The organism is Amycolatopsis anabasis (genome assembly GCF_009765355.1).
In the GTDB taxonomy this organism is placed as follows: domain Bacteria; phylum Actinomycetota; class Actinomycetes; order Mycobacteriales; family Pseudonocardiaceae; genus Amycolatopsis; species Amycolatopsis anabasis.
This window is the reverse complement of record NZ_VTHK01000039.1, coordinates 1-84,267: the sequence shown is the minus strand read 5'-3', so window position 1 is coordinate 84,267 and position 84,267 is coordinate 1. Positions and strand designations below refer to the sequence as shown.

Genomic DNA, 84,267 nt, shown 5'->3' with positions numbered 1-84,267 from the left:
CGGTCGAGGAGGTGAACGGTGACAGCTGAAATCATCAGTGACCCGTGGGCGACGCTGGATGATCTGCTTGGGATCGAAGTCGTCGACGCGGCGGACGAGGGAATCGGGCCGCTGGCGTTCTACGGCCGGTGCTCGACCGAGGACAACCAGGATCCGGAGACTTCACGCGGGTGGCAGTTGGGCAACGCGCGGAAGTTCGTCGAGCCGCTCGGCGGGAGCGTAGCGGCCGAGTTCTTCGATATTGGTCAGTCTCGCTCAGTGCCGTGGGAGCGACGTGAGGCAGCCGGGCGGTTGCTGGCCGCGTTGAAGGACCCGAACCGTGGTTGGGATGCGGTTGTCGTAGGCGAAGGCACGCGGTGCTGGTTCGGTAACCAGTTCTCGCTCATCGCTCCGAGGTTCGCCGCGTACGGCGTGGATTTGTGGGTGCCCGAGCTGGGCGGAAAATTCGACGCCCGCAACCCGTCGCACAAGATGCTGATGAGCGTGCTCGGCGGCATGAGCGAGTCGGAGCGTCAGCACGTCCAGGCCAGGGTTCGCGCGGCGATGGACGCGCAGGTGATCAACGAGGGACGGCACCAGGGCGGCCGGGCGCCGTACGGGTATGTCGTGGTCGATGGCGGGCCGCATCCGAACCCGCGCAAGGCCGCAGAAGGTTTTCGGCTGCGGGTGCTGGCGATCGACGAGCTCGCCGCGGAGGTTGTTCGCCGGATCTTCGCCGCATACTTGGACGGGCGGGGTGATCGGGCGATCGCCAACGAGTTGAACCGCCTGGGCATCCCGTGCCCATCGGCGTACAAGCCGGAGCAGAACCCGCACCGGTTCGCCGACGGCTGGCAGGGCAGCACGGTTCGGTCCATTTTGGAGAATCCGCGCTATACCGGGTACGCGTTCTTCGGTCGGTGGACCAGACAGGAGATGCTGCTCGATCCGGACGACGTTGCGGCCGGGCACGTGGTTCGGTTCCGGAGGGCTGCGGCTGATCGGGTCGTGCGGTCACGTAAGCCCGCACACCCGAAGATCATCGAGGTGGAGGACTTCGTCGAGGTCCAGCTGCGGCGGCGGTCGCGGGCGGCGGGTGGGCTGCCTGCCGCCCGGAAGCTCGAACGCGGACCGAAGGCCACGAAACGCGCATACCCGCTGCGCGGGCGGGTTCGCTGCGGCTACTGCTTGCGGCGGATGGAGGGTACGCCTCGGGAGACCCGCACGTACTACCGGTGCGCCGCGCGCAGCCTGGTTCCCGGCTCACCCGCGTTGCAGGGCCATCCGAAGAACGTGTACCTGCCGGAGGTAGCCGTGCTGGATCCGCTCAACGACTGGCTTGGTGGCTTGTTCGACCGGGAGCACATTGATCGGACGGTTGATGCGCTCGTGGCATCCCAGCATCAGGCGAGTATCGCGCCGAATGCGCGGGAGGCCGCGCAGAAGCGGCTGGACGCCGCTGAGGCGAAGCTGCGACGGTTCAAGGCAGCGATTGAGGCTGGCGTGGATCCGGCCGCGCTGGTCGAATCGATCAACGACGCTCAGGCGCAGCGGGCGGCCACGAAGGCAGAACTGGACGGCATGCCCGCGCCGAACACGCTGGGCCGCGCGGAAGTGTTCGCCATGATCGATTCGCTCGGTGATGTTGGTTGTGCGCTGAAGCACGCCGAACCGGCGAAGTTGCAGGAGCTGTATGAAGCGCTGCGGCTGGAGATGGTCTACGACGCCGAAAACAGAGCGGTTGATGTGACCATCCAACCAGCACGTAGGGTTAGTGCTGGTGTCCGAGGGGGGGACTTTGGCCCGAAAACATGTGGTCCACCGCAAATCCCGCTCCCGATCACACTATTCTACTGGAGACCTCCAAAGGGAGGTTGCATGTCGGGGAACCTATCAGGCACCAGGTCGGGGGGGCAAAGCCGGGCAACGCCAATGTGTCCGGGGCAGTCAGAAGGTCAGTCATGGGTTCGAGTGGTTGCTGGAGCCAGGCGGCCGATCGGTTGCAGGTATGGCATGGGCCGGTCCGGACCGCGAACTGGTCCTGGTGGCCGTCTGGACCGGCCGATGCCTCCACCTGCCACCAGCGATTAGCCTGGCGACCTAGCAAAGTCCTGCTAGAGAGAAATCAAGTCAAGCAACCACCCGATCGTCAGTGCTCCGGTGGCTACGGCTACCGCGGTGATTGGGATCGCGCGGAGCGCTCGCGCCGCACCGTTCAAAAGCCACCCGACGACCCGGTGGGTCAGCGAGGCCACCCAGCTGACCGCGGCTCCGTAGTCGTACGCGAGCTGAGGCGGGTCGCGGTGACGTCGCCTGCTTGACTTGCTGAAGTAGTACTCCGGGAGGACCATCATCGCGGCGAGTGCGGCGACGGCCGCTTGGACAAAGCAGGCGCAGCACCCACGGCGCGATCCAGCGCGTCGTCAGGCAGCCGAGGGCGATTCCGATCGCTACCGGGCCTACGCCGGGAGGGATGACCGGGCCGACGATCACCGTTGGCTCGATTCATTTTCGCCGACCTCCGCCCGCGCCCGGTGGTTGTCACCGTAGGAGAACTTGCGCGCCTCGTCACTCCCGGCGAGCACCTTGTAGCCGTTGTCGCGAAGCCATTGCAGGGTTCATGGCACCATAAACCCCTCATCGTTGCGACGACCGCTGGAATCCGCCGTTGGGTGGTTAGGCGGAGGTGTCAGCAGCCGCCGGATCCTGGTCCCTTCGTGCTGCTGCTCATGGTGTTTCCGGCAGGCGCGATGTGTGCCGACCTCGGTTAGCCAGTGCCGGGTGGGTTTACATTCTGGCGGCGCCGGCTTTGATGGCCTCACGGATCCGGGAGTACGTGCCGCAGCGGCAGACGTTGCGGATCTCGTCGAGATCGTTGTCGTCGATCTCACGGCCTTCGGCGCGGGCCTGCTTCACTTTGGCGACGGCGGCCATGATCTGGCCCGGCTGGCAGTAGCCGCATTGCGCGACATCGTGGTCCAGCCACGCCTGCTGCATCGGGTGCAGGTCGGTTCCCACAGTGCCGGGTAGGCCTTCGATGGTGGTGATCTCGTCGTCGGCCTTGACGTCGGCGATCCGCACTGAGCAGGGGTTGAAGGCCTTGCCGTTGAAGTGCGAGGTGCAGGCCTTGCAGACGTTGATGCCGCAGCCGTACTTGGGCCCGCGCACGCCGAGGATGTCACGCAGGACCCACAACACGCGCAGGTCGTCGTCGACGTCGACGGTCACGGCCTTTCCGTTGAGGACGAAGGTGTGCTTGCTCATCGGTGGTTGCTCCTCAGTAGGTCCAGATCAGGCCGTCGGTCGGCGATTCGGGCACGGGTGGGACGAATGACTTGACCTCGAAACCGATCGGGTCGTCGTGGTTGATCGGGAACCGCGTCGGGACCTTCCCGGTGGCCCGGGCGTAGGCGCAGGCCACGGCGGCAACCGAACAGGCAACGCCGGCCTCGCCCGCGCCACCGGGCTGGTCGCCGTTGGACGGCATCGCGATTGCGGTGAAGTCAGGCGGGACGTTCCACTGGCGGGTGTAGAAATAGTTGTCCCAGCTCGCCTCGAGGAACTGCCCGTTTCTCAGGTGTACGCTACTGGTCAGCGCGAGCGCGAGACCGTCGGCGAAGCCGCCCATGAGCTGTGCTTCCAGGCCACGGGGGTTGATCACCAGCCCGGCGTCGAGGGCGATGACCGCTTTTGTGACCCGTGGGCCGGTCACCCCGTCGCGGACTTTCCGGTTCACCGTTTCGGGTCGGCAGTCGATCTCTACCAGGCACGCGCTCGCGCCTTTGTATTCCTTGTGGATTGCGATGCCTTGCGCGGTGCCTGCCGGCATTTTGCGGCCCCAGCCGCCGACCTCGGCGACTTTCCGGAGCACTCCTTTGGCCTTGTCGCTCTTCAGGAACTCCAGCCGGAAGGACAGCGGGTCCTTGTCCATTGTGTCGGCGAGCATGTCGACCACCAGTTCGCTGGCGCAGCGGACGTCGGGGGAGTAGATGTTGCGCATCGATCCGGTGTTGAAGCGCTGGTCGGTCTCCGTGAGCGTCTGGTCGACGACGCCGAAGTGGTAGGGCAGTTCCTGGCTCAGCGCGAAGGCGACCTCGGCGACAGCGAGGTTGCCGAGACCGGTCGGAAGTTTGGTCGCGACGGAGGTGAGCATCTCGCCGAGACCGTGCCGGAACGAAGTCTCGACCGAGGTGTGCCGCTGCTCGAAGGTGAGGACGTTACCGGCGAGCACGGTGGCCCGGATCCGGGAGGTGGCCATGGGATGCAGCCTGCCTTGGCGCGGCTCGTCGGCCCGGTGCCACATCAGCCGCACGGGCTTCCCGAACGCCTTCGACGCCTGGGCAGCCTCAATGGCGTGGTCGCCGAACAGCTTGTGCCCGAAGGAGCCGCCGCCGGTGATGACGTTCACCTTCACCTTGTGCTGGGGTAGGCCGACCGCCTGCGCGATCTCGCCTTGGGCGACGATAGGTACCTTCAGCCCGGCCCACACCTCGGCGCTGTCATCGCGGACGTCGGCGATCGCGCAGTAGGGCTCCAGCGCGGCGCTGGAGCGGAACATGAACTCGAAGTCCGCCTCGATGGTCTTGGCCAGTACCGGCACCTTGGGCACGGCGAGCGGCAGCTCGGCCTTACGCAGGCTTGCCAGGACCGACTCGTCGTCCTCACCCTCGACGCTGCCCGCGTCCCAGTCGACGTGCAACGCGCGCACGCCGTCGATGCACTGGCCGAACGTCCGGGCGCGGACCGCCACACCGGTCGGGATGATCGCGACGTCGGTGACACCAGGCAGCTTCAGCACGTCGACCTTGTTGCGGATCGCCTTCGGCCTGCCGTTCAGCGTCGGTGGGCGGCAGATCATCGTCGGCAGCGCACCAGGGACGTCCAGGTCCATCGTGAACTGCTTCCTGCCGGTGACGATGTCGAGCGCGTCCAACCGGTTCTGCGGCTTGCCCAGCACCGTGAAGTCGCCGGCCCCCTTGAGCTTGCTCGGGTCCAGCGACACCTGCCTGGTCTTGGCGGCCGCGGCCTTGGCGGCCAGCTGGCCGTAGGTCGCCGACGAGCCGTCGGGCGCGGTGATGACTCCGGCCTTGGCCGTCAGCCGCGCTACCGTCGAGCCCAGCAGGATTGATGCTGCTTCGAGCAGCTGCTGTTTCGCGATCGCCGCGGCCACCCGGATCGGCGTGAACGTCGAGATCGTGGTGTTGGATCCACCGGTGGCCTGGTTGAAGACGAGTTCGGGCCGGGCCGGGGCGAGCGTGATCCGCACCTTGTCGACCGGCAGATCCAGCTCCTCAGCGATGATCATCGCGGTGGAGGTGGTGATGCCCTGGCCGACTTCCGCACGGGGGATTTCGAACGACGCGGTGCCGTCCGGGTGCACCGTGACCGTGATGAGCTGTGATGTCGGCAGCCCGGCGTCGGTGAGCGCGTCGTTCAGGTCGTAGATCTCGGGCGGCTGCGGCAGCGAAGGCACCGCGGCCGATGCTGACGGGCCAAGTTCCACGTTCGTGGCGACGACCAGGGTCCCCGCCGCGACGACGTAGCCGAGGAAACCACGCCGGGACACCCCCTTCGACTCGTCGTCCAAGCCGGGGCCGAGGCCGGATCGGTGTAAGGCCATGCTGCTTCCCTTTCGTAGCCGGCGACGGAAGGATCGTTAGCGGTTCGGGATGCGGGGAGGAATTGCAGCGCCGTGGGGTCATCACAGTCCGAGTTGCGCCAGTCGGGCGCTGATTCGCGGGTCAGTGGAGACCACCGGCACCTCCGTCCGCACCCACGGGTCGCCGCCGAAGTACAGTTGGAAGATCCTCTCTGCGGTGCGGGTCGCGAGCGCCTGGGTGCTCAGCGTCGGGTTCGGCCCGCCCAGCGCGTTCGGCAGGGCGGAGTTGTCGGTGATGAACAGGCGATCGACCCAGCGGGCCTGGCCGTCGGCGTCCAGCACCGAGTCCTCGGCCGAGTGGCCCATCCGCATCGATGACTGGACGTGCAACGGGATGGACATCGCGTCCTGCCGGATCACGGTGTGCGCACCAGCTGCCCGCAGGATCTTCGCCGCCCAGCCGGACACGTAGTCGCGGTTGGCCACCGTGCGCGCGCTGCGTTTGCGCGACTGGACGATCACCTTCGGCACCGGGCCGTGCGCGTCGCCGGGCAGCCCGCTGAGCACGACCCGGTTCTGCGCCTCGACGTCGTCATCGGTGAGCACGGCGACCCACATGAAGTGGTCAATGCCGCTCATCATCAGGTCCTTCAGGTCTGGTCCGACCGTGCGGCCGGTCAGCCCGTCCCACTGTCCCGGGATTCCGCGGCCGTTGGTGTAGTGCCCGCGGATTCCGCTGTCGGAGGCGTTGAACAGGAACGCCTGCAGCGACGGTGCCGACTGAACCGACAGGTGCGCGCCACGCCCGGGGAAGTCGGCGCGGGCCGCCGACCCGGCGCCCTGGGTCGACTTGATGCTGTGTGGAAACACGCCGGTCACCGCGTCCAGGAAGTGGTCGGTGAGTCCACGTCCCACCCAGTCGTTCGGATTCGGCAGGCCGCTGTTGAACCACAGCCGCGGGTTCTCGATGCAGCCACCCGCCATCACCACGACCTTGGCGTCCTCGCGGTGGTGCTCCCCGGTGCGGTTGTCCCGCCAGGTCACCCCGGTCGCGGTGGTGCGGCCGTGCACACTCTCGGTGTGGATCTTGGTGACGAAGGCGTCGGCGATCAGGGTGGCGGGCCGCCCGCCGCGTGCCCACGCCTCGGCGGTGATCGCCATCGGTACGTAGCTGTTGTCGGTCGAGCGTTTGGCGATCAGGTTGCGTGGCGCGTCGATCGGCCGGATACAGCCGTGCGGGCAGTGTCCGCAGAAGGTGCATCCGGTCGCCAGCGGATGTGCCAGGAGGTTGGGGTCGCTGGTCCTGCCCGCGTTGCCGCCCGGCTGCAGGATCGCGTTCTCCTGCGGCCGGTAGGACTCCTCCTTGGTGGTCTTGGTGGTCTGCAGCGGCAGCCCGGCCGCTGCGCAGCCGTTGAACCACACCTCTTCCTTGGTGCCCATCGCCGCGGTCTGCACCGGCAGCGTCGCCTCGACCCACTCGTAGTACGGCACCATCTCGGAGTAGCCGAACGGGAACCGGTGCGCGACGTCGTACTTGTTCCGGTCGGGACCGTCGTAGTCGGCGAACACGCCAGGATACGCGCGCGGGCTGTTGCCGACGTAGATCTGGGTGGACCCACCGACTCCGGAAAGTTGCCATACGAAGGAGTTCTGCGCGTGCTCGCGAAACCACGCTGGCTGCGACCGGTCACTCGGACCGAAGCGCAGGTAGCCGATCAGCGGGTTGCTCGAGTCGTTCTCGAAGGTGCTCCAGCGCGAGCGCGGGTGGGCATTGCGCGGGCCGCCCTCGAGCAGCATCACGTCCAGCCCTTGCGCGGCCAGCTCTTTCGCCGTCGTCGGGCCGCCGCCCCCGGCGCCGATCACGATCACGTCGCGCATCAGTCGTGCACCTCCGTCCGTCCCTGCCAGTAGCCCTTGAAGTCGTTTTCTCCTTCGTGGCGGCCCTCGTAGCCGGTGAGCTGCCAGCCGACCGGGGGCCGGCTGATCGTCCGCGTCCGCGGGTCGAATACGTTCCACTCGGAGAAAGCGCCGAACGCGCTGAACCCGAGCAGCCCGGTCGCCAGGAACTTCATCAGCGCCGACACGCCGGCCCTGGTCGGTTCCGGGAAGTTCGTGTCGAGCAGGGCGGCCAAGTCGCTGTCGCTACGTTCGAGCAACTCGAACACGCGAGCCTTCTCGGCAAACGACAGCCGGGAGAACGGGGACAGGAAGGGCCCGTTCACCGACGCGGGGTTGACCTGGGTGGCGAGCAGGTTCAGCAGGCCGGCCACCGGGAATGCCAGCGGTAGTGGGTCCTGGGCCCCGACGACCGCGCCCAGGGCCGCGTCCAGCGCGCGCAGCTGGGGTGGCAGCAGCGTGGTCAGCGGGCCGAGCAGCGGCACGTCCAGCTCGGAGGTCGCGGTGGCCAGTGCCGAGGCCAGCGGCCGGCCGATCGCCTCGGGGAACGGGAGCAGCGTGTCCAGCAGGGACAACACGTAGTCCGTCGTCCCCGCCTCCAGTGCACCGGGCTCCTGGCGGGGGGTGCCCTGCGCGCGCGAGTAACCGTCCGGTCCGGGGACAACGAACGTGACCAGGCCGTTGATCGTGTCCCGGGACAACTCGGCGAGGACATCGCGGAGCAGGCCGACGACTGGGTCGGTAGGGGCCTGCGTGCCCGAGGATGCGGCCGCGGCGGGTTGTGGCGAGCCCAGCAGCGCGCCGCCGCCGACGGTAGCGGCGGCGCCGAGAAGCCCGATCCGCGCGAGGAACGCGCGCCTGCCGACAGGGTCGTAGGACATCTGAACCGGGCCTCCATACGTGGTGGGAGATATGGATCCGGGTGCCCGCGGAGAGCTCGACGGCTCGCCGTGCGCGCACTGTGGTCGCGGTTACATTAAGACCGACCGCTTGTACGGTCAAGTCGCCGGGCTTCCAGGGTGACGGGCGGGAGTGCGCTGCGTGGATTCCAGGCTCGATGCTCGGCCTGTTGGCTCTGGCCTGCGGGGATAGATGTCCCGTCGGGCAAGGTCCGGCGAGGTCGTGGCGCGTCGAGTTCGGAGCGGCCTGTCGTCGTGCCGTTCGCCGGGGACGTTCCGCAGCTTGCTGACCGGCCGTACGGTCTATACGATGATGGTGTCTTGAGAGGGGAGCCGCGATGACCGAGGCCGCGCGTGAGGTGCCACCCGCGACGTTGAAGCAGGTGGGCCATGTCGGCGTGATCACGCTGAACAGGCCGCGGTCGATGAACGCGATCAACGCCGCGATGTCGGTCGCGGTGCAGGAGGCGGTGGAGGAACTCGAGTCCGATCCAGGATTGCGGGTAGGTGTGTTGACGGGTGCCGGGCGAGCGTTCTGTGCGGGCGCGGACCTCAAGGAGGTCGCGGCCGGGCGCCCGCTGATCGCCCGCGAGCAACGCGAGCGCGGGTTCGGCGGCTTCATGAAGTCAGGGCTCACCAAGCCGTTGATCGCCGCGGTGAACGGGTACGCGCTGGGCGGCGGCACCGAGCTGGTGCTGGCCTGCGACCTCGCGGTGATGAGCGAGACCGCGACACTGGGGTTGCCCGAGGTCACCCGGGGAATCATCGCGGCGGGCGGCGGCCTGCTGCGGCTGGGCAAACGAGTGCCGCTGTCGATCGCGCTGGAGGCCGCCATGACCGGCGCGCCGATCACCGCGGACGCGGCACTGCGCTGGGGGCTGGTCAATCGTGTGGTACCACCGGCCGAAGTGCTCGACGCGGCGATCGAGTTGGCCGGCGTGATCGCCGCGAACGCGCCGCTCGCCGTGCAGGCCAGCAAGCGGCTGCTATATCAGGCGCGCGAGCTGGGCTCGGACTTCGAGCAGGCCGCGTGGGCGGCCAGTGACGCCGAGGCCAAGGCGATCATGCGCACCGCGGACGCGAAGGAAGGGCCCCGCGCGTTCGTGGAGAAGCGCGCGCCCCGTTGGGAGGGCCGATGAACAGGGCCGCGATCGCCGGTCTCGGGTTGACCGACGTCGGCAAGATCTACGACCGCAGCGCCACCGATCTCGCCGCGCGGGCAGTGCGGCTGGCCGTCGCGGACGCGGGCCTCGCGGTGACCGATCTGGACGGCCTGCTGGTCACCCCCGGCACGCGAGGCGCCCCCAGGCTGTCGTTGCAGAAGGTGTTGGGGCTACGGGACCTGCGGATGCTCGCCGAGATCGGTGCTCTCGGAGCCAGTCCGGCGGTGATGATCGCGCAGGCCGCCGCCGCGATCGCGGCGGGCGAGGCGTCCGCCGTGGCGTGCGTGTTCGCCGACACCCCGCTCAAGCCCAAGGGATCGGGGCGGGACGCGTTCGGCGCTCCGCGCTCCGGTCCGAAGGGGTTCGCCGGGTACCACGCGGGCATCGGCGCGATCACGCCCAACCTGTTCTACGCGCTGGCCGCGCGGCGGCACATGGTCACCTACGGCACCACGAGCGAACAGCTCGGTGCGATCGCCGTCGCCCAGCGCGCCTGGGCGGCGAACAATCCGGTGGCCTCGCACCGCGAGCCGATTTCCCTGGTACAGCACCAGGAATCGCCGCTGATCGTCGACCCGCTCCACCTGCTGGACATCTGCCTGGTGTCCAACGGCGCGGCCGCGGTGATCGTCACCAGTGCCGAGCGCGCCCGCGATCTGGCGCGGCCACCGGTCGAGGTGCTCGGGTGGGCGCAGGCGCACCCGGGGCAGGTGACACACCGCGACTCCGACTTCGGGCTGCGCACCGGGGCGGCGACCGCGGGACCGGCAGCGCTGCGCATGGCCGGCGTCGGAGTGTCCGATGTGGACATGGTGCAGCTGTACGACTGCTACACCTACACGGTGTTGGTGACCCTGGAGGACTACGGATTCTGCCCGAAGGGGGAGGGCGGCAAGTTCGTCGCGGACGGCCGCCTTGCCCCGGGCGGCGAGCTTCCGTGCAACACCGGCGGCGGCCAGCTGTCCGCGTTCTACCTGTCCGGCTTCACCCCCGTGGTGGAGGCCGTGCTCCAGGGCAGAGGGCAGGCCGATGCCCGCCAGGTCGCCAAGCGGGACGTGATCATGGTGAGTGGCAACGGTGGCGTGCTGGAGCACCACGCCACGCTGATTCTGAGCGGAGCGGGCGCATGAGCACCTGGCCACCGATCGAGCGGGACACCAAGAGCGCGGCCTTCTTCGACGCGGCCGCGGCGGGCACGCTCGTCATCAAGGGATGTACCCACTGTGGACAGACACTGTCACCCGAGGCGGCGGCGTGCACGGCTTGTGGCGGAACCGACCTGAACTGGGTCGACGCGGAGGGCACCGGCACCCTGATCTCCTGGACGGTCGTACACCGCGCGCCCAACCGGGCGTACACCGACCTCGTGCCGTACACGATCGGCATCGTCGAACTGGCCGAGGGCCCGTGGCTTTACGCGCGAATAGCGGGGGCCGAGCCGTCGGCCGGTCTGCCGCTGCGGGTGGACTTCGTGCACACCGAGGGCGCCGAGAGCCATCCGATCTTCCGGGAGGCGTCGTGACCGAACTGGATCTGGCCACCCTGCACGAGGCGATCGCCGACGCGCTGGCCGACGAGCCGTGTGTGCTCGCCGACCGGGTGCTGACCTGGCGTGCGGTGACCGACCGGACCCGGCGACTGGCCGCCGTGTTGCGCGCGCACGGGTTGGGCCGGCGCGAGGCGGGCGTGCCCGCGTGGCAGACCGGGCAACACCATCTCGGCATTTACCTGCACAACGGCGTCGAGTACCTGGAGGCGCTGCTCGGCGCGCACAAGGCGTCGGTCGCGCCGTTCAACGTCAACTATCGCTACACCGCCGACGAGCTGGCCTACCTGCTGCGGGACGCGCGGCCGTCCGCGCTGGTGTACGCCGCGCGGTTCGCACCGGTGCTGGCCGACGCTCTGTCCACTGTGGACATGGAGCCGCTGCTGCTGCAGGTGGACGACGGCAGCGGGAACCCGTTGCCGGACAACGCGATCGGCTACGAGGCCGCGCTGGCGGACGCCGATCCGGACGCCGGGATTCCCCGGGCATGCGCGGACGATCGCTACCTGCAGTACACCGGCGGCACCACCGGCATGCCGAAGGGTGTGATCTGGCGGATCGGCGACCTGGTCGCCGGCCCGATGGGCGTGCGCGTCGGGAGCGTGCCGGAAGCGGTGGCCAGGGCCGTCCGGACACGTGGCCGGGTGCTCCCGGCGCCGCCGCTGATGCACGGCGCCGGCACCGGGATCGCGCTCGGCGGCTGGCTTTCCGGTGCGACCGTGGTGATCCAGCCGCGGCCGGAGCGGTTCGACGCGGCGACCGTGCTGGACACGTGCGCCGAGCACGCGGTGACCACGCTGGCGATCGTGGGTGACGCGTTCGGCGCGCCGCTGGTCGCCGAGCTGGGGGCGCGCCCACGGGCGCTGGCCCTGCGGCTGATCGTCAACAGCGGGGCGGCGCTGCGCGACGAGCTGAAGGACCTGCTGCGTGAGCTGATCCCCGGTGTGCGGATCTCCGATGTGCTCGGCTCGTCGGAGACCGGCCTGCACGCCCAGCGCGACAGCGGGAATCGCTTCTCCGGCAAGGGCAACGCGGCCGTTCTGGACGAGACGCGCACCCGGGTGCTGGACCCCGGCGAGGAGGAGATCGGATGGCTGGCCAACAGCGGCCACATCCCGATGGGCTATCTGGGTGACCAGGAGAAGACGGCGGCCACGTTCGTCACCGTCGACGGTCGCCGCTACTCCGTCCCGGGGGAACGGGCCCGCCTGCTGGCCGACGGTGCGATCGAGTTCCTCGGCCGGGATGCGACCACGATCAACACCGGCGGTGAGAAGGTGTTCGCCGACGAGGTGGAGGCGGTGATCCGAGCGATCCCGGGGGTCGCCGACGTGATCGTCGTCGGGCGGCCGAGCGAGCGCTGGGGCCAGGAGGTCGTCGCGCTTTACCAGTCCACTATGGACGATCTGACCGGTGGGCGGCTGACCGACGGCTGCCGGGTGCATCTGGCCGGGTACAAGGTGCCCAAGCGGTTCATCAGGGTGGACGCGGTACGGCGGCATCCCAACGGCAAGGCGGACTACGCGTGGGCGCGTGCCGCCGCGATGGAGGTGAGTGACGAATGAGCCCGTGGAACACGCCGGAGCGGCTCGACCTGCGCTGGATGGTCGCGGACTTCACCGTGAACGAGATCGCCCCGAACATCGCCCGGTGGGAGGATGACGGCGAGATTCCCCGTGACCTGCACGAGAAGGCCGGCGCGCTCGGGCTGCTGGAGCTGGGCTTCCCGGAGAGCGCGGGCGGCGCCGGCGACCTGATCGACTTCCTGATCGTCAACGAGGAGATGGCGCACCACGGCGCCAGCTCCGGGCTGCTCGTCTCGCTGATGTCGCACAGCATCGCTGCCCCGCACATCGCCGCCGCCGGCGATCCGGGGCAGATCGAACGGTTCGTCACGCCGGCACTGGCCGGCACGAAGATCGGGAGCCTGGCGGTCACCGAGCCCGGCGGCGGCTCCGACGTCGCGGCGCTGTCCACCCGCGCGGTCCGGGACGGGGACCACTATGTGGTCAACGGGGCGAAGACGTTCATCACCTCGGGGTGCCGGGCCGACTTCGTCACCACGGCTGTACGCACGGGTGACCACCCGCATCGCGGGATCTCCCTTCTGGTGGTGGAGAAGGGAACACCAGGGTTCGACGTGACCGGCAGGCTGGACAAGCTCGGTGCCCGCTGCTCCGACACGGCCGAGTTGTCCTATGTGGACGTCAAGGTGCCGATGGCGAACCTGGTGGGCGAGGAGGGTTCCGGCTTCGCCTCGCTGATGCGGCGATTCGACAGCGAGCGGCTGACGCTGGCCGTGCAAAGCTGTGGGATCGCCCAGCGCTGCCTGGACCTCGCGATCGAATGGGCGCGTCAGCGCGTCACGTTCGGACGGCCGCTCGCCACTCGGCAGGTGATCAGGCACAAGCTCGCCGAGATGGCGCGGCAGGTGTCCGCCGCTCGCGCGTTCGTCCACGACGTCGCCGCGCGCTACACGGCGGGCGAGCGCGTGGGCGCCGAGATCGCGATGGCCAAGAACACGGCGAGCTTCGCGTGCAATCACGTCGCGGCGGAGGCGGTGCAGATCTTCGGCGGGATGGGCTGCATGCGCGAGTCCGAGGTGGAGCGGCACTACCGGGACGCCCGGATCATGGGCATCGGCGGTGGGTCGAACGAGGTCATGAACGAGATCATCGCCAAGAGTCTTGGCCTGGACGAGGAGGTGGCCGTCTGATGCGCGTGCTGGTCGATCGGAGCAAGTGCACCGGTCTCGGGATCTGCGAGTCGCTGGCGCCCGAGCACTTCGAGGTGAACGACGACGGCGACCTGGTGCTGCTCGACGAGAACGTGGACGAGCGGGCGATGGCCGACGTGGAACAGGCCGTGGCGAGCTGCCCCACCGAGGCGTTGCGGCTGGAGCGTTGACGTGGACCGGCTCGTCGTGGTCGGTGCGTCGCTGGCCGGCCTGCGGGCAGTGGAGGCCGCGCGCAAGGCCGGGTTCGACGGCACGATCACGCTGATCGGTGCCGAGCCGCACCTGCCGTACGACCGGCCGCCGCTGTCCAAAGCGTTCCTCGAGTCGGTCGAGGAACCCAGGGTGACGCAGTACCGCGACGAGGCGAAGCTGCGCGACGAGCTGCGGATCGACCTCCGGCTCGGCACACCGGCGTCCGCGGTGGACACCGAGGCGCGCGCCGTCCGGGTCGGCGAGGAGGCCGTCCGGTACGACGCGCTGGTGATCGCGACGGGTGCGCAGGCGAGGACGCTGCCCGGCTGTGCGCGTCCGTTGCGGACGGTGGACGACGCGCGGGCGATCCGTGCCGCGCTGGTCGATGCCCGGCGAGTCGTGGTGATCGGCGCCGGGTTCATCGGCTCCGAGGTGGCCTCGAGTGCCCGCGCGCGCGGTCTGGAGGTGACCGTCGTGGAGGCGGCGCCGACGCCGCTGGTGCGCGCGGTCGGCGCGCTCATGGGCGATCGGTACGCCGCGCTGCATGCTCGAGGTGGCGCGGATCTTCGTTGTGGCACCGGCGTTTCCGCGATCGAGGACGGCCGGGTGGTGCTGGCCGACGGCACCGTGCTGAACGCGGACCTCGTGGTGGCCGGTGTCGGCGCGGTTCCCGCCACCGACTGGCTGGATGGCTCGGCGGTGCGGCTCGCCGACGGCGTGGTGTGCGACGAGACGCTGTGCACGGGTGTGCCCGGCGTCTACGCGGCGGGCGACGTGGCGCGCTGGCACAACCCGCTGTTCGACCGGTCGATGCGGCTGGAGCACTGGACGAGTGCTGCCGAGCAGGGCGCCGTCGCCGCGCGCAACGCGCTGGACCCGGACAACGCCACCGCCTACCAGACGGTGCCGTACTTCTGGTCCGACGCCTACGGGAGCAGGCTGCAGTTCGTGGGCGTTCTCGGGCCGGACGAGGTGCGGGTCGTCGAGGAGGACGGCACCGGCTTCACCGCGGTGTACCGGGAGGGCGATCGGTGCGTCGGCGCGCTCACCCTCGACCGCCCTCGGCACATCATGAAGCTGCGCAGGTTGATCGGGGTGCGGGGCTCGTGGTCGGACGCCGTAGCGCTCATCGCTTGACTGACCGCCCGTACGGTCATATTCTGACGGTATGAAGCTGCCCGACCTAGGCAACCCGGACTTCTACGTCGACGGGTTCCCGCACGAGCTGTTCGTCCGCCTCCGCCGGGAGGAGCCGGTCGCCTGGTGCGACGAGCCGGCGTCCGGGGATTTTCCGGGAGGCACGGGGTTCTGGGTGCTGACCAAGCACGCCGACGTGTCCTTCGCGGGCAAGAACCCGCAGATCTTCAGCTCGCACGCGGGCGGGACGTTCATCCGCGACTTGGGCGACAAGTTGTTGCGCGAGCAGCAGCGCGCGATGCTGAGCACCGATCCGCCGGAGCACGCCACGCTGCGGAAGATCGTCAGCAGGGCGTTCACCCCGCGCATGGTGGCCGGTATGCGGGCCTCGATGGAGGCCCACGCGGACAACGTTGTCGACGCGCTCGGTGACGGCGGCGATCTCGACCTGGTGGACCGGTTCTCCGCCGAGATGCCGATTCTCGTGCTCGCCGACATCCTCGGCATGCCGTCCGAGGACCGGCGCCTGCTCTATGACTGGACCAACCGGATGGTCGGCGGCGGCGACCCGACGGCCGGGGCGGATCCCAAGGCGTACGCGTCGGCGTTCATCGAGCTGTTCGGGTACGCGGCCGAGCTCACCAAGGCCAAGCGAGCCAACCCCGGCGATGACGTGTGGAGCATGGTGGTCAACGCCGAGGTCGATGGTGAGCGGCTGTCCGACGAGGACCTGAACCGCTTCTTCCAGTTGCTCGTGATCGCGGGCAACGAGACCACGCGAAACCTGCTCACCGGCAGCGTTCTGCTGCTGTCGCAACACCCCGGGCAATGGCGCGAGTTGCGCGCGAACCCGGACCTGCTGAACCCCGCGATCGAGGAGGTGCTGCGGTTCCACTCTCCGGTCACGCAGTTCCGCCGTACCGCCGTGCAAGATGTCGAGATCCGCGGAACGCGAATCAAGTCCGGCGACAAGGTCGTGCTCTGCTACGCCTCGGCCAATCGCGACGAGGACGTGTTCGCCGATCCGGGCACCTTCGACATCACCCGCACCGAGAATCCGCATCTGGCCTTCGGTTCCGGGCAGCACTTCTGCCTCGGCAACGCGGTCGCACGGCTCGAGGCACGGGTGATCCTGCCGAAGTTGTTCGAGCGTTTCCGCACGATCGAGGTCACCGGGCCGCCGGTCCGTCAGCGCGCGAACTTCATCAACGGGATCACCGAACTTCCGGTGCGCCTGTCCACCAGGGCGCCCGCGCGGGTCTGAGGGGCGACGCGACCGGCGGAGCGATCACCTGCCGCCGTGTTTGGCGAGCCACGCGGTGGCGTTGGCCATCCAGTCCGGGTGGCAGATCAACTCGGCCTGCGCCCGCGCCTCGGTGTCGACGGCCGCTTCGAAATCGGTCGCCAGGGACTGGCGCAGCGTCCGCTTGATCGATCGGCTGGCGTGTCCGGGTACGGCCGCGATCCGCTTCGCCAACTCGATCGCCGTCTCCTGGGCGTCCTCCACGACCCGGGACACGATGCCCAGCCGCAGCGCCTCGTCGGCGTCCACCACGTCGGCGGTCAGCAGCAGTTCCAGTGCGCGGGCGTACCCGGCGGCCCGCGGCAGCGAGTGCGACAGCCCGGCGTCCGGGCCCATCGCCATGCGGGCGAAGGTCGCCGAGAACAACGCCGAACGTGACGCGATGCGGATGTCGCAGCCCATCGCGTAGCCGAATCCGCCGCCCGTCGCCGGGCCGTTGACCGCCGCGATCGTGGGCTGTGGCAACCAGTCCAGCAGGATCGAGGCGCGCATCAGATCGCGCATCCACGCCGTCTGGGACTCGACGTCGATGGGCGCCATCTCTTCCAGCGCGCCCAGGTCCATTCCGGTGCAGAACCCGCGTCCGGCACCGGTGAGCACCACCGCGCGGGTGGATTCGTCGTTGGCCAGCACCTCGAACGCCTCCACCAGCGGTCCGATGGTGGACGGCCGCATCGCGTTGAGCCGGTGCGGACGGTCGAGCATGACGACGGCCACGCCCTCGCAGGGACGGTGGATCCGAATCGGGGGAGTGTGCATGCGACGAGGTTAGCATTGTTGCTGACCGGCCGTACGGTCTATCATCGTTGTCATGACGGCACACGTACGCGCAATGGCCGCGGTCCTGCGCACGGCGGACGGACCGTTCGAGCTGGACGATGTCCTGCTCGACCCACCGGGGCACGGTGAGATCGTGGTGCGTGTCGCCGGGGTCGGCTTCTGCCACACGGACATGCTGCCCCGCACGCCGGTGGTGCGCCCGCCGATCGTCGCCGGGCACGAGGCATCCGGCGTGGTGGAGGCCGTCGGCGCTGGGGTGGCGGGTCTGCTCGAAGGCGACCACGTGGTGCTCACGTTCGACTCGTGCGGTGACTGCGTCAACTGCCTCGCCGCGCAACCCGCGTACTGCGACGAGTTCTGGCCCCGCAACATGTCCGGGTTCCGCGCGGACCGGCCGACCACCGTGCGCGACTCGGCGGGCGAACCCGTGCAGGGGCGGTGGTTCGGGCAGAGCTCGTTCGCCACGAAGACCGTCGTCGCGGCCCGCAACGCGATCAAGGTCGACCCCGACCTGCCGCTGGACAAGCTCGGTCCGCTGTCCTGTGGCGTGTTGACCGGCGCGGGCGCGGTGTTCCATTCCCTCGCCGTGCGACCGGGATCGAGCATCGCGGTGTTCGGCACCGGCACGGTCGGGCTGTGCGCCGTGATGGCCGCGACGGTGGCCGGGGCCGCGACGATCGTCGCGGTGGACGTCCATCCCGACCGGCTCCGGCTGGCCGCCGAACTCGGTGCCACGCACACGATCGACGGCCGCGACGGCGATCTCGCCGGCCGGTTGCGTGCGGCCGTGCCTGGCGGGCTGGACTGCACGCTGGACACCACCGGCCGACCGGAGGTGATCTCCTCGGCGGTCGACGCGTTGCGGATGCGCGGCGTGTGCGGCCTGGTCGGCACCCCGCACGGCAAGCTCGCGCTGCGGGCCGAGCAGTTCGCGCTCGGCCGCACCGTGAAGGGGATCCTGGAGGGCGACGCGGTGCCGAAGTCGTTGATCCCCAAGCTGATCGCGTTGTGGCGGCAGGGCCGGTTCCCGTTCGACCGGCTGATCACCACCTTCGGACTGGAGAAGATCAACGAGGCCGAGCAGGCTATGAAGTCGGGAACCGTGGTCAAGCCGGTGCTGCTGCCCAGCGAGGAGTCCTGATGTACGAGTACCCGTCCCTGTTCATCGACGGCGACTGGCGCACACCGTCCACGCCGCTGCGGATCGCGGTGCGCTCGGCGGCGACCGAGGAACTGCTCGGCCACGTCGCGGCCGGTGACGAAGCGGACATCGACCACGCCGTCGCGGCCGCGCGCCGGGCCTTCGACGATCCGGCGGGCTGGGCGAGTTGGACACCGAAGGAGCGCGCGGACGCGCTGGAGCGGTTCGCCGGCGAACTGGCCGCGCGCGGTGAGGAGATCGTCCGCAGAGTGAGCAGCCAGAACGGCATGCCGGTCCGCGTCGGCAAGCACACGGAGGGGGCGGTGCCGGCCACACTCGTGCGGTACTACGCCGGGCTCATGGCGAACGCGGCCGCAGAGGAGCGGCGGCGATCGCTGGTGGCGGGCGGCACGCTGGTCCGGCGCGATCCGATCGGTGTGGTGGGCGCGATCGTGCCGTGGAACTTCCCGCAGACGCTGACCTTCTTCAAGCTCGCGCCCGCACTCGCCGCCGGGTGCACGGTCGTGCTCAAGCCGTCGTCGGAGACGGTGCTGGACGCGATGGCGGTCGCCGAGGCGGCCGTCGCGGCGGGACTCCCGCCCGGCGTGCTCAACATCGTGCCGGGGTCGGGCCGGGGCGCCGGCGCGCACCTGGTCGCGCACCCGGACGTGGACAAGATCGCCTTCACCGGCTCCACCGCGGCCGGCCGCTCGATCGCCGAGACCTGCGGGCGACTGCTGCGCCCGGTCACCCTCGAGCTGGGCGGCAAGTCGGCGGCGATCATCCTCGACGACGCCGACCTGGACGCGGTGCTGAAGCAGGCGTTCGCCACCAGCCTGCTCAACCAGGGGCAGAGCTGCTACATCACCACCCGGATCCTCGCCCCGCGCGCCCGCTACGACGAGGTGGTCGACGCGTTCACCGCCCTCGCGTCCGCGCTGCGCATCGGCGACCCGCTGGACCCCACGACCGCGATCGGCCCGCTGGCCACCCAGGCGCAGCGCGACAGTGTCGAGGCCTACCTCGCCAAGGCGGTCGCCGAAGGCGGGCGGATCACCACCGGAGGACGGCGCCCGGCCGGATTCGACCGCGGCTGGTACCTGGAGCCGACGATCGTGACCGACGTCCGCAACGACCACACGATCGCCCGCGAGGAGATCTTCGGGCCGGTGCTGGCGATGATCCCCCACGACGGCGACGACGACGCGGTGCGAATGGCCAACGACACCGACTACGGACTCGGCGGCACCGTGTGGACCGAGGATCTCGATCGCGGCACCGCGATCGCCCGCCGCGTGCGCACCGGAACGATCGGCGTCAACGGCTACACGATGGACCCGGGCGCACCGTTCGGCGGCGTCAAAGCCAGCGGTCTCGGACGCGAACTGGGACCCGAAGGGCTGACCGCGTACCAGCAAGTCAAATCAATCTATGTACCGTAGACCGCGCGTACGGTTAGCCTGATGCCAGGAGGTGGGTCGTGGCCAGACCGGCGGGCAGGCGAGACGAGATCCACGCGACGTTCATCCGGCACGTCGCCGAGCGAGGGTACGAACTGACCAACCTCGGGGACATCGCGGGCGAGCTGGGCATGTCGAAGGGCACGATCGTGCACCACTTCGGCACCAAGGCACAGATGCTGCGCGAGCTCGAAGAGAATTACATGCGCCGCCAGCTGAGCGCGGTGCGCCGGATGTGGGAGCGGCTCGAGGCGCCACAGGAGCGCATCGCGGCGATCGTGTACGCATCGGCGCTGCTGCACGTGGTGGACCGGGACGCGACCGTGGCCACCCAGCGCGAGGTCGTGCAACTCGCCGACGATCCGCAGATGCGCGAGGTGCGCAAGCTGCGCACCGAGATGCAGGAGCTGACAGTCGCCGAGCTGCGCCGCGGTATCGAGTCCGGAGTGTTCCGCGAGGTCGACGTGGAGCTGACGACGCTGCAGATCTGGGGCTCGCTGCAGTGGATGTGGGTGTGGTTCGACCCCGAGGGAGCGTTACGCCCCGAGCAGGTCGGCGCGTCCTTCGTCGACCTCGTCCTGGGCGGACTGCTGCTGGACCGGCTACCGGTCGCCCGGTTGGCCGACCCGAAGGGCCCGATCGTCACCGCCGTACGCGAGTGCCTCGAAGAGTCCACCGAGGTCCAGGGCACCTGAGTCGAGCGCCACCACGTTCCGTAGAGGCTGGCTCCAGCGCTCGTCCGGGGCACAGTCGCACCGTCGGCCACCCGCGGCCATGACCGGGGTGCCCGTCGCGGTGAGGACGATGTCCGCTCGGTGTTAGGTGCGATCCGGGCGATCACCGGTCCCGACGTGAGCGTGTGCCAAGGCCGGTTGCCGTCACCGACAGGGCACGAACGAACCGCTCTGGTTGACTCCGACTTCAAGGCTTGACTGTACGTGCGGTCGGCCGCATAGTGTGAACTGGGTCGCAGAAGCCCCACCGAGCTGAGGAGGCCGAGGATGGCCGAGCCGCGCACCTTGCCCGAGGCGTTCCAGCGGACCGTCGCGGTCCGTCCGGAGGCTATGGCGCTGCGCACGCCGGACGGCAGCGTGAACCTGACCTGGCGCCAGTACGCCGACCACGTGCGACGGATCGCGGGCGGCCTTGCCGCACTGGGCCTCGGGCGCGGCGACACGTTCGCGCAGATGTTGACCAACCGGCCGGAGTTCAACCTGACCGAAGGCCGCGGCCTCGCACCTCGGCGCGACCACCTTCTCGATCTACAACACCAGTTCGGTGGATCAGATCAGGTATCTCCTGGACCACGCGGATACCAAGATCATGGTGACCGAGCGCAGGTTCGCCGACAGGATCAGAGATTCCGGCGCTCGGCTGGCGCACCTGCTGGTGGTCGAGGACGGTGACGTCGACGAGCTCGGACCCGCCGCCGGATTCGACTTCGAGAGTGCGTGGCGGGCGGTGGCCCCCGAAGACGTGCTGTGCCTGATCTACACGTCCGGAACGACGGGCCCGCCCAAGGGCGTGGAGCACACCCACCGCGGAGCGCTGGCCCTGGCCGCGGCGGTGGACAGCGCGTTCCCGATGACCGGTGACGACGTCGGCATCTCCTACCTGCCGTCCTCGCACGCGGCCGACCGGTTTCTCACCCACTACTTCACGATGCTGCATGGCGCGGAGATCACGACGATCGCCGACCTCCGGCAGTTGGCGCCGACGCTGGCGACAGTGCGGCCGACGATCTTCGCGGCGGTGCCCCGGGTGTGGGAGAAGCTCAAGTTCGGCATCGAGACACAGGTGCAGGCCGATGAGCAGGTGGCGGCCGGTTTCGCGGCGGATGTGCCGCAGGTCGTCGACGCCATCCGCGCGAAGATCGGCTTCGACCGGTTGAAGTGGGCGTTGTCCGGTGCGGCCGCCATTCCGCCGCACGTCTACGCGTTCATGCGGAAGCTCGGCGTGCCGGTGAGCGAGGTGTGGGGCATGTCCGAATGCGGCCTCGCCACCGGTACGTCCCCCGCGGAGGCCAAGCAGGCCACCGTCGGCAAGCCGTTCCCCGGTCTCGAGACGCGCGTGCTGGACGACGGCGAGTTGCTGGTGCGCGGACCGTGGCTGATGCGGGGTTACCGGAACGACCCGGAGAAGACCGCGGAGACCATCGATCCCGAGGGCTGGCTGCGCACCGGCGACATCGTCACAGTCGACGACGACGGCTATCTCATGATCGTTGACCGGAAGAAGGAGCTGATCATCAACGCCGGCGGCAAGAACATGTCGCCGAGCAACATCGAGCACGCGATCTCGGAGGGCTCGATGCTGATCGGGCCGGTGATGGCGGTCGGAGACGGCAGGCCGTACAACGTCGCGCTGATCACCCTCGATCCCGACGCCGCCACCGCGTTCGCCGCGCGCATCGGCGTGGACGCCGATCCCGCCGTGCTGTGCAAGGACGCGCGGGTACGCACGGAGATCCAGGCCAGTGTGGACGCTGGCAACCAGAAGCTGTCCCGCGTCGAGCAGATCAAGAGGTTCGCAGTTCTCCCGACGTACTGGGAGCCCGGCGGCGACGAGATGACCCCGACGTCGAAGCTCAAGCGCAAGCCGATCAGCCGGAAGTATGCGGCGGAAATCGAGGACCTCTATGCGCAGCCGTAACGTACGGCGGCTGTGCGCCGCGCTGGTGTCCCTGCTGTCCGTGGCCGTGCTGCTGTCGGGCAACGGTGTGGCAGTCGCCGACGACGGCCCACCGCTGCACACACCCGTCGACGTGCTCGATGCGGCAGTGAAGTGCGATCCGAGCGCCACCGACCGCAAGACGGTGGTGCTGGTACCGGGCACCTTCAGCGAGGCGACGGAGGTATGGTCCTGGAACTACCGGCGTGCGCTGCCAGCCGCCGGCTTCGCGGTCTGCACGGTGAGGTTGCCCGGCCGGTCGGTGACCAGCATCTACCATGCGGCCGACTACATGGTCTACGCGATCCGCAAGGCCCGGGACCTCTCCAGGCAGAAAGTCTCGGTGATCGGACACAGCCAGGGCGGGTCGCATCCGTTGTGGGCCATGAAGTTCTGGCCGGACGTGCGCGCGGCCGTGGACGACTACATCGGGCTCGCGCCGGGTGTGAACGGAACCCAGCTCGGCAACATCCTGTGCGCGGTCGGGGCGTGCGCCGACATCACCTGGCAGGTCGGCTTCGGCTCTACCTACCTCGACCGCCTGCATCAGGGCGGGCTGCCGCCCGGCGTGTCGTACACCAACGTGTGGACACAGCTCGACGAGATCGTGTTTCCGCAACCCGCCGCGAGCAACATCCCGGGCGGCAGCAACGTGTCAGTGCAGTCGATCTGTCCGGGCAGGATCGTCGAGCACATGGCGATCATCGCCGACAGCGTGGCCTATGCCCTCGCGATGGACGCCCTGACTCATCCGGGCCCCGCCGATCCGCGTCGCATCGGCAACCGGCTCGCGTTGTGCGCGACACCCTTCCTGCCACGGATCGATCTCACCGGCCTGGTCGGCTTCCTCGGAGGTGGAGCAGCCGGTGCCGTGGACTGGCTCACCCGGCCACTCACCACCTCCGAGCCTCCACTGCCGGACTACGCGCGCTGACCCCGGAAAGGCTTTGCCGCGCATGCCGGTCCCGGCGACCACGTGCGCGCCTGCCTCGGCGAAGGCGAGGGTGATGGCGCGGCGGGCATCGGCCCCGAAAGTGCGCCGAGAATTGCCCGGTTGGGTTATGCCCGCACCGCTTCCCCCAACAGGGCGCTGTTGTCCGCGCTCCGGTGATTCCGATGCTCACCGCGCTTACGTTCGCGTCGGCATCGGCCCCGAGATACCTGGAGGAACAGATGGCCGCGGACGAAATTCCGGAGCGCCTGACGCTGGCCGAATTCGGTCTGTGGAAAGACGGGCCGCCGCACGGGATCTTCCGCGATCTCCGCGCGAGGTGCCCGGTGCACTGGTCGCCTGACATTCCCGTGCTGCCCGAGGAAGAGGGTTTCTGGTCGTTGACCAAGGCGGACGACATCGCCGCGGTGAGCAGGAACTGGAAGACCTTCTCCTCGGAGCGGTGGGGCATCGACATCACCAACCACCAGATCCCGCTGGAGTTCGCGCGCGCCGAGTTCATCGGCATGGACCCGCCCAAGCACGACCGGATCAAGCAGCTTTTCCTCAAGGGCTTCACCGCCGAGAAGATCGCCGAGCACGAGGGATGGATCCGCGCGATCGTCGTCTCCGTGCTCGACCGCCTCGACGGCCAGGAGACCTGCGACCTGGTGAGCGCTGTCTCCCAGCCGATTGTCGCGCGGGTGATCCACCGGCTTCTCGGCATCCCCGAAGCCGAGGACGTCAAGTGGGCCGACTACATGAAGCGGTACATGGGGCGGGACGACCCGGACCTGAACCCCGGCGGGATCGACGCCTACGTCAACGAGCTTCTGCCGACGCTGATGGCGGAGGTCTCCGAGATGATCGCGGCGCGGCGGGAGAACCCGACCGACGACCTGATCAGCATCCTCGTGCACGCCGAGATCGACGGCCAGACGCTCTCGGCCGAGGAGATCATGTACGGCACCCTGCTGCTCATCGGTGCGGGCAACGACAGCACTATGGCGACGTATGTGAGCGCCGTGAAGGCACTGATCGAGAACCCGGACGAACGCCAGAAGGTGCTCGACGACCTGTCTCTGGTCCCGAGCGTGGTGGAGGAAGCGCTGCGGATGTTCCCGGCGTTCTCGATGATGCGCCGGACAGCCACGAAGGACGTCGAGATCCGCGGCCAGCTGATCAAAGAGGACGACAAGGTCGTCATGTGGTACCCGTCCGCCAACCGCGACGAGGAGAAGTACGAAGACCCCGACCGCTTCGACGTGACCCGCAACCCAGAACACCAGGCTTTCGGAGCCGGCGGAAGGCACTTCTGCCTGGGCAACGCGCTCGCCAGGCTCGAACTGCGGCTGATGCTCGAAGAGACGCTGAAGCGCTATCCGGAGATGGAAATCGTCGGCGACGCGCCGCACGCCGAGTCGTTCTTCATCAACCAGGTCAAGGCATTGCCCGTCCGTTTGGGCCCGCGTGCCGACTGACCCGCACGCAGCACCGCCGTCGCCACTTATTCGGGCAACGGCGGTGCCTGTTTCAACCAGCGATCCGGATAAGCTTGCGACTGACGAACTCCTCGGCGCCGAGCCTGCCGAGTTCACGACCGAACCCGGACAACTTGACCCCGAACGGAGTGTCGTTCGCGACCACGACCGCCTCCTACTCGGACTGCACCTGGTACACGTTCGCGAACGGCCCGAAGAATTCTTCCTTGCCCGCCTCGTTGCCGGGATCGATGTCGATCAGGACGGTCGGCTCGAAGAAGGCCCGTCCCGCTTGCCGCCCAACACGACCCGTGCTCCGCCGCCGACCGCACGGCGCAGCTGATCCTCCAGCCCCACGGCGGCGCCCACTGAGGACACCGGACCGATCACCGTGTCCTCGGCAGTCGGCGACGAGGGTTTGAGCTGACCCAGTGTCAAGGTGACCTTCTCGAGGAACGCGTCGTAGAGATCGTCGGTGCTCAGTAAGATGAACGGGTCCGCGCCGCCCAGTTCGAGCACCGCCTTCTTGAGGTGACGTCCGGCAGTCGCCGCGACGTGCGCCCCCGCCTTCTCCGAGGGCCGTCGTCGTCGAATGATCCCCGCTGGCGCGGGAGTGACGTTCCTCGCCGACGCACTCGGGCTCTGACGATCACCGGCCGCGGTGTGGTCGCGCGGCTGTCCTTCCCAGCAGGCTCAACCCAGCGAACCCGGCGTGCCAGGACCACTCACAACATCGTCGCCCTTTTTGCCCGCCGAGACGCCCACCGGGATGCGCGTGTGCCGCCGGACGCCCCGGATGGGGTGTTCACGTGTCCTCGAGGCCGTCGAGCAGGCCGCCTTGCTGACTGATGCGAACGGTTTGGCCGGGAGCTTTGTATGCACTGTCCGGACCGAGGTCACCGGCTGGACCTCCCCCTGATGGGCTGTCCATGAGGCGTGTCGAGCCGCGCCACCAGGGAGCGGGGCGAAGGTACCTCCTGGACTGCTGTCAGCACGACCGAGGAAGGCTCTCATGAGCGCATATGCCGTGATCGATCCCAGCACGGGGGAGAAGGTCAAGGAGTATCCGACGACCAGCGACGCCGAGCTGCGTGCAGCCGTTGAACGCGCGGCCGGTGCGTACCGCGGCTGGGGCCGCTCGTCGTCTCCGGCCGATCGTGCGGCGTTGGTGCGCCGGGTCGGGGAACTCCACACTGAGCGGCGTGCCGAGCTGGCCCGGATCATCGGGCGTGAGATGGGCAAGCCGGTCGCGCAGGCGCTCGGCGAGGTGGAATTTTGCGCGGCGATCTACGCGTACTACGCGGACAACGCCGAGCAGATGCTGGCGGACGAGCCGATCGAGCTGCTCGCGGGCGAGGGTTCGGCGGTCGTCCGGCGCTCGCCGGTCGGCGTGTTGCTCGGAGTCATGCCGTGGAACTACCCGTACTACCAGGTGGCGCGGTTCGTCGCGCCGAACCTGGTGCTCGGCAACACCGTCTTGCTCAAGCACGCGGCCCAGTGCCCGGAGTCGAGCGCGGCCTTGGCCCGGTTGTTCGCCGATGCGGGTTTCCCCGAAGGTGCTTACGAAAACCTTTACGCCACCTACGGACAGCTGGAGTGGGTCATCGCCGACTTGCGCGTGATGGGCGCTTCGGTCACCGGCTCGGAGCGCGCGGGCGCTTCCGTCGCGGAGATCGCTGGCCGCCACCTGAAGAAGGTCGTGCTCGAACTCGGCGGAGCGGATCCGTTCATCGTGCTGAGTACCGACGACCTCGACGCGACGGTGGAGGCCGCGCTGGCCGTGCGCTTCTACGAGAACGCCGGGCAGATTTGCTGCGGCGCCAAGCGGTTCATCATCGTGGATGAGCTCTACGACGCCTTTCTCGAGAAGATGACCGCGGCGCTGGCGCAGCTGAAACCTGGCGATCCGCAGGCCGAGGACACGGCGCTGGGGCCGGTGTCGTCGAAGGCCGCGGCGGAGCATTTGGAGGATCAGCTGCGGCGTGCCGTCGAGGGCGGCGCCAAGGTCGCTTTGGGTGGCAGCCGGGACGGCGCGTTCTTCGAGCCCACGGTCCTGGTGGATATCAGCCCGGAGAACGAAGCCGCGAAAGAGGAGTTCTTCGGCCCCTTCGCGCACGTCTACCGCGTCGGTTCCGAGGAAGAGGCGATCGAGATGGCCAACGACAGCCCGTACGGGCTCGGCGCGTATCTGTTCACGACCGATTCCGCGCAGGCGGAGCGTGTCGCGGACCGCATCGAGGCCGGGATGGTGTACGTCAACATCGTCGGCGCGGAAAGTCCGGAGTTGCCCTTCGGCGGCATCAAGCGATCCGGCTTCGGCCGGGAACTCGGGCGCTACGGCGTCGACGAATTCGCCAACCGGAAACTGATCCGCATCGGCGGCTGAACCCGCTTCCGAGCCGGTGCCGATCGCCGCCATCCCGTGCCTGCCGGATGGCGGTGATCGGCGTTTCCCAGGCGGGCCCCGGGCATCCCCCGGCCGGGCAGAGAAGCGGCCACGTGGCCGCCCGTACCGGGGCGGGTCGGCGAGGCTCTGCGCATGGTGACGCGAAAGATCAACCCCAGCACCCTCCCGAAGCCGCACGGGCACGCCCAGATCATCGTGGCGAGCGGCGGGACCCTCGTCTTCACCTCCGGCCAGGTCGCCATCGACCCGGACGAGAAGCTGATCGGCGACGGACCCGACTACCGCGCCCAAGCACGTCAGACGGCGGAGAACGTCTACGCGGCGGTGGCCGCGGCCGGGCTCACCCCGGCGGACATCGTCCGCCTCACCATCTACGTCGTCGACCCCGCCCCGGAAAACCTCGAAGAGCTGTACGTGGGGCTCGGCGAGGCCGGCGCGGCGGCCGGGGCGAAATCCACCGCGATGACGTTGATCGGCGTCACCGGCCTGTCCTTCCCCGGCGCGGTGGTCGAAATGGACGCTACCGCGATCGGCGAGTAACGAGAACGGAACACGACAGTGACGTCGCCGCGCTGAGCATGCCGAGCCCGAGCCGGTAGAACCGGGTTGCGTCGCGCGCGGCTCGTCACGGTCCATGGACGAGCACTTCGTCCACTTCGGACGATTTGGCGAGCGCAAGAACGTTTTCGCCCGTTTCCCGCACTCCGGACATCCCCCAGCCGGGTACCGGTTTCGGCGGACGTGGCCGATCGCCGTACCGCGGCCTACAGTCCGGCGCACTTTGGCCCTGTCCGGCCATTTCCGAGAGAGACCGGTGGTAGTCCCGAGATCGGAGATCCCGTCGTGAACAGTCCTTCCGCCCGCAAACAGCCGTCACCACCCGCCCCGTTCCCCGAACCTTCGGCGCGTCTCGAGGGAAACCTCGGCACCGGAGGTCTCGTCCTCACCGCACTGGCCCTCAACGCCCCGCTGGCGTTGATGGCAGGCTTCCTCCCGGTCGAGATCGGCCTCGGGCTCGGCGCCGCCACGCCCGTGGTGTACCTGGTGGTCATGCTGCTCATGCTCCTTTTCGCCGTGGGGGTCGTGACCATGGCGCGGCACCTGAAGCAGCCCGGCGCGTTCTACACCTACATCACGGCGGGGCTGGGGCGGATGACCGGTCTCGGCGCGGGTTTCGTCGCGCTCACCGGCTACGTCCTGCTGGGTGCCGGTTCGTACGTGTTCACCGGGATCCTGACCGGTGAGCTCGTGCACGGCTTCCTGCACGGGCCCGACCTGCCGTGGTGGGTCTGGGCGGCCGTGGTGTGGGCCGTGGTCTCGGCGCTGAGCCTGTTCAACATCGACGTGTCCACGACGGTGCTCGGAGTGTTCCTGTGCGTCGAGGTGGTGATCGTGCTGCTCTGGGACGCCCTGGTCTTCGGTGACGGTGGCCCGCAGGGCCGGGGGCTGGACCTGACCGCGCAACTGGGCAGCGGGTCGGTCGGTACCGCGTTGCTGTTCGGGGTCGCGAGCCTGGCCGGCTTCGAGTCGCTCCAGGTGTTCCGCGCGGAAACGCGGAATCCACTTCGGACGATCCCGCGGGCGAGCTACCTGACCGTCGCCCTGCTCGGCGGCTTCTACGCGGTCGGCTCGTGGGCCTACCTGGTGGCTTTCGGCACCGACGCGGCGGTGGCGAGCGCGGCCGCTCCGGCGGAGAGTTTTCTCGGCAGTCTCGCCCAGTACGCCGGGACAGCGGTCCGGGACATCGCCAACGTCATGCTCGTGACCAGCGCGGTGGCGTCGCTGCTGGCCGTCCAGAACATCGCGTCCCGCTATGTCTTCGCCCTGGGGCGGGACGGTGTGCTGCCCGCTTGGCTCGGGCGGGTCCACCGCAGGCACCACGCCCCGACACGGGCGGCCGGGACCATCGCACTCGCGGTGTTCGTGGTCATGGTGCTCGCGGCGGTCCTGCGCCTGGACCCGGTGGCCTCGTACGTGGCGATGTCCGGGCTCGGCCTGTGGGCGCTGATCGCGTTGATGTTCGTCACCGCGCTCGCGATCGTGGTCTACTTCCGGCGGAACCGGGGGCTGGAGAACTCGTTCTGGAAGTCCCGGGTGGCGCCGGTCCTCGCCTTCCTCGGCTTCGGCTTCGTCGTGGCCGAGGCGACCATGCACAGCGACGTGCTGATGGGCGGCAGCCGTGCGCTCGCGACCTGGTGCGTCGTGGTCGTCGTGGCCATCGGCGCCGGGGGCATGGTGTACGCCCGCTGGCTGCGGCAGCGTCGGCCGCGGACCTGGCTGCGCATCGGCGCACAGGACGACCCCGAACTCGAACCGGTCGAGTAGCGAGCAGCCGGTGAGACGGCTGGCGGACGGGCACAGCTTGTCCGCCAGCCGCCGCCGTTTCGATCACCGCACGTCCGCTCGGCGGCTCGGAATCGCGCCGTATCGAAACCCTGGAGGCACGATGATGCAGCCGTGCATGTGCCTGTGCACACCCCTCGGGCACAGCCCCACTGTCTGCGCGGTCAGCGCCGCGCCGGGGATGTCCGTTCCCTGGCCGGATTCGCCGGACGAGCGGGGAGTCCCGAGCTGCCCGCCCTGCCGGGCCGCCCTGCGCCGCTCGCGGTACCACGAGCCCACGGCGTCCGCCCGGACGACAGCCACCGGCTGACCTGCGTATCTACTGTGGACGCCCGTTGCCCGGCGCCGCGGACCGGCTCGGCCCCCGCGCGGGTTAGGAGTGTGATTTTCTCACTGTGGACGGAGCTGGACACCTGGTGCCCGATCGAGTGCGGCCCGGTTCCCCTGCTGGTGGCGATCCCGGAACGGCGGAACTAGCATGATCTTCGCCCCGGTCGTCGACGCCCGCAGGAAACCGATGGCTCCACCGTCAGGGAGAACGCCGACCACCGTGCCGGCGGATCTCACGAGCTTCGTGGGCCGTCGGCACGACGTCGTCGCGGTCCGGCAGTTGCTCGCCACCGCCCGCCTGGTCACCCTCAGCGGGATCGGCGGGGTGGGCAAGACCCGCCTCGCCTACCGCGTGGCCGCCGACGCCAGGCGAGCCTTCCCCGACGGAGTCTGCCTGGTCGAGCTGGCGGCGCTGGAGGATCCGGCTCTGCTGCCGCACACCGTGCTGGACGCGCTGGCCGTTCGCGAGCAATCGAGTCGTGAACCCGTCGAGGTACTGTGCGAGCATCTTCGTGCCTCCCGGACGCTGGTGGTCCTCGACAACTGCGAGCATCTGGTGGCCGCGGTCGCCGACTTGGCGGACGCGGTGCTGCGAGCGGCACCTGACGTGCGGATCCTCGCCACCAGCAGGCAGTCGCTCCAGATCACCGGTGAGCACGTCTACGCCGTCGCGCCGTTGCCCGTGCCGGATGCCGACGAGCCGTTCCGGCCGGGCACCGCGACCCAGTACCCGGCGGTCGCGCTGCTGGTGGAACGGGCCGCGGCCGCGGTGCCCGGGTTCGCGCTGACCGCGGACAACGAGGCGGCGGTCGTTCGCCTGTGCCGACGGCTGGAAGGGATTCCCCTGGCGATCGAGCTGGCCGCGGTGCGGTTGCGGGTGCTTTCGGTCGACGACCTCCTGCGCCGTCTCGACGACCGGTTCGCGTTGCTGCGGGAGAGGACCCGGAACCTGCCGGAGCGGCACCAGACATTGCAGGCGCTCATCGACTGGAGTCACGACCTGTGCACGCCGGCCGAGCGGGCGCTGTGGGCGAGGGCGTCCGTCTTCGCCGGTGGATGCGGCATCGAAGCGCTCGAAGCGGTGTGCGCGGACGAAAGCCTGCCGGCGGAGGTCGTGCTCGACACTGTCGCCGGGTTGCTGGACAAGTCGATCTTCACCCGGGAGGCGCACACCGGACACGCTCGCTTTCGCATGCTCGAAACCGTCCGGGCCTACGGGCAGGCCCAGCTCGCCGCGGCCGGTGAGGAGGCGGTGCTGGAGCGGCGGCACCGGGATTGGTGCCTGCGGCTCTTCGAGGTGGCGGGCGACGAATGGGTCGGGCCCCGGCAGCAGGAGTGGACGGACCGGCTCTTGCTGGAGCACGCGAATCTGCGGCGCGCGCTGGAGTATTCCGTTTCGCAGCCCGGTGAAGCGCGCGTCGCCCTGCGCCTGTCCGCGATGCCGTGGTTCTGGGGCGCGATCGCGTCGCTGGCCGAGGGCAAGCTCTGGCTGGACCGCGCGCTGGCGCTCGACGGCGAACCGAGCCACGAGCGGGCGTGGGCGCTCGCGACCGTCGGGTACCTCGCCGCCTTCCTCGGCGACGGGAACGCGCTCGCGACGTTCCCGGAGCGGGCCCATGACCTGGCCCGGCAACTCGACGACACGGCGGCGCTCGCGTACGCCACGCACGTGATGGGCATGCGCCAAGCGCTCAGCCCCGACCCCGCCAGCGCCATCCCGCTGTTCACCGAGGCACTGGAGCTGTACGAGCGGGCCGAGGTGCAGCCCCAGTACTCGGACAGCCTCCGGATCGAACTGGGGGCTACGTACATCTTCGCGGGAGACGTCGACGCGGCCGCGCTCGTCCTCGACGAGTTGTTCGAACACTGCTCCGCGAACGGCGACCAGTGGAACCTCTCCTACGCGTTGTGGGGGAAGGGTTTCGTGGAACTGCTCCGAGGAGAGCACGACCGGGCGGAAGCCGATCTGTGCGAGGCACTGAAGATCAAACGCGTCGTCCATGACACCTTGGGCATGGCTTTCGCGCTCGAAGTGCTGGCGTGGACGGCGGTGGTCAAAAGCGAGACCAAGCGGGCGGCAATCTTGTTCGGGGGAGCCGAAAAGCTGTGGCAGGGCATCGGCGCACGACAATTCGACGGGCAGCGGAAGAAATACGAATCCCTCGCGCGGAAACAAGCAGGCGACGCGGCGTTCGACGCGGCGTTCGAACAGGGCATCGCGCTGCCCGTCGAAGAACTGCTCGCGCTCGCCTTGCGCGAACGTGTCCAGAAGGCACCGGAATCCGCGCCGCGCGCGGCCGCGCTGACGCGGCGTCAACGCGAGGTCGCCGAACTGGTCGCCGCTGGACTGTCGAACAAGGAAATCGCCAAAAAACTGGTGATCTCCCTGCGCACCGCGGAGGGACATGTGGAAAGCATTCTGACGAAACTCGATTTCACCACGCGGACCCAGATCGCGAGCTGGTTCGTGCGCCAATCGGCGAACACCTAGCCGATCATCCCCCAGCCGGGCAGAACGGCCCGCGCACCACCGGGATCGCGGTGTGCCGCCGATGATGCTGACCGTATGACTTTGACGAACCGCGAGGGTGGTTCCGTTCTGGTGATCGGCGCCGGTCTTTCCGGCCTCACCGCCGCCAAAGCGCTCGCCGAGGCCGGTACGGACGTCACCGTTCTCGAAGCGCGCGATCGTGTCGGCGGACGCACTTACAGTGTGCGCGAAGGCTTTACCGACGGACAGCACTGCGACCTCGGGGCGGAGCTCATCCCGCCGGACTACCGGACACTGGCCGGTCTCTGCGAGGAGATCGGTGTACCCCTGTCGGAGGAGATCTGGTTCGAGCGCCCGGACACGTCGCCGGAGGAGACTCCGCTGGAAGGTTACCTCGCCGAAGGACGGATCATCGTCGGCGGCGAATTGCTCACCGGGAAGCGATTCACCGCGGTTGCCGACGAGATCCGCGCCGCGCTCCGGGAATCGCCACCGGTGGCGCACGAGGTGATCGAGCAGTGGTCACGCCGGGCGCGGTTGTCCGCCGCGGCCCGAGGCGCGCTGGCCGGGATCGCGCGGATGCCGGTGCAGTCCGACCCGTTCCAGGTCGACGCCCACTACCTCACCTCGGGCCATGTCGGTGCCATCCGCCGCGTCGTGGGCGGGAGCCAGCGGCTGGCCGATCGGCTCGCTCGCGAGGTGAAGGTCCGCCTGCGGGCACCCGTGCGGGCGATCCGCCTGCCGGGCGGCCGGGTCCACGTCGAGCTGGAGGACGGTGAGCAACTCGCCGCGGACCGGGTCGTCGTGACCGTGCCGCCCTTCGTCCTGCCAACCATCGGGTTCGACCCGCCGCTCCCGGCGTCGCACCTGGGCGCGCTCACGTCGTTGCAACGGTGCGCGGGCGGCAAGGTGGTCGGGCAGTACGCGGAAGGTGACGCCGTGCGCGAGGCGATCGCCCACGCCGTCTTCTCCGACGGCCCGGTCAACACGATCTGGGTGAGCAACCCCTACGTGACCACCGGCCCGGCGGTCGTGAGCGGCTTCCTCTGCGGCACCCAGCGGCATCTGCTCGAGTCCGCCGACAGGGCGGTCGGCGCGCTGGACGTCCTGGTCCGCACGGCAGTTGGTGGCCCGGTCACCCGGCTCGCGAACCGGTGCAAGAACTGGACATCGGACCCACTCGCGCTGGGCATGGGCGCCATGCCCAGCTTCGGCGTCCGCGCCCCGCTCGCCGCGCTGTTCACGACCCTCCAGCGCCGCGTGCACTTCGCCGGCGACTACACCGACGTCGGCTTCTGCGGAACCATGGAGGGCGCGATCCGCTCCGGCCTGCGGGCTGCCGACCAGGTTCTCCGCCAGCCCCTCCGGTTTTCGCCGGACGCCATCGATTCGGAGTTGGTCCGAGCATGAGCACGATCGTCATCGGCGCGGGCCTGGCCGGTCTCGCCGCGGCACGCAAACTACGCCGCGCCGGCCAGGACGTGGTCGTCCTCGAAGCACAGTCGCACGTCGGAGGCCGCACACGGACGGTGCGCGACCGGTTGCGGCACGGACAGCCCGCAGACCTCGGCGGCTCCTTCATCGACGTCGGTCAGGACAAGATCCTGCGGGCCTGTGCCGAACTCGGGATCTGCCTGACACCCCGGCTGTCGCTGTTCCCGTCCGATCCGGACGGACGGCGCACGGCCGCGTCCCCGTTGCGCGTCACCATGGTGCTGGACGGACGGCTCCTTCCCGAACCGGAACGCGACAAGATCGCCGACGAAGTCCGCGCGGCGATCGACGCGAGCCCGCCGTCGCCCGCCGAAACCCTCTCGGCGTGGGCGGCGCGCGCGGGCCTGTCCCCGGCGGCCCGGCGGATATTCTGCGCGCAGGCCGGATACAACCCCGTGCACGAGGCCGCTCAGGTCCCGATGTCGATGGTGGAACCGCCGCACGTGGGCAAGATCTGCTGGATGCTCGCCGACGGCACCGACTCCCTCGCTACGGCGATGGCCACGGGACTTGACGTCCGCTTGGGACAGCCGGTCCGGCTCGTTCGCCGTGAGCGTGGCCGGTTGACGGTGGAGACCGATCACGACGCCTTCACCGCGCGCGATGTCATCGTCGCGACCCCGGTGACTCCCACGCTGCGGATCGGCTTCGACCCGGTACTGCCCGAATGGAAGATCAACGCGCTCCTGGCCACGCCGATGAGTCAAGGGGGCAAGGCGATCGCGCAATACACGCACGGCTCCGAGATCGTCGCGCGCCTGGGCCTGGCGGCGGCGAGCGACGGACCGATCGCCCTGCTCTGGGCCCGGCCGCCCGGCCCGGCGGACACCGTCGTGGTGCATGGCCTGGTCCCGGACCGGGGGGACGGCGCGCTGCGCGACGAGGAGTCCTTGCTCGAAACCATGGACAAGCTGGTGCGTGCGGCGACAGGAACCGATCCCGAACGCCTCGGCGGCATCGTCCAGGACTGGACCCGCGAGGAGTACGCCGGCGGCGTGGTGTCGATGCCGTGGGGCGATCACCCCCGGCTGCCCCGTCTGCTCGCCCAGCGGGTCGGCCCGATTCACTTCGCGGGCGAGCACACCGCGGACCTGTGGGAGACGAGCATGGACGGTGCCCTGCGCTCCGGGGAACGCGCGGCGGACGAGGTCACGCGACGGTGAACAGGTACCGGTACACGTAGTTCCCCGGGTGTAGCGCACGTCACGGGCGATCAGGCTGCACAGCACAGATCACGCCATGCCGAACGGGAGGTGCCGGAAGAGGGAACCGTGTGTGAACCTCTTTCGCGTCTTTGGCCGGAGCAGGACCGGCGGGTGGCTCGGTGTGACCGTTCGACGAAGAGCGGAGGTGCCCTGATGACAGTGGTGGCAGTGGAGAGGATCGCTCCCCCCGGTGGGGTCCGGACCGTCCTGGAGGACCGGTGCCAGTTACAGCGGGTGCTGGTCGTCGAGGAACACGAACTGCTGCAGGCGGGATTGCGTGCCGTGTTGCTGGACGAGCCGTGGGTGGCGTCGTGCCTCGGGGCGGGTACGGCGGAGATGGCATGGCAGGTGGCGCGGCGGCACCAGCCGCAGCTCGTGCTGGTGAGCACGTCGCTGGGCGGCCGGTCGGGCCTGCAGCTGTGCCGGGAGTTCAAAGCCCGGATGCCGCACATGCGGGTCGTGCTGATGTCGGGAGAGGGACGGGTGTCGGCGGCGCTGGCGCTGGTGCACGGCGCCGTGGCGGCGTTGCCGAAACAACTGCCGACCGCGGCGCTCGTCGCGGCGGTGAAGCGCGTCGCGGAGGGCGCGCGAGTCTTCCCCAAGGAAACCGTGCCCATGCCGGTCCAGCTCTCGAAACGCGAACTGGACGTCTTGCGTCACCTCGTCTCGGGCTTGAGCAATCCGGAAGTGGCGGCGTCGCTGAACCTGTCCCGGCACACGGTCAAACAGCACACGAGCGCGGTGTACCGCAAGCTCGGCGTCCGCAACCGTGCCCAGGCCGCCAGCCGCGCGCAGGAGCTGGGACTGGTCGCGTGAAGCACAGTGCAACGAATCGACAAGGAGAAACCGTGATGGCGCTGAAGATCACCGTCGATCTTGAAAACTGCAAGGGATACGCCTGCTGCATGATGGAATCGCCGAACCTCTTCGACATCGACGACGCGTCCGGCAAGGCGATCTTGCTGCAGGAGCACCCCGCGGACGAGCAGCGCGACGAGGCCGAGCGCGCGGTGCGTTCCTGCCCGGCCAACGTGATCGTGCTCGAGAACGGCTGAAGCGATGCGCCAGGTCGTGATAGTGGGCGCCTCGCTGGCCGCGGTCCACGCGATCGAAGGGTTGCGGGGCAACGGTTTCCAGGGCGACATCACGCTCGTCGGTGCCGAGACGGAGCTGCCGTACGACCGGCCGCCCTTGTCGAAGGAAGCGTTGCTGGCGGGGCCGGATCGGGAAAAACTCAGGCTGAAGGAGCCGGACTGGTATGCGGCCCATGGCGTCCGGCTGTGCCTCGGCACCGCCGCGGCAGGGCTGGACACCACGGCACGCGAGGTGGTTCTCGAAGATGACCGCAGGTTGACCTACGACGGTCTCGTCATCGCGACCGGCTCCGCGGCTCGCTCGCTCGGCAGCCTGGCAGGGCTCGGGCGTGTGCACGCGCTGAGGTCCATTTCGGACACCGCCCGGCTGCGCGAGGAACTGGTGCCCGGCAGGCATCTCGTGGTGATCGGTGCCGGATTCATCGGGCTGGAGGTGGCGGCGACCGCGCGTCGGCTCGGGCTGGACGTGTCCGTGGTGGAGCTTGCGCCGGTCCCACTGACACGTGTCCTCGGTGACGAGGCCGGTGGCTGGTTCCGGGACTACCACGCGGAAAACGGCGTCGAGCTGTACTGCGGCACGGCGCTGGACCACGTCGAAGAATCCGACGGCGGTACCAAGCTGACCCTGCGGGACGGCACGGTGCTCGCCGCGGATGTGGTGGTGGCCGGGGTCGGCGCCGCTCCTGCGACGGGCTGGCTCGAAGGCAGCGGGGTGCGGGTGTCCGACGGGGTGGTGTGCGACAGCAGCCTGCGGACGTCGGTTCCCGGTGTTGTGGCGGCGGGTGACGTCGCGCGCTGGCACAACCCGTTGTTCGGTGAACAGCTGCGGGTCGAGCAGTGGCTCAACGCGGTCGAGCAGGGGAGCCACGCGGCGCGGAGCCTGCTCGGCGAGACCGGGGCGTTCGCGCCCGTGCCGTACTTCTGGTCCGATCAGTTCGAGGCGAAGGTGCGGTTCGTGGGCCGCGCCGACGGAGCGGACCGCGTCGAGGTCAGGCAGACCGGTGACGCGTCGATGACGGCCTTGTTCGGCCGCGACGGTGTGCTCCGCGGCGCGCTCTGCGTCAACGCGCCGCGGTCGCTGGCGCGTTACCGGCAGGCCGTCCTGAATCAGGTTCCGTGGGTCGACGCCGCGGGAGTGGCCTGATATGTGGCAGCGAGAATTTCGCTTACGTCCCAGCGATATCGACGGTCTGGGCCATCTCACCGCGACGGCATACCTGGCGTTGTTCGAGGAGACCCGTGCGGCCTGGATGCTGGAGGCGTTCGATCTGGCCTATCCGGCCTACGTGGTGGCGACCCAGCGCATCGACTATCTGCACGAGGTCAGGCGCGATGACGGCGCTGTCACCGTCGAGCTGGCTGTGCGGGCGATCGGGACATCCAGCTTCGAGGTGGTGGAGACCTTGTCGGTCGCTTCGCGCCCGTGCGCCCGTTCGACGGCCACGCTCGTGATGTGGGATGTGGACCGTCGCCGACCACGGCCGATTGCTCAGGAAGAACGCCCGGCGTTCGAGTCGATCCTCGTGCGGCCACCCGTGAACCTTCGGAACCCAGGAGAGAACCCGTGACCAAGACGGTACTGCAGCGGAAACTCGTGTCCACTTTGGAGTTCATGCTGCACGAATGGCTCGGCGTGACGGCATTGTTCGAGCGGCCTCACTACGCGGAGCACTCCGCGGAAACCGTCGACGACTTGCTGCGCGCGGCCTCGGAGATCGCCGCCGACTGCTTCGAACCGGCGGCGCGCGTGAGCGACCTGGAAGAACCGTTCGTGGACGACGGCAGGGTGCTCCTGCCGAAGGCCACGCACGAGGCGTGGGAGGCCTACCGTTCCTTCGGCTTCCTCTCCGCCGCGCACGACGCCGAACACGGCGGAATGCAGCTGCCCCGGACCGTCGACCTGGCCACCCGCCTGATTTTCACCGCGTCCGGCCCCAACCTCATTCCCTCGATGCTGACCGACGCCAACGCATCACTTCTCCTGGCGCACGGAACTGAGACACAGCAACGGGTTTTCGCGCTCCCGGAGCTGGCCGGCCGATGGACCGGCACGATGTGCCTTTCGGAGCCCCAAGCCGGTTCGTCGCTGTCGGACATCACCACCCGTGCCGTCCCGGACGGCGCCGGGCACGAGACGGACCCGCTCGGCCCGCGCTACCGGATCACCGGGAACAAGATGTGGATCAGCTCGGCCGAGCACGAGCTCACCGAGAACATCGTCCACCTCGTCCTCGCCAAGATCCCGGGAGCGGACGGAGCCGTCGATCCCAGCACGCGCGGGATCTCGCTGTTCATTGTCCCGAAGGTCCTGGTGAACGAGAACGCCGCACCGACCGAGCGCAACGACGTGGCGCTGATCGGCCTGAACCACAAACTCGGCAACCGGGGAATCCCGAACGCGGCGCTGGCCTTCGGCGACGGCACGTACGAGCCGCGTGGCGGGAAGGGGGCGATCGGGTACCTCGTCGGGCGGCCCGGTGACGGCCTGCGCCAGATGTTCCACATGATGAACGCCGCGCGGATCGAAATCGGGCTCGGCGCCGCGGCGGTCGGTTTGGCCGCCTACGCCGTGTCGCTGGACTACGCCAAGGAACGGCGCCAGGGCAGGCACCTGACCGCTCAGGGCAAGGACGCGACGCGGCCGCAGGTGCCCATCATCGAGCACGCCGACGTGAAGCGGATGCTGCTCGCCCAGAAAGCCTACTCCGAGGGAGCCGTCGCGCTCGGGCTGTTCGCGGCTCGCCTCCTGGACGACCAGCGGACCGGATCGGCCGAGGAAGCACGCTCGGCCGGAATGCTGCTGGAACTGCTGACACCGGTCGTGAAGAGCTGGCCGAGCGAATGGTGCCTGGAAGCGAACAACCTCGCGATCCAGGTGCTCGGCGGCGCCGGGTACACCCGGGACTTCCCCGTGGAGATGTACTGGCGTGACCAGCGGATCAACATGATCCACGAGGGTACGCACGGAATCCAGGCGCTCGACCTGCTCGGCCGCAAGGTCCGCGTCGGCGACGGGGCCAACCTGGCGGAGCTGGGGAGGAAGGTGCGGGCCACGGCCGACGCGGCCCGCCAGGCGGGTTTCCCCGGCCACGCGGACGACCTCGCCGCCGGATGGCAGCGAGTGCGCACGGTCACCGACGACGCCTGGTCCACTTCGGACCCGGTGGACGCGCTCGCGAACGCGACACCGTACCTGCAGGGGTTCGGTCATGTCGTGCTCGCCTGGATCCTGCTGGACCTGGCCGTCGCGGCAGCGGGAAGTTCCCACGCCGAAGCGCCGGGGAAGATCGCCGCCATGCGGTATTTCTACGCCTACGAACTCCCGAAGGTGAGTGCCTGGTTCGACGTCGTCGCGCGGCGGGAACCGCTGTGCCGTGACGTGACGGTCGCCGAACTCTGACGGTGGAGCACGCAGAAACGAAATTGTCGAAGTACCCAAGGAGTCACGATGACCGAGAAGATCGCCGAGCCCTCCGCCGCCGTTCCCGACGGCGAGGAGTTCGAAGTGGCCGAGGACCTGCTGGTCGAAGAGGTCTCGATCGACGGGATGTGCGGTGTCTACTGACAGAGCCCCGTTCGACCTCGACGCACCCTGGCGCCTGGACGAACGGGTCGCCGTCCGGCCCGAGCGGTTCGGGGCGTTGCTCTACCACTTCGGCACCCGCCGCCTGTCGTTCCTCAAGAGCCCGGCGCTGCTGGCCGTCGTCCGGTCGCTGGCCGAGCACCCGACCGCCCGCGCCGCGTGCGACGGCGCCGGGATCCGGTCGCCGGAGCTGGCGCGCTACCGCGCCGCGCTGGCCGCACTGGCCGCGTCGCGGATGATCCAGCCGAGGAGGTCCTGATGTCCCTTGTGGACGAATTCCAGTACGGGCTCGAGGCGCCCATCTGCCTCACCTGGGAACTGACCTACGCCTGCAACCTCTCTTGTGTGCACTGCCTTTCCTCCTCGGGACGGCGGGATCCGCGCGAGCTGAGCACCGCCGAGTGCCGGGCGCTGATCGACGAGTTCGAGCGGATGGGGGTCTTCTACGTCAACATCGGGGGCGGCGAGCCCACCGTGCGCCCGGACTTCTGGGAGCTCGTCGGCTACGCCACCGAGCACCACGTCGGGGTCAAGTTCTCCACCAACGGCATCAAGATCACGCCCGGGGTGGCACGCCGCCTGGCGGCGAGCGACTACGTCGACGTCCAGATCTCGCTCGACGGCGCCACCGCCGCGGTCAACGACCACGTCCGCGGCCCGGGTTCGTATGCCACGGCGATCCGGGCGATGGAGCACCTCGCCGAGGCCGGTTTCGCGAACTTCAAGGTCTCCGTGGTGGTCACCCGGCACAACGCCGGGCAGCTCGACGAGTTCAAGGCCATCGCCGATCGGTACGGTGCCCAGCTGCGGATCACCCGGTTGCGCCCGTCCGGCCGCGGCGCGGACGTCTGGGACGAGCTGCACCCGACCGCCGCGCAGCAGCGGGAGCTCTACGACTGGCTGGTGGCGCGCGGCGAGAACGTGCTCACCGGCGACTCGTTCTTCCACCTCGCAGGCTATGGCGACGGCGGGCTGCCCGGCCTGAACCTGTGCGGGGCCGGGCGGGTGGTGTGCCTGGTGGACCCGGTCGGCGACGTCTACGCCTGCCCGTTCGCCATCCATGAGACCTTCCTCGCGGGCAATGTTCGCGACGGCGGTTTCGCCCGGGTGTGGCGGGAATCGGAGCTGTTCACGGAGTTACGCAGCCCGCAGAGCGGCGGCGCGTGCACATCGTGTTCGGCGTTCGACGCGTGCCGGGGTGGCTGTATGGCGGCGAAGTTCTTCACCGGACTTCCGCTGGACGGCCCGGATCCCGAATGCGTCCGCGGTTTCGGCGAGGCCGCACTCGCCTCGGTCACCGCGGGGAGCGTTCCGAAGCCGTCGCTGGATCACTCCCACCGGCGGCGCCCGGTCCCGGTGACCATCGGGATGCGGCGCCCGCCGGAGCGGGCCTGCGACGAGAACCCCCTGGCCGGGTTCACCCCGCGGGGGCGCTGAACCATGCGGCTGGCGGACCTGTCCTGGCCGGAGGTGGCGGATCGGGCGGCATCCGGAGCGATTCTGGCCGTGCCGGTCGGCGCCACCGAACAACACGGCCCGCATCTGCCGCTGACCACCGACACCGACGTCGCGTTCGTCCTGTGCGAACGGCTCGCCGCCGAACGCCCGGATGTCCTGATCGCCCCGCCGGTGGCGTACGGCTCCAGCGGCGAGCACGCCGGGTTCGCCGGGACGCTGTCGATCGGGCAGGAGGCGACCGAGCTTCTGCTCGTGGAGCTGGGCCGGTCCGCGGCCGAGACGTTCCGGCGGCTGTTGTTCGTTTCCGCGCACGGCGGCAACGCGGGGCCGGTCGCGCGCGCCGTGGCCCGGCTGCGGGCGGAGTCGAGGAACGTCGAGGTCTTCCAGCCACGGTGGACAGGGGACCCGCACGCCGGTCGGCCGGAAACGGCGCTGCAGCTGGCGGTGCGGCCGGGAAGTGTCCGGATGGAGCGGGCGGTGGCGGGGGACCGGCGTCCGCTCGGTGAGTTGCTACCGCTGCTGCGGGATGGCGGGGTGCGGGCGGTGACGGCCACCGGCGTGCTGGGCGACCCCACCCGCGCGACCGCGGACGAGGGCGCGAGGCTGCTGGCTCGCCTGGTCGCCGAGCTGGTGTCCCAAGTGGACGGTTGGGGTTCGCGATGAGTGCGCGGACGGCCCTGGTCACGGGCGCGGCCCGCGGGATCGGCGCCGCGACCGTGTCGCGCCTGGCGAGCCAAGGGTACGCGGTACTCGCCGTCGACCGGGCTGCCGACGATCCCGTGCTCCCGTACGCGCTGGGGAGCGAAGCCGAGCTGTCCGCCGTCGTCGAGGCGGTGCGCGGGCGCGGCGGCGAGGCCGAAGCGTACGTCGCCGACGTCCGGGATCCCGCCGCGCTCGCCGCGGCGGTGGCCGACGCCGAACGCCGGTGGGGCGGGCTCGACGTCGCGATCGGGGCCGCGGGGGTGATCGCCGGTGGCGCCCCGCTCTGGGAAATGCCGCCGGACCGGGACCGCGCCGTGCTCGAGGTCAACCTGCACGGCGTCGTCAACCTCGCCCGAGCCGCCGTGCCCGCGCTGCTGCGCCGCCCGCGGCCGCGAACCGGGCGGTTCCTCGCCGTCGCCTCGGCCGCGGCCACCCGCGGCCTGCCGATGCTCGCCGCCTACTGCGCCGCGAAGGCCGGCGTCGCCGGACTCGTCCGCGCCCTCGGCGCCGAACTCGGTGACACGGGCGTGACCGCCAACGCGATCAGCCCCGGCTCGACCGACACCCCGATCCTGGCGGAGAGCGCCCGGCTCTACGGGCTGCCCGAAGCGGCCGTGTTCGCCGTCCAGCAACCGGTCCGCCGACTGCTCGGCCCCGGCGAAGTGGCCGCGGTGCTGGCATTCCTCGCCGGCCCGGACAGCGGAGCGATGACCGGTGCGGTCGTGCCGGTGGACGGAGGGCTGGCCCTGTGACGCCCGTGCCGGCAGGCTTCCGGATCGACCTCGACAAGAACACCCGGCAGGTGGCCGACGGGCTGGTGTTCGGGGGCTCCCCGGCGCGTGTGGTGCGGCTGACCGCGGCCGGCCGGGCGGCCTGGCGCGAACTCGCCGGCGGGCCGGTCACCTCCCATGCCGGGGGAGTGCTTGCCCGGCGGCTCACCGACGCCGGGCTCGCCCACCCGGTGCCGCCCGAGCCGGACACACCCGCGGAGGTGACGATCGTGGTGCCGGTCCGCGACCGGGCCGAGCTGCTCACGCGCTGCCTCGCCGGGCTCGACGGCCGGCACCCCGTGCTCGTCGTCGACGACGGCTCCGCCGATCCCGCCGCGATCGCGGCCGTCGCCGCCACGCATGGGGCGAAGCTGGTGCGCCGGGACGTCAACGGTGGCCCTGGGGCGGCGCGAAACACCGCGCTGGACCACGTTTCCACCGATCTGGTGGCCTTTGTGGACAGTGACTGCGTGCCGACCGAAGGCTGGGCCGACCGGCTCGCCGCGCACTTCGCCGATCCGCTCGTCGCCGCGGTCGCGCCCCGGGTGCGGGCCCTGGCCCCGGACACCTGGGCGGGGCGGTACACACGGGCGGCGAGCAGCCTCGACCTCGGCGACCGGCCCGCCCGGGTCGCGCCAGGGACCCGGGTGCCGTACGTGCCGACCGCCGCGCTGGTGGCCCGCCGGGCCGCGCTGAGGGACGCCGGCGCGTTCGACCCGGCGTTGCGTGTCGGCGAGGACGTCGACCTCGTCTGGCGGCTGCACGCCGCCGGCCGGGTGATCCGGTACGTCCCGGACGTCCACGTCCACCACCATGAACCGGCGACCTGGAAGGGGATCCTCGGCCGCCGGGCCCGCTACGGCACGTCGGCCGCGCCACTCGCACTGCGGCACCCGGACGTGATGGCGCCGCTGGTGCTGCACCCGTGGCCCGCGCTGACCGTCGGAGCGTCGCTGGCCCGCCGCCCGCTGCTCGCCGCGCTGGCGTTCGGCGGCTCGGTCGGCGGCATGGTCCGCACCCTGCGCGCGCACGACGTCCCGGCCGACGGCGTCGTGCGCGCGATGGCCACCGCCGTCCACCAGACCTGGCTCGGCTGCGGCCGTTACGGCACCCAGTTCGCGGCGCCGTTGCTGGTGTCACTGCTGGTGCCACGGGGGTGGGGGCGCCGCGCGGCCGTGGCGTCCCTGCTGCTCGGCCCCCCGTTGACCGCGTGGGTGCGGAGCAGGCCCGGACTGGATCCCGTCCGCTACACCGCGGCCGCGATCGCCGACGACCTCGCCTACGGTGCCGGCGTCTGGGCCGGATGTTTGACCCACCGCACCATCGCACCGGTCCGGCCGGCCTTCGTCCGGCGCCCGCTGCGTTTCGACCCGAAGGGAAAACGATGAACGCCTGGTTCGAGTCCGTCACCGAAGCCCAGCGGCGCGCGAAGAAGCGGATCCCCGGTTCCGTCTACTCCGCGCTGATCGCGGGCTCGGAGAAGGGCCTCACGGTCGCCGACAACCAGGCCGCGTTCGACGAGCTGGGGCTCGCGCCGCGCACGGCCGGACTGTCCGGCGAGCGCGAGCTGGGCACGCACGTGCTCGGCCGCGACGTCGCACTGCCGGTGCTGATCTCGCCCACCGGCGTGCAGGCCGTGCACCCCGACGGTGAGGTCGCGGTCGCCAGGGCCGCTGCCGCGCGCGGGACGTCGATGGGCCTGAGCTCCTTTGGCAGCAAGCCGATCGAGGACGTGGTCGCGGCGAACCCGAACACGTACTTCCAGATCTACTGGACCGGCACGCGCGACGACATCCAGCGGCGGCTCGAACGCGCCCGCGCCGCCGGGGCGGCCGGGATCATCCTCACCCTCGACTGGTCGTTCTCACACAGCCGTGACTGGGGCAGCCCGCGTATCCCCGAGCGGCTCACCTTCCGCGAGCTGCTGCGGTTCGCGCCGGAGGGGCTGACGCGGCCGCGGTGGCTGCTGGACTACGCGAGGACCCGGCGGCTGCCCGACCTGAGCGTGCCGAACATGGCTGTGCCAGGGGAAGCGGCGCCGACCTTCTTCGGCGCGTACGGCCAGTGGATGCAAACGCCGCCGCCGTCCTGGGACGACGTCCGCTGGCTGCGCGCGCAGTGGGACGGGCCGTTCCTGCTCAAGGGCGTCATCCGGGTCGACGAGGCCCGTCGCGCGGTCGACGCCGGCGTCAGCGCGATCTCGGTGTCCAACCACGGCGGCAACAACCTCGACGGCACCCCGGCCACGATCCGGGCGCTGCCGGCGATCGCCGACGCCGTCGGCGACCAGGTGGAAGTGTTGCTGGACGGCGGGATCCGGCGGGGCAGCGACGTCGTCAAGGCGCTCGCCCTTGGTGCCCGCGCCGTGCTCATCGGACGCGCGTACCTGTGGGGCCTGGCGGCCAACGGCCAGGCGGGAGTGGAGAACGTCCTCGACGTGCTGCGCTCCGGAATCGACTCGACACTGCTGGCGCTCGGGAAGGGCGGCGTGCACGAGCTGACCCGCGAGGACGTGCTCGTCCCAGCGGGGTTCACGGCCGAACTCGGCGCGGAAAGTTCGTGACGGATCCCCCACCCGGGCGCCGTTCGGGCCACGGATCGGCGGGGCTGGGGAATCCGGGGCACCATTCCGTTCGTCGAGATAAGCAAGCGCTTAGTTGTGTAGCAAGGAGAATCGATGCCCGAGGCCGTGATCGTCGCCGCCGCACGCTCGCCGATCGGCCGGGCGAGCAAGGGGTCGCTCGTCGAAATGCGTCCCGACGACCTGACCGTCCACATTGTTCAGGCGGCGCTGGCCCAGGTCCCGGAACTCGATCCGGCGGACATCGACGACCTGGTGCTGGGCTGCGGACAGCCCGCGGGCGAGTCCGGGTTCAACCTGGCCCGGGCCGTCGCGGTGCTGGCCGGCCTGGACTCGGTGCCCGGGACCACGGTCAACCGCTACTGCTCTTCGAGCCTGCAAAGCACGCGGATGGCGCTGCACGCGATCAAGGCGGGAGAGGGCGACGTGTTCGTCTCCGCCGGGGTCGAGACGGTCAGCCGGTACGTCAAGGGCAACGCCGACGGCTGGCCGGACACCATGAACCCGAAGTTCGCCGACGCCCAGGCGCGCACGGAGGAGTCCGCCGGAGGCGGCCGGACCTGGGGTGATCCTCGCGCCGGAGGCGCACTGCCCGACGTCTACATCGCGATGGGGCAGACCGCGGAAAACGTCGCCCAGCTCAAGGGAATCAGCCGCGAGGAGCAGGACGCCTTCGCCGTGCGGTCGCAGAACAGGGCGGAACAAGCCATCGCGGACGGCTTCTGGACACGCGACATCACTCCGGTGACGCTGCCCGACGGGACGGTCGTCGACGCGGACGACGGCCCGCGCGCGGGCGTCACCATGGAGGCGGTCGCCGGGCTGAAGCCGGTCTTCCGCCCGGACGGCACGGTCACGGCGGGCAACTGCTGCCCGCTCAACGACGGCGCCGCGGCCGTCGTGGTCATGTCCGACACGAAGGCGAAACAGCTCGGCATCACGCCGCTGGCGCGCGTCGTCAGCACCGGCGTCACCGGGCTGTCGCCGGAAATCATGGGCCTCGGCCCGGTCGAGGCGTCGAAGCAGGCCCTCGGCCGGGCCGGTCTCACCATCGGCGACATCGACCTCGTGGAGATCAACGAAGCCTTCGCCGCGCAGGTGATCCCGTCGGCCCGGGAGCTGGGCGTCGACTTCGACCGGCTCAATGTCAACGGTGGCGCGATCGCCGTCGGTCACCCGTTCGGCATGACCGGTGCCAGGATCACGACGACCCTGGTCAACTCGTTGCGGTACCACGACAAGCAGTTCGGCCTGGAGACCATGTGCGTCGGCGGCGGCCAGGGCATGGCCATGGTTCTGGAGCGCCTGTCATGACCGGGCGCTTCGCGGGTAAGACGGCCATCGTGACCGGGGCCAGCCGCGGGATCGGACTCGCAGTCGCTGAACGACTCGTGGCCGACGGCGCGAAAGTCGTTATCACCGCCCGAAAACAAGACGCACTGGACGAAGCCGTCGCCGGGCTCGGCGGACCGGAGCACGCACTGGGGTTGGCCGGCCACGCGGCCGACGCCGACCATCAGGCCGAGGTCGTCGAGCGGGCGGTCGCCGCCTTCGGCAGCGCCGACCTGCTGGTGAACAACACCGGCATCAACCCGGTGTACGGCCCGCTGGCCGGACTGGACCTCGATGTGGCCCGGAAGATCTTCGAGGTCAACTGCCTCTCGGCGCTGTCCTGGGTGCAGCAGGTCCACCGGGCGTGGATGTCCGGCCACGGCGGCGCGGTGGTGAACGTATCCTCGGTCGCCGGGATTCAAACCGCACCGGGCATCGGCTTCTACGGCGCCAGCAAAGCGATGCTCATCCACCTCACCCAAGAGCTGGCGGTCGAGCTCGGTCCGGACGTCCGGGTCAACGCCGTCGCGCCGGCCGTCGTCAAGACCAAGTTCGCCACGAAGCTCTACGAGGGCCGCGAAGCCGAAGTCGCCGCGGCCTACCCGCTCAAGCGCCTCGGTGTCCCGGAGGACATCGGGAGTGTCGTGGCCTTCCTCCTTTCCGAAGACGCTGCCTGGATCACCGGGCAACTCCTGGTCGTCGACGGCGGCGCAACCCTCGTCGGAGGCGCGTGATGCCGCCCACCGCTACGAAATGGAGCGAACCCATGACCTTCACCCGGACAGCCATCGTCACCGGGGCGGCTCGCGGCATCGGCGCCGCCGTGGCGAAGCGCCTGGCCGCCGACGGATTCTCCGTGGCCGTCGTCGATCTGGACGAGGCCGCGGGAAAGCCGGTCGCCGAAGAGATCGAGGCCAAGGGCGGCCGGGCGATCGCCGTCGGCCTGGACGTGAACGACGAGCCCGGCGTGCGGACCGCCGTGGAGCGGATCGCCGGAGAACTGGGTGATCCGGTCGTGCTGGTCAACAACGCCGGCGTCATCCGCGACAACCTGCTGTTCAAGATGACCAGCGAGGACTGGGACGCGGTGATGAACGTGCACCTGCGGGGCTCGTTCCTGATGACCCGCGCGGCGCAGGGCTTCATGACGAAGACCGGCTGGGGCCGGATCGTCAACCTGTCCAGCACGTCGGCGCTGGGCAACAAGGGCCAGGCCAACTACTCCGCGGCGAAAGCCGGACTGCAGGGTTTCACCAAAACCCTCGCCATCGAGTTGGGCAGGTTCGGGGTGACGGCCAACGCGATCGCACCGGGGTTCGTCGAGACGGAGATGACGGCGGCCACCGCGGCGCGGATAGGCGTCCCGTTCGAGGAGTTCAAGACGGCCGTCGCGGCGGAGATCCCGGTGTCCCGCACCGGGATTCCGGACGACATCGCGCACGCCGTGTCGTTCTTCGTCAGTGAAGGCGCCGGGTTCGTTTCCGGCCAGGTGCTCTACGTCGCCGGAGGGCCGAAGGCGTGAAGATCTACCGGAGCATCGACGAGCTGCGGCAGGCGGTCGGTACCCACCTCGGCCACTCCGGCTGGCATACGGTCACCCAGCACCAGATCGACACTTTCGCCGAGGCCACCGGCGACCACCAGTGGATCCACGTCGACCCCGCACGAGCGCGCCGAGGTCCCTTCGGCAGCACCATCGCGCACGGCTACCTGACGTTGTCCTTGGTGCCGATGCTGGCCTGGGAGGTCTACCGGGTCGTGGGCCTGACGATGGGCGTCAACTACGGCTCCGACAAGGTCCGCTTCCCGTCACCGGTGCCGGTCGGCTCGAAGGTGCGGGCCGGCGTCGAACTGCTGTCCGTGGCGGAAGGCGGTGGCGGCTACCGGTCCACCACCCGGGTCACCGTCGAGGTCGAAGGCAGCGAGAAACCGGCGTGCGTGGCCGAGACCGTCAGCCTGCTGGTGCCGTGATGCCCGGGAATCCGCCCGGACTCGACCTCGACCGGCTCGGCCGCTGGTTCGCCACCACGATCCCGGGCGCGGGCGGGCGGTTGTCCGCCACGGTGATCGCCGGTGGAAAGTCCAATTTGACCTACGCCGTCATGGACGGGACCGGCGAGTGGATCGTCCGCCGTCCGCCCCTGGGGCACGTGCTGGCCACCGCGCACGACATGGCGCGTGAGTACCGTGTGCTGTCCGCACTACGGGACACCGCCGTGCCCGTGCCGGCGACCTACGCGTTGTGCCAGGACGACGACGTGCTGGGTGCGCCGTTCTACGTGATGGAACGTGTCACGGGAACGCCCTATCGGCGGGCAGCCGAGCTCGAACGCCTTGGCGCGCACCGGACCCGGATCATCTCGCAGGGACTGGTCGACACGCTGGCGACGCTGCACGCGGTCGACCCGGCCGAGGCAGGGCTGGCGGACTTCGGGCGCGCGGAGGGCTTTCTTGAGCGGCAGGTGCGTCGCTGGAAGACCCAGCTGGACGCTTCCCGCACCCGGGACCTGCCCGCCGCCGACGAGCTGCACGCCCTGCTTGCCGCCGACGTCCCGGCGGAGACGGCGGCGGGAATCGTGCACGGCGACTTCCGGCTCGACAACCTGCTGGTGGACGACTCCGACGTCACGACGGCGGTGCTCGACTGGGAGATGGCCACGCTGGGCGACCCGCTGACCGACCTGGCGCTCATGGTCTTCTACCACCGGCTGGGGAATCTGCTCCGCAGCGAGGCGGTCACCGACGTCGCCGCGGCGCCGGGTTTCCTGTCCGAAGAGGACATCATCCACCGCTACGCCGCGCGCAGCGAGCGCGACCTGTCACGGTTCGGGTTCTACCTCGGGCTCGCGGCCTTCAAACTGGCCGCGATCGGTGAGGGCATCCACTACCGCCACCTGCACGGCAAGACCGTCGGCGCGGGCTTCGACAAGATAGGCGACACCGTTCCTCTCCTGCTCGACGCCGGCCTCACCGCCCTCAAGGAGAACCGCTGATGGACTTCTCGTTCGACGCCAAATCCGAAGAGCTGCGAGCCGTCCTCCTCGAGTTCATGGACAGCCACGTCCACCCGGCCGAACCGGTTTTCGCCGAACAGTTGGCCGCGCTGGAGAACCGGTGGGCGTGGGACTCGACGCCGGTGCTGGCCGAACTCCGTGCCGAGGCCCGGCGGCGCGGCCTGTGGAACCTGTTCCTGCCCGGTGAGCACGGCGGTGGCCTGACGAACCTGCAGTACGCGCCGCTGGCCGAGATCACCGGCCGCAGCGGACACCTGGCGCCCGCGGTGCTGAACTGCGCGGCCCCGGACACCGGGAACATCGAAGTGCTCTCGATGTTCGGCACCGACGCCCAGCGCGAGCGGTGGCTGAAACCCCTGCTGGACGGGGAAATCCGTTCGTCGTTCGCGATGACCGAGCCGGACGTGGCCTCGTCGGACGCGACGAACATCGCCACCCGGATCGAGCGCGACGGGGATTCCTATGTCGTCAACGGCCGCAAGTGGTGGATCACCGGGGCGATGAACCCGAACGCGCGGATCTTCATCGTGATGGGCAAGACCGACCCTGGCGCGGACCGGCACCGGCAGCAGTCCATGATCCTCGTCCCGCGCGACACTCCCGGGCTGGCGATCGAACGCGCCATGGAAGTCTTCGGCTACGACGACCACGACCACGGCGGCCACGCCGAGCTGACCTTCACCGACGTCCGGGTGCCCGCCGAGAACCTCATCGGCGGCGAGGGGGACGGGTTCGCCATCGCGCAGGCACGGCTCGGCCCCGGCCGGATCCACCACTGCATGCGCTCGATCGGCGTCGCGGAGCGAGCCGTCGAGCTGATGTGCGCCCGCGCGGACGAACGGGTCGCGTTCGGCAAGCCGCTCGCCGACCAGGGCGTCGTCCGCGACTGGATCGCCGAAGCGCGCGTGCGGATCGAGCAACTGCGTCTACTGGTGCTCAAGACGGCCTGGCTGATGGACACCGTCGGGAACAAGGGCGCGCACACCGAGATCCAGGCGATCAAGATCGCCACGCCGGTCACCGTGCAGTGGATCCTCGACAAGGCCATCCAGGTCCACGGTGCCGGCGGGCTGTCCCAGGACTTCCCGCTCGCAGCGGCTTACGCCGGTATTCGCACCCTGCGATTCGCCGACGGGCCCGACGAGACGCACAAGAGCGCACTGGCCCGCGCCGAGCTGCGCCGCCAGCGCGCCTCATGGACGAAGCCACAATGACCAGCCCGGGCGGTGCGGTCAGCTGAGGTCGAAACCGTGGTACCGGGCGGCCGCGACACCTTCGGAGACCTGCTTGTACAGGCCCACTCCGCCCACGAAGGGCATGAAGACTCGTTCCTTCCCCGGGATATTGGCGCCCAGGTACCAGGACGCGGCTCGCGGCATCAGGGTCAGGTTCGCCAGATCGTTCGTGGTCGTGACCCAGTTGTCCTCGTTCTCGGGCAGCGCTTCCATCCGGGTCCGGTCGTGGTCCTTCAGGTAGGCCAGCGCGGTTCCGATCCACTCGACGTGCTGTTCGATCGAGGTCAGCATGTTCGACAGCACGGACGGGCTTTGCGGACCGCACACCAGGAACAGATTCGGGAAACCGGCCGACATCAGGCCGAGGTACGTACGCGGCCCGCGGGCCCATTTCTCCCGCAGGGTGCGTCCGCCACTGCGGATGTCGATCGCGTCGAGGGCGCCGGTCATCGCGTCGAAGCCCGTCGCCAGGATGACCACGTCGAGGTCGTGCTCGGTGTCGCCGGCGACGATGCCGCGCCGGGTGAACCACCGGATCGGTTGCTCGGTGAGGTCGACCAGCGACACGTTCGGCCGGTTGAAGACCTCGTAGTAGCCGGTGTCCACGCACATCCGCTTGCTGGCGATCGGGTACGTGCGCGGTGACAGCTTCTCCGCCAGCTCCGGATCCCGCACCTTCGCGCGGATTCGGCTTCGGACGTATTCGGCGGCGGTTTCGTTCGCCGTGAGGTCGGTCAGGATGTCCGGGAATGAGCGGTCGAAGCACAGGCCGCCGGTTTCCCAGCGACGGTCGAATTCCGCGTGCACCGCGGCAGGATCGGTGTCCAGCAGCGGGATCTGCCCGTTGTGGCACTGGAATCCGTCGGGGGAGAGGCGGTTGGCCTTCCGGATTTCCCGGTAGCGGCCGCGAGCTTCGGCCAGGCGCGGCTGCGCCGGGCCGTTGTGCGCCGGAACGGCGAAGCAGGGCGTCCGCTGGAAAACGGTGAGTTCCCCGACGACGGGGGCGATCGCGGTGATCGTCTGCAGCCCCGACGACCCGGTGCCGATGACCGCGACCCGTTTGCCTGTCAGGTCGACGTCTTCGGACGGCCAATTCGACGTCCGGTGCAGTTCCCCGGCGAACTCGGCGAGCCCGGGGAAATCCGGACGCGACGGCATCGACAGGCAGCCGGTCGCGGCGATCACGTGCCGGGCGGTCCGCACGGAGCCGTCGTCCCCGGTCACTGTCCACTCGCGACGGTCCTCCGACCAGTCCAGCGCGGTGATCCGGACGCCGAACGTGATGTCCTTCCGCAGGTCGAACCGGTCGGCCACGTGCCGTGCGTAGGCGTGCAGTTCCGGTTGCGCGGCATAACGCTCGCTCCACTCCCATTCCTGTTCGAGGTCCGGGTCGAAGGAGTAGGAGTACTCGACGGATTCGATGTCGCAGCGCGCGCCGGGGTAGCGGTTCCAGTACCAGGTGCCGCCGACGTCGGCGCCCGCCTCGACGACGTGCGCGTCGAATCCGCGCCCGCGCAGGAGGTGCAGCTGGTACAGGCCGGCGAATCCGGCTCCGATGATCAGTGCGTCGTGGTCAGGCACGGGCGAGGTCCTTGTCGTCGGCGGAAAGGAAGTCGTTCACGTATCCGGCGACCAGGCGCAGGCCCTCGTCGTAGCCGGGAAGGATGTTCGCCATCTGGAAGAACCCGTGCATCTGCCCCTTGGCTTCCGCCAGCACCACGGGCACGCCCGCGGCCCGCAGCGCGTCGGCATACGCGACGCCTTCGTCGCGCAGCGGGTCGTATTCGGCCACGTAGATCAGCGCGGGCGGCAACCCGGCCAGGCTCTCCGCGCGTAGTGGCGACGCGGCGGGCTGCCGGCGTGCCGTCTCGTCGGGAAGGTAGTGGTGCCAGTACCAGGCCATGGTGTCCCGGTCGAGGAAGCGCTGGTTCTCGGGATCCACATAGGACGGACGAGTGAGATCGCAGTCCGTCACCGGGTAGACCAGCACCTGGCGGTCGATCCGCGGACCCGCCGCGTCTCGCGCACGCTGCGTCAGCACCGCGGCGATGTTGCCGCCCGCGCTGTCGCCCGCGACAAGCAGCGGCGCGCCGGACGGGGCGAGTTCGGTGGCGTGGTCCGCCGCCCAGCGCAGCGCGAGCCAGCTGTCCTCGATTGCCGTGGGAAAAGGATGTTCGGGTGCTTTGCGGTAGTTCACGAGCACGACGGTGCTCCGGGTCGCGTTCGTCAGGTCGCGGCCGACGTGGTCGTACTGGAGGTCGATGTCGCCGCCGACCCAGCCACCGCCGTGGAAGTAGACGATCGTGGCCCGGGCAGGGGCCGCCGGGCGGAGGATCCGGACCCGGAAGTCCCCGTCCGCGGCGGTGAGCCGGAAGTCGCGGACGGCGCCGACTTCCGGGCCGGGGCCGGTGAGCCCGGCCAGCACCGGGTCGCCCAGCCGGACGATCGAGGGCGTCCAGTCTTCGATTGGGGGCATTCCGGCCGTGGCGAGTTCCGCCAGGAACGCCTCGGAAGCCGGTTCCAGTGGCATGACACCTTCTTTCTGCCGGGAGAGACGGGGCGGCGGACGGGAAACCCTTGCCCGGCCGGGGGAGCTGGGCCGGGCTCACCGCCGACGTCAGATTTCTTCGGAAACGACCTCGACGACGGGACCGGCGGGCCGGTTCTCGACGAGCTGGGACAGCTCGGTGAAGTAGGTGTCCGGATCCACCGCGCCCTCCGGCCCGTGCACGCCGGGCTTGTCGACCAGACCGCGGGCCATCATCAGCGTCGCGACGGCGAGGGGGTAACCGGTCATCTCGCCCATGTTCGCGTTGGGCAGCACGATCGGCTGCGCGCCGACCCGGATTCCCTTGCCGTCCTTGGTTCCTTCGGCCACGGCGAAGAGGTTCGGCAGCGTCGGCGCCGGTCCGGCGGCCTTGCCTCCGGTGGCGGGCTCGCGCAGGATCTGTTTGGCGGCACCGGTGACGTCCAGTTCGCCGTTGCGCACGCGTGCGGCGACGCGGAGCATGCCTTCCATCAAGCCTCGACGGGCCACCATCAGGTTGAGCGAGTCGCGCACCTCGGGCCGGACGCGCGGGAGGGTGAGCGGCTCGGGGTGCCCGCAGACCCAGACGGCGTCCGCGCCGCGGCCGGGGTAGGCGAGCGTGAGTTCTTCGAGCGCGTAGGCGTCGACGAGTCCGCCGTCGCGCCAGGTCTTGATCGGCTCGGTGCAGTTGTGGACCCAGTGTTCCAGTGCGGCGTTCGGTTTCGGGTCGGGGTCCTCGGCGGTGGGGTAGGGCAGGGCCCCGGCGCGCCAGGCGGTGTAGACCCGGTCGACCGTGTCGCACTGGTTCATCGCCAGCAGTGCGAGCAGGTTGCTCGTGCCGGGGCTGGCGCCCATCCCGATCACCGCGGTGACGTCGGCGGCGCGGGCGGCGTCGTCGAGGCCGAGCATGTCGAGGGTGGGTTCCCAGTCGTCGCAGATGTCGAGGTAGTTCGTCCGGGTCGCGATGGCGGCGGTGAGGACTTCGCGGCCGAAGCGGTAGAACGGGCCTGCGGTGTTGAGGACGATGTCGACGCGGGTCAGCGCGTCGTGGAGGGCGCCGGCGTCGGCGATGTCGAGGTCCAGGGGCTGGGCTTTCGGCCCGAGTTCGGCGGCGAGCTGGGTGGCGCGTTGCTGGTCGCGGTCGGCGACGAGCAGCAGTTCCACGTCGTCGGCGTTCGCGAGGGCACGGCATGCGTAGGCGCCCATCTCGCCGGCGCCGCCGGTCACGAGGATCCGCCTGCGCCCGCGGCGGCCTGTGGAGGAGTTCGTCATGCGTCTCATCGTCGGCCGGGCAGCGGGCCGCGTCGGCGGGCGCGCGTGTTCCACACCCACCCGGGGGATCACGGACCGTATGTCTACAATGGACTGAGATCCCGAGCGTGGTTCAGCCGGAGTACGTCGCGGACGGGGCGATCACGGCGCGGCCTCGGACGTCACCCGCTTCCAGCCGCCGGTAGGCGGTCAGCGCGTCGTCGAGGTCGAACACTTCGATTTCCGGGGTGAGCAGGCCGCGCGCCGCGAGGTCGAACAGTTCGACGAGTTCGGCGCGGGTGCCCCAGTAGGTCGTCTGGACGCTGACCTCGGGCGGCAGCGAGGTGAAGGACACCGGGAACGAGCCCCCGGCGATGCCGACTATGGTCACGTCGCCGAGCGGACGGGCGGATTTCGCGGCGGTGGCGATGGTTTCGTCGGAACCGACGAAGTCGAGGGCGAGGTCGACGCCGCGGCCCGAGGTGAAGTCCCGGATGAGGGCGACGGTGTCGCTGCCAGGTGCCAGGACGAGGTCCGCACCGCTTCGGGCGGCCAGCCTGCCCGCCGATTCCCGCGGCTCGACGACGACCACGCGGGCGCCGGTGAGCGTCTTGAGCAGTTGCACGCCGAGGTGCCCGAGACCGCCGGCACCGATCACCAGTGCGATGGCGTCGGGCGTGAGTTTGGGCAGTGAACGCCGGATCGCGTGGTACGGGGTCAATGCCGCGTCGGTGATCGGCGCCGCGTGGACCGGGTCGAGCCCGTCGGGGAGCGGGACGAGGAAGCGTTCGGCGGGGACGAGCAGGTAGTCCGCCATCCCGCCGTCGAGGCCGAGTCCGCCGCCTCCGCCGGGGACCGGTGCCGCTGCGGGGTCCTCGCAGTAGATGTCCACTCCGGCGCGGCAGCGGGCACAGCGGCCACAGCCCCACGCACCGACCACCGCGACCGGCTGCCCGGGTTCCCAGCCGCGGACCCCGTCACCGAGCGTGTGCACCCAGCCCGCGTTCTCGTGGCCGAGCGTGAACGGCGGTTCCCAGGCTTCGGAACCGGTGCCGAATTCGCGCATCAGGTGGAGGTCGGAGTGACAGGCGCCCGCGCCGCCGACCTGGATCAGCACCTGACCGGGACCGGGTTCGGGAATCGGGATCTCGGTGCGCACCGGATCCGACTTCCACGCGTTCAGCCGCACTGCGCGCATCGTGTCCACGTCTGCCGCCTTTCGTTGGGGTGCGTCGAACCTAACGCGGCCCTCGGCTCGTGCCCGGGGCGAAGGCTATTCCTCCGCCAGCCGGGGGTGTGCCGGATTTCGCCGGGGCTCGCAGGCGGCTGGCCCGGTTAGGGTTCGCCATCGTCCGGCCCGCATCGCACGCAGGGAGTCCTCGAACCATGGCCACTTATGACGTGTCAGACCGCGCTGCTCTCGTTACCGGTGCCGGCTCGGGAATCGGCGCCGCGGTCGCCAGGCTGCTGGCCGCGAACGGCGCCGCGGTGCTCGTGCACGACTTGTCGGAAACGGCCGCGGCCGCGGTGACCGCCGAGATCGCCGAAGCCGGGGGCACGGCTCGGATGTTCGTCGGCGACGTCGCCGACCCGGTGTCGCACGAGGACGCGGTCCGGGTGGCGAGCGAGCTCGGGTCGTTGCGGATCGCGGTCAACAACGCCGGCGTCGTCGGGATGGATGCGCCGCTGGCCGAGCTGCCCGTCGGCGAATGGCAGCGGGTGACCCGGATCGACCTCGACGGCGTCTATTACGGAATGCGGGCGCAAATCCCGGCGATGCGCGGCGGCGGCTCGATCGTCAATCTGGCTTCGGTGCTGGGATCGGTCGGCTTCCCCGAAACGGGTCCGTACGTGGCCGCGAAACACGGCGTCGTCGGGCTGACGAAGAGCGCCGCGCTCGAATACGCGGTCAAGGGGATTCGCGTCAACGCGGTCGGGCCGGGATTCATCGCCACGCCGCTGCTCGCGGGCATGGACGACGAGACCGAGCGGTTTCTTGCCGGCCGACATCCGCTTGGCCGGCTGGGCACGCCCGAGGAAGTCGCGCATCTGGTGGCGTTCCTGGCCTCCGACGCGGCGTCGTTCATCACCGGCAGCTGCCATTCCGTCGACGGCGGCTATACGGCCCAGTAACCGGCCCGGACGTGAGCGGTCCGGGCCGGTCGAACGACTTCGCCCACGGGCACGAAGCCGTTCAGCTCGCCGCCAGGCCGAAGCCCGGGATCAGGAGACCGGGCCTTCGTGGATGATCAGCAGATCCTCGACCGACTCCACGGCAGGCTCGACGAACTCCAGGAACACCGAGAAGAAGTCCTGGGGCTCGATGACACCCTCCGGCGCGTGCACGCCGGGCTCGGTGATGCGGCCCTCGCGGAGCAGTTCGAGTCCGACGGCCAGCGCCGCGCCGGTGCCGCCGCCCATCTTGCCCGGCGGCATCGAGGCAGGCTCGACCGAGACCGCGAGCGGTTCGCCGTCGCGTTCGCCCCGGACCATGGCCCACACCTGGTGGAGCGGGTCGCGGGTCCGCGGCACGCCTTCGGGCGGGCCGGGCATGTGCTCGAGCCGGCTGGCGCCCTCGGAGAGGGTCACGCGGCCCGCGTCGTAGTCCGCCGCGACGGCGCGGGCGTGGTCGAAGACCCAGACCGGACCGGACGTGAGGTTGGTCGAGTTGACGACCGTCGGGAAGTAGCGAGGCAGCGTGATCGCCTCCGGGTGCCCGACTGTGTAAGCCTGTACCCGCCCCTTGCCCGGGTACAGCAGCTCGACGGGAGCGAGGGGCTCGATGTCCTTCTCCGCGCCGTCGCGGTAGGCGCGGATCGAGCCGCTGATCTGGATCAGCCAGTGCTCGACGGCCGCGCCGGCGCCTCCTGCCGGCGGGTACGCGGGCTCGTCCTCCAGCACGGCGCCCCGCATCGACCAGCCGGTGAAGATCTCGGTGACCTTGTCGAGCCGGCGAGCGGCCGACGCCGCGGCGAGGTTGGAGATGCCGGGGCTGCCGCCGATGCCCTTCACGACGCGCAGGCCCTTCTCGCGCGCCTTGGCATCGAACTCGAACGCCTCGACGGTGGATTCCCAGTCGTCGTCGATGTCCAGGTAATCGCAGCCGCATTCGACGGCGGCCTCGACGATCGGCCTCGCGAACTTCGAGAACGGGCCCATGGTGTTGAGGACGACATCGCAGTCCGCGAACGTCTGCCGCAGTGCAGCCGGGTCGGTGGCGTCCAGGTGCACCGGGGCGCATGGCCCGCCGACCTCGTCGGCCACCTGCTGGGCGCGCGCCACGTCGATGTCGGCGATCAGCAGTTTGCGGGCCGAGCCGAGCTTGGCGATGCCGCGCACGGCCCAGCGGCCCATCGCGCCTGCTCCGCCGACGATGACCACGGTGCCAAGCGGCGGGTTCCGGTCAGACACGGATACTCCTTCGGATCTGGTTGCGGTTCAGAAACTGGTCGGCTCGATCGAGGGTGCGGTCCGCGAGCCATCCCAGGCGCAGCGTCACCGGGTTCACGACACCGGGAGCGAACCGACGTGACTTGCGCCAGACGGCGGCCAGATCGTCGTGCATGCCCTTGTCGCAGAGCCGGTCGGCGAGCAGGGTGCCGAGGTACGGCGCCTGCGGGAGCCCGTGCCCGTTGCAGGCCAGCGAGTAGTGGACGCGGGGGCTCGCCTGTCCTGCGACCGCCATGTTGGAGGGCGTGAGCCCGATCCAGCCGCCCCAGGCGCGCGCCGGGGGGATGTCGGCCAAAGTGGGGAAACGCTCCCGGAAGCCGCGCATCAGGTCGTCGACTACCGCCTGGTCGGGCATCCGGTCGGCGCGCGGCCGACGGGCCGTCTGCAGGCTGCGGGTGGTGAAAACGATGGTGCCGCGGTTCGTGAGCCGGAAGCTCTGCATCACGAAGTGGTTCGTCGTGATGGGGACGCGACTCGTCCACCCTGCCTCGTCCAGCTGCCCGGAGGTGACCGGCCCGGTCTCGACGGCCGTCACCCACACCGGCGTGCTGAGGTTGCGCGGCGCGATCGGCAGCTCGTTGGCGAATGCGTTGGTGGTGAGGATCGCCTGGCTGGCGCGGATTCTCCCGCCCGGAAGGTCGATCCGGACGCCGTCGCCCGCGTCGACGACACCGGTGACCGGACTCCGCTCGAACACGCGGACGTTCGAGGCACGAACGGTCTCGCGGACGCCGAGGGCGAGCTGTCCCGGGTTGACGGTGCCGCCGACTTTGATGTGCATACCGCCCGGGAACGCCGGGGGGATGCCCAGCCGCTCGGCGTCGCCCACGACCGACCGGCGGCCCGGCTTGGCACGCGCCGTCATGCGGCGGAAGGCCGCGACGTTACCGGTCGGGCGGTAGCCGCACTCGATGGCATGGCCGTCGATGAGTTCCTCGGTGAAACTCACCGCGTTGGTGGCGAACCGGTACAACCCGCGAACGCGGTCGCCGTAGAAGGTCTTCAGGATCCGGGGGTCGCTGCCCAGCGTCGGCGTGATGTACCCGGCGTTGCGTGCGCTGGCTCCCCAGCCGCAGAGGTCGGCCTCGACGAGCACGACGTCCCGGCCGTGTTCGGCGAGCCGGAGCGCGGCCGCCATCCCGCCGAGCCCGCCGCCGAGCACAGCGACGTCGCAGGTCACCTCACCGGACAGGGCCGGTTCGAGCGTCGTCGGCCGGTCGACCCACCCGGTGCCCGAGAGATAAGTGACGGACGATCCGCCCGCGTTGTCCATTGTGGTCACTCGATTCGCTCGCCTCCGCGCGATTGGTCAGCTGTCGAGAATTTCGGTGACGACCTCGTACACCTCGACGCCGGGCGCGGGAGGCTCGGGCGCGAACCGCGCGAGATCGGTGAAGAAGACCTTCGGGTCGATCGCGCCCTCCGGACCGTGCACGCCCGGTTTGCCGACCTGGCCGCGAGCGGACATGAGAGCGGCCACGGCCAGCGGGATGCCGGTCATCTCGCCCATGTTTCCCTCCGGCTGCACCAGCGCCTGCGCGCCGACGCGGATCCGGGAACCGTCCTTGGCGCCCTCCGCGACGGCGAAGATGTTGCTGGGCAGGCTCGGCGACGGCCCGGCGGCCTTGCCGCTGAGGTTCGGCTGCCGAAGCAGCTCGTCGGAGGCCTGCCGGACGTTCAGCTCCCCGGCGCGGACGCGCTCGGCGATGCGGGTGATCCCGTCCATGAGGCCCCGGCGCGCGCTCATCACGTTGAGGGACTCCCGCACCTCGGGCCGGACCCTCGGCAGGGTCAGCGGTTCGGGGTGGCCGCACACCCAGACCGGGGCCTCGCCCCAGCCGGGATACGCCAGCGTCAGCTCTTCGAGTGCGTGCGCGTCCACGAGGCTGCCGTCGCGCCAGATCTTGATCGGCTCGGTGCAGTTGTGCACCCAGTGCTCGATGGCGGCGGTCGCCTCGGGAAACTCCTGCCCGGCGGTGGGCCGGGGGAAGTGCGCCGCGGAGGCGCGCCACGACGTGTAGACCCGGTCGACGGTGTCGCACTCGGCCATCGCCAGCACTGCGAGCAGATTGCTCGTGCCGGGGCTGGCGCCCATGCCGATGACGGCCGTGACGCCGGCCGCGCGGGCGGCGTCGTCCAGCTCGAGCATCTCCAGGGTGGGTTCCCAGTCGTCGCAGATGTCGAGGTAGTCGGTGCCCGCGGCGATGGCGCCGCTGAGCACCTCGCGGCCGAACCGGTAGAACGGGCCCGCGCAGTTGAGCACGAGGTCGACGTCGGCCAGCGCCTTCGCCAGCGCCGTGGAGTCCGAGATGTCGAGCGCGAGCGCCGTCGCCTTCGGCCCGAGCTTGGCGGCGAGCCTGGCCGCCTTCTCTTCGTCTCGGTCGGCGACGACCAGGCCGGCGATCTCGGCGGCGTCGGCGAGCACACCGCACGCGTACGCCCCCATTTCGCCGGCACCGCCGGTCACCAGCACGCGCTTCGGTCCACGCTCAGAAACTGTCGAAGTCATGCCCGCATCCTGGCCGCGAAGCGGATCGGCGAACGGTCACGAGGGAGGCAGTGTGCCCAGCTGGGGGAGTCCGCCGCTGGGCGGAGTTTCCTTTGTCCGGCATACCGTTTCGCCGCCGCCCCGGCTAGAAGGTCACCACACCGCGGATCAGCTCGCCGGCGAGGAGGTCGTCGTAACCCTGGTTGACCTCGTCGAGCCGGTACTCGCGAGTCACCAGCTCGTCCAGCTTGAGCTTGCCCGTCTCGTAGAGGCCGAGCAGCCGTGGGACGTCGCTTTGCGGGTTGAACTGACCGAAGATGCAGCCCTTGACCGTCTTCTGGAACATCGCCAGCTGTGCGGCGGGGAGCTGGATGTTCAGGTCGTCCCACGGGCCCATGGCCGTGATCGCGATGGTGCCGGCCTTGCCGACGACGGTGAAGGCCGCCGTGACGACCTCCGGGCTCACGTCGCCGACGATCACCATGGCCGACTCGGCGCCCTGGCCGTGGGTCATCTCCCACACCGCCTCCAACGCCTGATCCGCGTCGGCGAACGCGTGGGTCGCTCCCAGCTTGAGCGCGGTGTCGCGCTTGAACTCGACCGGATCGACAACGACGACGTACTTGGCCCCGGCCACGGCCGCGCCCTGCACCGCGTTCATGCCGACGCCGCCCGCGCCGTAGATCACCGTCGTGTCACCCGCGCGTACGCCGGCCACGTTGACCGCGGTGCCCCAGCCGGTCGGGACGCCGCAAGAGGTAAGCACTGCGCGGTCGAGCGGGAGGGAGCCGTCGATCTTGATGACGGAGTGCTGCGACAGCGTGCCGTACCGCGAGAAGCTGCCGACCGAGCACATGCCGCCCGCGTCCTCGCCGTTCATCTTGAACCGGAAGGTGCCGTCCGGGAGCTGCCCGTCGAGCAGGTTCTCGCCGAGATCGCACAGGTTCTGCCTGCCGCTCCGGCAGCATCGGCACTCGCCGCAGCTCGGGATGAAGCTCGCCAGCACGTGGTCGCCGGGCTTGACCTTGGTGACGCCCGCGCCGACCTCCTCGACGACGCCGGCCCCCTCGTGGCCGCCGACGATCGGGAGCCGGGACGGGAAATCGCCCTTGAGCAGGTGCAGGTCGGAGTGGCAGAGGCCCGCGGCGACATAGCGGACGAGAACCTCGCCCTCCTTCGGGCCGTCCAGGTCGAGTTCGACGATCTCGAATGGCTTGCCGACCTCGGTCAGCACCGCGGCAGTTGTCTTCATCGGGTTTCCTCGGATTGACTCGGTCGCAGGTGAGGGGAACGAGCGCGAACCTAAGGTCGGCCTGGCCAGGTCTCCGGTCTCGCCGTCGAGGGAGTGCCCGGGTGGGGGAGCGGTCAGGCCGAGCAGGCGGACGACGAGTTCGACGGTTCGCCAGCGGACCCGCCCGGTTGGGCAGGTCCGCGGCTCGGGTCAGGCGTTGGTGCGGGCGACCTTCGTCGAGGCGAAGAATCCGAGACTTCCCAGGCCGGCTTTTTCGGCCTCGTTGAGGTTTTCCACGGCCGCGGCGAGCAGCCGAGCCTGGTGACCGGCCGACTGCATCGCGCCAAGCGTGGCGCGGCACCCTTCGGCGTAGACGCCGAGCGTGGCGGTCTCGGTCTCGTGCTGGTCGCTCGCGATGGCCCCCACGCCCTCCTTGCCAGTAGCGGCCAGGGCGTGAAACGCCAGCTCGCTGATCGCGTTCAGGGTCTCCGGGTCGACGCCTTGGTCGAGCGCGTAGGTGGAGGCCTCGACGTACGCGCTCAGTGCGGCGGAATAGAACCCGCCGATGATCGCGGTGTCGAGAACGCTCGCCGCCTTCACGTTGTCGGAGACGAACATGGAGTACGGCCCTGGTGCCATCAGGGTTTGCTCGTGCTCCGCCCACGCCTCGGCCGAGCCGGAGTAGAGGACCATGCCCTCCTTGGTGCCGACCTGCTGCGGGTAGCAGAGCACCGCGCCGTCGAGGTAGTGGACGCCGCGCGCCTCGGCCCAGGCTTTCAGCTCTTCGGCTTCGGCTGGCGTGCCGGTGCCGACGTTGACCAGAGTGGTGCCGGTCCAGTCGGCAACAGCCGCGAGAGCCTCGCGCGTGGTCGCATAGGTCGAGGTGACGGCCACGACGAGCTTCGACGAACGTACGGCCTCGTCGACGTCGGACAATGCGCTCACCCCGCCACCCGCGAGCGCCTCGGCCTTGGCCTGAGTGCGGTTCCACGCGGCGGTCCGGTGACCCTTGGCGGCGAAGTTGCGGGCGAGGGCGGATCCCAGCAGCCCGCAGCCGAGCACGGCCACGTCGTAGGTCTTCGTCGCTGAGGTGGTGTCGGTCATGGATTCTCCGCATTCTTTCGGTTTGGCGGGACGGGTCAGGCCGTGCGGGGACCAAGGCGGACGGGGAGCGACTGGCGCTGGTTGGCGAAGAACGACGCGGTGAACGGCGCGTCGCCCGCGATCTCCATCCGCGGGTAGCGCTTGAGCGTCTCGGCGACCATCAGCCGCAGTTCGAGCCGGGCCAGCGCGTTGCCGAGACAGAAATGCCGGCCGCCCGCCCCGAACGCCTGGTGCTCCGGGTTGCGAGTGACGTCGAAGCGGTCGGGATCCTCGTAGCGGTCCTCGTCGCGGTTCGCCGAGGGATACCACAGGACGACCGAGTCGCCTTCCTTGATCTGCGCATCCCCGATCTCGACGTCCTTCGTCGCCGTGCGGCGCATCATCGAGAACGCTGGGAACATCCGCAGCGCTTCTTCGACGACACTGGGCACCAGCGACATGTCGTCGAGGACCTTCTGGCGCTCCTCGGGGTTCCGCATCAGCGCGATCATCGCGCTCGTGTACGTCGCCATCGTGCTGTCGTTGCCCGCGGCGAAGAGCAGCAGCATGCCCGCGACGATCTCGTCGTCGGAAAGCTTGTCGCCCTCGACCTCGGCGCCGACCAAAATGCTGATGAGGTCGTCGCCCGGGTTGGCCTTGCGGTCTTCGACCAGCACCACGCACTGCTCGATCAGGTCGGGGATGAAGACGGTGAGCCACTCCTCGAGCCCGCCGGGGTTGAAATGCGGGTCGTCGAGGGCGATGTAGCGGCTGATGTTGTGGATCCAGCGGGCGTCGTCCTCCTCGGGGATGCCCATGAACCCGTGGATGACGCGGGCGACGATCGGCTTCGACACGTCGTTGACCAGGTCGCAGGTTTCCCTGCCGTCGAGCCGATCGAGCACGTTCTTGACCGCCTCGACGACCCGGTCCTCCTCGGCCGCGATGCGCTCCTGGGTGAAGCCCGCGAGGAAAAGCTGCTTGAGCCGGTCGTGCCGCGGCGGGTCGAGGTTGATCATGTCCATTTTGGACAGTTCTTTGAGGTCCTCGGGCATGCCCTCCCAGGTCAGGTCGACCGCCCCCGCCCGGTGGGAGGAGAACGTCTTCCAGTCGCGGCTGACGCGCGCGATGTCTTCGGCCTTGGTGATCGACCAGAAGCCGGGCGCCTCGGGCATCGCGGCGATGCCCGCCGAATGGTGCACCGGGCACTTGCCGCGCAGCTCGGCGAAAACCTCGTGCGGCGGGCCCGCGGCCCACAGCTCCATGTCCGCGACCGTGAAGCCGGGGTCGTCGATCGTGCTCATCGTTCCTCCTCCAGTGACGTAGCTAACCGTTTTGGTGCAGGAGAACGTAGGTGGCGGAAACCGGTCGAACCGGCGGCGAGAGCGCGATCGGCCCAGTTGGGGGAGGGCGCCCCGGCGCTTCAGACTTTTTCGCCGTCCCACGCCGCTTCGGTGATGCCGCGTGCGCGCACCTCGTCCTTGTTGACGCGCTGGGTCGGCGTCTTCGGCAGTTCTTCGACCACCTCGATGAAACGGGGGACGGCGTGCTTGGGAAGGTCGGCGGCGAGGAAGTCGCGCAGCGCCGCCGGATCGACGACGCCCGCGTCCTGTGCGACGACCAGGAGCGCGAGATCCTCCTCGCCGAGTTCCGAGGGCACGCCGATGGCGGCTGCTTCGCGCACGTCCTCGTGCTTGTTGGCCGCGCACTCGACTTCCCACGCCGACACGTTTTCGCCGCGGCGGCGGATCGAGTCCTTCAGTCGTCCGATGTAGTAGAGGAAGCCGTCCTCGTCCGCGCGCATCCGGTCGCCGGTGTGGAACCACAGGTTCCGCCAGGCACTGACGGTCGCTTCCGGCTTGTTCCAGTAGCCGGCCATGACGGTGTGCGGTTCGCGGGGCCGCAGGATCAGCTCGCCGATCTCGCCGGCCGGCACGGGCCGGTCCTGGTCGTCGACCAGCCGCACCTCCAGCTCGGGGGTCGGCAGGCCCACCGAGCCGACCCGGCTGTGCTCCGGCGTGTTCTGGGTGATGCACAGCGCCTCGGTCATGCCGTACATCTCGATCAGCCGGACGCCGAACCGTTCCTCGAAATCGCTCTGCAGCGCTGCCGGGGCGCCGCCGCCGGTCCCGATGACGGCCGGATGGTCGCGGTCGGCGGCGCTGGGTTCCGCGGAGTTCAGCATCGAGAGCATGGTGCCGAGGTAGGCGAAGTACGACGCGTCGGCGGCGCGCACCTCGTCCCAGAACCGGCTCACGCTGAATCGCTTGCCGAGCGCCAGCCGCCCGCCGGTGAGCAGGGCCGCGAGGACGTACGACCGGGCGTCGGAGTGGAACAACGGCTCGGGCGTGTAGGCCGTCTGTCCCGCCCGCATGCCGAGGCCCGCCGCGCCCCGGCGGGCCCAGGTGATCTGGTAGGCGTGCGGAAGCAGCACTCCTTTGGACGGCCCGGTCGTGCCGGACGTGTAGATCATCGTCGCGACGTCGCTTTCGAGCGGCGGCTCGACGGCCCGGTCGCGCCCCAGCTTCCTCAGCTCACCGAAGGTCAGGTGCCGGGTGCTCGGCCCGAACGGGAGCTCGCCGTCGTCCGGGTCGATCAGTACGGCGAACTCGGGAGGCTCGGGAACGACTTCGGCGACCGCGCGCAGGTACGCCGGGAGCCCGATCATCACCCGCGGGCCGCAGTCCCGGACGAGGTACTCCAGGAACGCGCCGCGGGCCTCCGGGTTGATCGGGACGTCGATCATCCGGGCGCAGTCGACCCCCAGCCAGGCGACCACGGTCTCGAGCCGGTTGTCCGAAACGATCAGGCCGCGGTCGCCGCGGTCGAGGCCGAGCGCCCGCAGCCCGGCGGCGATCGCCTTGACGGACTCGAACAGCTCCGCTCGCGAGCACTCCTCGCCGTCGATCAGCAGGACGGGAGCATCCGGCGTCTGTTCGGCCTGCTCCTTCAGCACGGCGAAAACGGTGGCTTCACCCACGGTGGAGTCCTTCCCAGCGGTATCGATCGGCGGTGCGCGGCGCGATGGCCCACAACGCAGCAAACCGCTCAGTTCGCGCGCGAGGACAGGCCGAGGCCCAAGCGGCACCCGGCTGGGGGAGAGCCGGACCGGAACGGGTGTCATCCCCCAGCCGGGCGCACTGTCTCCGCGTCGGAGTCTTCGCCAAGGGCGCTGCCAGCACGATCGCCCGGTGCGGAGTGACGAGAGCGTGCGCGAGCAGCAGTGTGAAGTCGTCGTCATCGGTGCCGGCGCCGCCGGACTGGTCGCCGGATCGACGCTGGCGGAATCGGCCGACGTCGTGGTGCTCGAAGCCGCGGCGAGGCCCGGTGGCCGCGTCGAATCCGTCCGGCACGGGGACTACTGGCTCAACCTCGGCACCCAGTTCACCGAAGGCGGCGGGCCGCTGTTCGAGGTGATGGACCGCTACCGGATCGAGCGGGGCTCGCTCGCCGGCCGGAAGGCGGCGCTGTACCTCAAGGGCCGGATGGTGACCACCGACAGCCCGTCGCTGCTCCTGCTGCGTTCTCGCATGTCGCTCGCCGCCAAGGTGGAGCTGGCGCGGGTCGGCTTGCGGACCAAGTACGCGTACGCCCGGCTCTTCGGGAAGAACGCCAAGGCCGCACGCGCGATGCGGGCCCGCCTCGAATCCCGGTCCGGGGCGGAGGCCCTGATGGCGGGCGTCCGGTCACGTGAGATGACCGCGCTCTTCACCGCCTGGTCCGGCCAGTGGATTGGCTGCGATCCGGAGGAAACCGCGGCGACACAGCTCGCCGTTTCCATCGGAACCGCATTGGAGAAGGCCGCGAAGGTACCGAACTTCGCGCTGCCCGTCGGTGGGAACCAGGCTTTCACCGATGCGCTCGCGGAAGATCTCGGCGACCGGCTGCGGCTGGGCGCCGAGGTGCGGCGGCTCACCTGGACCGATCGCAGCGTGACCGTCGAGTACGCCGACGAGCACGGTCCGGTGCGGCTGACGGCGAAGCGTGCCATCGTCGCGACCCCTGCCGACCGCGCCCTCGCGATCATGCCCGACCTGCCGGACGCCCAGCGCTCGGCGTTGTCCGACATCGAGTACGGCCGGTACATCCTCGCCGGCGTCTTCACCAAGGAGCAGGGCACGCAGCGGTGGGACGACTACTACGGCGTCTCGACGCCGGAGCTGTCTTTCCAGATGGTGTTCAACCATGCTGCGCCGCAGCGTGCCGAAGGCCCTCGCAAACCGGGCGGCGCGCTGGTTTTGCTGTCCGGCGGTTCCTCCGCCGACGCGCTGTGCCGGCTCTCCGACGAAGAGATCGAGGGCGCGTTCCTCCGCGACCTGATCGGGATGTTCCCGGAACTCGACGGCGAGATCGACCGCGTCGTGGTCAAGCGGCAGCCTCGGGTGGTCTCCTACTGGGGACCGGGCAAGCGCGATGCGTCGCAGAAAACCCTGCGTGCTCCGGTCGGCCCGATCTGGTTCGCCGGCGACTACCTCGGCGATCCCTCGCTGGCCACCGCGGCGGCCTCGGGGCAGCGGGCGGCGCGAAAGGCCTTGCAAAGCCTGGAGCCGTGACCAGCGCGGCGCGCCGCGACGACCACACCGCCGCGGCGCGGTGACCGCGGCGGTCTTGCCTGGCGACGACGTGGGGCCGGTCAGAGCCCCATGTCGTGGGCGAACGAGGAGAGGCCGAAGCGGCTGTTCGGCGAGGCAACCGGCTCCGTGGTGCGTTACGCGTCAACGCACCACGGCAGGTGTGCGCAACGAGGCGCACACCTGCCGAATCATCGGGGCCTCGCGGACTCCCGTATCACTGCGCGGAGTAGCCACCGTCGACCACAAGCACCTGGCCGGTCATGAAGTCCGAGGCAGGAGAGGCGAGGAAGATCGCCGGGCCGGCGTACTCCTCGGGCTGCGCGGCGCGGCCCATCGGGGTCTTCTTCCGGACGTAGGAAGCGAGAGCTTCGTCCTCTTTGAGGTTGCCGATCATCGCGGTGTCCACGAAACCCGGCGCGATCGCGTTGACCTGGACTCCGGCCCTGGCCCACTCCAGCGCCACCGCCTTGGTGACCCCGAGGAGTCCGTGCTTGGCGGCGATGTACGCGCTGTTGTCGAGCATGCCGACGAGGCCGAGGACGGAGGCGATGTTGATGACCTTGCCGCCGCCGTCCTTGAGGTACTGCGCCGCCGCCTTGGTCATCACCCAGCAGGACTGCAGGTTGAGCTCGACGACGCGCTGGAAGACCGCGAGGTCGGTTTTCTCGATGGAGGAGTCGTGGTCGTCCGCGGCGTTGTTGACGAGGATATCGAGACCGCCCAGGGTTTCCGCGGCGGAGTGGATGGCGGCCTCGGCGGATTCCGGCGTACGAAGGTCCGTGGCCAGGATGTCGATCTTGCCGGGGGCGTCGGCGGCGAGCGACGCCGTCTCCTTGAGGGCCTCCTCGGTGCGCGCGGCGGCGACCACGTGCGCGCCTGCCCCGGCGAAGGCGAGGGCGATGGCGCGGCCGATACCGCGGCTGGCTCCCGTGACGAGCGCGCGTTTGCCGGTGATGTCGAAAACGTCGGTGGTCGGTGAAGTCATGCGCCGAGGATGTCGGCATCCGCGGGCATCGGCCCCGAACGCGCGGCGAGAAATGCCCGGTTGGGTTATGCCCGGGCGCGCCGCAGCCCGGATACGCCCAGCAGGGTGCCATTGGGGCCCACATGCCTACCGCGATGTACTTGGTTGGTCGTGCGATGGAGTGGGCGCACGAGGCGGGAGACGAGTTGCTGCTGGCGTGGAACTTGTTCCCGCGTAGCCAGGCTGGACTCGCTGGGTGATGGCGTCGCGAGGGCGCTCGACTCGGGGCGGCCGAATCGGCTTGCGTGGCTCTACCGGGATCTCGGTATCCAGATGTGGTACCACGACGAGAAAGAGGCGGTCACCGTGACCACCTCTCTACATGTGTGTCTGAGGGGACTTTGGCCCGAAAACATGCTGTGGACCGCGATTCTGTGCTCGGACGCACAATCTGCTGCAAACCTCGCATTGGGAGGCTGCATGGTCGGGAAGCTACCAGGCGCCAGTCCGGGGGACAAAGGAGGCGGCGTGTTGTGGGAGAGAGAGGCCGCGCCCTAGACGACCTATTCCGGGGGTTAGTGGTCGTAGGCGGTGAGGGACCGGTGGACGGGAGCGCCGGTTTTGCCGTTGTGCCAGATGGCGGTGGTGAGCGCGAGGATGCGCTGGAGCACGCGCACGATCACTCCGGTCGGGGTGTGGCCGCCATGGCGTTCCAGGTCGAGCTGTCCCTTGAAGGTCTGGTTGATCGATTCGATGGTCTGACGCAGCGGCTTGAACAATCGGGCACCGGGCCGTTCGGTCTCGCCTTTGCGGGCCGGACGCGGCAGGTCCAGGCCCTCCTGGGCGAGGACGGCTTCGAACTCGGCGCCGTAATAGTTCTTGTCGGCGATCAGGATCTGGCCCGGGCGGTCCCGGACAAGGTCAGGGTCGGCGGTGAGGATCCCGAGCAGGGTCTGGCGTTCGTCGGCTTTCGCGCCGGTCAACGTGAACCCGACCGGGAGCCCGCCCAGGGTGCACACCAGGTGCAGGCGCAGTCCCCAGAAGTAGCGGGAGTGGGAGGCGCAGTAGCCGTACTCGGCCCACCCGGCCATATCCGAACGGCGCACCGTTTCCTTCGAACGACCGCACTCGACCGGGGTGGAGTCGACCACCCACACGTCATCGGTCCACAAGGTCGTGTCCACGGCCAGCGTCCTGATCACCGTCGTGATCAGCCCAGTGGCCCGCCGCAGTCGCTTGTTGTAACCGGACTGGCCAGGCAGATACCGAAACAGGTGCCCCAGATGCTGATGGGCATGCCGCAGCCAGCGGGCCTCGGAGGTAAACCCGAGCAACGCCTGCATCACCGCCAGCGTCACCAACTCCGCATCGGTCAGCTTCGGGCTGATACCCACCCGTGGCCGCCACGGCGCCAGACACGGCGAGGCCTTCAGCAGATCATCGGTCTTCACGTAGAGTGCGGTCGCGAGGGTGTCCAGGTTGTTCGTCACACAACGATCATGGACACCCTCGCCTACATCTCCACCGCCACACCCCTTGGAATAGGCCGTCTAGGCGTCGCAGCGGTGGACTGGGAGCTGTACGCCGACACGGCGCGGTCACAGCGTCTGGTGCTGCTCGGCTTCGGCGGTCTTGTTGGCGATTGTTCTGGCTGAACTGGACGGGTTGTCAACGCCGAACCTGCTCGAACCCGCCGACGTGTACGCCCTGATCGATTCTCTGGATGACGTCGGCCTATCAGCAGCACGTGCCTTGGTGCCATTCCTGCGGGTGACTCGCGGGCGTGACCAGCGGATTGGGCTTCACTTGGGCTATTCGCCTGAATGAGTGAACCGCCTGTTGGTAGCGGAATGTCGGCGGGCTGTTCCCTACAGTGGCGGCCAGGTGCAGTCGTGGCGCGGGGAGGTGCTGTGCGGGACCACGGTGTGGCCGGGGTTGGTTCACCTGTGCCCGGCGAGCCACCCGTGGTGGCGGCCGCCCGAGATGTTCGGGCGGGACGGTGTCCTGTGGACGACTTGTATGCCGCATTCGTCGAGGCGACGGTGTATGCCCAGCGGCCGGAGCGGCCCGGTGTGCTGGTGGCCGATGTTCCCGGCCGAGGGCTATGGACGGTGGTGTTCTCGCGGTTGGAGCGTCTGGCCGCTTATGCCGGGGAGTGCGAGTACCTGTCCACGACCGGGGCGGATTTTCTGGACCTGGTGCCGGACGGGGTCGCGGTGATGGTTGATCCGGATGACGAGCACCGGTTCCCGGTCCTGGCCGAGCTCATGAGCAAGCTGGATCGACGCGGCGACGTACGCACCCCGTTTGTGAAGGGGAGGCCTCGATGAGTCTGGATGGCCCGGGATTCCATGTGGAGATCGAGGTATTGGAGACTGCCTCGAAGAACATGAGTGACATCGCCCGTGACCAAGACAGTTTCGAACTGCGGGAGCTCTGCGGAGACCCGGCGCTATATGGACATGATGGCGTCCACGCGGCGCTCGCGGAATTTTGCGGGGGCTGGAGTGTGGGCTTGGACGCGCTGTCGGATCGAGCGCAGCGGATGGGTGACTCGCTCGGGGCAGCGGCGAAGGCGTACCGCGAGGCGGAGCGAACCCGCAAGGATGCGCTGACCACCGATCCCGGTGTCGAGGCAGTGGACTCCTCCTCACAAGTCCCGCAGGTGGGCGGGGTATGAGCGCCGAACTCGGCCAGTCCAGCGACCCGAAGGCCCTGATACCGGGCAACCCGGAAGCCGTCTTCGAGAACGCTCGCGTCCTTCGTGCACGGGCACGCTCGGCAACAGCCACCGGGGAGGCGCTTAAGCGCATCGATACCGGTGGCTGGCAGGGGCAGGCGTCGAACAAATGGCACGACGAACACCAGACCGAGGTCCCCCGATGGTTGCAGGGCGGCGACTCACTGGATGCTGGGGCGGCCGTGCTGGAGGACCATGCTCATTGCCTTTCGTGGGCCCAGGGTCAGGCAGCCGAGGCGGTCCGGCTGTGGCAGCAGGGTGAGACCGCGACCCAGCAGGCCAAGGCCGCCCATGAGCACGCTGTCGTGGAAGCGAACGCGCAGACCCAGGCCAACGCCGGCCGCGGTGATCCCACCGTGGTCCAGCCACCGACTTTCACCGATCCCGGAGAAACTCAACGGCAGGCCGCCCGGGACATGCTCAACCGAGCTCGCCAGCAACTGGCCGAAGTGGGTGACCGCACTACCGCGACATTGCATGCCGAAGCCGGCCTCGCATCCCAGGACTCCCAGAAGCAGGCGGACGCGAACTTCTTCGGCGGCATCTGGGACAGCATCAGCGGCCTCGGCGAGGGCATCGCGAACCTCATCACCGACCCAGGCGGCACGGTGGCCGCCATGGCCAGCGCCGTCACACATCCGGTCGATACGCTCAAGGACATCGTCGCCTGGGACGATTGGGCCAACGGCCGCGGAGACCGGGCGCTTGGCAAGATCACCGGTGACATGCTGCTGGGCGTCGCGAGCTTCGGCGTCGGCAAAGTTGCCAAGGACGATCTTGCTCGTTAACCACAACACTTATGCTGCGCTGATCAGGCATGTTAGCTGTTCAGGACGTCGTCGAATCAGGCTCGAGGGCGAGTCTTGTCTTCTGCGACCCGTCTAGCTGGCGTAGAGGAACACCCAGAAGCAAATGGGGCGACGGTTCACCGCGGCGGTCGCCGTCACCAACAAAAGGCAGCGCGCCGCTCTCGACGTGGACGTTGTCCGCTGGCCAGCGGTCTCACATGGCTGGGGCGGCGACTATTCCCATTGCGGCGACCGCGTCACCGTGACGGCCGCGGACTGGAACACGACCCTGGCCCTGGGCAAGACCGTCACGACCGGCTTCAACGGCGACTTCGACCACGGCGACCCGCCGCCGGGCGGCCTCACGCTCAACGGCGCCCGCTGCGACGCTGGCTGACCGCCGGGCAGAATGGGCGGATGGATTCGTTCGACCTGGGACGGCTGAGTGACTATGACTTCGAAGTGGTCTGCCGGGATCTGTTCGAGGAGATCCTGGGCCTGAAGATCGAGATCTTGGCCCGCGGCGCCGACCGCGGGATCGACCTCCGGCACATGACCGGCGACGTCGGCGACGTGGTGATCCAGTGCAAGCACTGGACCCGCAGCGGCCGGGCCAAGCTGCTCGCCCACATGCGCGACAAGGAACGCGCCAAGATCACGGAGCTGCGGCCAGCCCGGTACATACTCGCCACGAGCGTCGAACTGACCGCGGACGCGAAGGACACCCTTCTCAAGGACCTGGCGCCGTACGTCCACAACACGGGCGACCTGTACGGCGCGGAACAGCTCACCGAGGAGCTGCGCAAGCGCCCGGCACTCGTGCAGCGCCATCTCCGGCTGTGGCTGACCAGTACCGCTGTCCTGCAGGCGGTGCTGAACCAGGACACACTGATTCGGTCGGAAGACCTGGTCAGTGAGCTCGACGACGCCGCGACGACGTTCGTCCCGACCCCCACCTTCGACGTGGCCCGGGATCTTCTTGAGCGGGAGTCGGTCTGCCTGCTCGCGGGCATCCCGGGCATCGGCAAGTCGACGATCGCGAAGATGCTCGCCCGCCTCCATCTGGAAAAGGGTTACCAGGTGGTGGACGTGACGCAGGAAATCGGCGAAATCGACAAAATGTGGCTCCCCAAAACTCCGCAGCTGTTCTTCTACGACGATTTCTTGGGCGAAATCGCCCTCGACCACCACCTCGGGAAGAACGAGGACCGCCGGCTGCTCGGGGTCCTGCGCCGGATCCGGAAGACGCCGGGGAAACTGCTGGTTCTCACCACACGCGAGTACATCCTCCGGGAGGCCAAGCACCGCCACGAGACCCTGGACGACGGCGACCTCGAACCGCTGACGTGCGATGTCGGGACGGATGCTTACAGCGTGGAGATCCGCGCCAGCATCCTGTACAACCACGTCTACTACTCCGAGATCTCGGCCGCTGAGAAGCGGAAGTTCGCCGTCCCGTCGCAGTGGCGCGATCTCCTCTGGCACCGCAACTTCAGTCCCCGGCTCGTGGCGAACACCCTGCGCCTCGCCGGCCGCGACGGCACCGAGGAAGTAGCCGAAGCCCTGCTCCTCAACTTCGAGAACCCGGAGCGAATCTGGGCACGCGTCATCGAACAGCAGCTCGACGCTTCCGCCGTCCACCTGCTTGAGGTGCTGTTCACCTTCGGCCGGGCCACGGAACTCGACGATCTCCACGACGCCTGGCGCAGCTATCGAATCGCCCTTAGACAATCGGACGACCGCCGGCAGTTCCACGACGCGGTGAAAGTGCTCGACGGCTCGATGATCGAAACCTTGCGCCGGTTCGACCCGACCGGGTTCGAGTCTGAAGCCGCACCCGTCATCGCAACCTTCCACAACCCATCCATTCGTGACTATCTGCTGAGCCGTGTCCAATCGAAGCTGGTCTCCTTCGACAAGCTGCTCGGGACTATCACCGACGCTTCACGTCTTCACCACCTGGTCTCACTTGCTTCCCTTCGCCCCCAGAGCGTCCTGCGGGACGCGTTGCGCACCCGCGCCGACGACCTGACGGACTTGTTCCTCCGCGAATACGCAGAAACCGAGAGACCGTCCTTCGAGGAGGCGCTGGAAGACGACTGGGGCGACGAAGACGAGGACGGCAGCTGGACGAACGACCTGGACCACTACCTGAAGGTCGCGATCGTCATCGACTCCCCCGTCCTGGCCGGATTCGTCGCGGACAAGATCGAGAACGCGGATTCCGTCCGGATCGGCGACTGCGAACCGAGTCATCTCGCCACCCTCGCAGCCCACCTCGCGGCGACCGAGCTGATCCCGGGGGAGCAACGCCTTCGGCTGGGGCACAAGCTGCTCGACGAGGCGATTGCCGATCGGTGGCGCGCGCAAGGCCAGCTGGGGTATCTGTGGTCGGACCTCACCGAGTTGGCGGAGCTGCTGACCGACCTGAAGGTACCGGGAGCGCCCGAGCGCCTGCAGACGATCCACGAGGACATGACCGACGTGGTGCACGGCGAACTCCGTGCATGGCTGGCCGACGAGCTGGCACAGAGGGCATACACAGCCCGTTACGGCAACTGGTGGGATCTGGCGGAGGTCTTGTCGTTCATCGAGCCTGAAGACCTGCCCGAAGACCTGCGTCCCGCGTACGTCATTGCGACGACCGCGGCCCAGGCAGGCATTTCGGCCGGGACCCCGACGCCGAAAGCTGGAGAGGCGCCGTTGACGAACAGGCCGCCCGTTCATGTCGCCGAGCCGTCTCTCGACGAGACGCTTCGCAGCCTGCTCGAAAACCTCGACTAACTCAGGACTTCCCGCATGAAGTCCACCAGCCAGTGCTGCCCCGGGCTGCGGGGTGCGCGGGTGCCGCGTGTAGACCGACACCTGGGCCGGCTCGACCTCGAACGGCAGCTCGAACAGCTGGACCCGGTGCTCGGCCGCGAACATCGCGGCCACCAGTCGGCGGGACCATCGCCACCAGCTCGCTGTCCTGGACCAGGTACGGCAGCGCCGCGAACCGCGTGACCTTCAAGACTACGTGATCGAGGAGGACGTTGGCCAGGAGGTCGTGACGGGAACGATCTTGCTCGTTAACCACACGTCTCTACATGACGTCGTGAAGAGAGTTTCTTGGATGGCAGTCCAAACCTGCTGATCTTCGTCGGCGCGCTATGTTCGCCGCACGAACTTAGCCAGCCTGACCGACGCGTCGACAACGAGCCAGATGCTCAGCAAGGTCGCCAGAATCACGATCCCGAATTCCAGCCCGCCGAGCATCCGGTCGGACGATTTGAGAAGGGCCGGAAAACGTGCCCACCAATAGACCGCGAGAACCAGGACAGCGACGACGACACGGACGACCAAGGATGGAATCGGCGTGCCGACCACGTCGCCGGAGTCGATGTCGGCCCTCGACGACTCCTGGAACTTTTTTGCGCTCAACTCGAAGCTGTTGTTCGGTCCATCTTGGATCTTCCATGCCTCGTAGGACTCGACGACGGCGCTGTAGTGATCACTTGTCTTCTTGGTGCCGACAATTTCGATGTGAGCGAGAGCCTCGAGCATCTTGTCTCGCAGCCTCATGTGGTCGTCGACGGTCTCGCAGCGCGGGATCTTCGCCAAGCAGGCGAAGCCGCGCGCATAGGCATCGCGCATGAGGTCCTGATGTTTTGCTCGTTTGGCTTGGTAAGCAGTCACCATTGGTGCGACCAGGGTGCCAGTAAGGCCGACGGTCGCGCCGAGGAGCGCTGCGGTCGCCGCGTCCACCCTCGCTCCCTTCCGTCGATCAACGGGGTGATGGTTAGTCGCAAGACGACGGTCTTACGTTTCATTGGCTAGAGCCATCGGTTACTAGCAACACGAGTCGCTGTGCGCATGGCAGCGAACGCCACGAACGCTGTCACGAAAGTTGTCACAAAATTGGCCGTCACAACCAGTCCCTCGAGCCGTCACGCTAGCTGTGACGGTTGCCAGTGTGTGTTGACCTGGGGAAACGTCATTTGTGACGGCTGTGGCGGATGCCTCGGGACCCGTCACAAGCAGGCTTGAGCGGCCGTCTGTGGCCATTTTCGAGGCGTGTCAGACGAGCCGTCACACTCCGGCGACTGCGCGGCAGCCCGTGAGTTGGGCTATACGGCGTCGGCTACGGCGTTGATCACGTCCTTGGCGTCCATGATCTTCGAGAACAGCGCGTCGGCCATCTGGATACCTTCCTGGATCACGGCGATCGCCGGATCGACATTCTGGTTCGCCGAGCCGGTCATCAAGGCGGCAAGGCTCGCGCGTGCCTGCTGCAAGCCTTGCTGCGCTAATGCCGCGCCGTCGTCCGGCCCTTGTTCAAGCGCCTGCGCCACTGCGCGAACGGCGGCCTTGAGTTCCTCGACGCCGCTCACGTGTCCCACTCACCAGCGCGCAACACGAGTGCTTGGGCCAGGTCCGTGAGCTGATCGGCGAGGCGGCGTATGTCGTCGGCTTGTCCGGGGCCGGGATAGAACAGGTCCGTGTACAGGTGGCGCAGGCGGATCTCCGCCCGGCGGGCCGCGTCGAGCAGTTCTCGATCCGTCAACCTCCGTCGCCGCCGCAGTACGGAGATGCCCGCGCTCACGTCGTCGATCTGCTGGGCGAGACGTTCCACCAAGCGCTCGATCGCGGCCAACCGCTCCGACACGTCGTCCGCGACCGGCGGGAGTTCCTCGGCTGGCGAGGGGATGCGGCTCAAGCACACTTCGCACGGTGCCCCGGTCACCCGCAGGAGCCCCTCGAGGTCGCCACGTAAGAAGTGTGCCTTGCAGAGCGCGGTCAACTCCTCGGGGATGGGCTCGTCGGTGGGCACGGGGAACAGGTGCACGACTCGCTTGGTCTCGCCGACCGTGCCCGGCAATGGCCTCGCGATGAACAACCCTTGGCGGCTCACCGGACACCGCTCCCAGAGGTGGAACCGGTAGACGCGGAAACCATCGGGGTGGAGTCCGCGCCTACCGGGGGTGAGGCCCGGCCGTCCCGCTGAGAGGCGGATGCCACAAGGAGGAGGCGTGGCGACGGGACGGCCGGGGGCTTGTGCGGCTGAAACAACCGGCGGAGTCGGCTCGGCTTGCGGTGACGGTGCGGGCGCATCCGCGCCTCAACGAGGGGCCTCGAGGCAATCGCCCGCAGGTAGACGGAGCAGCGCGGGCACCGCGTGCCCGGCGGAAGCAAGGTGGAGCCGATCAAGACTTGGTGCCCGCAGATCGCGTCATAGCGTCCGTGCCCATCGTGCAGGCCGCGGGCGAAGTTCTCGTCTCTCACCGCGTGGTCGAGCCCGTCGATCACGCACCGGTACCACTGGACGTAGACCTGTCGAACAGGACGCGGCAGTAGTGAGTTGTGCTTGCCGCCGGTCACGCTCGCTCCTCTGATCGCCGGATGTGTCGAAATCATCCAATCCGGAGTGTGCGGGTATACCCAGGGCGGAAACGGCGGAGTTTTGTCACAGGGACGTCGCAGTCCACGCATCTAACTGCTAATACTGGTGCTAGGCTGATGTTCCAGTCGGTATGGATGAGGTGTTCGGTGGTCAGCTTTCGACGACGGACAGAGCTAGTTTCAGCTCGCAAGGCGGCTGGACTGACTCAGGAGAAGCTCGCGGAGGTCATGCGCGTCGATCGGTCCACGGTGATCCGTTGGGAAGCCGGTGACTACGCGCCGCTTCCGTTCCAGTGGCCGAAGCTGGCGAAGGTGCTCGGGCGGTCGACGGACGAGCTGCGGCGGCTCATCGAGGTGCTCCCGGCTCCGGCGCCGAAGATGGAGGGCTGGTCCGAGCTTGAGCCTGCGTTCGGCTGGCTGGACCGGCATGTCGGTTGGAGTCCAGGTACGACCCGCGGACGGGTCCAAGCCCGGGTGCCAGTGGATCGGCGCGCCCGGCTGGCGGTCGGTCGAGGGCGCCTTGCCGAAGCGTTGGCGGATTACTACGGCCAACCGCCTTCTGGGCATTCGATGTACCGGGCTCGCTTTGGGGACGCTGCGGTGCAGACCAGCATCCTGACTCGTCCAGAGTGGACGGACTTGGCGTGTCCGTTGGCTCCTGAATGCGATCGGCTCGCGTTGTTGCCCGACGTCGAACGGCCGGGCCACGGCGTCGACGAGAGCGCCGCGGTTCGGCGGCTGGCGGAAGCTGCGGCGGATGACGTGCGGATCGCGGACGTGCCGATCTACCGGCTATTGGAGCTTGAGGCCGGACGCGGGGCCGTCGTGGGCAAGGTCGGGTTGGTCCCGTTCGTTCAGTACGCCTTGAGCGTGGATCTGCTGGAGCGCGAGCTGGGCGATAGCTTGGTGGCCGGGAGGCGCCTGCGGCCTGGGGATGTGCCGTTGCGGGACAAGTACTTGCCGGACTTCGCGGCGGTGCTCGATCTGGCCGGGCGGTTGTGCGCGGGTGGGGTTCTGGCGTTGACGGCGATCGCGCGGCCTGCCGATCCGTACTGCGGTGGGGCGGACTACCTGTTGCTCGTCCAGGAGCGTTCTGGACGCGTGCTTAACGCGGCGGGCAGGTTGGCGGTCATCCCCAAGGCGTTCCATCGGCCCTTGGTGGATCACCGCGCGGACGCGCGGATCGGGGCGACGCTGCGGCGCGAACTGGAGAAGGAGCTGTTCGGGCGCGCTGACGTCGACAACACTGCGGGCGGACAGCGCGCGGCCGACCCGATGCACCCGAGCAGGCTGTCGGCGCCGATGCGTTGGCTGGCCGAGCAACCTGGACGGTTGCGGATGGAGTGCACCGGGTTCGGTTTCAACCTGGTCAGCGGAAATTATGAGTTCGCCAGTTTGGTTGTGATCGAGGACGACGAATTTTGGTCGCGGTTCGGTGGTGACATTGAAGCGAATTGGGAATCGGCTGATCTGCGGCGATATTCGACCCTTGACAGCGATCTGATCAGCGGATTGATTGTGGATGAAGCCTGGAGCAATGAAGGGCTGTTTGCCCTGCTTCAGGGGTTGGGTCGACTTGGCCAAATAGGCCGGGATCGAGTGAAGATTCCCGCCGTGGAGTTAGGTTGCTGAAGGCCAGCGGACGGTCATGACGACGGAATCGGACAAAGCTTCCCAGGAATGATCAATTCCCGGTCCCCACATGACATAGTCGCCTTGGCGCGTCATGGTCTTGGTGCCGCCGGTGACGTCGACGCGAAACTCGCCGGAGATGAGGAGGACGAGTGTGGTGCGTTGGTCGTCGGAGGTCCATTCGGGTCGCTTGTCGCCTGCGGGGTGGTTGGCCCACTTGACTTCTACGTCCTTGGACGAGCGCACACCCTGCGACGGGTCGATGAAGTGGCCGATCAGCCAGCCGCGCGTGTCGGTCGCGTCCTCGTTGGCGTTTCCGGCAGTCCACCCGTCACTCACTGGCTGATCTCCCATTCGATTCGTGGTAAATTCACGCGCGCTCCGCCGATTTCCGCGAGGCGTCGAAGTCCTTGCATCATGGCGAACAGTCCTTCATTGCTCCACGCTACATCACCCAGTAAGTCCGTGACGAGTTCCGGATCGAGAGTTGAATACTGGTGAAGCGTGGACGATTCCCAGTTGGCTTCAATCACGCCGCCGAATCGTGTCCAGAATTCTTCGTCGTCGATCACGATAAGACTGGCGAATTCGTAGTTCCCGCTCACCAGGTTCAGGCCGAAACCGGTGCACTCCATCCGGAGACGTCCGGGTTCGGCGAGTAGCCAGCGCATGGGTTCGGAAAGCCTGCTCGGGTGCATCGGGTCGGCCGCGACCATCTCGTTGAGAGTGCTGTCGACGTCGGGACGTCCGAAGAGTTCTTCCTCCATCTCCCGCCGGAGCGTTGCGCCGACCTGGCCGTCTCGGCGGAGGTCGTTGAGCGGCTGGTGGAAGCACTTGGGGATGACGGCCAGGCGGCGAGCGGCGTTGAGAACCTGGCTGGAACGCTCCTGGACGAGCAGGACGTAGTCCGCCGCTCCGCGGTACGGGTCGGCCGGGCGAGCGATCGCGGTGAGTGCGAGGGCGCCGCCAGCGCAGAGCCGCGCGCCGGTATCCAGCACGGAGCGCAGGTCGGGCAGATAGCGGTCACGCAGAGGCAACGACGGCGAACCGCTGGCGATGGCGTCGACGAGTTCGCTCTCGAGCAGGTCCATGGTCAGGGCGTAGTGCACGAAGTGCGTGATGCCGAACGACCCGCCGAGGTGGTGTTCACGGATGTTGGTCTGCGCGAGGCGGTAGATCGGGCCGTTCACGAGCCGGGTGTTCATGGACAGCGTCTCGGCCAACCGCTGAACAGCGACGTCCGCAGCGTGCTCGTCGAGTTCGAGGTCAGCTTCTGGGGCGCGGGTCGCGACGGTGAGCCGGTCGTACTGCGGCCGGAGTTCGCAGTCCAGGTCGAGCCAATTCGGGCAGGTCAGGACGCTGGTGTTCACGGCAAGCTCGCCACAGTGGCCGCCGTACAGGCCGTGGTCGTCGAGGTGGTTGCCGTAGTAGGCGGTCAGCGCGTCCAAAACATCACGCTGGCTGACCCATGTTCGCCGGGTTGCGCGGTCGTGAAGAGCGTGGGGGTCGACCATTGTGACTCGGGACGCGACGGTGCGACGGCTGGTGCCTGGGGACCAGTGCGCATGCCGGTCGAGCCATTCGAGAGCTGCGCCGATGTGCGGGTCAGCGGCAAGTCGGCGGTCGGCTTCCGAGGTGTCCGGCGCCGTGCTGGACTCTGCCGACCCGTCGATGAGTTCATCGAATCGGGCGCGCTCGGCGTCGGATGCGCGCTGGAGAGCGGTGTCCAGGACCTGTTGCATCTCGGACTGAGGGCGTAGTCCTGGCTTCTGGTGCCAGGACGCCACGGTGCGCGCGCCGATTCCGAGCTTTTCCGCGAATTTCTCGTTGCTCAGCCGTAAGGCGGCTTGAAGCGCTGAAGCTGATCGCCCAGTCCATTCGCCTGCGCGGCTCATCGGCGCTCCGCAATGCGGGAATGCACTGGATATGCGGTGCTTGTGCACTGCTCCTGCACTGGTTGTGCATGGGATCGGGCGCCGATTCGGCCTTGAATCTCAGGTATGGAAATTACCTGGTTCACCAGCCCGAATCGCCCGCGGCTAACGCTTCGAGCGGACATGCTCGACCACGGTCGCGAGGTTCGACTGAACGTCTTCCAGCCGCTCGGTGATCTCGAGCAGGCGTTGCTCGAGCGCGTCCAGCCGGGACCACAGTTCGTGGCCGTCGTCGGCCGGCTCGTCCGGGTGCGGCGGTGTGCGGTTTTGCAGTACCGCCAAGAGGTGTTGCGGGTGCCAGCCGAGCGTCGTCGAGAGCGCTTCGAGCGTACGAGCGCTCCGGCGCCGCTCCACGGTGTGGTGCTGCAGCTCGCGCACGATCGCCTGCGAGACGTGCGATCGCTCGGCCAGCTCGCGTTGCCGCCAGCCGAGTTCGTTCACGCGCATGTCGATCGCCTTCGCGACCGCCGCCCAATCTTCCGACACGTATTCCTCCGCGCTCCGCCTCAGCGCCGAGATTAGCGGTTCGTTGAGCTTTCACCACGTCGCCTAGCGCATTGCCAGCGGCGCGTCGGACAAACGCGCTCTCGGCAGCGCTGAAATCAACAACATAGTATTGAAATCATCAGATTGGTCTTCCTTATGAACACGCAAACGACTTTCCACACCATTCAGCAAGCCGCCTGGATTCTGGGCGTCTCCCGCTCGGCCGTGAGCCGGGCGATCCGGACGGGAGAGCTGCGGGCGACCCGCTGCCGCTCCGGTCTGCGGGTGTCGTCGATCGAGCTGGCTCGGCTGCTCGGCACCCAGAAGCAGGACGGAGGTGCGGCATGTACGCCGATGACCTCTGGCTGATCGGTATCGCGTGGCGGCTGGACCGCCTGCGGTGGGTTCCCTCGCACGTCCTGACCGATGTCGTGACCAGCGAAGGCGCTTGTATGTGGCCGTCGCCGGGCAGCGAACCGCCGGAAGCACGGACCGACAGCGAGTTGGCGAAGCGGTTGTGCGGCGGCTGCCCGGCCCAGGACGAGTGCCTCGAGCTGGAGCTGCGCACGGCGGGCGCGGCGACGGTTGGCGTCTGGGGCGGGATGACCGACGACGACCGTCGGGCGCTTCACCCGCACTGGCTGCGACGCGGCGAGCGAGCCGAGCGGGGGCCGCGATGAACGGCATCAGCGTGACGCCGACGCAGATCATCGCCGGAGTGGGCGTGCTGCTCGTGCTGTTCTGGGTATGGCGGGCCGGTGCTCGCCGGGCGAAGGCCGCCGCGGAAGCGGCGCGTAGTGGAGCGCGACTGGTCTCGCTGGTCGGCCGTGTGCTGTTCAACGCCGCGTTGATCGTGGCCGTTCAGTGGGTCGTCATCACACATCCGGGCAATCGGTGGTTGCTGCTCGCGGTGCTCGGGCTCCCCGCTCTGTTCGCGTCCTACGCGCTGACCAGGGCGATGACCGTGACCACGGTCGACAGCTCGAAGCGGGGTGGTCGCCGATGACGCGGGCGCAACGGCTGGCCCAGGACGCAGCCGAGGCCGCGGAGCTGCGGGCGTACCAGACCGATCCGGACGTCGTGGCGCTGCGGATCGAGCGGGTTCGTCGGCAGGTCGATTGGATGTGCTGGACCGGGATCGTGCTCGGGCTGGCTTTCACGATGACCAACGTCCAGACCTTCGCGTCAGCTGGGACACGGCCGTGGTCGTTGCCCTGGCTCGCCGCGTGGGTGCTGGACCCGACAGTTTCGCTTGTGCTGCTGGCGATTCTTCGCGCCGAGCAGGTGACTGCGCGGTACCAGGTTCGGACCGGTGCCTGGGTCCGGCGGGCGAAGTGGTTCACGTTGGCTGCTACGTACGTCATGAACACGTGGGCGTCCTATGCGGATGGCGAGCCTGCGGCGATCGTGCTGCACTCCGTGCCGCCGCTGGTCGTGTTCGCCGCGGTTGAGGCGATCACCGATCTGCGGGACAAGCTGACCGATGCCGTGATGGTAGCGGCCGGTGAACGGCGAAGCGTTCACGGCGAGTCCGTGAACGCGGGGCGTCGGAAGCTGTTCGCGGACTACCTGGCTGACGCTCGGGCGAGTTGGACACCGGACGTCGCGATCACGCCAGCGTGGGTTCGGCAGGTGACGGGGTGCTCGCGCGGGCTGTCTCCCAAGCTGGCCCGGGCGTTGCTCGCGGAGGTGGCCGATGACTGAGTCGGACGCCTTGCCGGTGAAGGCCGATCCGGTGCTGGACGGCGAGTTGATCGACGACACATTGCCGCAACCACGTCGGCGAGAGCGGCGGCGGAACCGCTTCGTGTTGTGGTGGCTGCACTCGCCGCGGGTGCCGTTGTGGCTGAAGAGCAAGCCACAGGCCGTTCAGGCTGCGAAGGACGCCGTGGTGTGGGTAGTGCTGTCGCCCTTGCGGTTCCTCGGCGCGGTTGTGCGCGGTGTCGTGGTCGGCGCGCGGTGGTGGCGCGGCTGGGTCACCGTGCGGGACTACCGCACAGCGGCTGAGGAGTCGGAGAAGCTCGCCGACAAGTTCACGGAGATCCGAGCGCTCACGCTGTTCCGGTGGAAGGTGACGGGCGTAGTGCTCGCCCTCGCGGCCGTGGCGGTCGCGGTGGTGAACTTGGTGTACGGGAACGATCCACTGTGGATCGGCGGAGCCGCCGCGTCCGTGGCGCTGGCGATTCTGGGCCGCCGCAAGGACGGCAGCCCAGGGCGGAAACCCGCGCTCGCCGGGCCGCGCACGTTGACCTGGACGATGGACCCGCAAGTTTTGGTGGACGCGTTCCGGGACGCGAAGCTGATCGGCAAGGACGAGTCGCTCCGACTGGTCGAACGGGCGACTCGAGTCGGCGACGGGTGGGCCGTCACGGTCGACTTGCCCGCGACGCGCAAGGCAGCCGACGTCGTGAAGAACCGCGAAGCGCTCGCGTCGGCGTTGGCGGTCGATGAGGTCCAGCTCATTGTCGAACGGGTGCGCGGAAACGGCGGGCATGCGGGGCGTGTGTCGATGTGGGTGGCCGATGAAGACCCGTACGCCTCGCCGCCGCTGCGGACACCGCTCCTCGGCGTGACGCGGTGGGACGCGTGGCGACCGGTGCCGTTCGGCCGGGACGCGCGGGACCGGCGGATTGACCTGCCGCTGGTGTGGACGTCGCTGCTCGTCGGGGCGATTCCTCGGCAGGGCAAGACGTTCGCGGCGCGGCTCGCGGCGGCCGGGTTGATCCTGGACGCGTGGGTTCGGCTGTACGTGGCGGATTTCAAGGCCGGGAAGGACTGGGATGC

At 69.1% G+C, this 84,267-nt stretch carries 78 protein-coding genes and 2 pseudogenes; 54 read left to right on the top strand and 26 right to left on the bottom strand.

Translation table 11 applies throughout. The features are described from left to right. Nucleotides 1-18 precede the first annotated feature (18 nt). Nucleotides 19-2,070 (top strand): recombinase family protein, encoded by a 2,052-nt coding sequence (locus FXO23_RS36565; protein WP_158890886.1) that lies wholly within the window; start codon nucleotides 19-21, stop codon nucleotides 2,068-2,070. A 696-nt stretch (nucleotides 2,071-2,766) separates the two neighbouring features. Here FXO23_RS36565 and FXO23_RS36560 read toward each other — a convergent pair. The 4 genes from FXO23_RS36560 to FXO23_RS36545 all read right to left on the bottom strand — a co-directional run bounded on the left by FXO23_RS36560 (nucleotide 2,767) and on the right by FXO23_RS36545 (nucleotide 8,355). Next, nucleotides 2,767-3,243 carry a (2Fe-2S)-binding protein gene (locus FXO23_RS36560; RefSeq protein WP_158890884.1) on the bottom strand — a complete coding sequence of 159 codons (477 nt, stop codon included), beginning with the start codon at nucleotides 3,241-3,243 and terminating at the stop codon, nucleotides 2,767-2,769. 13 nt (nucleotides 3,244-3,256) lie between these two features. Continuing rightward, on the bottom strand, nucleotides 3,257-5,599 hold the full coding sequence (locus FXO23_RS36555; RefSeq protein WP_158890882.1) for a molybdopterin cofactor-binding domain-containing protein: 2,343 nt from the start codon (nucleotides 5,597-5,599) through the stop codon (nucleotides 3,257-3,259). Between the two features lie 81 nt (nucleotides 5,600-5,680). Further along, on the bottom strand, nucleotides 5,681-7,456 hold the full coding sequence (locus FXO23_RS36550) for a GMC family oxidoreductase N-terminal domain-containing protein (protein WP_158890880.1): 1,776 nt from the start codon (nucleotides 7,454-7,456) through the stop codon (nucleotides 5,681-5,683). Then, on the bottom strand, nucleotides 7,456-8,355 hold the full coding sequence (locus tag FXO23_RS36545; protein WP_158890878.1) for a hypothetical protein: 900 nt from the start codon (nucleotides 8,353-8,355) through the stop codon (nucleotides 7,456-7,458). Before FXO23_RS36545 ends, FXO23_RS36550 begins: the two co-directional genes overlap by 1 nt. A 356-nt stretch (nucleotides 8,356-8,711) precedes the next feature. Here FXO23_RS36545 and FXO23_RS36540 point away from each other — a divergent pair, with 356 nt between their 5' ends. The 8 genes from FXO23_RS36540 to FXO23_RS36505 are packed head-to-tail and all read left to right on the top strand — an operon-like array spanning nucleotide 8,712 to nucleotide 16,412. Beyond that, complete coding sequence (locus tag FXO23_RS36540; RefSeq protein WP_158890877.1) at nucleotides 8,712-9,512, top strand: crotonase/enoyl-CoA hydratase family protein; 801 nt, start codon at nucleotides 8,712-8,714, stop codon at nucleotides 9,510-9,512. Next, entirely contained in the window at nucleotides 9,509-10,666 is a 1,158-nt protein-coding gene (locus FXO23_RS36535; protein ID WP_158890875.1) for a thiolase family protein, read from the top strand. Before FXO23_RS36540 ends, FXO23_RS36535 begins: the two co-directional genes overlap by 4 nt. Continuing rightward, on the top strand, nucleotides 10,663-11,058 hold the full coding sequence (locus tag FXO23_RS36530; RefSeq protein WP_158890873.1) for a Zn-ribbon domain-containing OB-fold protein: 396 nt from the start codon (nucleotides 10,663-10,665) through the stop codon (nucleotides 11,056-11,058). Before FXO23_RS36535 ends, FXO23_RS36530 begins: the two co-directional genes overlap by 4 nt. Beyond that, nucleotides 11,055-12,647, top strand: coding sequence for an AMP-binding protein (locus tag FXO23_RS36525; protein WP_158890871.1), 1,593 nt, complete (start codon nucleotides 11,055-11,057; stop codon nucleotides 12,645-12,647). The genes FXO23_RS36530 and FXO23_RS36525 overlap by 4 nt, the downstream gene beginning before the upstream one ends. Beyond that, on the top strand, nucleotides 12,644-13,798 hold the full coding sequence (locus FXO23_RS36520) for an acyl-CoA dehydrogenase family protein (RefSeq protein WP_158890869.1): 1,155 nt from the start codon (nucleotides 12,644-12,646) through the stop codon (nucleotides 13,796-13,798). Before FXO23_RS36525 ends, FXO23_RS36520 begins: the two co-directional genes overlap by 4 nt. Further along, nucleotides 13,798-13,989, top strand: coding sequence for a ferredoxin (locus tag FXO23_RS36515; RefSeq protein ID WP_158890867.1), 192 nt, complete (start codon nucleotides 13,798-13,800; stop codon nucleotides 13,987-13,989). The genes FXO23_RS36520 and FXO23_RS36515 overlap by 1 nt, the downstream gene beginning before the upstream one ends. A 1-nt stretch (nucleotide 13,990) precedes the next feature. Further along, entirely contained in the window at nucleotides 13,991-15,148 is a 1,158-nt protein-coding gene (locus FXO23_RS36510) for an NAD(P)/FAD-dependent oxidoreductase (protein ID WP_158890865.1), read from the top strand. 31 nt (nucleotides 15,149-15,179) lie between these two features. Beyond that, complete coding sequence (locus FXO23_RS36505; protein ID WP_158890863.1) at nucleotides 15,180-16,412, top strand: cytochrome P450; 1,233 nt, start codon at nucleotides 15,180-15,182, stop codon at nucleotides 16,410-16,412. A gap of 24 nt (nucleotides 16,413-16,436) precedes the next feature. Here FXO23_RS36505 and FXO23_RS36500 read toward each other — a convergent pair whose 3' ends face one another. After that, entirely contained in the window at nucleotides 16,437-17,210 is a 774-nt protein-coding gene (locus FXO23_RS36500) for an enoyl-CoA hydratase/isomerase family protein (protein WP_158890861.1), read from the bottom strand. 52 nt (nucleotides 17,211-17,262) lie between these two features. Here FXO23_RS36500 and FXO23_RS36495 point away from each other — a divergent pair, with 52 nt between their 5' ends. The 7 genes from FXO23_RS36495 to FXO23_RS36470 all read left to right on the top strand — a co-directional run bounded on the left by FXO23_RS36495 (nucleotide 17,263) and on the right by FXO23_RS36470 (nucleotide 24,914). Continuing rightward, nucleotides 17,263-18,372 carry an NAD(P)-dependent alcohol dehydrogenase gene (locus FXO23_RS36495; protein WP_158890859.1) on the top strand — a complete coding sequence of 370 codons (1,110 nt, stop codon included), beginning with the start codon at nucleotides 17,263-17,265 and terminating at the stop codon, nucleotides 18,370-18,372. Beyond that, on the top strand, nucleotides 18,372-19,814 hold the full coding sequence (locus tag FXO23_RS36490) for an aldehyde dehydrogenase (RefSeq protein WP_158890857.1): 1,443 nt from the start codon (nucleotides 18,372-18,374) through the stop codon (nucleotides 19,812-19,814). Before FXO23_RS36495 ends, FXO23_RS36490 begins: the two co-directional genes overlap by 1 nt. Before the next feature lie 38 nt (nucleotides 19,815-19,852). After that, nucleotides 19,853-20,527, top strand: a complete 675-nt coding sequence (locus tag FXO23_RS36485) for a TetR/AcrR family transcriptional regulator (protein ID WP_158890855.1) — start codon at nucleotides 19,853-19,855, stop codon at nucleotides 20,525-20,527. 306 nt (nucleotides 20,528-20,833) lie between these two features. After that, nucleotides 20,834-21,238: an AMP-binding protein gene (locus tag FXO23_RS52365; RefSeq protein WP_343034547.1), complete on the top strand. Its 405-nt coding sequence runs from the start codon at nucleotides 20,834-20,836 to the stop codon at nucleotides 21,236-21,238. Continuing rightward, entirely contained in the window at nucleotides 21,120-22,484 is a 1,365-nt protein-coding gene (locus tag FXO23_RS36480; protein WP_281356681.1) for an AMP-dependent synthetase/ligase, read from the top strand. The genes FXO23_RS52365 and FXO23_RS36480 overlap by 119 nt, the downstream gene beginning before the upstream one ends. Next, nucleotides 22,471-23,436, top strand: a complete 966-nt coding sequence (locus tag FXO23_RS36475; protein ID WP_158890852.1) for an esterase/lipase family protein — start codon at nucleotides 22,471-22,473, stop codon at nucleotides 23,434-23,436. Before FXO23_RS36480 ends, FXO23_RS36475 begins: the two co-directional genes overlap by 14 nt. A gap of 239 nt (nucleotides 23,437-23,675) precedes the next feature. Then, complete coding sequence (locus FXO23_RS36470) at nucleotides 23,676-24,914, top strand: cytochrome P450 (protein ID WP_158890850.1); 1,239 nt, start codon at nucleotides 23,676-23,678, stop codon at nucleotides 24,912-24,914. A 175-nt stretch (nucleotides 24,915-25,089) separates the two neighbouring features. On the opposite strand, the pseudogene FXO23_RS51155 reads toward FXO23_RS36470, so the two are convergent. After that, a pseudogene (locus tag FXO23_RS51155) lies at nucleotides 25,090-25,433 on the bottom strand (aldehyde dehydrogenase family protein). A 493-nt stretch (nucleotides 25,434-25,926) separates the two neighbouring features. On the opposite strand from FXO23_RS51155, the gene FXO23_RS36460 reads away from it, so the two are divergent. From FXO23_RS36460 to FXO23_RS36450, 3 genes are all read left to right on the top strand, one after another. Continuing rightward, entirely contained in the window at nucleotides 25,927-27,300 is a 1,374-nt protein-coding gene (locus FXO23_RS36460) for an NAD-dependent succinate-semialdehyde dehydrogenase (protein WP_158890848.1), read from the top strand. Between the two features lie 153 nt (nucleotides 27,301-27,453). Then, nucleotides 27,454-27,861, top strand: coding sequence for a RidA family protein (locus FXO23_RS36455; protein WP_158890846.1), 408 nt, complete (start codon nucleotides 27,454-27,456; stop codon nucleotides 27,859-27,861). A gap of 303 nt (nucleotides 27,862-28,164) precedes the next feature. Then, on the top strand, nucleotides 28,165-29,646 hold the full coding sequence (locus FXO23_RS36450) for an APC family permease (protein ID WP_158890844.1): 1,482 nt from the start codon (nucleotides 28,165-28,167) through the stop codon (nucleotides 29,644-29,646). A 63-nt stretch (nucleotides 29,647-29,709) separates the two neighbouring features. Here FXO23_RS36450 and FXO23_RS36445 read toward each other — a convergent pair whose 3' ends face one another. Beyond that, on the bottom strand, nucleotides 29,710-29,967 hold the full coding sequence (locus FXO23_RS36445; protein ID WP_158890842.1) for a hypothetical protein: 258 nt from the start codon (nucleotides 29,965-29,967) through the stop codon (nucleotides 29,710-29,712). A gap of 247 nt (nucleotides 29,968-30,214) precedes the next feature. Between FXO23_RS36445 and FXO23_RS36440 the strand changes: the two genes are divergently transcribed. The 21 genes from FXO23_RS36440 to FXO23_RS36340 all read left to right on the top strand — a co-directional run bounded on the left by FXO23_RS36440 (nucleotide 30,215) and on the right by FXO23_RS36340 (nucleotide 50,932). Continuing rightward, the gene (locus tag FXO23_RS36440) at nucleotides 30,215-32,485 is read left to right on the top strand and encodes a LuxR C-terminal-related transcriptional regulator (protein ID WP_218952259.1); all 2,271 of its coding nucleotides are present in this window, start codon (nucleotides 30,215-30,217) and stop codon (nucleotides 32,483-32,485) included. A 3-nt stretch (nucleotides 32,486-32,488) separates the two neighbouring features. Next, nucleotides 32,489-33,895, top strand: a complete 1,407-nt coding sequence (locus FXO23_RS36435) for a flavin monoamine oxidase family protein (protein ID WP_343034548.1) — start codon at nucleotides 32,489-32,491, stop codon at nucleotides 33,893-33,895. After that, nucleotides 33,892-35,142, top strand: a complete 1,251-nt coding sequence (locus FXO23_RS36430) for a flavin monoamine oxidase family protein (protein ID WP_158890838.1) — start codon at nucleotides 33,892-33,894, stop codon at nucleotides 35,140-35,142. Before FXO23_RS36435 ends, FXO23_RS36430 begins: the two co-directional genes overlap by 4 nt. A gap of 195 nt (nucleotides 35,143-35,337) precedes the next feature. After that, nucleotides 35,338-36,000, top strand: coding sequence for a response regulator transcription factor (locus FXO23_RS36425; RefSeq protein ID WP_158890836.1), 663 nt, complete (start codon nucleotides 35,338-35,340; stop codon nucleotides 35,998-36,000). A gap of 35 nt (nucleotides 36,001-36,035) precedes the next feature. Continuing rightward, nucleotides 36,036-36,239 (top strand): ferredoxin, encoded by a 204-nt coding sequence (locus FXO23_RS36420; RefSeq protein ID WP_158890834.1) that lies wholly within the window; start codon nucleotides 36,036-36,038, stop codon nucleotides 36,237-36,239. Between the two features lie 4 nt (nucleotides 36,240-36,243). After that, nucleotides 36,244-37,422, top strand: a complete 1,179-nt coding sequence (locus FXO23_RS36415; RefSeq protein WP_158890832.1) for an NAD(P)/FAD-dependent oxidoreductase — start codon at nucleotides 36,244-36,246, stop codon at nucleotides 37,420-37,422. A gap of 1 nt (nucleotide 37,423) precedes the next feature. Then, nucleotides 37,424-37,846, top strand: coding sequence for an acyl-CoA thioesterase (locus tag FXO23_RS36410; RefSeq protein ID WP_158890830.1), 423 nt, complete (start codon nucleotides 37,424-37,426; stop codon nucleotides 37,844-37,846). Beyond that, nucleotides 37,843-39,678, top strand: coding sequence for an acyl-CoA dehydrogenase (locus FXO23_RS36405; RefSeq protein WP_246258236.1), 1,836 nt, complete (start codon nucleotides 37,843-37,845; stop codon nucleotides 39,676-39,678). The genes FXO23_RS36410 and FXO23_RS36405 overlap by 4 nt, the downstream gene beginning before the upstream one ends. A 48-nt stretch (nucleotides 39,679-39,726) precedes the next feature. Further along, on the top strand, nucleotides 39,727-39,843 hold the full coding sequence (gene mftA / locus FXO23_RS36400) for a mycofactocin precursor MftA (RefSeq protein WP_158890828.1): 117 nt from the start codon (nucleotides 39,727-39,729) through the stop codon (nucleotides 39,841-39,843). Continuing rightward, nucleotides 39,833-40,120: a mycofactocin biosynthesis chaperone MftB gene (gene mftB, locus FXO23_RS36395; protein ID WP_158890826.1), complete on the top strand. Its 288-nt coding sequence runs from the start codon at nucleotides 39,833-39,835 to the stop codon at nucleotides 40,118-40,120. The genes mftA and mftB overlap by 11 nt, the downstream gene beginning before the upstream one ends. Further along, nucleotides 40,120-41,298, top strand: a complete 1,179-nt coding sequence (gene mftC, locus FXO23_RS36390; protein WP_158890824.1) for a mycofactocin radical SAM maturase — start codon at nucleotides 40,120-40,122, stop codon at nucleotides 41,296-41,298. Before mftB ends, mftC begins: the two co-directional genes overlap by 1 nt. Nucleotides 41,299-41,301: 3 nt before the next feature. Continuing rightward, complete coding sequence (gene mftE, locus FXO23_RS36385) at nucleotides 41,302-41,982, top strand: mycofactocin biosynthesis peptidyl-dipeptidase MftE (RefSeq protein WP_158890822.1); 681 nt, start codon at nucleotides 41,302-41,304, stop codon at nucleotides 41,980-41,982. Continuing rightward, complete coding sequence (locus tag FXO23_RS36380; RefSeq protein WP_158890820.1) at nucleotides 41,979-42,773, top strand: mycofactocin-coupled SDR family oxidoreductase; 795 nt, start codon at nucleotides 41,979-41,981, stop codon at nucleotides 42,771-42,773. The genes mftE and FXO23_RS36380 overlap by 4 nt, the downstream gene beginning before the upstream one ends. After that, the gene (mftF, locus tag FXO23_RS36375; RefSeq protein WP_158890818.1) at nucleotides 42,770-44,179 is read left to right on the top strand and encodes a mycofactocin biosynthesis glycosyltransferase MftF; all 1,410 of its coding nucleotides are present in this window, start codon (nucleotides 42,770-42,772) and stop codon (nucleotides 44,177-44,179) included. Before FXO23_RS36380 ends, mftF begins: the two co-directional genes overlap by 4 nt. Further along, nucleotides 44,176-45,354 carry a pre-mycofactocin synthase MftD gene (mftD, locus tag FXO23_RS36370; protein WP_158890816.1) on the top strand — a complete coding sequence of 393 codons (1,179 nt, stop codon included), beginning with the start codon at nucleotides 44,176-44,178 and terminating at the stop codon, nucleotides 45,352-45,354. The genes mftF and mftD overlap by 4 nt, the downstream gene beginning before the upstream one ends. A 114-nt stretch (nucleotides 45,355-45,468) precedes the next feature. Further along, complete coding sequence (locus FXO23_RS36365) at nucleotides 45,469-46,686, top strand: acetyl-CoA C-acetyltransferase (RefSeq protein ID WP_158890813.1); 1,218 nt, start codon at nucleotides 45,469-45,471, stop codon at nucleotides 46,684-46,686. Beyond that, nucleotides 46,683-47,438, top strand: coding sequence for an SDR family oxidoreductase (locus tag FXO23_RS36360; RefSeq protein ID WP_158890811.1), 756 nt, complete (start codon nucleotides 46,683-46,685; stop codon nucleotides 47,436-47,438). The genes FXO23_RS36365 and FXO23_RS36360 overlap by 4 nt, the downstream gene beginning before the upstream one ends. Before the next feature lie 32 nt (nucleotides 47,439-47,470). Then, a complete protein-coding gene (gene fabG / locus FXO23_RS36355) occupies nucleotides 47,471-48,226 on the top strand; it encodes a 3-oxoacyl-ACP reductase FabG (protein WP_158890810.1) in 756 nt (251 codons plus the stop codon). Continuing rightward, nucleotides 48,223-48,675, top strand: coding sequence for a MaoC family dehydratase (locus tag FXO23_RS36350; RefSeq protein ID WP_158890808.1), 453 nt, complete (start codon nucleotides 48,223-48,225; stop codon nucleotides 48,673-48,675). The genes fabG and FXO23_RS36350 overlap by 4 nt, the downstream gene beginning before the upstream one ends. After that, a complete protein-coding gene (locus FXO23_RS36345; RefSeq protein WP_158890806.1) occupies nucleotides 48,675-49,697 on the top strand; it encodes a phosphotransferase family protein in 1,023 nt (340 codons plus the stop codon). The genes FXO23_RS36350 and FXO23_RS36345 overlap by 1 nt, the downstream gene beginning before the upstream one ends. Continuing rightward, nucleotides 49,697-50,932, top strand: coding sequence for an acyl-CoA dehydrogenase family protein (locus tag FXO23_RS36340; RefSeq protein WP_158890804.1), 1,236 nt, complete (start codon nucleotides 49,697-49,699; stop codon nucleotides 50,930-50,932). The genes FXO23_RS36345 and FXO23_RS36340 overlap by 1 nt, the downstream gene beginning before the upstream one ends. A gap of 18 nt (nucleotides 50,933-50,950) precedes the next feature. Here FXO23_RS36340 and FXO23_RS36335 read toward each other — a convergent pair whose 3' ends face one another. The 4 genes from FXO23_RS36335 to FXO23_RS36320 all read right to left on the bottom strand — a co-directional run bounded on the left by FXO23_RS36335 (nucleotide 50,951) and on the right by FXO23_RS36320 (nucleotide 55,929). Beyond that, a complete protein-coding gene (locus FXO23_RS36335) occupies nucleotides 50,951-52,534 on the bottom strand; it encodes a flavin-containing monooxygenase (protein WP_158890802.1) in 1,584 nt (527 codons plus the stop codon). Beyond that, the gene (locus FXO23_RS36330; protein ID WP_158890800.1) at nucleotides 52,527-53,483 is read right to left on the bottom strand and encodes an alpha/beta hydrolase; all 957 of its coding nucleotides are present in this window, start codon (nucleotides 53,481-53,483) and stop codon (nucleotides 52,527-52,529) included. Before FXO23_RS36330 ends, FXO23_RS36335 begins: the two co-directional genes overlap by 8 nt. A gap of 87 nt (nucleotides 53,484-53,570) precedes the next feature. After that, on the bottom strand, nucleotides 53,571-54,752 hold the full coding sequence (locus tag FXO23_RS36325; RefSeq protein WP_158890798.1) for a saccharopine dehydrogenase family protein: 1,182 nt from the start codon (nucleotides 54,750-54,752) through the stop codon (nucleotides 53,571-53,573). Between the two features lie 112 nt (nucleotides 54,753-54,864). Further along, entirely contained in the window at nucleotides 54,865-55,929 is a 1,065-nt protein-coding gene (locus FXO23_RS36320) for an NAD(P)-dependent alcohol dehydrogenase (RefSeq protein WP_158890796.1), read from the bottom strand. Between the two features lie 188 nt (nucleotides 55,930-56,117). Here FXO23_RS36320 and FXO23_RS36315 point away from each other — a divergent pair, with 188 nt between their 5' ends. Continuing rightward, complete coding sequence (locus FXO23_RS36315) at nucleotides 56,118-56,864, top strand: SDR family NAD(P)-dependent oxidoreductase (RefSeq protein ID WP_158890794.1); 747 nt, start codon at nucleotides 56,118-56,120, stop codon at nucleotides 56,862-56,864. Between the two features lie 90 nt (nucleotides 56,865-56,954). Here the strand turns inward: FXO23_RS36315 and FXO23_RS36310 are convergent, their stop codons facing one another. The 7 genes from FXO23_RS36310 to FXO23_RS36280 all read right to left on the bottom strand — a co-directional run bounded on the left by FXO23_RS36310 (nucleotide 56,955) and on the right by FXO23_RS36280 (nucleotide 65,963). After that, nucleotides 56,955-58,142 (bottom strand): saccharopine dehydrogenase family protein, encoded by a 1,188-nt coding sequence (locus tag FXO23_RS36310; RefSeq protein ID WP_158890792.1) that lies wholly within the window; start codon nucleotides 58,140-58,142, stop codon nucleotides 56,955-56,957. After that, nucleotides 58,135-59,454: an NAD(P)/FAD-dependent oxidoreductase gene (locus FXO23_RS36305; protein WP_158890894.1), complete on the bottom strand. Its 1,320-nt coding sequence runs from the start codon at nucleotides 59,452-59,454 to the stop codon at nucleotides 58,135-58,137. Before FXO23_RS36305 ends, FXO23_RS36310 begins: the two co-directional genes overlap by 8 nt. A 36-nt stretch (nucleotides 59,455-59,490) precedes the next feature. Beyond that, nucleotides 59,491-60,690, bottom strand: a complete 1,200-nt coding sequence (locus tag FXO23_RS36300) for a saccharopine dehydrogenase family protein (RefSeq protein WP_158890790.1) — start codon at nucleotides 60,688-60,690, stop codon at nucleotides 59,491-59,493. Nucleotides 60,691-60,814: 124 nt separating this feature from the next. Further along, the gene (locus tag FXO23_RS36295; RefSeq protein WP_158890788.1) at nucleotides 60,815-61,921 is read right to left on the bottom strand and encodes an NDMA-dependent alcohol dehydrogenase; all 1,107 of its coding nucleotides are present in this window, start codon (nucleotides 61,919-61,921) and stop codon (nucleotides 60,815-60,817) included. A 189-nt stretch (nucleotides 61,922-62,110) separates the two neighbouring features. Further along, complete coding sequence (locus FXO23_RS36290; protein ID WP_158890786.1) at nucleotides 62,111-63,004, bottom strand: NAD(P)-dependent oxidoreductase; 894 nt, start codon at nucleotides 63,002-63,004, stop codon at nucleotides 62,111-62,113. 35 nt (nucleotides 63,005-63,039) lie between these two features. After that, nucleotides 63,040-64,287, bottom strand: coding sequence for a cytochrome P450 (locus FXO23_RS36285; RefSeq protein WP_158890784.1), 1,248 nt, complete (start codon nucleotides 64,285-64,287; stop codon nucleotides 63,040-63,042). 119 nt (nucleotides 64,288-64,406) lie between these two features. Further along, nucleotides 64,407-65,963, bottom strand: a complete 1,557-nt coding sequence (locus FXO23_RS36280) for an AMP-binding protein (RefSeq protein WP_158890782.1) — start codon at nucleotides 65,961-65,963, stop codon at nucleotides 64,407-64,409. A gap of 211 nt (nucleotides 65,964-66,174) precedes the next feature. On the opposite strand from FXO23_RS36280, the gene FXO23_RS36275 reads away from it, so the two are divergent. Beyond that, a complete protein-coding gene (locus FXO23_RS36275) occupies nucleotides 66,175-67,536 on the top strand; it encodes a flavin monoamine oxidase family protein (protein WP_246258235.1) in 1,362 nt (453 codons plus the stop codon). A gap of 235 nt (nucleotides 67,537-67,771) precedes the next feature. On the opposite strand, the gene FXO23_RS36270 is transcribed toward FXO23_RS36275, so the two are convergent. Together FXO23_RS36270 and FXO23_RS36265 are read right to left on the bottom strand one after the other, a co-directional pair. Next, nucleotides 67,772-68,542, bottom strand: coding sequence for an SDR family NAD(P)-dependent oxidoreductase (locus FXO23_RS36270; protein ID WP_158890780.1), 771 nt, complete (start codon nucleotides 68,540-68,542; stop codon nucleotides 67,772-67,774). Between the two features lie 554 nt (nucleotides 68,543-69,096). Further along, the gene (locus FXO23_RS36265) at nucleotides 69,097-70,011 is read right to left on the bottom strand and encodes an IS982 family transposase (protein ID WP_158890778.1); all 915 of its coding nucleotides are present in this window, start codon (nucleotides 70,009-70,011) and stop codon (nucleotides 69,097-69,099) included. Nucleotides 70,012-70,020: 9 nt separating this feature from the next. On the opposite strand from FXO23_RS36265, the gene FXO23_RS36260 reads away from it, so the two are divergent. The 6 genes from FXO23_RS36260 (at nucleotide 70,021) to FXO23_RS36235 (ending at nucleotide 74,833) form a co-directional block, all read left to right on the top strand. Then, nucleotides 70,021-70,176 (top strand): hypothetical protein, encoded by a 156-nt coding sequence (locus FXO23_RS36260; RefSeq protein ID WP_158890776.1) that lies wholly within the window; start codon nucleotides 70,021-70,023, stop codon nucleotides 70,174-70,176. A gap of 360 nt (nucleotides 70,177-70,536) precedes the next feature. Further along, entirely contained in the window at nucleotides 70,537-70,851 is a 315-nt protein-coding gene (locus tag FXO23_RS36255) for an SseB family protein (RefSeq protein WP_218952256.1), read from the top strand. Then, entirely contained in the window at nucleotides 70,848-71,201 is a 354-nt protein-coding gene (locus FXO23_RS36250) for a hypothetical protein (protein WP_246258234.1), read from the top strand. Before FXO23_RS36255 ends, FXO23_RS36250 begins: the two co-directional genes overlap by 4 nt. Beyond that, nucleotides 71,198-72,049 (top strand): putative T7SS-secreted protein, encoded by an 852-nt coding sequence (locus FXO23_RS36245; protein WP_158890772.1) that lies wholly within the window; start codon nucleotides 71,198-71,200, stop codon nucleotides 72,047-72,049. The genes FXO23_RS36250 and FXO23_RS36245 overlap by 4 nt, the downstream gene beginning before the upstream one ends. A gap of 124 nt (nucleotides 72,050-72,173) precedes the next feature. Further along, the gene (locus tag FXO23_RS36240; RefSeq protein WP_158890770.1) at nucleotides 72,174-72,446 is read left to right on the top strand and encodes a cellulose binding domain-containing protein; all 273 of its coding nucleotides are present in this window, start codon (nucleotides 72,174-72,176) and stop codon (nucleotides 72,444-72,446) included. Nucleotides 72,447-72,466: 20 nt separating this feature from the next. Further along, nucleotides 72,467-74,833, top strand: coding sequence for an nSTAND3 domain-containing NTPase (locus FXO23_RS36235; RefSeq protein ID WP_158890768.1), 2,367 nt, complete (start codon nucleotides 72,467-72,469; stop codon nucleotides 74,831-74,833). A gap of 366 nt (nucleotides 74,834-75,199) precedes the next feature. On the opposite strand, the gene FXO23_RS36230 is transcribed toward FXO23_RS36235, so the two are convergent. From FXO23_RS36230 to FXO23_RS52555, 3 genes are all read right to left on the bottom strand, one after another. Continuing rightward, nucleotides 75,200-75,796 (bottom strand): hypothetical protein, encoded by a 597-nt coding sequence (locus FXO23_RS36230; protein WP_158890766.1) that lies wholly within the window; start codon nucleotides 75,794-75,796, stop codon nucleotides 75,200-75,202. Between the two features lie 362 nt (nucleotides 75,797-76,158). Further along, the gene (locus FXO23_RS36225; protein WP_158890764.1) at nucleotides 76,159-76,422 is read right to left on the bottom strand and encodes a hypothetical protein; all 264 of its coding nucleotides are present in this window, start codon (nucleotides 76,420-76,422) and stop codon (nucleotides 76,159-76,161) included. Beyond that, on the bottom strand, nucleotides 76,419-76,943 hold the full coding sequence (locus FXO23_RS52555; RefSeq protein WP_343034545.1) for a hypothetical protein: 525 nt from the start codon (nucleotides 76,941-76,943) through the stop codon (nucleotides 76,419-76,421). The genes FXO23_RS36225 and FXO23_RS52555 overlap by 4 nt, the downstream gene beginning before the upstream one ends. 623 nt (nucleotides 76,944-77,566) lie before the next feature. On the opposite strand from FXO23_RS52555, the gene FXO23_RS36215 reads away from it, so the two are divergent. Further along, nucleotides 77,567-79,063, top strand: a complete 1,497-nt coding sequence (locus tag FXO23_RS36215; protein ID WP_158890888.1) for a helix-turn-helix transcriptional regulator — start codon at nucleotides 77,567-77,569, stop codon at nucleotides 79,061-79,063. Here FXO23_RS36215 and FXO23_RS36210 read toward each other — a convergent pair. The 3 genes from FXO23_RS36210 to FXO23_RS36200 all read right to left on the bottom strand — a co-directional run bounded on the left by FXO23_RS36210 (nucleotide 79,052) and on the right by FXO23_RS36200 (nucleotide 81,483). Further along, on the bottom strand, nucleotides 79,052-79,417 hold the full coding sequence (locus FXO23_RS36210; RefSeq protein ID WP_425484939.1) for a signal peptidase I: 366 nt from the start codon (nucleotides 79,415-79,417) through the stop codon (nucleotides 79,052-79,054). The two genes, FXO23_RS36215 and FXO23_RS36210, sit on opposite strands and share 12 nt — an antisense overlap. After that, nucleotides 79,399-80,958 carry a transcriptional regulator gene (locus FXO23_RS36205; RefSeq protein WP_158890760.1) on the bottom strand — a complete coding sequence of 520 codons (1,560 nt, stop codon included), beginning with the start codon at nucleotides 80,956-80,958 and terminating at the stop codon, nucleotides 79,399-79,401. The genes FXO23_RS36210 and FXO23_RS36205 overlap by 19 nt, the downstream gene beginning before the upstream one ends. Nucleotides 80,959-81,102: 144 nt before the next feature. Beyond that, nucleotides 81,103-81,483 (bottom strand): helix-turn-helix domain-containing protein, encoded by a 381-nt coding sequence (locus FXO23_RS36200; RefSeq protein ID WP_158890758.1) that lies wholly within the window; start codon nucleotides 81,481-81,483, stop codon nucleotides 81,103-81,105. Between the two features lie 156 nt (nucleotides 81,484-81,639). Between FXO23_RS36200 and FXO23_RS36195 the strand changes: the two genes are divergently transcribed. The 5 genes and pseudogenes from FXO23_RS36195 to FXO23_RS36175 form a co-directional block, all read left to right on the top strand. Further along, the gene (locus FXO23_RS36195; protein WP_158890756.1) at nucleotides 81,640-81,852 is read left to right on the top strand and encodes a helix-turn-helix domain-containing protein; all 213 of its coding nucleotides are present in this window, start codon (nucleotides 81,640-81,642) and stop codon (nucleotides 81,850-81,852) included. Continuing rightward, nucleotides 81,828-82,163 carry a WhiB family transcriptional regulator gene (locus tag FXO23_RS36190; protein WP_158890754.1) on the top strand — a complete coding sequence of 112 codons (336 nt, stop codon included), beginning with the start codon at nucleotides 81,828-81,830 and terminating at the stop codon, nucleotides 82,161-82,163. Before FXO23_RS36195 ends, FXO23_RS36190 begins: the two co-directional genes overlap by 25 nt. After that, the gene (locus FXO23_RS36185) at nucleotides 82,160-82,489 is read left to right on the top strand and encodes a hypothetical protein (RefSeq protein WP_158890752.1); all 330 of its coding nucleotides are present in this window, start codon (nucleotides 82,160-82,162) and stop codon (nucleotides 82,487-82,489) included. Before FXO23_RS36190 ends, FXO23_RS36185 begins: the two co-directional genes overlap by 4 nt. Next, a complete protein-coding gene (locus FXO23_RS36180; RefSeq protein ID WP_158890750.1) occupies nucleotides 82,486-83,187 on the top strand; it encodes a hypothetical protein in 702 nt (233 codons plus the stop codon). The genes FXO23_RS36185 and FXO23_RS36180 overlap by 4 nt, the downstream gene beginning before the upstream one ends. Further along, nucleotides 83,180-84,267, top strand: a pseudogene (locus tag FXO23_RS36175) (cell division protein FtsK); the annotation flags it as partial. The gene FXO23_RS36180 and the pseudogene FXO23_RS36175, both read left to right, overlap by 8 nt.

Bases quoted from the DNA above. Each gene is read 5' to 3' on its own strand.
- FXO23_RS36530 (WP_158890873.1), top strand. From the start codon at position 10,663: ATGAGCACCTGGCCACCGATCGAGCGGGACACCAAGAGCGCGGCCTTC.
- FXO23_RS36190 (WP_158890754.1), top strand. From the start codon at position 81,828: ATGTACGCCGATGACCTCTGGCTGATCGGTATCGCGTGGCGGCTGGAC.
- FXO23_RS36420 (WP_158890834.1), top strand. From the start codon at position 36,036: ATGGCGCTGAAGATCACCGTCGATCTTGAAAACTGCAAGGGATACGCC.
- FXO23_RS36285 (WP_158890784.1), bottom strand. From the start codon at position 64,287: ATGAGCACGATCGACGACCCCGGCTTCACGGTCGCGGACATGGAGCTG.
- FXO23_RS36240 (WP_158890770.1), top strand. From the start codon at position 72,174: ATGGGGCGACGGTTCACCGCGGCGGTCGCCGTCACCAACAAAAGGCAG.
- FXO23_RS36495 (WP_158890859.1), top strand. From the start codon at position 17,263: ATGACGGCACACGTACGCGCAATGGCCGCGGTCCTGCGCACGGCGGAC.
- FXO23_RS36500 (WP_158890861.1), bottom strand. From the start codon at position 17,210: ATGCACACTCCCCCGATTCGGATCCACCGTCCCTGCGAGGGCGTGGCC.
- FXO23_RS36290 (WP_158890786.1), bottom strand. From the start codon at position 63,004: ATGACCGACACCACCTCAGCGACGAAGACCTACGACGTGGCCGTGCTC.
- FXO23_RS36325 (WP_158890798.1), bottom strand. From the start codon at position 54,752: ATGACGAACTCCTCCACAGGCCGCCGCGGGCGCAGGCGGATCCTCGTG.
- FXO23_RS36180 (WP_158890750.1), top strand. From the start codon at position 82,486: ATGACGCGGGCGCAACGGCTGGCCCAGGACGCAGCCGAGGCCGCGGAG.
- FXO23_RS36475 (WP_158890852.1), top strand. From the start codon at position 22,471: ATGCGCAGCCGTAACGTACGGCGGCTGTGCGCCGCGCTGGTGTCCCTG.
- FXO23_RS36550 (WP_158890880.1), bottom strand. From the start codon at position 7,456: ATGCGCGACGTGATCGTGATCGGCGCCGGGGGCGGCGGCCCGACGACG.
- FXO23_RS36365 (WP_158890813.1), top strand. From the start codon at position 45,469: ATGCCCGAGGCCGTGATCGTCGCCGCCGCACGCTCGCCGATCGGCCGG.
- FXO23_RS36535 (WP_158890875.1), top strand. From the start codon at position 9,509: ATGAACAGGGCCGCGATCGCCGGTCTCGGGTTGACCGACGTCGGCAAG.
- FXO23_RS36195 (WP_158890756.1), top strand. From the start codon at position 81,640: ATGAACACGCAAACGACTTTCCACACCATTCAGCAAGCCGCCTGGATT.
- FXO23_RS36250 (WP_246258234.1), top strand. From the start codon at position 70,848: ATGAGTCTGGATGGCCCGGGATTCCATGTGGAGATCGAGGTATTGGAG.
- FXO23_RS36360 (WP_158890811.1), top strand. From the start codon at position 46,683: ATGACCGGGCGCTTCGCGGGTAAGACGGCCATCGTGACCGGGGCCAGC.
- FXO23_RS36340 (WP_158890804.1), top strand. From the start codon at position 49,697: ATGGACTTCTCGTTCGACGCCAAATCCGAAGAGCTGCGAGCCGTCCTC.
- FXO23_RS36245 (WP_158890772.1), top strand. From the start codon at position 71,198: ATGAGCGCCGAACTCGGCCAGTCCAGCGACCCGAAGGCCCTGATACCG.
- FXO23_RS36260 (WP_158890776.1), top strand. From the start codon at position 70,021: ATGGACACCCTCGCCTACATCTCCACCGCCACACCCCTTGGAATAGGC.
- FXO23_RS36415 (WP_158890832.1), top strand. From the start codon at position 36,244: ATGCGCCAGGTCGTGATAGTGGGCGCCTCGCTGGCCGCGGTCCACGCG.
- FXO23_RS36270 (WP_158890780.1), bottom strand. From the start codon at position 68,542: ATGACTTCACCGACCACCGACGTTTTCGACATCACCGGCAAACGCGCG.
- FXO23_RS36460 (WP_158890848.1), top strand. From the start codon at position 25,927: ATGAGCGCATATGCCGTGATCGATCCCAGCACGGGGGAGAAGGTCAAG.
- FXO23_RS36215 (WP_158890888.1), top strand. From the start codon at position 77,567: ATGAGGTGTTCGGTGGTCAGCTTTCGACGACGGACAGAGCTAGTTTCA.
- fabG (WP_158890810.1), top strand. From the start codon at position 47,471: ATGACCTTCACCCGGACAGCCATCGTCACCGGGGCGGCTCGCGGCATC.
- FXO23_RS36490 (WP_158890857.1), top strand. From the start codon at position 18,372: ATGTACGAGTACCCGTCCCTGTTCATCGACGGCGACTGGCGCACACCG.
- FXO23_RS36540 (WP_158890877.1), top strand. From the start codon at position 8,712: ATGACCGAGGCCGCGCGTGAGGTGCCACCCGCGACGTTGAAGCAGGTG.
- FXO23_RS36380 (WP_158890820.1), top strand. From the start codon at position 41,979: ATGAGTGCGCGGACGGCCCTGGTCACGGGCGCGGCCCGCGGGATCGGC.
- FXO23_RS36315 (WP_158890794.1), top strand. From the start codon at position 56,118: ATGGCCACTTATGACGTGTCAGACCGCGCTGCTCTCGTTACCGGTGCC.
- mftD (WP_158890816.1), top strand. From the start codon at position 44,176: ATGAACGCCTGGTTCGAGTCCGTCACCGAAGCCCAGCGGCGCGCGAAG.
- FXO23_RS36345 (WP_158890806.1), top strand. From the start codon at position 48,675: ATGCCCGGGAATCCGCCCGGACTCGACCTCGACCGGCTCGGCCGCTGG.
- FXO23_RS36545 (WP_158890878.1), bottom strand. From the start codon at position 8,355: ATGTCCTACGACCCTGTCGGCAGGCGCGCGTTCCTCGCGCGGATCGGG.
- FXO23_RS36300 (WP_158890790.1), bottom strand. From the start codon at position 60,690: ATGACTTCGACAGTTTCTGAGCGTGGACCGAAGCGCGTGCTGGTGACC.
- FXO23_RS36210 (WP_425484939.1), bottom strand. From the start codon at position 79,417: ATGGGAGATCAGCCAGTGAGTGACGGGTGGACTGCCGGAAACGCCAAC.
- FXO23_RS36320 (WP_158890796.1), bottom strand. From the start codon at position 55,929: ATGCGCGCAGTGCGGCTGAACGCGTGGAAGTCGGATCCGGTGCGCACC.
- FXO23_RS36515 (WP_158890867.1), top strand. From the start codon at position 13,798: ATGCGCGTGCTGGTCGATCGGAGCAAGTGCACCGGTCTCGGGATCTGC.
- FXO23_RS36425 (WP_158890836.1), top strand. From the start codon at position 35,338: ATGACAGTGGTGGCAGTGGAGAGGATCGCTCCCCCCGGTGGGGTCCGG.
- FXO23_RS36410 (WP_158890830.1), top strand. From the start codon at position 37,424: ATGTGGCAGCGAGAATTTCGCTTACGTCCCAGCGATATCGACGGTCTG.
- FXO23_RS36185 (WP_158890752.1), top strand. From the start codon at position 82,160: ATGAACGGCATCAGCGTGACGCCGACGCAGATCATCGCCGGAGTGGGC.
- FXO23_RS52365 (WP_343034547.1), top strand. From the start codon at position 20,834: ATGGCCGAGCCGCGCACCTTGCCCGAGGCGTTCCAGCGGACCGTCGCG.
- mftE (WP_158890822.1), top strand. From the start codon at position 41,302: ATGCGGCTGGCGGACCTGTCCTGGCCGGAGGTGGCGGATCGGGCGGCA.
- mftC (WP_158890824.1), top strand. From the start codon at position 40,120: ATGTCCCTTGTGGACGAATTCCAGTACGGGCTCGAGGCGCCCATCTGC.
- FXO23_RS36520 (WP_158890869.1), top strand. From the start codon at position 12,644: ATGAGCCCGTGGAACACGCCGGAGCGGCTCGACCTGCGCTGGATGGTC.
- FXO23_RS36235 (WP_158890768.1), top strand. From the start codon at position 72,467: ATGGATTCGTTCGACCTGGGACGGCTGAGTGACTATGACTTCGAAGTG.
- FXO23_RS36305 (WP_158890894.1), bottom strand. From the start codon at position 59,454: ATGGACAACGCGGGCGGATCGTCCGTCACTTATCTCTCGGGCACCGGG.
- FXO23_RS36470 (WP_158890850.1), top strand. From the start codon at position 23,676: ATGGCCGCGGACGAAATTCCGGAGCGCCTGACGCTGGCCGAATTCGGT.
- FXO23_RS36295 (WP_158890788.1), bottom strand. From the start codon at position 61,921: ATGAAGACAACTGCCGCGGTGCTGACCGAGGTCGGCAAGCCATTCGAG.
- FXO23_RS36205 (WP_158890760.1), bottom strand. From the start codon at position 80,958: ATGAGCCGCGCAGGCGAATGGACTGGGCGATCAGCTTCAGCGCTTCAA.
- FXO23_RS36505 (WP_158890863.1), top strand. From the start codon at position 15,180: ATGAAGCTGCCCGACCTAGGCAACCCGGACTTCTACGTCGACGGGTTC.
- FXO23_RS36455 (WP_158890846.1), top strand. From the start codon at position 27,454: ATGGTGACGCGAAAGATCAACCCCAGCACCCTCCCGAAGCCGCACGGG.
- FXO23_RS36330 (WP_158890800.1), bottom strand. From the start codon at position 53,483: ATGCCACTGGAACCGGCTTCCGAGGCGTTCCTGGCGGAACTCGCCACG.
- FXO23_RS36560 (WP_158890884.1), bottom strand. From the start codon at position 3,243: ATGAGCAAGCACACCTTCGTCCTCAACGGAAAGGCCGTGACCGTCGAC.
- FXO23_RS36430 (WP_158890838.1), top strand. From the start codon at position 33,892: ATGAGCACGATCGTCATCGGCGCGGGCCTGGCCGGTCTCGCCGCGGCA.
- FXO23_RS36555 (WP_158890882.1), bottom strand. From the start codon at position 5,599: ATGGCCTTACACCGATCCGGCCTCGGCCCCGGCTTGGACGACGAGTCG.
- mftA (WP_158890828.1), top strand. From the start codon at position 39,727: ATGACCGAGAAGATCGCCGAGCCCTCCGCCGCCGTTCCCGACGGCGAG.